A 113,682-nucleotide genomic window follows, 5' to 3' on the forward strand; every position below is an offset into this window, starting at 1 on the left:
GAGTTGCGGACGGCGAAGCGTTCGCCCGCCGCGCCCGCCACGAACAGACGGCCCGAGGTGGCGCCATAGAGAGTGGTGTTGCCACAGACCTGCTGGTCGGCGCGCCACTCATGGGGACGGACGTGGATGTCGGCGCCGGACAGACCCTTGCCGACGTAGTCGTTGACCTCGCCGGTGACGTCGAGGATCAGGCCCCTGGCCCCGAAGGCGCCGAAGCTCTGACCGGCGATGCCTTCCAGCTTCAACTTCAGGCGGCCTTGCGGACCCTGTGGGCCGAACTTGCGAACGATGGCCGAGGAGACTCCAGCGCCCGCCGTGCGCTGGGTGTTGTTCAGCGGATAGGACAGTTCCAGCGTCTGGCCGCGCTCAAGGAAGGCGGCGGCGTCCTTCAGCACCAGGGCGTCGATGCTGTCGGGCACCGGGCGGCGGACCTTATCGGCCCAGCGGCCCGGACGGTCGACGTCGACCTTCATCAGCAGCGGATTGAGGTCCAGGTCGTCCAGGTGCGAACCGCCGCGCCGCGTCTGACGCAGCAGGTCGGTGCGGCCGACGATCTCATCAATGGTGCGGGCGCCGATGGAGGCCAGGATTTCGCGGACCTCCTCGGCGATGAAGGTGAAGAGGTTGACCACCTTCTCCGGCGTGCCGGTGAACTTGGCGCGCAGGCGCTCGTCCTGCGAGCAGACGCCGACCGGGCAGGTGTTGGAATGGCACTGACGCACCATCAGACAGCCCATGGCGATCAGGCCTGAGGTGCCGATGCCGTATTCCTCGGCCCCCAGCAGCGCGGCCAGAACCACGTCGCGGCCGGTGCGGATGCCGCCGTCGGCGCGCAGGGACACCGAGGAGCGCAGGTGGTTCAGGCTGAGCACCTGATGGGCTTCGGCCAGACCGATCTCCCACGGCATGCCGGCGTGCTTGACCGAGGTCTGCGGCGAGGCGCCTGTGCCGCCGTTGTGGCCGGCGATCAGGATGGCGTCGGCCTTGGCCTTGGCCACCCCGGACGCAATGGCGCCGATGCCGGTTGCCGACACCAGTTTGACCGTGACCTTGGCGTCGGGATTGATCGCCTTCAGGTCGTAGATCAGCTGAGCCAGATCCTCGATCGAATAGATGTCGTGGTGCGGCGGCGGGCTGATCAGGGTCGTGCCGGGCACGGCGTGGCGCATCCGGCCGATGAACTCGGTGACCTTGAAACCCGGCAGTTGGCCGCCCTCGCCGGGCTTGGCGCCCTGGGCCACCTTGATCTCGATCTCGCGGCACTGGTTCAGGTATTCGGCGGTGACGCCGAAGCGGCCCGAGGCCACCTGTTTGACCGCCGAGTTGGCGTTGTCGCCATTTGGACGCGGGACGTAGCGCGCCGGATCCTCGCCGCCCTCGCCGGAGACGGCGCGCGCCCCCATCCGGTTCATGGCGATGTTCAGGGTCTCATGCGCTTCAGGCGACAGGGCGCCCAGGGACATGGCCTGCGACAGGAAGCGGCGGCGGATGTCCGAGACGCTCTCGACCTCGTGCAGCTGGACCGGGGTCAGGCCGTCCTTGAAGTCCAGCAGGTCGCGTAAGGAAAGGTCCGGCTGTTCGCGAACAGCCTCGGAATACTGCTTGAAGCGCTTGTAGTCGCCGCGGTTCACCGCGTCCTGCAAGAGGTGGATGGTCTTCGCGTCATGGGCGTGGGCCTCGCCGCCCGCACGGATACGGAAGAAGCCGCCCATGGACGGCGACGGGACCGCCGCGCCGAAGGCTGCGGCGTGACGCTTCAACGCCGCCTGCTCCAGACCGGCCAGACCGATGCCGGAGATACGCGACGGGGCGCCGGGGAAGAACTCGGCGGCCAGGGCGCGGGACAGGCCCAGAACCTCGAACTCGCAGCCGCCGCGATAGGCCGAGATGATGCTGATGCCCTTGCGCGCCAGCACCTTGAGCAGACCGGCCTCTATGCCGTGCTTGTAGTTCAGGCAGGCGTCGTGGAGCGTTAGGCCCGGATAGGCGCCGCGATCCAGACGCTCCTGGAACAGCTCCTGCGCCAGCCACGGGTTGACGGCGGTGGCGCCCACCCCGACCAGAACGGCGAAGGCGTGGGGGTCCAAGGTCTCGGCCGAACGCACCACCAGCGAGCAATAGGTGCGCAGGCCAGCTTCGATCAGGCGGCCGTGTGTCCCGGCGACAGCCAGGATCATGGGCGCGGCCAGACGCTCGGCCGAGGCGTGCTCGTCGGTCAGGACGATCAGGGTGGCGCCTTCGCGGGCGGCGGCCTCGGCCTCGTCGCGGATGCGGTCCAAGGCCTGACGCAGGCCCGCGCCAGGGCGGTCATCTTCGGCGGGCAGCGGATAGGTGCAGTCGATCACCGTGGTAGAGCCGTCGGCGACGACGCCCAGCAGGCGCTGGTACATGCCGGTGGTCAGGACCGGGCTGTCCAGCACGAAGACCTCGGTCTGGGCCTCGTCCTGGGCCAGGATGTTGCCCAGGTTCTTGAAGCGGGTCTTCAGGCTCATGGCCCCTGCTTCGCGCAGGGGGTCGATGGGCGGGTTGGTGACCTGGCTGAAGTTCTGGCGGAAGTAATGCGCCAGCGGGCGGGGCAGGCTGGACAGGACGGCGGGCGGGGCGTCGTCGCCCATGGAACCGACCGCCTCCTTGCCGTCGCGGACCAGGGCGTCCAGCAGCAGGTCCAGATCCTCGCGGCTGAAACCGGCGGCGATCTGGCGGCGGATCAGGGCCTCGCCGACGGCGGCGCGCGGCTCGGGTCCGGGGCCGATAATGGGCTCCAGATCGACCATGTTCTCCAGCCACTGCTCATAGGGCTGGGCGGCGGCCAGGGCGTCGACGGCCTCATGCTCGTCATAGAGGCGGCCGTGCTTCAGATCGACGGCGATCAGCTTGCCGGGGCCGATGTGCAGGCGGCGCTTGATACGGCCCTCGGGCAGGGGGACCAGACCGGCTTCGGAGCCCGCCAGCAGCAGGCCGTCCACGGTCTCGACGGCGCGGAGGGGGCGCAGGCCGTTGCGGTCTTTGCCCGCCACGACCCAGCGACCGTCGACGGCGCACAAGGCGGCGGGGCCGTCCCACGGCTCCATCACGGCGTTGCAGTAGGCGTAGAGGGCGCGGTGCTCGGGCTTCATCACCACGTCGTCCGAGGACCAGGCCTCGGGGACCAGCAGGGCCTTGGCCAGGGGGGCGGGCCGCCCGGCGCGGACCAGAACCTCGAAGACATTGTCCAGGGCCGCCGAGTCCGAACCGCCCGGCTGGACCACCGGCTTGACCTCATGGTCGCGGTCGCCGAAGGCCGAGGCCGCCATGCGGATCTCGTGGGCGCGCATCCAGTTCAGATTGCCCTGAAGCGTGTTGATCTCGCCGTTGTGGGCCAGCATGCGGAAGGGCTGGGCCAGCTTCCACTCGGGGAAGGTGTTGGTCGAGTAGCGCTGGTGGAAGACGGCGTAGCCGGCCTCGACCGTGGGGTCGTTCAGGTCGTGATACAACTGACCCAGCAGTTCGGCGCGGATCATGCCCTTATAGACGATGGAGCGGGCTGACAGGGAGCACAGGTAGAAGCCGTTCAGGCCGCTCGCCTGCACCGCCTTTTCAATGCGGCGGCGACACAGGAAGAGCTCGCGCTCCAGTTCCTCGATCTCCATGCCTTCCGGCGCGGCCAGCATGATCTGCTCGATTTCCGGCCGGGTGGCGTCGGCGCGGACGCCCACCACCGACAGGTCCAGAGGCGTTTGGCGCCAGCCGTAGATGTAGAAACCCGAGCGGATGGCCTCGGCCTCGACGATGGCGCGGGCGTGGTCCTGGGCGCCCAGATCGGTGCGTGGCAGGAAGACCTGACCCACGGCGATGGGGCCCGGGCGCAGGGTCTGGCCGACGGCGCGCACCTGGGCCGCGAAGAAGGCCTGGGGCAGTTCGATCATGACGCCGGCGCCGTCGCCGGACAGGCCGTCGGCGTCGACCGCGCCGCGGTGGGCCACGGCCTTCAGCGACCTGATGGCCATGTCGACGATCTCGCGCCGGGGCTTGCCGTCGATGGCGCAGACCAGACCCACGCCGCAGGCGTCGCGTTCCGACGCCGGGTCATAGGCGCCGCCCTCGATCAGGCGGGCGCGGTTCTCTTCGTACTGGGCCAGCCAGTTCTGTTGCGATGCGTCGGTCATGCCGCGGCTTCCTCGGTACGCGCGCGCAGGTAGCGGTCGATTTCAGCCGCGGCGTCCTGGCCGTCGCGCACGGCCCAGACGACCAGGGAGGCGCCGCGCACGGCGTCTCCGGCGGCGAACACGCCGGGCAGGGTGGTGGCGAAACCGCCGCGCGCCACCTGCAGGGTGTTCCATTTGGTCAGGCCGAGCCCCGCGTCGAGCTGCTCGGCGAAGGCCTCGGGCTCAAAGCCCAGGGCCTCGATCACCAGATCGGCGGGCAGGTCGAAGTCCGAGCCGGGCACCGGGGCGATGTCGCGGCGCCCGCCTGCGGAGGCTTCGGTCAAGGCCATGCGGTGGGCGCGGACGGCGACGACGGCCTCGCCCTTGGACATCAGGGCCTTGGGCGCGCCCAGCCATTCGAAGCGGACGCCTTCCTCCTCGGCGTTCTGCACCTCGCGGGCCGAGCCCGGCATGTTTTCGCGGTCGCGGCGATAGAGGCAGACGACGCTGGCGGCCCCCTGGCGGATGGCGGTGCGGACGCAGTCCATCGCCGTGTCGCCGCCGCCGACGACGACGACGTCGCGACCGGCGGCGTGGGGCGCGGACGTATCGGCGGCGTCGCCGCAGTCGACGCGGTTCTGGGCGATTAGGAAGTCGAGCGCCGCGACGGTGTCGTTCGGACCACGACCGGGCACGCTCAGGGTGCGGGCCTGATAGACGCCCATGGCCAGCAGGACGGCGTCGTGGCGCGACCGCAGCTCGTCCATCGTCACGTCGACGCCGACATTGGTGTTCAGCACGAACTGAACCCCGCCCTCGATCAGGCGGTCGATGCGGCGCTGGACGATGCGCTTCTCCAGCTTGAAGCCGGGGATGCCGTAGGTCAGCAGGCCGCCGGCGCGGTCGTGGCGGTCATAGACCGTGACCTGATAGCCTTCGCTGCGCAGGCGGTCGGCGGCGGCCAGACCGGCCGGGCCGGAGCCGACGACGGCGACGCTCTGGTCGCGTTCGGCCAGGGGACGGATGGGCTCGACCCAGCCGTTGTCGAAGGCCGTATCCGCGATCCAGGCCTCGACCGAGCCGATGGTGACGCCGTCCCAACCGGATTGTTGCAGGGTGCAGGCGCCCTCGCACAGGCGGTCTTGCGGACAGATGCGGCCGCAGATTTCCGGCATGGTCGAGGTGGAGGCGGCGACGCGCCAGGCCTCGCGCAGGTCGCCGTCGGCGGACAGGGCCAGCCAGTCGGGGATGTTGTTCTGCAGCGGGCAGGCGTTCTGGCAGAAGGGCACGCCGCAGTCGGTGCAGCGTGACGCCTGGGCCGTCCCGCTGGCGGAGGTCGGTTTGAGCGTGATCTCGGTGAAGGCGCGTATGCGCAGCTCAGCGGGCTGTTTCTCCAGCCGACGCTGCTCGATCAGAAAACCGCCAGGGTTGGATCGTCCGCCTTTTTGCATGTGCGTATTAAGCGGGCTACTGGCTCGCGGTGCAAAATAATTCTTCTTATTAGCTCTCGAAAAATATGAATTTGAAATATTATTGTCAGATAATTTGCGTTACAGCGCACAAATGACCTGTTTTTTGGTGTGCACTGCAACCTTCGTCAGGCGCGTGTCGCGTCGGGCGGCGTGGGCGGCGAGCGAAGGGGCGTGATTGTGAGCGCCGCCTGATCAGTGCGCGTTGTCATCAGTGCCAATGCGCCAGAAGCTGGAGGGGGATTCGGCTCAGCATGATTGACCTGGGGGTATTGATTTTCGGGCTGAGCGGACCGCGAGGGCGGCTTACTACTGCGGCCACAACTCTCGCATCCGCCGCACCAGTTCGGGCGAGGGCGGGCGGCCGCCCTGGGCGTCGGCGGGAGGCCAGCGGCCGGCCAGGACTTCGGCGCGCACGACCTGGGCCGAGGGCGGGGGGAAGCGCCAGCCGGCGGCGGTCATGCGGGCTTTGACGCGCGTTTCCGCCTGAGCCTCGGCGGGCTCGGCAGGGCGGACTGGAGCGTTCAGAGCGGCGGCGATGGTGTCGCCGTTAACGCCGACCGTCCAGGGATCGGCGCCGCGTTCCAGCAGAAGTTCGGCGATGCGGTAGTTGCGCATGGCGACGGCGGTTTCCAGCGGCGTGCCGCCGGTGCGGTCGGCCCGGTTCACGTCGGCCCCGTGATCCAGCAACAGACGCACCGCGCCGAGCGAGTTCAAGGCGATGGCCTCGTCCAGCGGCCAGAAGGCGTCAGGCGCGACCGGGTCAGGAGAAGCGCCTGCCTGAAGCAGGGCCTGGGCGTGCCAGGGCTCGCGGGCGCGCAGGGCCAGGCTGAGCGGGGTTTCGCCGTTCGGGCCGTCGGGCGGGGCGCCCTTTTCCAGCAGCAGGCTGACCATGGCCCGGTTGTCGCGCGCGACGGCCAGGGTCAAAAGATCCAGATTCCGGCCGTCGCCGATGCGGGCTAGGGCGGGATCGGCGTCCAGCAGGCGGCGGGCCTTGGCCAGGTCGCCGTCGCGGACCGCCTCGACCATGTCGCGGGTGGAATGGCCGTCCCGGCCCAACGCGGCCACGCTGGCCGGGGAGGGCAGGACGGTGCCGACGACGAAACCGTCGGCGCGGGCGTCGCAACCGCTCATCAGAACTCCAGCGAGAAGGATTGGCGTGAAGAGGCGCATCTTGGCGTTGAACGGCCTGCGGGTCGAGGCCGTTCCGCCTCCCTATCGCATGGCGTCCAGGCTGGACTGGAACCATTCGACGCCGTGCAGGGCGCCGGGCGTCCAGTTCCACCAGGACTTGTCCTCGGGCGGGGTGGGGGATACGGCGATGCGGTCGCCTACGGCCCCAGGCGCGTCGCCCGCCCATCCGCCGACCACGCCGCCGAGCGGGCCGAGCAGAGCCGTCCCCAGACCGCCGAGGATAATGCGGTCGCCGCCGTCCTGCAGCAGGCTGAGCGGGTCGCCCTTGAGGTAGAAGGCGTCGATGTCGGGCGTCGGGCGCCCGCCCGCCTGGGCGGCCTCGATCGTCGAGGCGTGCAGGCCGGAGGCGTTGAAGGTGTCCGCGTCGTGGCCCGACGCCAGGGACGCGGCCGAGGCCATGCCGCCGCCCAGCGAATGGCCGGTCAGGGTGACGTCCGCCTCGACGGCGGCCAGTCGCTGGCCGATGCGCAGGGCCTTGTCATAGTGCTCTGAGAACAGGCCGAGCGCCTGCTGGCCGTTGTTGACCCAGTCCTCGCCCGCCTGGGAGCCGCGGAAGGCGACGACGTAGCGGGTCTGGCCGCCCTCGTCGCTGACATAGACGCGAGCGCGGAACTCGGAATCGGCGCGCTCCAGCAGGTCGGGCGTCAGGCGCAGCCGGTCCAGGTCGTCCGGTCCCGCCACGCGCCAGCCGTCGGGCGGCGAGGGGGTGTCGTTGTAGACATCGGCCGACAGCGCCAGATGCGTGCGCGCGGCGTCCAGATCGACGACATTGTCCGAACGGGCGGGGGCGGCGACGGCCTGGGTCTGCACCGGCATGGCGGGCGGCGGCGCCCAGTCCAGGGCCACGCGCGGATCATCGTCGAAGCGCGCCGCCGCGGGCGCCGTCTGAGGTTGGAACGATGTCGCGCCGATCCGGTCGATCTGCATGGTCGCCTCCCGATCCTATGCAGTCACCCTATCGCTGCTCGCCGAACCGCGCTGCTAGGGTCTTCCCTAGACTGTGGGGCCTTAGCGCACCGCGCCTGCGTGCAGAGCCTGGTCGAAGGCGGTGCGGGCGGGGCGAGGCAAGGCGTCGATCCGTGCTGACAGCCATTCGGAGACGTCCTGGCCGGGAGCGGGCGGGGCGACGCCTGCGCCTTGAGCGAAGTCGGGCAGGGCCTTGGGGTTTTGCGACAGCGCGGCGGCGATTCCGCCTGTGAAGAAGCCTGCGTCCTCGGCGCGAGGGCGCCAGACGCCGCCGTCCTTTTGTTCGGAGGCGGACAGGGCGGGGACATCGGCTGTCAGCGCCGCCCATTGCCGCCCCAGACGCTCGCCTTCGCCGTTCTCCAGCATGGCGGCGGCGTAGGCCTGCAAGGCGCGGCGACCGCCCAGACCGCTTTGAAGCTGGTTCGCTACGCCTGCAGGGTCGGCGTCCACGGCGGCGGCGAGTGCGGACAGGGATGTCGCATCAATCCGGGCGGCGGCCGCGATGAAGCTCTCGGCTGTGACGACGGCCGCGGGCGTGGTTTTGGGCGTCTCGGGGGAGGAGTCGCAGGCGGTCAGCATGGTCAGGGTCGCCAGGATCGGGAGCCAATGGGGGGCAGGCAAGGCCGCGTCCTTTCCGTCCGGGCGCGGCCAGACTCTGAGGATCAGTTCAGCGGAATCCGCGTCACGGACTCCCAACCCTCGTTGTAGCTGACTTCGGCCGGGCCGTCATAGGGGCGGCGGCCGTCCGCGCCGGTCGGGGTGGTCAGAGCCACGATGCTCTCGAACAGGTCCGCCTGGCCGCTCTGATACTGGCTCAGGGCCGTGTCGAAGACCTGGTCGCTCAGCCAGCCGGTCGCATCGCTGACGCCCGGTCCGGGCAGTTTGCCGGTGGCGAAGCCGAAGATGGTCTTCAGAGTCTCGACGTTCTCGGCCGCGCCCTTGTTCACGCCCTCGAAGGCTTCATGCAGGGCGCCGGAGAAGTAGCCCATGCGCTCGGCGGCCGGATAGAAGACGCCGCCGTCCTGCTGCGTCGGGGCGGTGAAGCGTTGCAGCATGTCGCCCTTCAGATCATTGCCGCGCGCCAGCTGGTCGACCAGGCCGCGGATGGTGTCGGCGCCGCCGTCCTGACCCAGGGTCTCCTGCAGGAAGGCGGTCATGCCCTTGCCGGCCTGATAGTCCTGCTCCAGCGCCTCGACCACGCCGTTGACGTCGGATTTCAGCAGGCCCTCCATGCCGGCGCGGATTTCGTCGGCGGCGTCGCCGGTCCCGACCGAAGGCGTCAGCACGTCGTTGGCGCTCGAGACGCTGGCCATCTGGCGTCCCGCCAGTTCGAACACACGCGCCTTCAGCTCGGCGTCGGGGCTGGTGGCGGCGGCGTCGACGGCGGCGGCCAGCGGTCCGGCGTCATAGCTGTAGGTCGGCGCGCCGCCCTGCATGTTCGTGTACATGGTCTGCTGGGTTCCGGCCTCGAAGACGGCCGACAGCTGGGTGTCGCTCAACGAGGCATAAGCGGTGCTGAGCGCAGAGGCGTTGCCGCCCAGGCTGCCCAGCACATGTGCGACGGCCAGGCCCTCGGCGTCGCCCATGTCGGAGATCATCACGCCGCCCATGCCGTCGGCCTGGGTCGTCTGGGGCGCCAGGGCGGCGATGAAGCCGGTCTTTACGTCGGACGTCGCGTGGGCGGCGACACCCTGCGCCAGCTCGATCTTCTGCTCGCGGTTGTCATAGGCGTTGTAGACGCGCTCCAGCTGGGTCGCGTCCAGCGAGCCGCCTAGCGTCGTGTGCAGGTCACGGCGCTCGTCCACGTTCAGCCCGCCGCCCATGCCGAGGAAGCCGGAGTTGTCGAGTTCGTCCGTCCACTTGTTCAACTCGTCATTGGACAGTTCGGAGACGACGGCGTTGCGCTCCTGCGCCGTCAGGCCGTTCAGCGTGGCGTTGATGTCCCGAAGGTCGCCCTGGGAGACGTCGTTGAAGAAGCCTTCGTCCAGGCGGTCGCGGATCGTGTCCAGCGCCTGATCGACCCGGCTGGTCGAAGGCGACCCCGCGGCGGGGCCGCTGACGGGCGAGGCCAGGACGCGGGTTTCGACGGACGACGAAAGGGGCATGACGGTCATGACCGGCTCCTGCACGATACGGGCGAATACTGGAGCGAGCCTATGGCCGGGGCGAAGGCGGCATAAGCTGGGGGCGTCCTTAGCTAGGGACATCCCCTACGTCCGGCGGGCCGCGAACGGCGCCGCTAGGGAAAGCCCCAGATTTCAGACGCGCGAGGAGAAAGCAGAATGGTCTGACGGATCACCGCGTCTTTTGGAGCCGACCCATGTCTCTCGCTGCTTCCTCCGCCACCAGCCTGTCCTCCGCCGCCGGGGCGCGCGACGCCGCGCCCGCCCACACGGTCCGGGCGGGCGAGACCCTGTCCGGGATCGCCGAACGCTATGGCGTCAGCGTGGGCGATCTGCTGGCGGCGAACCGCCAGATCACCAATCCGAACATGATCCATCCTGGCCAGACCGTGACGCTGCCGGTCGGCGCGGGGGAGGGGCGAGACGCGACGTCGGCCGAGGCGACGGTCTTTCATACGGTGCGCGGCGGCGACACCTTGTCGGGCATCGCCCAGCAATACGGGATGAGCTGGCGCGAGCTGGCGGCGGACAACGGCATCGCCAATCCGTCGCTGATTCAGGTCGGCCAGCAGATCCGTCTGAACGGTGCGGCGCCCGAGACGGCGACGCCGGTCCATTCGACGCCCGTTTCCGAACCCGCCGCCGAAGCGACGCCCGCGACGGCGCAGGAAGGCGTCAATCCGAACCTGGGCGCCCTGTCGGCGCGCTATGAGACCGGCGGGCGCGGGCCCGGCACCGTGTCGTCCGGTTCGGGCGATCCGGGCGGCGTGTCCTACGGCTCCTACCAGCTGGCGGTGAACCGCAACCGGCCGCAGGAGTTCCTAGCCGCCGACGGGGCGCGCTGGGCCGATGAGTTCGGCGGGGCGGCGGCGGGCACGCGCGCCTTCTCCGACACCTGGCGCGCCATCGCCGCGCGCGAGCCGGAAGCCTTCCAGGCGGCGCAGCACGCCTTCATCGAACGCACCCACTATGACGTGCAGTCCGCCCGGATCGAGAATGCGGGCCTGGACATCTCCAACCGCTCGCACGCGCTTCAGGACGTGGTGTGGTCGACCTCGGTCCATCACGGTCCGAACACGGCGGTCGTCACCCGCGCCATGGCGGCGGTCGAGCGCCAAGGGATCGACGCTTCCAGTCCCGACTATGATCGCGCGCTGATCAACGCCGTCTATGACGAGCGCGGCCGTCGCGACGGCAACGGCGAACTGGCCTACTTCTCCAGCTCGCGCGCCGATGTGCAGGCGGGGGTCGCTCAGCGGTTCGAGGACGAGCGCCGCGACGCCCTGAACATGCTGGACGGCCGCTGACCGCATGACGGAATCCAGCGCCGTCTCCGGCGCGAACGGCGCCTCGGCGGTTTCCGCCGGGGCGTCGTTTGCTGAGGGCCGCGCATTGGCCGTCGGCGCCGCCGTTCAGGTCATGGCCGAACTGGCCGGCGCGGTCCTGCCCGATCCGGCGGACAGTCTGGATCGCGGCGTGGCCCTGTCTCAGGTCTGGGCCGAGCAGGGCCAGCAGGGGGGGGCGGCGGTCGGCGGCGACATGCGCGTGCTGGCCGCTCAGACCGGCCAGGCGGTCGCGGCGCGGCTGAGCGCCGTCTCTCCGATCGAGACGGGCCGCATCGACCGCGCCCTGACCGATTTCGTGCGCGCAGTTCAGGATCACGCCCGCGCGACGCCGCACCTGACCGCGCCCGCCGTGGTCGAGCCCATGCTGCGGGCCCTGGCGGCGGGCCTGGCGCGCGAGGAAGGCCCCGCCGCCGCCCGCGACAGCGCCGTCGAGCAGTTCGCCCACATGGTGGACGCTGCGACCGACGCCCTGAACCGACGCTGAGCTCAAAGCTGTTCTGGCGAAGAAAAACCCCGCGGACCGAAGGCCGCGGGGTTCCGCGCTGAACCGCAGGTAAGTTCAGCGCGTCGGCGTTGGGCCGAGGGCGACGCGCGGGCTGCCGGGCTCGCTGGTTTCAGAGGCGCCGCCCAGGGCTTCGGCCAATCCGCTCAACACGCCGGTCAGCAGCCAGGCGCCCAGGACGCCGCGCAGGGCGTCGCTGAAGGCCTGAAGCGCCTCGGGCAGGCCGGCGTTGCCGATCTTGGTCAGGTTGAAGTCTTCCTGGCTGACGGCGTCGCCGGTGATGCCGCTGGTCCAGCCCGATCCGGCGGCGTCGTCCTCGCGGATGGTCAGGCCGTCGCGATAGGCGGCGTCGATGGCGTAGCCGTTGTTGCTCATGCTGATGTTCAGGTCGCCCAGCTGGTTCTGGCTGACGCCGTCGATGATCATGGCCTGGTCGCCGCGCGTGATGACCAGCTGGCTGGTGACGGTGGCGTTGGGATTGTTGCCGAAGGGCTCTGTGTTGACGGTGATCTTGGTCCCGTTCTCGAGCTCCAGGCTCATGGTGTCCCAGAAGTCGCCGATGTGCTGGCCGTTGTAGTTGAAGTGCGGATCGCCCCAGATCTGGGTGACGTTGCCGTCGGCGTCGCGCACCACGAACTCGGAGTTGGCCTCGTTGATCTCCAGCGTATAGCCGTCGCCCAGGTCCACCGTGGCCTTGCCGTCCTGCGGCATGGAGGCCGAGAAGGCGGGGGCGGCGGGCTGGAAGGCGCCGTTGAGCATCACGCCCAACTGGAAGCCCATCTGGGCGAAGTTGGCCGCCGTGGCCATACGGTCGGCCACCGCGCCGAGCGCGAGCGTCCCGACGGCGGTGGAGAAGGCGGTGTTGATGTTGGTCATCGCGTGCGGCCCCAAGTTGATCGTGCTGATCGACATCGGACCACGCGGGGGCGGGGCTTCACAGTCGGGACGGTCCCCATCAGGGACGACCCTAGCTTCCTAGCTTGAGCGTCGTCCCATCGCCTTCAACACCTCCAGAACCGTGTCGTGGCGGCCCATGATCTCGTTCAGCAGGGTCTGCACCAGGCCGGTCATCATGATCAGGATGATCAGGGTCGCGAGCCACGCCTTGATCGACAGCGACAGGGAGAAGACGTTCAGCTGCGGCGCATAGCGGTTGACCAGGCCCAGGGCGCCGTCGGTGACGAACAGCACCACCAGAACCGGCGAGGCGAACAGCACGGCCAGGGTCATCAGCCGTGTGAACTCGCCCTCGAACAGGCTGAGGCTGCTCATGGTCAGCACCGGCGTCAGGCTGCCGATGGGCCAGATGACGAAACTGTCCAGTATGGTGCCGACCAGCAGCAGCAGGCCGCCCGAGAACATGAAGACGAAGTTGGCCAGCCGCCCCAGGAACTCGCCGTTCAGCGACGTCTGATGCCCGCTGAGCGGGTCCACCACCTGGGCCATGGTGGCGCCGACCTTGGTGTCGATGATCTGGCCGGCGGCCTCGAACGCCCACAGCATGGTGGCGAAGAAGAAGCCGATGACCACTCCGACCAGAGCCTCCTTGCCGAACAGCAGGATCCACTGAACCGTCGGCAGGGTCATCTGGGCCACCTGCGGCTGCATGGTCAGCACCGCCAGGCCGAACACCAGGAAGATGGAGTTGCGAACCATCGCCGGAACCGTCTGCGGCGACAGCAACGGCATCAGCAGGAAGGTCGTCGCCACCCGCGTGGTCGACACCGCCACCAGGATGGCGTTGTCGAACAGACTGTCCAGACCTTCGAACACCTAGCGGCGCACCAGGGCCGGAAACTCGGTGAAGATGCGGTCGCTGAACTGATACAGCGATCCGCCGATCAGCGCCGCCGTAGCGAACAGGGTCAGCACGATGGCGAAGAACTTGGCCGTATACTGCAGGGTCTGTTCCTGAAGCTGCGTCGCCGACTGGATCACCGCCACGATCAGGCCGACGATGGAGGCGGCGATGATCGGCGGGGCCGACAGGAACAGGACGAGCCAGAGCGCCTGATTGACGAGCTCGATGGCCTGGGCGTTCATCATGGGCGTTCTCCTAGACGTAACTGAGCACAAGGCCGTGGGACAACTTCACCCACCCGTCGATCAGCACGAACAGCAACAGTTTGAACGGCAGGGAGACGGTGGTCGGCGACAGCATCATCATCCCCATCGCCAGCAATATGTTGGACACCACCAGGTCTATGATCAGGAAGGGCAGGAAGATCAGGAAGCCGATCTGGAAGGCCGTCGCCAGCTCCGACACGGTGAAAGCGGGCACGACGACCAGGAAGTCGCGCGCAGTGATCTCGGCGCGTTTTTCAGGGGTGGAGATGCGCTGGGCGGTGCGCAGGAAGAAGGCGCGCTCGCGCTCGGACGAGTGCTTGATCAGGAAGTCGCGCAGCGGCTCCTTGGCGCTGTCGGCATAGGCGAACAATTGCTGGGTGTCGCTGAGGGCGGCGGTGGGCGGCATGTGGTTGGTGGCCTCGGCCATGCGCTGGCCGACCGGGAACATGACGTAGAGCGTCAGGATCAGCGCCATGCCGTTCAGCACGATGTTCGGCGGCACCTGCTGCAGGCCCAGGGCGTTGCGCAGCAGGGACAGCACCACCACGATCTTGGTGAAGGACGTCACCATCACCGCCACGAAGGGCGCGAGCGCCAGCAGGATGACGGTGACGAGCGCCGATCCCGGCGAGAACTGGGACAGGTCCATGTCAGACGGCCTCCTTCGGGTCGGCGACGGCGTCGATCAGCACGGCGTAGGCCTCGCCCAGGGACACCAGGCGGCCGCGCGCGAAGGCCTGGCCGGCGCTGCGCAGGGTGACGCGCATCTCGGCGTCCAGCCCGTTCAGGGGCAGGACGGCGCCGGGGCGCAGTTCGGTCAGCGTCTTCAGCGGTACGACGGTCTCGCCCAGATCGACGATCAAGGCGATCGGCGTGTCGGCCCCCGGCGTCAGTCCATGCTCGTCTTTGGCAGGCGGGGCGGCGGCCTCGGTCATGCGGCTTTCCTTGCGTTGATGGGTGAAGTTTCGGGACGCTGGGGCGAACAGGCCGACGACCGTCCCGCCGGGAATCGACAGGCGTGCGGACCAGGCTCTCTCCAGAGCGGGGATTAGCAACAGGTCGCCCGCGCGCAGGCTCGACAGATCAGCCGGAGACAGTCGCGGCCCTTCGACCAGCAGTCGGGCGGGCAGGGGCAGGTTCAGTCCCGACGTTGCGTCTCCGGTGCGGCGCAGGCGCAGGGCTAACGCGGGCGGCACGGACAGGCGCGCCTCATGCAACGTGCGCTCGCCGTCGCCGAGGCGGACCTCGACGTGCGCCGCATCGAACGTGTCGGAACGCACGCCGACAGGCGTCAGCGCCTCGGCGCCTGCGTCTTCCAGCGCCGCCAGCAGCGGCTCCAGCGTCGAGACGGCGGCCAGCAAGGCGGCGTGGTCGCCATTCTCGAAGGCCGCGCCGTCGATCGTCAGGGGCGCGACACGGACGGGGCCGTGCGGCGTGGTGAAGACGACCTGTTCGCCAACGAAGGCCTCGTCCTGATCAGGGATCAGGACGCTGACGCGCAGTCCGTCCAGAACCAGACCGTCCAGGGCGGCGACGACGGCCGCGCGTGCGCGTGCGGTCGGCTCGTCCAGCCGGGGCGGGCGCGCGGGCGCGAGCGAGGAGGGCAGGGCGTCCAGGGCCACGCTCACGCCTCCTCGACTTGGCCGGACACCGCCATGCGGACCAGATGGGTCAGGGTCGGCGCCTCCATCTTGGTCATGATGCGGGCGCGGTGCAGTTCGACCGTCTTGGGGCTGATGCCCAGGTCATAGGCGATGACCTTGTTGTAGGAACCGGCCACGACCAGATCCATGACTTCGCGCTCGCGCGCGGTCAGGCGAGACAACCTTTCCTGATAGGCGAGGGATAGCGGAGAAGCGGTTGTTTCGTCTTCTGTTTCTGATGGCGTCGTGCGGAAGGCCAGGGCGATGGCCTCTTCCAGCGCCTTCTCCTGAAAGGGCTTCTCCAGGAAGGTGACGGCGCCGCGCCGCATGGCCTCGACCGCCAGGGGCACGTCGCCGTGGCCGGTCATGAAGATCACCGGCTGATCCAGCCCGCGCTCGCGCGCCGCCTCCATCAGCTCCAGCCCCGACATCCCCGGCATTCGCACGTCCAGCAGGAAGCAGGCGGGTTCGGCCGGGCGCTCGGTCATGGCCTCCAGAAAGGCGGCGGGCTCTTCCCAGCACTCGACCTCATAGCCCAGGCTTTCCAGCCACCAGGCGGCGGACTGGCGGAACTCGGCGTGGTCGTCGACCAGGCAGATGCGGCCGGACGGCCCGTCGGCCGGTGTTGCGACGGCGCTCATGAGCGGGCCTCCTCGGTCGAGATTTCGGCCGCGGCCAGCGGCAGGGCGATGTGAAAGACGCTGCCGCCCGCCTCGCCGGGCGTGAACCACAGGCGGCCGCGGTGCAGTTCGATGATCGAGCGGCAGATGCCCAGGCCGACGCCCATGCCGCCGCTGCGGGTGCTGAAGAAGGGCGAGAAGACGCGGGCGGACGCCTCTTCCGGCACGCCCGGCCCGGTGTCGGTCAGGGTCAGCTCGATTTGGCGCGCGTCCAGGCTGTGACGCGCCTCTATGGTCAGTTCGCGCCGGGGCAGGTCGACGCCGCGCATGGCGTCCAGGGCGTTGCGCGCCAGATTGACCAGCACCTGCTGGATCATGACCGGGTCGCCCAGGACGGCGGGCAGGTCCGGCGGCGTGGCGGCGCGCGCCGTCACCCGGTCGCGGGTGATCTCCCAGTCCAGCAGGTCCAGGGTGTTGCGGGCCAGGCGGGCCAGGTCCAGCCGCTGCACCTGGGGCTGGCGCTGATCGACGAAGGTGCGGACGCGCTGGATCACGCCCGAGGCGTAGAGGGCCTGTTCGGTCGCGCGGTCCAGGGCCTCGGCGCCGGTCTCAAGCGTCAGGGCGCCGCGCTGCAGCCGCGCCTTCAGCCCGCGCAGGATGTTGGCGATGGAGCCGATCGGCTGGTTCAGCTCATGGGCGATCATCGTGGCCATCTCGCCGACCGACAGCACGCGCGAGGTGGTCAGCAGCTCCTCGCGGTCGGCCAGGTGGCGTTGTTGGGCCTCCTGACGCTCGGCGGCGTCGGACAGCTCCAGGAAGACCAGGCCGTCGGACAGGGCCAGGCGCGCGTCATGCACCCGGCGGCCGCCCGGCTGGACGATCAGGGCGTCCGAGGCGCCCTCGCGCCGCGCGGCCGCGATCGCCTCGGTCAGGCCGGGCAGGCGACATTCGACGGCCGTCAGGGCCTCGCCCTCGCGCCATTCGGGGAAGGCGGCGGCGAAGGCGGGGGAGCGCCACGTCAGGCCGCGCGCATCAAAGGCGGCGGCGCAGATGTTCAGCGCCGACAGGGCGGCGTCGGTCCATTGCGGCGCGTCGAGCGGGCGAAGGGCGGCGGTCATCGGCGCGCCTCCGGGGCGCGGGCGGCTAGGGAAGTCCCGCATGGCGAGGGCGCGCCGATGCGCCTAGATTGGCGGCCTAGCGTGGACCCTTCCACGTCGAGGAGACCGCCATGACCACGATCCGCACCGACAATGCGCCCCTGTCCGGCGTCTGGTCGCGCGATCTGTCGGCCTCGACGCCGCTGGGCGCCGAGGCGCGGGCTCACGGTCGAGGCGGCCAGGCCTTCGGCGATTTCACCGCCTTCGCGGGCGACGATGTGCGCGTGCGGGTGTCGGATCGGCTGGATATGGACGCGGCCGCCCGCGCCATCGCCGATCATCTGACCGAAACCCGCGACAACGGCTTCGGCTGACGTTATGCCTCGGTCATCGTGACCGATCTCGTTCTTAAGGCTGAACCCGACTGGGCCGCCGCGGCTCAGGCTCTGATCGACGGGCTGCATGGCCAGTCGACGCCCGATGCGCGCGTCACCGTGCTGCAGCGCGTCTGCGACGGTCTGGGCGAGGCGCTCTATCCCGGCTTCGTCAAGCTGCTGGCCGCCGTAGCGCGCTTCGGCGACGAGGAGGCGCGGAGGCTGGCCGCCGACGCCCTGGCCCGCGCCCTGACAACCGATCGCCTGCCCGCCACGCGCCTGCCGGCTTGGGGCGCAGCGGCCTTTTCGAGTCTGTCCGGCCCCGGCGGGGGGCTGATGACCAACGCCCGCAGCGTGGGACCGCTGGAGTTCCTGTGCGTCTGGCTGACCCGCGACGTGGTGGGTCAGCCGCTGGAGGACGAGGGGTTTGAGCGCGCGGCCGCCCTGGTGCTGACCCTGATCCAGACCTCGCCCGAGGCGGCGCGCCTCTATGCCGGAAAGCTGGCGGCGGACGCTGACAGCCCGACCGAGGGGCTGCACAATCGCCAGAGCCGCCGCCTGGTGCGGCTGACCGCCGAGGGGCTGGCGGCGGGCCGCGCTCCGGCCGAGACGGCGCGCGCCGTGCTGGACGCCGCCCGTGCCGATCGCGACCAGGGCCGCTGGGATTTCACGCCGCGCTGAGATCATGGCTCACCGCACCCCGTCCGGCGGGCGATGCTCGCTGTCGGGATCTGCGGGGGCGACGCGCACCTCGGACACGGCCACGCCGCGCGCCTCCAGCCGACGACGCATCAGTTCCAACGCGCGTTCCAGCTCGGGCGTGGGCCGCTGGTGGGCGGCCAATTGCAGCGTCAGGCCGCCGTCGGCCAGCCGCATCACCCCGAACCCGGCCAGGGCGAGGGTCCGGTCGGTGAACTGCACCTGCATGCCCTTGGCGGCGTCGGCCTGGGCCGCCAGCCAGGCCTTCTCCATCATCGACACCATGGCTTCGACGTCGCCGGTGAACCCCGCCGCCGCGGCGGGGCCGCCCTGGACGGCGTTCAGGCCGGTCGCGCCTGCGACGTTCAACTGTCCCTCGGCCTTGTCCGCCTTGTCGTCGGCCTTGGTCTCTTCGCGCCGCGCGTCGTCGGGGCGGTCGCGGACGGGTTCGGCGTCGTCGTCACGGCGGGCGAAGCGCGGCTGGCGCTCGCCGGATTCGAGCGCATGGCGGCGCGCGGCGGCCTGATCCAGGGCGGCCTCGAAGGCGCCGCCGCTCCAGGCCGAGGGGGCGGGGCCGGCGGATCGCGCGGAAGGCGCGGGCCGGGCGAGGGCGGAGTTGTTCACGGCGTCGGCCATCAGGCGCGGCCTCCCATAAGCAGTTGCAGGCGCGGGCGGCCCCGTTCCTCGAAATCGAGCTGTTCCTGATCCTCGCGACGCCCGGCGCGCTGGGCCACGGCGCGGCGTAGTTGGCCGTCGACGGCGTCGTGCCGAGCCGTGGCGCGCATCAGGGCCCGCAGAGCCTGATCCCGTTCGGTCTGGGCGGCGTCGACCGCCCGCTGATCCTCAAGGCGCGCCTCTGTCTCAGCCTCGCGACGATCGACGATCAGGCCGCGTCGCGACAGGGCGCCTTCGATCAGGCGCGCGTCGCCGCCCGCGCCCGAGGCGAACCATTCGTCCAGGGTCTCGATGTGGCGGCCCAGGGCGGCGATGGATTCCTCGCGCGCCTGCAACGCCGCTTGCGCCCGCGCCAGGGCGTCCTGGGCGACGGCGACCAGTCGGCGCGCGGCCTCGACCCTTTGCGCCCGCAGCCGAGCCAGGCGCCGCAGCAGGGTGATGCGGTCGCGCCCGCTCATGACGCCGCCTCGGCCAGCTGGGCCAGGGCCGCTTCGGCCGCGACGCCTTCATGCGCGCCCTGCTGCAACAGGGCGCGAAGGGCGGGCATCCGCTGCACGGCTTCGTCGGCCAGGGGATCGCCGCCGGGCTTGTACTCGCCGATCTGCAGCAGGAACTCGATCTCGGCGTATTTGGCCAGCCAGGCGCGCACCTTGCCCGCCGCCGCCTGATGCTCGGGCGAGGTCACGCGCGGGAAGACGCGGCTCAGGCTCGTTAGCGGGTCGATGGCCGGATAGTGGTTCGCCTGCGCCAGCTTGCGCGACAGATAGACGTGGCCGTCGAGGATGGAGCGGACCTCCTCGCCGATGGGGTCGCCGCCTTCCTCGTCCTCGATCAGTACGGTGTAGAAGGCGGTGATGGAGCCGCCCTCGATCGCGCCCGCCCGTTCGAACAGCCGGGGCAGTTCGGCGAAGACCGACGGCGGGAAGCCGCGCCGCACGGCCGGTTCGCCGACCGACAGGCCGATCTCGCGCAGCGCGCGGGCGAAGCGGGTGACGGAGTCCATCTGCAGCATGACGCGCAGGCCCTGGGCGCGGAAGCCCTCGGCGATGGCGGTGGCGGCGTGGGCGGCGCGGACGCGCTCCATCGCCGGGCGGTCGGAGGTGGCGACCACCACGACCGAGCGGGCCAGACCTTCCGGCCCCAGGCTGTCGTCGAGAAACTCGCGCACCTCGCGCCCGCGCTCGCCGATCAGGGCGATGACGTTGACGTCGGCGGCGCAGTGGCGGGCGAACATCCCCATCAGGGTCGACTTGCCGCCTCCGGCCATGGCGAAGACGCCGACCCTCTGGCCCACGCCGACGCTCAACAGCGTATCGACCGCGCGCACGCCGGTCGGGAACAGGGCGCTGATCGGCGGCCGGGCCAGAGGATTGGGCGCGTCGGCATAGACGTCGCGCAGGGCGACCGGCCCCGCGATGGGGCCCAGGCCGTCCAGCGGGCGGCCGAAGGCGTCGATGACCCGGCCCAGCAGGCCGGGGCCGCTGGGGACTTCGGTCCGGTCGTCGGCGGCGATGACCTCGGCTTCGGGACCGAGGCCGTTCAGGCTGGTCAGGGGCGTCAGTATGGCTGCGCCGTCGCTCAGGCCCACGACCTCAGCCTTGACCACGGGGCCGCCGGCGGGGTCGCGGATCTCGACCTGCTGGCCGATGCGGGCGTTCAGCCCGGTGGCGCGGACCGTGGTGCCGAAGGCCTGAACGACCCGCCCGCGTCGGTCTAGGGTGCGGGCGCGGCGCAGGGCGTCGTGCAGGCGCAGTTCGACGGCGTCGTGGCTCATGCGGCGCGCCCCCGCTCAAAGGCGCGCTCCAGGGCGGCGAGCTGGACTTCAAGTCCGGCGTGGCTGCGTCCGGCGGCGGTTTCGATGACGCAGTCGCCGGGGGCCAGGGCGTCGTCAGGGCGCACCTCGATCGCCGCGCCGATGGGCCACAGGCGGGTCGAGACGGCGCCGGCGCCGTCGGGCGCGACGTGAACCACGACCGGCGCCTCGGGCAGGACGTCCTTCACCGCCCGCTCGGCCAGGGCCGCCAGCACGGCCTCGGGCGCCAGTTCGGCGGTGATGCGGCGCACCACATCCAGCGCCAGACGGCCGGCGGTTTCGCGCAGGCGCTCGCGTTCGGCCTCCATCTCGCGGTGCAGGCGGGCGGCGCGTTCGGCCACGTCGCGCGCGGCGGCGGTCAGCCCGGCCTCATAGCCGGCGGCGTAGCCGTCGGCGCGACCCGCCTCGCCCTCGGCGGCGCGATGGGCTTCGACTTCGGCCAGCCGCGCCCGGGCCTGGGCCAGAAGGTCGACGGCCGTTTCGACGACGGCGCGTTCCTCGCGGCGAATGACGGGGCGGTCGGTCAGCAGGGCCGCGTCGGGCGCGGCGGCGATCAGGTGAAAGCTCATGCGGCGGCGATCCCGCAGATTGGCAGGGCCAGGCGGCGCGCGGCCTGGGCCTGGTCGGCGTCGAGGCGGAGCAGGGGCGGGGCCATGCCGTGGGCCAGCCGCCGGGCCGTCTCGCCTGACAGACCGGCCAGAAGGGCGGCGGCGCCCAGACCTTCCAGCGCCTCGGCGTCCAGCGCGCCGACCGGCGGCGTCTCCGGTCGCTGGGCGGAGGGCAGGGCCAGGACAGCGTCGAGCGCGCCCTCGCCGATGCTGCGCCCGACGACGCCGAGCATCCGTCCGTCGATGCTGGCCGCCAGCCGCTCGGCCAGCAGCACGGCGCCGCAGGTCGCGGCCAGGCGGCGGCGCTCGTTCAGGGGCAGGGCCGACCATGCGGGCGCCTTCAGGATGGCGGCGTAGTCCATCGGCGCGCGCGGCGGCGTCAGTCGGCGGGCCAGGATGCGGGCGCGCGGGGAGCGCGCGGCGTCATCCGCGCCGTCCAGGGCGCGGGCCCGGCGCCACAGGGCGGCGCGTTCGGTCCTGGCGGCGCCCGGCGTCAAGCCTCGCCTCGCTTGGCGTCGGCCTTGGCGCGCGGCTTGGGTCGCCGATAGAGGCCGTAGATGCCCAGCCCCGCCGCGCCCAGGATCAGCACGCCCAGCGGCAGACTGAGCTGGGTGACGGCCGGCGCCTGCGGTTGGGTCAGGACTTCGGACGCCGGGAAGGCGACGACCGTGACCTTGTCGTAGGGCAGGCCCTCGATCGAGTTGACCACCAGGGCCTTGATCGAGCCGGTCTGGGCCGAGATGTCGTAGTCGGGCCGATGCTTGATGAAGACCGAGGCGGAGGAGGGCGGCTTCTCCTGAGCCAAAGGATCGCTTTCCGGCACGGCGATGTGGACGCGGGCCTGCACCACTCCGTCGATGGAGGAGATGGTCTGGCCCAGCTCCTGTTGCAGCGCGTACATCATGCGCATCCGCTGCTCCATCGGCGAGGAGACGAAGCCCTCCTTCTGGAAGACCTCGCCCATGCTGGCGAAGTTCTGGCGCGGATAGCCCCGGTCGTGCAGCAGGGCCACCGCGCGGGAGAAATCGCCGCGATCCGCCTTCAGCACCCAGTTGTCGCCGTCGCGGGTCTTGGAGGCGTCCAGCCCTTGAGCCTTGAGCACGGCGACCATCTCATTGGCGTCGCGTTCCGTCAGGCCGCCGTAAAGCTCCTGCTGGCCGCAGGCGGCGAGCAGGAGGGCTGCGCCCGTGAGGGCGGCGAGCGATCGGATTCGCATGACCGCCTCCCTCAGGACTGTTGCCGGAATAGCTGCTGCAGGCCGTCCGAGGTGCGGTTGGCCATGTTGGAGGTGAGCTGGCAGTTGAACATGAACTCGTGCGCGCGGACGGTCATCATGACCATTTCGCCCGGCGTCATGCCGCCGGCCTTGCCCTCGGCCGCCTGGGCCAGGGCGGCGAGGTCCGAGGCCTGGCCGTTCACCTGCTCCAGGGCGCCCATCATGGTCTTCATGACGCCGTTGGGCTCAGTCGGGGCGGCCGGAGCCGACAGGGGCGTGACGTGCAGCAGGTTCTGGAACTGCACTGCCTGACTGAGGGTGGCGTTGTAGGCGACGTCGATCTGCTGTGTCTGGGGTTGCAGCATTTCGGGCGGCATGGCCGCTGCGGCGGCCGAGGCTTCGAAGGACATGGGCCCCTCCTGTTGAAATGAAGGGCTCAGTTCTTGCGAGCCATAGTCTCCAGCGCCTTGCCGACGGAGTCGGTCGAGGTGGAGGAGGAGTTGGCCATGAAGTTCATGCGCATCGACTCGGCGGTCAGCATCGCCATGGTCGAGGGCTTGTCCTCGCCGCCCGGTCCGATCTGCTCGGACAGTTCGACGATGCGGCCGGCCTGGGCGTCCAGGGTCTGGCCCCAGGAATGGGCCATGGCCTCGAACCAGGAGCCGGGGCGGGCCTTGTCGCGCTCGCTGTTCAGACCGGGCGAGACGGCCAGCATGCCGAGGCCGTTCAGACTTTGGGATGACATGGGTATTCTCCTTTTGGGCTGGGGTCAGAAGTTGAGTTCGGAACGGGAGCCGTTGCGCTCGACCAGGACGCGGGTGTCCTCGATGGAGACGATGCGGTGGCCGGTCGGCAGGACGGCGCCGGGGAAGTAGCGGGCGCCGTCGGCGGTGGTGACGTGGCCGCGCTCGCCGCCGATCACCGACACCACCCGCTTGCCGCCGCCCTGCTGAATGTCTTCGAAGCGGCCGCCCTCGTCGGCGCCGGGCAGCATGCTGACGTCGATGCGGCGCAGGCCCTTGATCTCGCCCATGGCCAGCCGCTCCAGGCGGGCGGCCTCGTCCGGGTCGCTGCCGGTGACGTCCAGCCGCACCATGCCTGCGCCGACCGAGCGCGCGGCCGCCTTCACGCCGTTGGCGAGGTAGAGCTCCTCGACCTGGCGGGCGATGCCGTCGTGGGTCTGAAGCTCCAGGCGAGGGCGCCATTCGCGGGCGGCCAGGATACGTTGCAGGCGCACGCGCTCGGCGTCCGAGGCCAGCATCCCCTCGATGCGCAGATCGCCGGCCTCGGTCTTGGTGACGATCAGCTTGTCGAAGCCTTCCTCCGACAGGACGGCCTGGACCTTGGCGGGCTTGGGCTGCGACTTGGGCCAGGCGGGGACGCCCGTGCTGATGGCGAACAGGGCCGAGACGGTGATGACGGCGATCAGCAGAACCGGAACGAACTTGGCCGAGCGCGACACCAGGGCGTTGGTGTTGTTCAGCAGATATTGCCAGTTGCGGCCGTCGTCGGCCGGAGCCGCGTCCTCATCGCCATCATCGTCCGGCAAAGGGCGGGCGGCGGCCAGGATGCGCTCGGCCTCGCTCCAGCGTGGGCTTTCGGCCTCGCCGATGGCGACGGCGTTGTCGCCGATCAGCAGCGGCAGATAGAGGGGCAGGATGGCTTGGGCCGGAGCGGTCAGCTCATGACCCAGCAAGGTCACGGAGCCGGACGTCAGGTCCAGGTCGGCGGCGTCCGCTCGCGCCTTCAACGTCAGCCGCACCCCCTCGGCGCTGGCGTCGCGCAGGACGATGTCGGCGTCGAGGTCATGGCCCACGGCGATGACGCGGCCGCGCTCCAACGGCGCCGAGGCGCCGCGCACGCGCCCGGCCAGGACGCGAAGGACCAGGCTTTCGATCTCGGGTGCGGCGACGGCGTCGGCGGGCATGGCGGATCAGTCCTCGGCCGGTTCATAGGGGGTGAAGCCGGGCGGCGGCGCTTCGCGCACGGCGACGGCGGGCGTGGCGGCCGGGGCGGGCAGGGGGTCGTTCGGCGCCGAACCCTGGTTGAAGCCCATGCGCGATCCGCCCTTGGGCAGGGCCGGGGCGGCGGGCAGGGGCTGGGTCTCGGGCGAGCCGGGAATGGCGCCGAAGTCCAGACGCGGCGCAGGCGCTTCCTCGCCGATGGAGGCCAGGCGCGGCGTGATCAGGAACAGGCGCTCGATCCGGCCCGTCGAACGCTCCGAACGGCGGAACAGCAGGCCCACCGCCGGGATGTCGCCCAGCACCGGCACCTTGGTCACGGCGTTGACGTCCTGCTGCACTACCATGCCGCCCAGCAGCAGGCTCTGGCCTTCCAGGATCATGGCCTGGGTGTTCAGGGCCGCGCGCTGCACGACCGGGATGTCGTCGACGTCGGCGTCGGTCAGCGAGCCGTCCTCGATCTGGATCTGCATCCGGATACGGGTCTGGTTCTGGTCGCGCAGGACGTGGGGCGTGACCTTCAGCGTGGTCCCGGCGGTGACGTTGTAGAGGTCGACGTCCCGTTCGCCCTCCAGGCCGACGTAGAAGCTGCGGGTGTTCTCGAACAGGGCCTGGACGTTAGACAGGGTGACGATCTGCGGCCGCGAGACGATGCGGGCGACGCCCTCGTCCTCCATCGCCGTGATGCGCGAGACGAAGTAGTCGCCGTTGCCGATGATGGTTGAGATGGCCAGGCCGTCGTTGCGCGGGGTGATGTCCTGGCCCCGGCGCAGGCGTTCGTCGTTGCGCGTGCCGTCGCCGAACAGAATCCCGCCGCGCCCGTCGTCGAAACGCCAGCTGATGCCCAGCTTGCGTGCGCGGGTCGTGTCGATGTCGATGATGGTGGCCTGGATCTCGAGAAGCTGCGGCTCCTTGTCCAGGGCGGCGATCAGCGCCTCATAGGCCCCCATGCGGTCGGCCGTGTCGCGCACGATGACGGCGTTCAGGCGCGTGTCGGCCTGGATGCGCGCGTGCTGGACCGGCGCGCCGCCCGCCATCTGTTCATCGGCCAGCGCCAGGCCCAGCGTGTCCGGCGTGGGGGTGAAGCCGCCGTCGACATAGCTGGCGTCCATCAGGCCGTTCTGCGCCGCGCCTTGCGAGGCCAGGCCCTGACCGCGCAGGCCCCCGACGCGCGGCGAGCGGCGGGTCTCGATGCGCCGGGCGACGGCGCCGTTCGGGTCGTTGCTGACCATGGCGCGCAGGATGGAGGCGACGCCCGGAATGGTGACCTCGCTCTGGGCCGTCTCGAAGGTCACGTCGTCAGCCCAGGCGTAGCGCAGGGTGAAGACGCGGTATTCGTAGGTCGGCTGGGCGGCTTCGGCGCGGGCGCCGGGACCGGCGCGGGCGATCTCGTCGATCTGCTGGATGAAGCGGCGCGTGCCGTTGGCGACCAGCATCTGCCCGGCGGGCTGCAGGGTGTTGCGGCTGTCCAGCAGGCCCATTTCCTGCGCTGTGGCGCGCACGCGGCGCAGCATCTGCGGCGAGGCGGGGATCGACTGGCTGGTCAGTTCGGAGGTCTGATAGATGTAGACCGCCCCGCCGTCGTAATAGGCCACCAGGTCGAAGGCGTCGGCCACCTGGCTGAAGATGGTCGAAGCCGGGCCGCTGAAGGCGCCGTTCACCGTGCCGCGCAGGTTGGGGCTGATGATGACCGGCACGCCTAGTTGGCCGAAGAAGCTCTGCAGGAACTGACCCACCGGCTGCTCGCGCGGGGCGATCTGCAGCGTCTGGTTGCCGATCGGCGGGTCGCCCGCCGCAGCGGGCGCGGACAGGCCGAGCAGCGTGGCCAAGGAAGCCATGGCCAGGAGGGCGGTCTTGAAGCTCTGGCGAGCGGTGGGCGTCTTGATCGTCATGCAGGGTCCGTCGTTTCAGGCCGCAGCGGCCGTGGAGGCGGGGGGAGCGGAGGGGGCGGGAACAGCCGCCGGCGTCGCCGCGTCGAGGTCGGGCAGGGCGACCCGGCCGACGATCTCGAGCTTCAGGCTGGGCAGCAACTCGTGGAACGACAGGGCGGGGGTGTCGAACAGTTCAGGCTCGACCAGCTTGCGGATGTGACGGCGCAGGTCGATGGCGGCCAGCACGGCGTCGGCCTCCGTATCGCGCACGGTCTTCTGCACGGCCTCGATGATCTGGCGGGCCATGTCCGGCTCCAGCGCCAGCTGTTGTCCGGCGCCGCCGACGCGGATGGATTCGCGCAGGTGCTTCTCCAGCGCGGGCTCCAGCACGGCGGCCTTCAGCACGCCGTCGGGGGCGTAGCGGTGGCTGATCTGGCGACGCAGGGCCACGCGGGCGAACTCGGTCAGGGCCAGCGGATCCTTCTCGCGCTGACCGGCGTCGGCCAGGGATTCCAGGATGTCGCGCAGGTTGCGCAGCGGCACCTCTTCCTCGGCCAGACGGCGCATGATTTCGGCGATGCGGGCCAAGGGCAGGGCGCGCGCGACCTCCTTGACCACCTCGGGATAGCTCTCGCCCGCGCGGTTCAGCAGGATCGAGGCCTCCTGAATGCCGATGAACATCCCCGCGTTGCGGCGCAGCAGGCCGCGCACCCCGGCCAGAGTCGCATCCAGCGCATCTTCGGCCGGGCCGGGATCGCCCGCGCCCAGAGGCGCCTCGAACGCCATTAGCCGCCAGCGGTCGGCCGCCTCGGCCGGGCCGTAGCGCACGGTCACGCGCGGCAGGGCCACGCCCAGCGACGCCTCGAACTCGTCCAGCAGGGTCTCCAGGGCGGCGGTCAGGCGCTCCGGATCGGTCGCGCGCAGGGCGCGGCCGTCGATCTCCAGCAGCAGAGGCGTCATGGCGGCGCTCTCGGTCGGGCGCGTCTGGGTCGAGGCGATCGGGCCGTCGGCTTCGGCGGCGGCGCGGCCGCTCAGGGCCTTGACCTTGCGCCCGGCCGACTTGCGCCAGCGCGGCTCGATCATGATGGAGGCGGTCATGGCCGCCGCGCCCAGCAGCAGGAAGACCACGGTCGGAAAGCCCGGCACCAGGGCCAGCAGCCAGCACATCCCGCCCGCGACCAGGAAGACCTTGGGCTGGGCCGACAACTGACGATGCATCGAGGCGCCCAGGTGGGCGTCGGTCTCGGAATCGCCGCCGCGCGTCACCAGCAGGCCCGCCGACATGGCCGCCAGCAGGGCCGGGATCTGCATCACCATGCCGTCGCCGATGGTCAGGATGGAGTATTTCTGGACCGCCGCGCCGAAATCCATGCCGTTCTGCAACATGCCCACGGCCAGGCCGCCCAGCAGGTTGATCACCACGATGATGATCCCGGCGATGGCGTCGCCCTTCACGAACTTCATCGCGCCGTCGAGATTGCCGTTCAGCTTGCTCTCCATCTCGAGCAGGCGGCGACGGCGCTTGGCCTCGTCCTTGTCGATCAGGCCCGAGCGCAGGTCGGAATCGATCGACAGCTGTTTGCCCGGCATGGCGTCCAGGCTGAAGCGGGCGGCGACCTCGGCCACCCGTTCGGCGCCCTTGGCGATGACGATGAACTGCACGACGGTGATGATCAGGAAGACCACCAGGCCGACGACCAGATTGCCGCCCGCCACCATGTTGCCGAAGGTGTTGATGATCGCCCCGGCATGGCCTTCCAGCAGGATCATCCGCGTCGTCGCGATCGATAGCGCCAGCCGGAACAGGGTCGTGATCAGCAGCAGGCTGGGGAAGACCGAGATGTCGACGATCGAGGCGATGTAGATCGACACCAGCAGCATCACCACGCCCGCGCTGATGTTGATGGCCACCAGGGCGTCGATCGCCAGCGACGGCAGGGGCATGATCATCATGGCGATGATCGCCGCCACCCCCGCCACCAGGAACAGGTCCGAATAGCGGCCGACGCCTCCGCCGTTTTGGCGCAGGCCCAGCAGTTTCAGCGGGCTGGCGAGGGACATGGACGCGCCTTGTGGCTGCCGGCGGATCAGGCCGAACGGAGATCGTTGAGAGCTATCGGAAGGAGGAACGGCGGGCGGTGAGGAGCTGGTCGTAGCGAGCCATGACCTTGCGGACGTAGTCCTGGGTCTCGCGGTAGGGCGGGATGTTGCGGCCGTAACGCTGCACGGCGCCTTCGCCCGCGTTGTAGGCGGCCAGCACCAGGCGCAGGTCGTTGCCGAACAGGCCCTGAAGCGTCTTCAGGTAGCGCGAGGCGGCGCGAATGTTGGTCTCCGGCTCGTGCAGCCGCATCTCGTCGGCGACGCCGAAGCGGCGGCCGGTGGCGGGCATCACCTGCATCAGGCCGCGCGCGCCGACGGGTGAGCGGGCGTTGGGATTGTCGGCGGATTCGACGCTGATGATCGCCTGCAGCAGGGCCGGGTCAATGTCGTGCTCGCGCGCCGCCGCGACGATCAGATCGCCGTGCGGCGTCCGGCTGCGATGCGCGCCCGCGTTGATCGTCGGGGAGCGGCGCGTGTAAAAAACAGCGGTTTCCGAGGAACCGATCACCTCGGTCGGCGACTGATTGTCATAGATCAGCAGTTGCTGGGCCGCCTGCGCCTCCCGCGGCGCGGGTGTCGAGCAAGGCTCTGATCCGAACGCTCCGCTTCCCAGCGCCAGGGAAAACTGGGTGACGGAAGCGGCTGAAGCGACCAGCTGCGACGAGGTAGCGCTGCAGTCTTCCGCAATTGCGGAATGATTCCATACAGTAATTATAAGTATTACTGTGCCTGTTACCGAGCAAAATTGTCTCACTTCGTATTTCGCCCGAAGCTATGTGAATTTCGATCTTGTGTGACAGCGATATTATTGCTCATGAATGTTGTCAACGAGATCGGTAATGAAAATTTTTGCCAGTAGGGTTAACCCTAGCTTGCTTTTTATCTGAAGCGATCAGAGTGCGGATAAAGGATAAGCTTGACCATAAGCTGTGCTGTTTCTGTATTCGGCAAGGCTTGTTTCTGGTGTTTTTTCTAGTTGTTCGATGAGGCGGAGCGCAGGTGGCGGAGAAGAACGACGGCGGCGACAAGACAGAGCGGCCGACGCCGAAACGGCTTCAGGACGCGCGCAAGAAGGGCGACGTCGCCAAGAGCAAGGACGTCGGCTCTACCGCCGTGCTGCTGGCCTGGCTGCTGGTCGGCCTGATGCTGGCGGGGGCGGTGTTCGAGAATTTCGCCGCCCTGTTCGACGACGTGTTCCGCGTGATGGATCAGCCGTTCGGCGACGCCTTCGAGCAGGTCGCCTGGTCGGCGGCGCGGCGGTTTGTCTATCTGACGGCGCTGCTGCTGTTGCCGGTGGCCCTGTTCGCGTCGCTGATGGAGTTCCTGCAGACCGGGCCGGTCTTCACGCTGGAGAAGATGACGCCCAAGCTGGACCACCTGAACCCCGGCGAGGGGTTGAAGCGGATGTTCAACACCGACAACCTGTTCGAGGTGGCGAAATCGCTGGTGAAGACAGCTCTGCTGCTGGGGCTGGCGGGGCTGATCCTGTTCGGCCAGTTCGATCGCATCCTGCGCCTGCCGGCGGCCCAGCCGGGCGAGGTGCTGGGCGCGTTCGGCGCGGCGGGGTTTCACCTGCTGGGCTGGACCCTGGTGGTCTTCGTCTTCGTCGCCATCCTGGATTCGGCCTATCAGCGCTTCAGCTTCATGAAGCGGCTGAGGATGAGCCGACGCGACATCCGCCAGGAAGCCAAGGACATGGAGGGCGATCCCACGGTCAAGGCGCGACGCCGTGAACTGGCTCAGGAGTGGGCGCAGTCCAGCGCCGTCGGATCGGTGCGCGGTGCCGCCGCCCTGGTGGTCAATCCGACCCACATCGCCGTGTCCCTGGCCTATGATCCCGGCGAGCACGTGGTGCCGGTGGTGGCGGGCAAGGGCGACGGCCTGATCGCGCGCGCCATGCGCGGCATGGCAGAGCGCGAAGGGGTGCCGATCATCCGCAACGTCCCCCTGGCCCGCGCCCTGCACGAACAGGTGCCGGTCGAGGCCGTGGTGCCCGAAGACATGTTCGCCGCCGTCGCCGAAGTGATCCTGACGGCGCGCCGCCTGCGCGACGAAGCGGCGCGCGGCGAGACGCTCGCCCCGGTCGACCTGTCGGACGAAGGCGAAGGACTGGGCGACGCCGCCGGGTCCGAGGACGCTTTTCGCCGCGCGCCCCTCTTTCCCGCCATGCCGGACGACGGCGTGGCTTCCGCCTCGGAGACCCGATGACGCCGCTCGCCTTGCTGATGGACTTCCTGACCGTTCTGGTCGCCCTGGCCCTTGTGCTGGGCCTGGCCTTCTTCTCGATCCGCATGTTGAAGAAGGTTCAGAGCGGCGCCCCCAGCGGGGATGAAATCCGCTTCATCCGCTCGCTGCCGCTTGGAACGCGCGAGCGGGCGACGGTGGTGGTCTGGCGCGACGAGGTGCTGTTGCTGGGCGTCACGGCGGGCGGGATCGCCGTTCTGGACCGCCGCGCCCGCACGCCCGAAGAAATCGCCGAGGACGCCGCTCGCGCCGAGGCCGCGCGGGTCCAGACGGCGGCCGTCGCCGCCCGCGTCCCGCCGCGCCTGCGCCGCTGGCTAGGGAAGTCCCTAGCTGGGGAACGGCCTGACTACCGAGGATAGGGGGCGGGTGGTTTCGTGAGGTCGTCGGGTTTCCGGGCGAGGCGCCTGGCCGGCGAACCGGAAACGCACAACTTGGAGATTTGGTTATGTCACTTCTTGGCAGCGTCGGCGGCGGCAACCTGTTCAGCACGCTGGTCAGCACAGTAGCGCAAGCTGCTCTGGCGACCGTCACCGGCGGCGCATCGGCCTTGATTCAGGCGGCTCTGACCCAGGTCATTTCGTCGATCGGCCAGCAGGTCTTGCAGCAGGTCGGTCAGGCTTTGAACCTGCCGCAATCGGTCATCGATCTGTCGATCGGCGCCTTTGCGGCGGCGACGGGCAACTCAGCAGGCGCCTTCCAGAGCATCGGCGAATCCGCGGCGGGCCTGGCGCAGGCTACCGGAGGCGGCGCCTTTGAAGCCGGCGGCATCGAGCGTCAGATGAACGACATCGTTCAGGATCTGGTCGACAAGACCCTGGAGAAGGCCCGCACCGGCGGCCGCGATGAAGAAGGCAACGCCGTTCCCGGCGGTCTGAACGGCAAGAGCTTCATGCTGCGTCTGGCCCTGGCTCTGGGCAGCGTCTTGGACGCCAAGATGGAGCGCATGGCCGAGATCGGCGAGAAGATCGACGCCGAAAGCCAGAAGAAGAAGCCCAAGATGGGCAGCCTGTCCGCCGAAATGACGGCTGTCGGCAAGGAGTTGGACTTCGTGTCCCAAGCCCTGAACAACGCCCTGAAGTCGATCGGCGAATCCGCTTCGACCCTGGCTCGCAAGCAGGGCTAAGGCCGAAAGGGCTGATTTGTGGGACGGCGGGCGAAACCTTCGCCCGCCGTCGTGCTTTTGAGGAATGAGCGTTTTTCAGAGTGATGGAGAGGCGGAGATGAGCAGCAAGCAGGTGTTTCTGGCGGGAGCGGTCGCAGCGGTTCTGCTCTGTGCGTCTCAGACTCAGGCTCAGGATTACGCCTTCCAGGGCTTCGCGACGGCGGACGCGATGAACCAGATGCACGCCGCCATGCGCGACAACATGATGGAGTCGTCCTCACAGGCGCGCGCGCCGTCGCGAGGCGGGGCGGCCGCAAGCGCGGCGGCGCAGGGGCGTCGGACGAGGGTGCAGACCACTTATCGTTCCTCGCCGGCCGTCTCGACGCGCGTGCGTGCGCAGTTCGCGGAATTCATAGAGCGGACTTCCGGGCGCGAAGCCGCTGAACGGACGCGTTCAGCTTTTCAGAGCGGCGACCCGATCGCCAGTTGGGCGGGCATCGTGCGCGAGGATGGCCTGCGTACTGGTGATCTGGCCGACGCCATGGCGGCCTATTGGATTCTCAATTGGATCATGGCCAATCAGGGCGACAACAATCGCACGCAGGCGCTGGCCGTACGCGATCAGGTGCGCGGGGTCATCGGCGGGTCGCCCGCCGTGGCGCGACTGGGCGATGCGGGGCGTCAGGAGATGGCCGAGGTGCTGATGCTGAACTTCCTGGTGCAGCAAGCGACTTATGTGGATGCGATGCAGCGGGGTGATCAGGCGATGATGCGGCGTCTGGGCGATGCGGCTGTTGCGCGGTTCCGTAACGAAATGGGTGTTGATCTGCGTCGATTGCAGTTGACCGACGCGGGCCTGGTGTCTGCCTCTTGAAAGGGGCAGGGCGACAGCCCGGAGGCCAAACCTTCAACTGAACCGTCAGCGACGCAGGGGCCGGGCGTGCTGTTTTTTGGCGTGGCGGGTCTGGCGGGGGCAGGCCTGAGCGCCTTGGCGCTTTGGGTCATGGGGCGGCGGCGCGGCCGAAAATAAAGCGAGCTCTTGTGGAACGTTGGCGGGCGACGGTTGTCGCCGCCATGCCGTTTTGCGTTTGCGCGGGAGCGTTCGAAGCGGCCTGCGTCAGGCGCGCTGGACAACATCAGTATATCGTATACCTTATTCTCTCTCTTGAGAAGCTCTCAGGGGAGGGAATAATCATGAATGCGAGTAAGACGCCACGCGCCATCACGGGGCGCTGGAGGAGACGAGTTTTGGCGGCGGGCGTGAGCCTGGGCGCCATCGGCGCGCCGATGGCCGCCTTGGCGCAGAGCGCCGCGCCTGTCGGCGACGAGCCGGCGCAGGTCGATGAGATCGTGGTCACGGGGTCGCGCCTGCAACGCAGCGGGCTGGATGCGCCGACGCCGACCATGGCCATGACAGCTGAGACGATTGAGGCGAAGGGCATCACCAACATCGCCGAGATTCTCAACGAGATGCCTCAGGTGGCGACGGGCCTATCGAACGCCAACACCAGCTACAGCTTCGGCAACATCGGTCTGAACCAGGTCAATCTGCGCAACCTGGGCGTCCGCCGCACCCTGACGATGGTGAACGGCCGCCGCAGGGCCGGCACGCCGGACGACTCCAACTTCCTGGCCTTTGACCTGGGCAATATTCCCGCCGCCCTGGTGAAGCGGGTCGAGGTTCAGACGGGCGGCACCTCGGCCGTTTACGGCGCTGACGCCGTGGCGGGCGTGGTCAACCTGATCCTCAAGGATGATTTCGACGGCTTCGAAGCCAACGTTCAGTACGGTTCGGACGAGGGCGGCGACTACGACACCCTGACCTATGGCCTGACAGCCGGAGTCAACTATGACCGCGGCAACGCCGTTCTGCACGTCAGCCGCACCGAGAGCGGCGGTCTGACGCGCGGCGACCGGGGTTTGGGTACAGCCTATCGCTTCGTGTCGAACCCCGCCAATACGGGGCCTGCCGACGGCATCCCAGCGCGGATTCCCATGCGCGACCTGCGCTATGCCTATTTCGCGCTGGGCACGCCGACGAGCTATCTGCCGTTCGGTGAGAACGGCGCCTGGACGGATGTCATCTTCGATTCGGCCACCCAAACCTTCCGTCCGTTGAAGGCCGGTGAGCGTGGGGTGATCGACCGCTCCTATTCCACGGAAGAGGGCGGAAACCAGAACGCCGACACCCTGGTCGCGCCGCTGGAACGGACCAATGTCTACGCCAAGGCAGACTATCGTCTGACGGACAAGCTGAAGGTCTTCACCGAGGCGGTCTTCGCCGACATCACCGCCCGCGACCGCATCAGCGCAGTGTTTGATTCCAACGCTTCCATATCTATCGACAATCCGCTCATGCCCTCGGCGGTACGAGACGGCTTGGTCGCGGCGGGAAGAAATTCCATGGGGTTCGCCCGCTCGCACGATGAGTTCGGCATGCGCGGCACAGACATGAACCGCAAATACTACAGCATCGCCGCCGGGCTGGAAGGCGAGTTGGGGGAGACGTGGAAGTGGTCTACGGTCTTTGAATACGGCAAGTCGCAGACTTCCAATCGCAATTTGAACGACCGGATCGACGAACGCTGGTTCGAAGCGCTGGACGCCGTGCGTGACCCGTCTAGCGGCGAGATCGTCTGTCGTAGCGTCGAAGCTAGGGCGCGGGGGTGCGTGCCGGTGAACATCTTCGGCCAGGGCACGATTTCGGCCGCAGCCGTCGATTACATCCGCGCCGATCACACCTCGACCACGGACACCAGCCAGACCCTTATCCAAGGCTTGATCGCGGGCGATCTGTTCCAGTTGCCAGCAGGAGCGGTGAAGATGTCGGCGGGCGCTGAATACCGCAAGGACGAGATCGACTTCCGCCCGTCCTACGTCTGGGAAAACGCGCTCGGTTTTTTCGCCAGCCAGTTTTCGCCGATTCAGAAGAGCAACGAGGTTCGCGAAGCCTTCGCTGAGATTCTGGTCCCCCTGGTCCGCGACAAGCCCTTCGTCCACTCGCTGGAGATCGAAGGGGCCTATCGTTTGTCGGACTATGAGCGTGCGGGCAGCGTCGATTCCTGGAAGCTGGCCGGCTCCTGGGCGCCGATTCCGGACATCCGTTTCCGCCTGACCAAGGCGACCGCCGTGCGCGCGCCGTCGCTGGGCGAGATGTTCAATCCGGGCAGCCGCGGCGCGGCGGGCCTGAGCGACCCCTGCGATCCCAGTCTGCTGGACAGCGGCACGGAAAACCGGCGCAAGAACTGTCTGGCCCTGGGCTTCGACCCCGTCACCTGGGATCCGATCACGCGCCGCATGACCACCCTGGTGTTCAGCACGGGCAATCCTGATCTGGATGTCGAGGAAGCCGACACCATGACGGTTGGAGCGGTGGTGCGTCCGCGCTTCTTGCCGGGGTTCGCCTTCTCGACCGATTACTACAAGATCAAGCTGGACGGCGGCATCTCCCGCATCGGCGCCCAGCAGACCGTCGACAACTGCGTCGACCTGCCGTCGCTGGACAACCAGTTCTGCGGCATGCTGACCCGCAAGCCGGACGGCAATCTGTATGAGGTGCTCGACAGCTATATCAACGTCGCCTCGTTCGAGGTAGAGGGCGTCGATTTCGAGGCTACCTATCACGCTGAGCTGGCCGATCTTCTGCGGCGCGACGGCGACCTGGGCCGCATCAGCCTGCAGGGCGTCGCCTCTTACCTGAAGCACAACATCTTCATTGATCGGGATGTGGCGACGGGCGACGAGACCGCCTTCGACTATGCCGGCGAGGCGGCTAATCCCAAGTGGCGCGGCATGTTGAACGCCACCTATTATCGCGGGCCGATCCAGGTGAACTGGTCCAGCCGTTTCGTTGATGAGACGGTGACGAACAACCGGCTGCCGAACCCGGCCGAAGACATCGGCAGCTACTACAACATTCCATCGGTCTGGTATCACGACCTGTCGGTCGCGGTGGATACGCCGATGGACGTCCGGTTTACGGCCGGTATCCGCAATCTGTTCAACGAAGGGCCGCGTGATCACCCCTCGACCGCGCGCGGCAACCTGGGGATGGACGACCTGATCGGTCGCTTCTTCTTCCTGGGCGCCAAGTGGCGCTTCGGCGGACAGTAGGCGCAAGTTCCCCAGTCTTGACGCCGGGAAAGGGGCGGGCGCCGACCGCCCCTTTTCTTTGCGCTGAATCTGGAGCCGCGCATTTCAGGCATGAAAAAGGCGGGTCGCTGGACCCGCCTTTTCCGTTTGCGCCGTCACCAGGGCCTTAGTCGAAGGCGCGCATCTGGTAGGCGGGCGGCGGGGTCTCGTGCAGCAGTTCCCGCACGAAGAAATCCCAGCGCCGCCGCTGATAATAGGGCACGGCGTCTAGATAGTGATCGGCGTTGGGCACCATCAGGAAATCGAAGTCCTTGTTGGCCTTGATAAGCGCGTCGACCAGCCGCAGTGAGGCGGCAGGCGGCACATTCTCGTCCAGCTCTCCGTGGGCGACGAACAGGCGGCCTTCCAGCTTGGGCGCCCAGGTGATGTTGGAGTTTTCGTCGTAGATCGGGCCCAGTTGCTCGCCCATCCACTGTTCGTTCCAGACCGCCTTGTCCAGGCGATTGTCGTGGTTGCCGGAGGCGGTGACGCCGACCTTGTAGAATTCGGGATGACGGGTCATGGCGCGCATCACGTCATAGCCCCCAGCCGAAAAGCCGTAGATGCCGACCCGCTCGACGTCCATCCAGGGGTTGCGGGAAGCGATATCGCGGATTCCGGCGATGTGGTCCTCCAGTCCGACGCCATGCAGATTTTTGTAGGCGACCTGCTGGAACGCGCGCGAACGGCCCCAGGTGCCGCGGCCGTCGATGGTCACGGCGATGACGCCCAACTGGGCGATGGAGTTGGCGTTGCGCGAGGTCATCGCCGCCTCGAAGGACTTGGGCGTCATCACATGGTGGGGCCCGGTGTAGATGTCCTCGATGACCGGATAGCGTTTGGCCGGGTCGAAATCTGCGGGTTTGAACAGGGCGCCGTAGATCGGCGTCACGCCGTCGGCCGCCAAGGTCTGGAACGGCTCGGGCAGCCGATAGCCGGCGGCCAGATACGCGCTGATGTCGGCGCGACCCAATTCCATGACTATGCGCCCGTCGCTGGACCGGCGCAGCACCGAACGGGTCGGCTGGTCGATCGTCGACATATTGTCCACGAAGAAGCGGCCGTCAGGCGAGACCGAGACATCGTGATCCATCGCCTCGGGCGTCAGCAGCCGCGGCTGTCCGCCCGTCGTGGGAACGGAATAGAGATGTCGCAGATAGGGATCGCGGCCGGTCTCGCGGCCCGAGCCGATGACCAACAGGCGTTTGGCCTTGTGATCGGCGCCCGCCACGGATCGGGCGCGCCAGTCGCCGGACGTGATCTGTCGCCGTTCGCCCGTCCTAGCATCGACGGCGTAGATATGGGCGAAGCCGTCTGGATCCGCCGTCCAGTAGTGGGTGTCCGACTTGTCATCATAGGACCAGTGGTGGCCGTAGAAGTCGACATAGGTGTCAGAACGATCCTCAGTCAGCAGGCGCGTCTCGCCGGTCTCGGCTTCGATGCGATGAAGTTGCAGAGCTCCGTAGCCCCGCACGGCGAAGCGCTCGAAGACAGCGCGGCTGTCGGCGCTCCATTCATAATAGGGGCCGCCATAGTAGAGGATGGGCCGGGCCGGGGTCTGCATGGGAATGCTGCGGCCGGTGGCGACTTCGAAGATGAAGCCCTGCGCCGACGCCGTCTCAGTGTCGCCGGTCAAGGGGTAGAGGTAGTCCAGAACGCGCGGCGGTCCGCCGTCCTTGGGCGTGGACTGCACTAACGACAGGCGTCGCGCTTCTTCGCGGTTGATGCGGTAGGTGGCGAGATAGCGTGAGTCGGGCGACCATCGGATCGCTGGGCGCACCACGGGGTCTGACGTGCCCTGGGCCACCATGTCGTTGAGGTTGATCAGCGGGGTGGCGTAGGGCGAGGCGGCGCCGTCCTGGGTCAGGCGTCGCTCGGCGTTGTCCGCTGTTGAAATCAGGATCAGATCGCCGTCGCGCACCACGGCGCGCCACCGGCCGTCGGGAGATTCGACGCCCTTGTCCTTGTCCAGCGCTTCGTCGATCGCCTCGACGACCCCGGTGGCGGGATCGAAGCGCCAGCTACGGCCGCTATGGGCGAACTCCAGACGGCGGGTCTCAGTATCGACCTTGAGGCGTTTGAGCTCCAGGTTTTGACGCAACAACGGCTTGCCTGCGGCGGCCGCCAGTCGGGCAGTCAGAACATCATGATCGAACAGGGGGCGGATCTGACCCGAAAGAGGATCGACTTGCACATAGTCGCGTCCGGCGGGCGTTCGCCGCTCGAACCAGAACTCCGAGCCTTCGCCGATCCATTGCGGCCGGACGCTGAGCCCGAAGATAAGTTCATCGACATGCTGCGGCAGGACCGCCTCGGCTCTGCGGTAGACCTCGGCGGACATGGCTGTCGCTGAAGTTCGGGCGGCGGCGGCAGGCCCCGCTGGTGCGGTTTCAGCGAAGGCGGGCGTCAGGGCCAGCGGCGCAGCGCTGGTCATCAGCAGCACGGCCAGGGCGGATAGGCGCTTCATAGGTTTCTCCCCCTCAAAATCGGATACAGTATCTGATAATGAAGTGGTGAAGCTGAACGGCGCCGACGTCAAGCGCCGGTTTATTGCGATTGGGCTTGATGTTTTCCATGCGCACCGGCAACTTCGTATACGATTCAAGGTCGGGAGAGTGATGTGAGCGTGTTTGAGGCCCAGGAGACGGTCGCCCTGTCGATTGACGAGGTGTTCGCCCTGTCGCGGCGGGTGCTGATGGGGGCAGGGCTGTCGGAACCGCACGCCGAGGCGGTGGCCCGCGCCATCACGGCGGGCGAGCGGGACGAGTGCGCCTCGCACGGGCTTTACCGGCTGCCGGGATGCGTCATGACGATCCGCTCGGGCAAGCTGTCGCGGGACGCGGAGCCTGTGGTCGAGGATGCGTCGCCCGCTCTGGTGCGGGTCGATGCGCGTCATGCCTATTCCCTGTTGGCGTTCGAGCGGGCGGCGCCATTGTTGGCGCAGAAGGCCAAGGCGGTCGGGGTGGCGGCGCTGGTCATCAACAACTGCTTCCATTTTTCTGCCCTGTGGCCCGAGATCGAGCAGTTGACGGAAATGGGCGTGGCGGCGCTGGCCATGACGCCCAGCCATTCGTGGGTGGCGCCGGCGGGCGGCAGGAAAGGGCTGCTGGGCACCAATCCGATCGCCTTCGGCTGGCCGCGGCCGGGGCCGTATCCCTACGTCTTCGACTTCGCCACAAGCGCCATCGCGCGCGGAGACATGGCGCTGCACGACATCGCCGGAAAGCCGATCCCCGAGGGCTGGGGCGTGGACGCCGAAGGGCGGCCGACGACGAATGCGCGCGCGGCGCTGGACGGGGCCATGCTGACCTTCGGCGGACATAAGGGCTCGGCCCTGTCGACGATGATCGAGCTGATGGCGGGGCCGTTGATCGGCGATCTGACCAGCCGCGAGTCGATGGCCTTTGACGACGGCGCCAAGGCGGCGCCCATGCATGGCGAGCTGATCCTGGCCTTTGATCCAGCCGTTATGGGCGGAGGCGACGCCGAGGCGAACGCCGCGCGGGCCGAGGCGCTGTTCGCCGCCTTCGCCGATCAGGGCGCGCGGCTGCCGTCGCAGCGCCGCTATAAAGCGCGGGCGCGTAGCCTCGAGCATGGGGTGCGCACGCCCAAGGTGCTCTATGATCAGATTCAGGCCCTGGGCTTCTGACTTCTTTCCTATCTTCTGACGATACCGACGCACGGACGAAAGATACGCCATGACTGCGACCATCGAACTGAGCCACTGGATCAACGGCGAGCGCCGGGGGGCGGGAACGGTCGAGAGCCTGAACCCGTCCGACACGCGCGAGGTCGTGGCCCTGGCGCCCGAAGGCGGCGTGGCCGAGGTCGATGAGGCGGTGGCGGCGGCCTCGGCGGCGTTCGACGGTTGGGCGGGCGCTTCGCCTGAGGTGCGCTCGGACGTGCTGGACCGCGCCGGGACGCTGCTGATGGAGCGGCGCGAGGCGGTCGGCCGTCTGCTGTCTCGCGAAGAGGGCAAGACCCTGGCCGAGGGCGTCGGCGAGACGGCGCGCGCCGCCCGCATCCTGAAATACTTCGCCGGCGAGGCCCTGCGCCTGCACGGTCAGAACCTGGCCTCGACCCGGCCGGGGGTGGAGGTGCAGACCTATCGCCAGCCGGTCGGGGTCTTCGGCCTGATCACGCCGTGGAACTTCCCCATCGCCATTCCGGCGTGGAAGGCGGCGCCGGCGCTGGCCTTCGGCAATACGGTGGTGATCAAGCCCGCCAGCCATACGCCCGCGACGGCCGAAGCTCTGGTCGCCATCCTGCATGAGGCGGGGCTGCCCAAGGGCGTGCTGAACCTGGTCATCGGGGGCGGCCGGGTGGGGCAGGCCCTCGTCGACCACAAGGATGTGGCGGGCGTCAGCTTCACCGGCTCGCAAGGGGTCGGCGCGGGCGTCGCTGCCGGGGCCGCCGCGAGACAGGCGAGGGTGCAGCTGGAGATGGGCGGTAAGAACCCGCTGATCGTGCTGGACGACGCCGACCTGGACCGGGCGGTGAACATCGCGCTGGACGGCAGCTTCTTTGCGACGGGGCAGCGCTGTACAGCGTCCAGCCGCCTGATCGTGCAGGATGGAATCCACGACCGCTTTGTGGCGGCGCTGGCCGAGAAGGTCGCCGCATTGCGCGTCGGTAACGCCCTCGAACCCGACACCCAGGTCGGTCCGGCGGTCAGCGAGGCGCAGCGCGAGACCTCCTATCGCTATATCGATATCGCCGCGTCGGAGGGCGGGCGCGTCGTCACCGGCGGCGGTCGCCTGAACCGCGAAGCGCCCGGCTGGTATGTCGAGCCGACCCTGATCGCGGACACAGATCCGGCCATGCGCATCAATAATGAAGAGGTGTTCGGTCCCGTAGCCTCGACCATCCGCGTCAAGGATTACGAAGAGGCGCTGGCCGTCGCCAACGGCGTCGAGTTCGGCCTGTCGGCGGGTATCGTCACCCAGTCGCTGAAGCACGCGCGGGATTTCCAGCGCCGCGCAAAGGCGGGGATGACCATGGTCAATCTGGCCACGGCGGGCGTCGACTATCACGTGCCGTTCGGCGGCACGAAGGCCTCGTCCTACGGCCCCCGCGAGCAAGGCTTTGCGGCGGCCGATTTCTTCACCCTGACCAAGACCAGTTACAGCGCCGGATAGGCGAACTTCGCTTGACTTCGTCCTCGATCAGATATCGTATACGAAAATAAATCTGCTTTAGGAGGAGTAGCTTATGGCTGGGGCGAAGTTGGACTGGACCGGGGTGATCCCGGCGGCGACCACGCAATTCGATGAGGCGCTGGCGGTCGACCTGGACGCCACCCAGACGGTGCTGGACGGCCTGATCAAGGACGGCGTCGACGCCATCATCGTCATGGGCACGGTCGGCGAGAACAACTCGCTTGAGCCGGAAGAAAAGCGCGCCGTGCTGAAGGCGGCGGTCGAGGTCGCTGACGGCCGCGTGCCGATCATCACCGGGGTCAGCGAACTGACGACGGCGCGGGCCGAACGCTACGCCAAGGACGCCGAGGATATCGGCGTGGACGCCCTGATGGTGCTGCCGGCCATGGTCTATGTGCCGACGCAGGCGGAGCTGGAGGCCCACTTCCGCGCCGTGGCGGGGGCCAGCGGCCTGCCCAACATGCTCTACAACAACCCGCTGATGTATCGGCAGACGCTGAACAACGACGACCTGCGTCGCTTGTCGGACGTGCCGAACATCGTGGCCCTGAAGGAAAGCGCTCCGGACTCGCGGCGCATCACCGACATCTTCAACGAACTGGGCGACCGTTACGCGGTCATGGTCGGTCTGGATGATGTGGCGCTGGAAGGCATGATCCTGGGCGCCAAGGGGTGGGTGTCGGGCCTGACCAACGCCTTCCCCGAAGAGTCGGTGGCCCTGGTCAAGGCGGTCAAGGACGGCGACATCGCTCGCGCGCTGGAGATTTATCGCTGGTTCATGCCGCTGCTGCACCTGGATTCGGTTTCGGATCTGGTCCAGTCGATCAAGCTGTCCGAAATGATCATGGGCCGGGGCAGCGAGCGGGTCCGTATGCCGCGCATGCCGCTGGCGGGCGCGCGCCGGGCCGAGGTCATCGCCATGGTGGAGAAGGCGGCGGAAACGCGCCCGATCGGCTCGGGCAAGGCTGTGAAGATCGTCTGATCGGGACACTGAATGCGCGACATCTTCTTCTGCATTGACGGTCATACCGCAGGCAACCCGGTTCGCCTGGTCGCCGGCGGCGCGCCCCTGTTGTCAGGGGCGAGCATGGCCGAGCGGCGGCTGGATTTCCTCAGCCGCTATGACTGGATCCGCACCTCACTGTGCTTCGAGCCTCGCGGCCACGACATGATGAGCGGCGGCTTCCTGTATCCGCCGACCCTGCCGGACGCGGACGCGGGCATATTGTTTATCGAGACCAGCGGCTGCCTGCCTATGTGCGGCCACGGGACCATCGGCATGATCACCTTCGGCATTGAGCATGGCCTGATCCGGCCGCGCACGCCGGGGCGGCTGAAGGTCGAGGTTCCGGCGGGCGTTCTGGACATCGCCTATGAGACCGAGGGCGATCGCGTGACCTCGGTGCGTATCCGCAACGTCCCGGCTTATCTGGCGGCGGAAGGGATCGAGATCGACGTACCGGGCCTCGGTCCGCTGAGCGTCGATGTCTCATACGGCGGCAACTACTACGCCATCGTCGAGCCGCAGGGCGCCTATACCGGGCTGGATGATCTGGGCGCCAGCCGCATCATCGAACTGAGCGGTCTGGTGCGCGAGCGGGTGCGGGCGGCTTTCCATCCGGTCCACCCGGACGAGCCGTCGATCAACGGCGTCAGCCATGTTCTTTGGGCCGACAGGCCGAAAGGGCAGGGCGCCGACGGCCGCAACGCCGTCTTCTATGGCGACAAGGCCATCGACCGCAGTCCGTGCGGCACCGGCACCTCGGCGCGGCTGGCCCATCTGCACGCCAAGAGGCGACTGAAGGTCGGCGACGCCTTCGTCCATGAAAGCTATATCGGCAGCCGCTTCATCGGCCGGGTCGAGGCCGAGACGACGGTGGGCGACTACAAGGCGATCGTGCCTTCCATCGAAGGATCGGCCGTCGCGACCGGCTTCAACACCATCTGGGTGGATCGTCGCGATCCCTTCTGGGCCGGCTTCCAGGTGGTCTGACGTATTCCACATCGCAATTGCGGCCTTTGCGGGTTATGGCTGGGCTGGGCGACCGGCCCAGCCTTTCCGACCTGATGAAACCGCATGGCCGCATCTCCGCTTGAAGTCCGCACCCTGTCCGACCGCCTGATGGAGGTGGTGCGCGACATGATCCTGTCGGGGGCGATCGCGCCGGAGGTGCCGATCCGGCAGGACGCTCTGGCGGCCGAACTGAACGTATCCAAGATTCCCCTGCGCGAGGCTCTTGTGCGGCTGGAGCAGGACGGTCTGGTGGTTTCGCACGCCAACCGGGGCTTCTTCGTGCGCGGCATGAGCGCCGCCGAGGCCGAGGAAATCTACGAACTGCGCCTGAAGTTGGAGCCGGACGCGGCGGCCCAGGCCTGTCTCGTCGCTGACGACGCCCAGCGCGCGACGGCCCAGCGCGTGCTGGCCGAACTGAACGCCGCCGCAGCCGCCCAACTGCCTAGCGTCGGGCCGTTGAATCGCGCCTTCCACATGGCCCTGGTGCAGCCGGGCCAACGGGTGCTGACGGCCGAGATCACGGCGCGCCTGCACGTCATGGCGGACCGCTATGCCCGCAAGCACCTGGAGCACAAGGGCCGTCATCTGACGGCCGAGGCGGAGCACCTGGAGATTCTGCACGCATGGCTGGCTCGCGACGCTGACGCCGTGCGCCGCCTGGCTAACGCGCATCTGGAGCACACCCTGCGCGACCTGCGCGAGGAGTTCGAACTCGAAGCGGCCGAGGCGGGACGCAAGCGCGCCTCCTGACCGAGGGGGCCGGTCGGAGGCTCAGGTCTCCTTGATGTGTGCGGCGGTGGGACGCGCCGATTTCAGGGCGGTCGTCAGCAGGCTGGCGGCGGCGTAGAGGACCACCGCCACCACGCCCCAGCGCAGCACTGTCAGCGGCAGGGAGGTGATGACGAAGGCGGCCAGCAGCACGGCCGGTATCCCGCCGATCGCCATGCCCAGCACCAGCCGCAGGTCGATGCGCTCGCTCCTGATGAAGCGTAGGCTCGACACCGGCATCAGGAAGGCGCAGGCGCCCATCATGATGGGAAAGGCCGCCGTCGGGTTCATCCCCATTAGGCTGAGCATGATCAGGGACGGTGCATAGAGGCCGATGCCGAAGCTCATCAACGCGCCCATGACCAGGTGAGCGAGGACGGCGACGATGAACAGGTTTCCCCCTAGTGACACCGCCTCGCCGCCCGCGGGCATCAGGTTCAGATTGGTCATGGCGTAGAGGGCGGCGGCGATCAGCAGGGCCGCGCCGACCACCATCTGCACCGCCCGCACCGGCAGGCGCAGCACGATGGGCGCGCCGATCACGGCGCCCAGGATCGAGGCGCCGATACAGGCGATCAGCAATACCGGATCGACCTGGACCAGCTTCATGAACACCAGCCCCTGCATCACCGTGGGCAGGCAGTGGCCCGCGTTCAGCACCGCGGGCAGGAAGCTGTCGGGAACCAGCTTGCGGAATCGCAGCCAGGCGGTCGTCGGCGCGAAGGAGCCGATGCCCAGGGCGTCGAAGAAGTTGGCGACCGCGCCGATGGCCACGCCCTCGGCCTTGGGCCTGAGCTCGCCGCGCGCCCTGGCGGTGCGGACCAGTTGTAGGGCGTAGTAGGCGGCCAGCAGCGCCAGCGCCGTCAGCAGAACGGCTACGATCATGTTTTCCCTCCCCCGAGGTCCCGCCGTCCTTGCCGAACGGTCTGAACCGAAGAAAAACACGGCTAAAAATCAGATACAATATACGTTAGAATTTTCGACGCTGCTTGGCCGGCCTCGGCCCTAGCGCGCCGGGCATTCTGATGGTCGGGCTGGGGCCGAGGCTGGGCGCTGGGCGCCCCAGCTTCTTTCAAGCTGTGGTCAGGGGCGGGCGGTGAAGACGCGGTAGCCCTTCTCCTCGGCCGCCGCGATCATCTGAGCGTCGCCCGAGGTGTCGCCATAGGCGGCGGCCAGCTGCATGTCCGAGCCGTAGACGGCGCGCAGGCGGTGCATCTTCTCTTCGCCCCGGCAATTGCCGCCGACGAAGGTTCCCAGCACGCGATTCTGCTCGTCAAAGGCCAGGCGGGTGCCGATCAGGTTCTCGGCCCCCAGCCTGCGGGCGAAGGGAGCGACGGTGGTTTCGGGCGAGGCGGTGACGATGACGCGGTGGGCGCCGCGACGGCCCCAGTCTTCCCATGTCGCCAGGGCGTCGGGGCGCATGAAGCGCGGCCAGATCTCAGCGGCGAAGCGTTCGGCCTCGGCCTCCAAGGCCTTGCGGTCTGCGTCCATCAGGAACTCGCGCACCGAGGCGACCTTGATCCGGCCCCGGTCGCGGTCGCCCAGATAGCCGAAGACGGCGGGGATCAGGCGCGTCAGGCCCTGGACCCAGCGCAGGGGCCCGGCCCGCCATTTTAGGAAGCTGGTGAAGCTGTCGCGAATCGTCAGGGTGCCGTCGAAGTCGAAGGCGACGATGGCCTGGCCGGGGGCAGGGGACTGGTGAAAGGCTTTTTCGCTTCCCATGTCAGACATTAGCCGTGATCCCCATATTATCTGTCCTGTCCCTCCCCGAAGCGCGTTGCAGCGCCGCAACGGGGTTGTGGCGGAACGTGTGATGGGTGATTGTCATTTTTTGAAGACCTTCGATGATAGATTCCCTGGATCGATCGTGAAGGAAGCGCCTTTCGTCCCAATGTCGGGGCGGATTGCGGATAGTGAGAAGGGTCTATGACCAAAGCCGCCGGCACAGACGCCAAAAGCACGCTCTACTGCTCGTTCTGCGGCAAGAGCCAGCACGAAGTCCGCAAACTGATCGCCGGACCGACCGTCTTCATCTGTGATGAATGCGTCGAACTGTGCATGGACATCATACGTGAAGAGCACAAGATCGCCTTCAAGACCTCCAAGGACGGCGTGCCCACGCCCAAGGAGATCCGCGACGTCCTCGACGATTATGTGATCGGCCAGAGCCACGCCAAGAAGGTGCTGAGCGTCGCCGTCCACAACCACTACAAGCGCCTGAACCACGCGACGAAGAACAACGACGTCGAACTGGCCAAGTCGAACATCATGCTGATCGGGCCGACCGGCTCGGGCAAGACGCTGCTGGCCCAGACGCTGGCGCGCATCATCGACGTGCCGTTCACCATGGCCGACGCCACGACCCTGACCGAAGCCGGCTATGTGGGCGAGGATGTCGAGAATATCATCCTGAAGCTGCTTCAGGCGTCGGACTACAACGTCGAGCGGGCCCAGCGCGGCATCGTCTACATCGACGAAATCGACAAGATCTCGCGCAAGTCGGACAACCCGTCGATCACCCGCGACGTGTCGGGCGAAGGCGTGCAGCAGGCCCTGCTGAAGATTATGGAAGGCACCGTCGCCTCCGTGCCGCCGCAGGGCGGGCGTAAGCATCCGCAGCAGGAGTTCCTGCAGGTCGACACCGCCAACATCCTGTTCATCGTCGGCGGCGCCTTCGCCGGCCTGGAGAAGGTGATCTCGGCGCGCGGCGAGGGGGCCTCGATCGGCTTCGGCGCCAAGGTCAAGGAGATTGACGAGCGTCGCACCGGCGAAATCCTCAAGCAGGTCGAGCCTGACGATCTGATGCGCTTCGGTCTGATCCCCGAGTTCATCGGTCGTCTGCCGGTCCTGGCGACGCTGGAAGACCTGGACGAGGTCGCGCTCATCAAGATACTGACCGAGCCGAAGAACGCCTTGGTCAAGCAGTACAAGCGCCTGTTCGAGATGGAGAACGTGACGCTGACCTTCACCGACGACGCCCTGTCGGCGGTGGCCAAGAAGGCGATCACCCGCAAGACCGGCGCCCGCGGCCTGCGCTCCATTCTGGAAGGCGTGCTGCTGGAGACCATGTTCGAACTGCCCACCTATGAGGGCGTCGAGGAAGTCGTGGTCAACGCTGAGGTGATCGACGGCAAGGCCCAGCCGTTGCTGATCTATTCGGAAACCAAGAAGAAGACGGCCGACGGCGCCGCCTGACGTTGAGGTCCGATCCAAACGAAAAGGGGCGGCTCGCCACGGGCCGCCCCTTCATCGTTTCAGGGACGCCCTAGGCGTCGGCTGAAATCACACGCTTTTTCACGCTTCTGTGGGCCGCCGCCCCGTTACGCTTGAACCGCGTCCAGACAGAACCACATACTCACACGAAAGCCGCTCAAAAATAGCGGGTCGAGTCGAGACGAGGCGGCAGTCACGCCAAGTCGGATCGGTTCGGCGGGTCTGAGATTCACGAAGGCCCCGGAAAGTACGCATCATGACCGAGAGCAAAATCCTCCCTGTCCTGCCGCTGAGAGACATCGTCGTCTTTCCGCACATGGTCGTGCCCCTGTTCGTCGGGCGCGAGAAGTCCGTGCGCGCCCTCGACGAGATCATGAAGGGCGAGAAGCAGATCCTGCTCGCCACCCAGAAGAACTCTGTCGACGACGATCCGGCGACGGACGCCATCTATTCGACCGGCGTGCTGGCGACGGTGCTGCAGTTGCTGAAGCTGCCGGACGGCACCGTGAAGGTGCTGGTCGAAGGCAAGTCGCGCGCGCGCCTGACCCGCTTCACCGACCGTGAGGACTACTACGAAGCCGAAGCCGTCGAGATCGACGACGAAGCCGGCGATCCGTCGCAGAGCGAAGCCCTGCTGCGCGCCGTGATCGAGCAGTTCGAAAACTATGTGAAGCTGAACAAGAAGGTTCCGCCCGAGGCCCTCAGCGCCATCCCCCAGATCACCGATCCGTCCAAGCTGGCGGACTCGGTCGCCGCCCATCTGTCGGTCAAGATCGCCGACAAGCAGGCCCTGCTCGAAACCGTGGTCATCCCGACCCGGCTGGAGAAGGTCTATGGCCTGATGGAAGGCGAGATCAGCGTCCTGCAGGTCGAGAAGAAGATCCGCAGCCGCGTGAAGCGGCAGATGGAGAAGACCCAGCGCGAATACTATCTGAACGAGCAGATGAAGGCGATCCAGCGCGAGCTGGGCGAGACCGACGACGCTCGCGACGAACTGCTGGAGCTGGAAAAGCGCATCAAGAAGACGCGCTTGTCCAAGGAGGCCCGCATCAAGGCCGAGGCGGAGCTGAAGAAGCTGCGCAACATGTCGCCGATGTCGGCGGAATCGACCGTGGTGCGCAACTATCTCGACTGGCTGCTGTCGATCCCGTGGTCCAAGACCAAGCCCAAGCCCATCGACCTGCAAAAGGCCGAGGACATCCTCGAAGAGGATCACTACGGCCTGGAGAAGGTCAAGGAACGGATCATCGAGTATCTGGCCGTTCAGGCGCGCACCGGCAGCCTGAAGGGGCCGATCCTGTGCCTTGTCGGCCCTCCCGGCGTCGGCAAGACCTCGCTGGCCCAGTCCATCGCCAAGGCGACGGGGCGTGAATACGTCCGCATGTCGCTGGGCGGCGTGCGCGACGAGGCCGAGATCCGGGGCCACCGCCGGACCTACATCGGCTCCATGCCCGGCAAGATCATCCAGTCGATGAAGAAGGCGAAGACCACCAACGCCTTCGTCCTGCTGGACGAGATCGACAAGCTGGGCGCCGACTGGCGCGGCGACCCGTCCTCGGCCCTGCTGGAGGTGCTGGACCCGGCCCAGAACTCGACCTTCGGCGACCACTATCTGGAGGTCGACTACGACCTGTCGCCGGTGATGTTCGTCACCACGGCCAACAGCCTGAACATGCCCCAGCCCCTGCTGGACCGCATGGAGATCATCCGCGTCTCGGGCTACACCGAGGACGAGAAGGTCGAGATCGCCAAGCGCCACGTCCTGCCCAAGCAGCTCAAGGACCACGGCCTGAAGGACGGCGAACTGATCGTCCCTGACGAGACGATCCGCGACCTGATCCGCTACTACACGCGCGAAGCGGGCGTGCGGTCGCTGGAACGCGCCCTGGGCGGTCTGGCCCGTAAGGCGGTGCGCGAGATGGCCAAGACCAAGGCCGCCTCGATCACCGTGGATGCGGCCAAGCTGGCCGAATACGCGGGCGTGAAGAAGTTCCGCTATGGCGAGACGGACGCGGAAGATCAGGTCGGCATCGTCACCGGCCTGGCCTGGACCGAGTTCGGCGGCGACATCCTGACCATCGAGGCCCTGAAGATGCCGGGCCGCGGCCGCATGACCGTGACCGGCAACCTGAAGGAGGTCATGAAGGAGTCGATCTCGGCGGCGGCGTCCTACGTCCGCAGCCGCGCCCTCAGCATTGGCGTCAAGCCGCCGGTGTTCGAGAAGACCGACATCCACGTCCACGTTCCCGACGGCGCCACGCCCAAGGACGGCCCCTCGGCCGGCGTGGCCATGACCGTGGCCATGGTGTCGGTCCTGACCGGCATCCCGATCCGCAAGGACATCGCCATGACCGGCGAGATCACCCTGCGCGGCCGGGTCACCGCCATCGGCGGTCTGAAGGAGAAGCTGCTGGCGGCCCTGCGCTCGGGCGTGAAGACCGTCTTGATCCCGCAGGAGAACGAGAAGGATCTGGAGGACGTGCCCGAAAACGTGAAGGCGGCCCTCGAGATCGTGCCCATCTCCACTGCCGACGAGGCGCTGAAGTGGGCCCTGACGGGCACGCCGACCCCGGTCGAGTGGGACGAGGCGGCCGAGCCGATGACGCCGACGCCGCCCGCCCCGACGGCGGGCGAGGGGGCCAGCGTCAGCCACTGACGCCGGGTCTCTGATCTGATGAAGGAAGGCGGTTCGGGGCGACCCGGACCGCCTTCTTTTTGACCCGCCCGCCGACAGAGGCTTAAGTGCGCGCTTCGTTTCGCGAGGGGAGCCGCAGATGACCAAGACGGAACTGATCGGCCGCATGGCCGAGGCGGCGGGCATCAGCCGCGACCAGGCCAAGCTGGCCCTGGAAGCCTTCACCGATCAGGTGACCGGTTCGCTGGTCCAGGGGCGCGATGTGCGGCTTGTCGGCTTCGGCAGCTTCGTCGCCGTCGATCGCAAGGCGGGCGTGGCCCGCAATCCTCAGACCGGCGAAGAGATCGCTCGTCCGGCCTCGCGCACCGCGCGCTTTCGCCCCGGCGAAGGGTTGAAAAGCGCCTTGAACGGCTGACCGTCACAGGGCATGAAGCCTGTCCCGATGATGAGTCGGATGATGTGGGCGGCTAGCTCAGCTGGTCAGAGCATCTCGTTTACACCGAGAGGGTCGGCGGTTCGAACCCGTCGCCGCCTACCACTCCCTTTATCTTGAGATCCTATTCCGACGTCGTGCCGTCGAAATGCTCTTCGGCTTCGTCGGCCTTGGTCGGGTGGATCACGTCGTGGCGGTGCTCGGGCGGGCCGTACAGGGTGTAGAGCTTCAGCGGCTCGGTCCCGGTGTTGATCAGGTTGTGACGGGCGCCGGCGGGCACGATGATGCCGGATTCGGCTTCTGCCGGGCGTGACAGGCCGTTGATCACGATCTGGCCCTGGCCCTGTTCGATGCGGAAGAACTGGTCGTGGCCCTCGTGGACCTCTTCGCCGATCTCCTCGCCGGGCTGGAGCGTCATCAACACCAGTTGCAGGTGACGGCCGGTGTAGAGCACCCGGCGATAGTCCTCATTGTCGAGCGTCGCGCGCTCGATGTCGTCCAGATAACCTTGCATGTCGTCTTCCTTGTTGATGATGGGCAGGGGGCTACCTTAGCCGGGGTTCATGGCTGCTGCGCGTTGATCTTGCGCAAGACCAAGAAAAAACGCCGGAGCTTGCGCCCCGGCGTTTCTGCATCTTGCGTCGTGCGACGGCTTAGCCGCGCTGAGCCAGCGGCACGTAGTCGCGCTCGGTCGGGCCCGTGTACAGCTGACGCGGACGGCCGATCTTCTGCGACGGATCGGCCATCATTTCCTGCCACTGGGCGATCCAGCCCACGGTGCGCGCCAGGGCGAACAGCACGGTGAACATGGTGGTCGGGAAGCCCATGGCCGACAGGGTGATGCCCGAATAGAAGTCGACGTTCGGGAACAGCTTGCGCGAGGTGAAGTACTCGTCCTGCAGGGCGACGGCTTCCAGTTCCTTGGCGACCTGGAACAGCGGGTCGTTCTCGCGGCCCGTGGCGGCCAGCACTTCATAGGCCGACTGCTGCATGACCTTCGCGCGCGGATCGTAGTTCTTGTACACGCGGTGGCCGAAGCCCATCAGCTTGTACTTGCGCGCCTTCACGCCCTCGATGAACTCGGGGATGCGGTCCGGGGTGCCGATTTCCTTCAGCATGTTCAGCGCCTCTTCGTTGGCGCCGCCGTGCGACGGGCCCCACAGGCAGGCGATGCCGGCGGCGATACAGGCGAAGGGGTTGGCGCCCGACGAACCGGCCAGACGGACGGTCGAGGTCGAGGCGTTCTGCTCGTGGTCGGCGTGCAGGATGAAGATGCGGTCCATGGCGCGCACCAGGGCCGGGTCGACGTGATAGTCCTCGGCCGGCACGGCGAAGCACATGCGCAGGAAGTTCTCGGCGTACGACAGGTCGTTGCGCGGCGAGATGAAGGGCTGGCCGATGTGGTACTTGTACGCACGGGCCGCGATCGTCGGCATCTTGGCGATCAGGCGGATGGCCGAGATGTTGCGCTGGACCGGGTCATGAATGTCCAGGCTGTCGTGATAGAAGGCCGACAGGGCGCCGACGGTGCCGACCATGATCGCCATCGGGTGGGCGTCGCGGCGGAAGCCCTCGAAGAAGCGGTCGAACTGGGCGTGCAGCATGGTGTGGCGCGTGACGCTCTGCTCGAACTCTTCGAACTCGGCGGCGTTCGGCAGTTCGCCGTGCAGCAGCAGGTGGCAGACTTCCAGGAAGTTGGACTTGGAGGCCAGTTGGTCGATGGGGTAGCCGCGGTGCAGCAGCACGCCTTCATCGCCGTCGATATAGGTCAGGCCCGATTCGCAGGCCGCCGTGGAGGTGAAGCCGGGATCGAAGGTGAAGGCGCCGGTGCCGCCGTACAGCTTGCGGATGTCGATGACGTCCGGGCCGGTCGAGCCGGAGAGGACGGGAAGCTCAATGGACTTGTCCTGATAGGACAGGGTCGCCGAGCCGGCGGGTTTCGCTTGTTCAGTCATCTAGGCCCCTTGTTCTTCTTTCGACCGGCGCGCGGGGAGGCGGGCGGCCTGAGTTGGTTATGGGTGATCACTTAGTCTGTTGCAGCGCATCATCCAAGCGTCCGAGACTTTCGTCGCGCCCGAGAGCGCAAAGAGTGCGTGCGATATCCGGCGACGCCGAGCCGCCCGTCAAGGCAGCGCGCATGGAAGGCCCTATTTTTCCGAATCCTACGCCCTCTTCTTCGGCAAAAACCTTAAGTTCGGCTTCCAGGGCGAAGACGTCCCAGCTCTGGAAAAGACCTAGCCGTTCACGCAGTCGTGAAATTCGCTGACCGCTTTCGCCTTGCAGCAAACCGGCCGATTTCTCGTTCAACGCGAGCGGACGCGCCTGCAACACGAATGCCGTTTGATCGGCCAGTTCGGGGATGGTCTTGGCGCGATCCTTGACGAAAGGCATGGCCCGCAGAAGCCGCTCCTCGTCGTCCGGCTGCAACGCGCGGCCGCGCGCCAGATGGGCGTCCAGGGTCAGTTTGGCCAGGCGATCGTCGTCGGCCAGGCGCAGCCAGTGGGCGTTGACGTGGGCCAGCTTGTCGAAGTCCAGGCGGGCAGGGGCCTTGTTGACGCCGGTCAGGTCGAACCAGGCCAGCGCCTGCTCGTCGCTGAACAGTTCGTCATCGCCGTGCGCCCAACCCAGGCGGGCCAGATAGTTGCGCATGGCCTCGGGCAGATAGCCCATGTCTGCGTATTCGTGCACCGCCTGGGCGCCGTGGCGCTTGGACAGCTTGGCGCCGTCCGGGCCGTGGATCAGCGGGATGTGGGCGAAGGTCGGTCGCGTCCAGCCAAGCGCGTCGTAGATCAGGCTCTGGCGGGCGGCGTTGTTCAGGTGATCGTCGCCGCGGATGACGTGGGTCACGCCCATGTCGTGGTCGTCCACCACCACGGCCAGATTGTAGGTCGGCGCCCCGTCCGAGCGCAGGATGACCAGGTCGTCCAGCGATGCCGATTCCCAGCGCACGGTTCCCTGCACGGCGTCATCGACCGCGACGGCCTGATCCAGCGGACGGCGGAAGCGCACCGTGTGCGGCTTGGTCAGATCGTCGACGCTCGGCTCCCGGTCGCGCCAGGGCGAGACGAAGTCGCGGCCTTCAGCCTTGGCCTGGTCGCGCAGGGCCGTGGTCTCGTCGGCGGTCAGGAAGTCGCGATAGGCGTGGCCGGTCGCCAGCAGTTCATTGACCACGTCGCGGTGGCGGTCGGCGCGGGCGAACTGGAAGACCGGCTCTTCGTCGCCGAACAGTTCGAGCCAGGACAGGCCGTCGAAGATGGCCTTCACCGCCTCGTCGGTCGAACGTTCGCGGTCGGTGTCCTCGATGCGGATCAGGAATTTGCCGCCGCGTCCCTTGGCGTACAGCCAATTGAATAACGCAGTTCTCGCCCCGCCGATATGCAGGTAGCCTGTGGGCGAGGGGGCGAAGCGGGTGACGACGGTCGAGGAAGGGGAGGTCATAGAGGCAGGGTCCATAGGGCAGGGTCTTATACGCCCGCCCGTGGGGAAGCGAACCCTTGTGGCCCGGTTAATTGACAGTCTTCGCGATGACGTGCGGGCGCAGGCGGATCGCTGGCCCTTGTGGTCGTCCGTCTGTTTCGGCGCAGGGTGCGCCGCCTATTTCGTGCTGAAGGATGAGCCGGAGACGTGGCCGCTGGCGGCGGCGGCCTTCGTGCTGCTCTGCATATGGATCGTCGGGCGGGCGCGGGGCTTGCCGCGTTGGGGGACTCTGCTTCTGTTGATGCTGGCCTGCTTCGGCGGCGGGCTGGCGGTCGCCAAACTGAGGGCCGAGGCCGTGGCGGCGCCGATCGCGCCTGCGGACATGAAGCCTACGCAGCTTGAAGGCTGGGTCATGGATGTAGAGTCGCCGGGCCAGAACGGCGCCCGCGTCGTCGTGGCGCCGGTGAAGGTGCGCGGACTGGCGCCTGAGGCGACGCCCGAGCGATTGCGGGTCACGGTGAAGGGGACGCCGCCGCCGCCCGGCGCGGCGATCCGCGTCTTCGGCATCCTGAATCCGCCGCCGCCGCCCGCTAGCCCCGGCGCCTATGACTTCGGCCGCAACGCCTATTTTCAGGGCATGGGCGGGACGCTGTTCGCCCTGGGACCGACGCGCGCCGCCGATCTGGCGCCGCCGCCTTGGCGGGTGCGGATGGCGATGAAGGTCAACGCCGTGCGCTACGCCCTGGCCGAGCGGATCGTGGCGCGGCTGGGCGAGCGGACCGGCGGGGTGGCGGCGGCCATGACTACGGGGCACGAGACCTGGATCCAGAGCCCGGACCTGGACGCCATGCGGGATTCGGGACTGGCGCACATCCTGTCGATCTCGGGCCTGCACATGGCGGTCGTGGGGGGCTTCGTCTTCTTCGCGGCGCGCCTGCTGGTCGCGGCCTGGCCGTGGCTGGCGTTGCGCGTGTCAGGCAAGAAGGTCGCGGCGATCGCGGGCCTGATCGCCGTCGGGACGTATCTGGTGATCTCAGGCGCGCCGCCGCCGGCCGAGCGAGCGGCGGTCACGGCCTCCATCGCCTTTCTGGCGGTATTGGCGGACCGGCAGGCCGTGACGATGCGGGCGCTGGCGGCAGCGGCCTTCGTCGTTTTGTTGCTGCGGCCCGAGGCCGTGGTGACGCCGGGGTTCCAGATGTCCTTCGCAGCGACAGCGGCCTTGGTGGCGCTGGTCGAGGTCTGGCCGCGCCGCATCCGAGAGTTCGCCGCGCCCTGGCCCATCGTCGCCGTGCAACGGTTCGGCAGTTGGCTGCTGGCCGCCTGCGCCGCTAGCCTGGTGGCGGGCATGGCGACGGGACCGTTCGCCATGCAGCATTTCAATCGCACGGCCGTCTATGGACTGATCGCCAATCTGGCGACGGCGCCGCTGGCGGACTTCATCATGATGCCCGCGCTGGCGCTGGGCGCGGCGCTGGAGCCGTTGGGCCTGGGCGCGCCCTTCCTGTGGCTGGCGGGCAAGTCGGTGGATGTCATGCTGGCGATCGGTCACTGGGCGGCGGGTCTGCCCGGCGCGGTTCAGGCGATCCCCAGCGCCCCGGCGGAGGCGCTGCCGGTCGCCTTCCTGGGCATACTGTTCATGTGCCTGTGGCGCGGACGGTGGCGCTGGCTGGGCCTGCCGTTTGCGGCGGCGGTGCTGATCTGGCCACGCCCGGTGCCGCCGGATGTCTGGATCGGCGACGGCGGAGCGAATGCGGCGTATCGGCAGGGGAAGCAGGCGGTCGTGATGCGGCCCGCGGTGCGCCAGTTCGCCAGCGATCTGTGGTCCCGGCGGCGGGGGCTGGAAGCGGTGGGGCGACCGGGCGAAGGCTGGACCTGCAAGCGGTCCTTCTGCGCGCCGGAGGGCGAGGAAGGCGCGCTGGCCCTGTGGTGGGGCAAGGCGTCGCCTAGCGAGCCGCAGATGGATCAGATGTGCCGCAGCGCCGAGGTGGTCAGCGTACGAGCCGTGGTCGCGGTCCTGCCGCCTTCATGCGAGGGGCGGCTGGTGCTGGACGGCGCGGATCATGCGCACGGCGATTCGGTGGAGCTGTGGCGGGATGAAGCCGGCGGCTGGCGCGCCCTGTGGGCGGCGGAGGTGCGGGGGCGGCGGCCGTGGAGCGGGGGCGGTTCGGAGTAGGCGCCTGCCCTAAATACCCGCTCATCCCGGCGGAGGCCGGGATCCAGTGCTTTGGCTTCAAGCGGGGCCGTTTGAAATCTGCGCGTGCTCTTGGCTTCCTCTGACCAGCGATAGCGCGTGTGGCTCTTATCTGGATCCCGGCGGAGGCCGGGATGAGCGGGGATGGGGGAGAGCCCCCTCAGTGATACCGGCGCAGCAGGCCGACCAGCTTGCCTTGAACCTCGACCTGATCTGGGCCGAAGATGCGGGTCTCATAGGCGCTGTTGGCGGGCTCGAGCGCGATGGACTGGCCCTTCTTGCGCAGGCGCTTCAGCGTGGCTTCCTCGCCTTCGACCAGGGCGACGACGATCTCGCCGGAGGAGGCGTTCTCCACCCGCTTGATGATGACGGTGTCGCCGTCGAGGATGCCGGCCTCGATCATGGAGTCGCCTTCGATCTCGAGCAGGTAGTGCTCGCCCGCGCCCAGCATGGCTTCGGGGACGGGCAGGCGCTCGCGTTCGTGCTGGATGGCGGCGATGGGGGTGCCGGCGGCGATCTTGCCCAGCAGGGGCAGGTCGCGCACGTCGTTGGCGGCCTCGGCGACGGCGGGGCGAGGGTTCAGGCCGCCGCCCTGGATCACGTCGGGCTTGAAGGGTGCGCGTCCCTTGGCCGGCGCGGCGGTCGTCGCCTGCTCCGGCAGCTTCACCACCTCCAGTGCGCGGGCGCGGTGGGCGAGGCGGCGGATGAAGCCGCGTTCCTCCAGCGCCGTGATCAGGCGGTGGATGCCCGACTTGGACGCCAGATCCAGCGCCTCCTTCATCTCGTCGAAGGACGGCGAAACGCCCGTCTCCCGGATGCGCTCATGAATGAACATCAGGAGTTCGTGCTGTTTCTTCGTGAGCATGGCGCAGAATCCAGAACAAGGCGTGAACCGTTGGTGATGTTCTGTAAGTGTTCTGGTTAAAAGTCAACTAACGCCACGCTGAACCCCGCGCCCGCCGCATGACGGGCGCGGGGACGGGTTTTTATTGCGCCGAGGCGGCCGGGGCGCCGTCCTTGTAGCGCTCGAACCACTCGATGATGGCGTTCATACGGGCCGCGTTCTGGGACGGGCGGACGGCCAGGCTGTGGCCGACGCCGGGGATCTTCACCAGGGCCGTGGGCACGCCGCGCAGTTGCAGGGCGGTGTAGTACTGCTCCGACTCGCTGACGGGGGTGCGATAGTCCTCGTCGCCGACGACGACCATGGTCGGGGTCTTGACGTTGCCTACCAGCGACAGCGGCGACCGGCGCCAGTAGGCTTCCGGGTTCTCCCAAGGATATTCGCCGAACCAGTAGCGGGCGAAGAAGGCCGGATTGTCGGCCGTCAGGACGAAGCTGGCCCAGTCGATGACCGGCTTCTGGACGACGGCCGCCTTGAAGCGGTCGGTCTTGCCGACGATCCAGCTGGTCAGCACGCCGCCGCCCGAACCGCCGGTGACGAACAGCCTGTTCGGGTCGGCGATTCCCTGAGCGATGACGGCGTCGACGCTGCTGATCAGGTCGTCATAGTCGTTCGACGGATAGTTGTGGTGGATCAGGTTGGCGAACTCGTCCCCATAGGAGGTCGAGCCGCGCGGGTTGACCGACAGCACCGCATAGCCCGCAGCAGCGAACAGCTGGTTGTCGGTGGCGAAGTGCGGGCCGTAGGCGGCGAACGGGCCGCCGTGGATCTCCAGCACCAGCGGATAGCGCTGGCCCTCGACATAGTCGGCCGGCAGCGTCAGCCAGCTTTCGATCGCGCGTTGATCGTGGGAGGAGGCGACCTGGATGCGGCGCACCTCGCCCAGGCGGCGGGCGCTGAGGAAGTCGGCGTTCAGGCGGGTCAGCTGGGTGCTGCGGCCGCCCTTCAGGACGTGGACGTCGGCCGGACGCGCAGGCGTGCCGCGCGTATAGGCGATGGCGCCGTCGTCGGCCACGGTGAAGCCGCCGCCGGTGTAAGGGCGGCCGAAGTCGTCGCCGGTCAGATCCTCGATCAGGGTGGTGACGGCGCCGTCCATCGACACGCGGGCGACCTTGGTGCGGCCCTGGTCGTCATAGGCGACATAGACCGAGCGGCCGTCGTGGCTCCACACCGGGGACTGGACCGACCTGTCGAGGCTCTCGGTCAGGACGCGGCTGTTCGAGCCGTCAGCGTCCATCACATAGAGGCGGGTGTTGTGATAGCCCATCCGCTTGTCGTCATAGCCGAGGTAGGCGATGCGGCGGCCGTCGGGCGAGGCGACGGGGGCGTTGTCCGGCCCGGCGCGGCTGGTCAGCGCCGTCAGGCCGCCGGTCTGGACATCCAGGGCGAAGACTTCGCTGTCGGCGGCTTCGCGCTGCCAGTCGGGGCGACGGTTGGCGCTGAGGTAGAGGGTGCGAGAATCGGCCGACCATGACAGGCCGCCGCCGTGGTGGAAGTCGCCGTGCGTCAACTGGCGCGCGCCGCCGCCCTGAGACCCGACGACGAAGACGTGGCGGAAGCCGGGTTTCAGATAGCCCTGACCGTCGGAGCGGTAGGAGACGCTGTCGATGATCTCCAGCGGCGGCGCCCACTGGGCGCCCTCCGGCTTGACCAGCGGCGAACCGATCTTGGGCTTTTCGCCGGGAACCAGGACGGAATAGGCCAATTGCTCGCCGTTGGGCGACCAGCTGACGCTGGACGGGGTGTTGGGCAGGTTGGTGACGCGGACCGATTCGCCCGACGCCATCCAGCGCACGAACAATTGCGGCGCGCCGCCCTCGGCGCTGGAGATGTAGGACAGGCGCGTACCATCCGGCGACCAGCGCGGCTGGCGATGCGAACCGGTCGAGGCGATCAGGGGCGAATGACGGCCGGTCTTGACGTCGATCAGCCAGATGGTGGGACGCATCCGGTCGATCATGATGTCGGCCGTCTGGCGGACATAAGCGATCTGCCCGCCGTCCGGGCTGATCTGGGCGTCGGAGGCGACCTCCATGCCGAACAGGTCTTGCGCGGTGAACAGGCCGCGGTCAGCGGTCGGCAGGCTGGGCGCGGCGGCTGTCTGGACGGCGGTTTGCGCCATCGCGGGCGCGTGGGCGCTGAGGATCAGGGCGCAGGCCGCCCAGGCGAACTTGTTCATATGAAACCCCCTCTGGTTTGGAGGGATCATAGAAAGGCGCGAGGGGGCGGCAAGATAGGGAAAGGGCCGCCGGAACGAATCCGGCGGCCCTTTTTCATTCGCGTTCCGAAGAAAAGTCAGAACTTGAAGCTGGCCCGCAGCAGCAGGGTGTAGCGGACGTAGTCTTCCAGCAGTTCGGCGTCGCCGGTGATGGCCAGCATGCCCAGATCGTTGCCGACGTTCAGACGGAAGCCCAGGATCGGACCGCCGCCCTCGATGCTGGCGGGCGTCAGGGTGAAGGCGTCGCCGCCCGAAGCCAGGCGGGCGATGGTGGTCCCGGCGTCGACCGAGAAGTTCTGACGCCAGCCCAGACGGACCTCGGGGCGGATCCAGCCGTCCTTGCCGAAGCCGTAGCCGATGTTCACCGCGGCCACGCCCGAGAAGATGTGACCGTCGCGTTCGTCGATCTTCAGATCGAAGCCGTCGCCGCCGCCCTTTTCGGTGCGGGCGTCTTCGCTCAGCGAGAAGTACTCGACATAGGCTTCGGGACGGATGTTCAGGCGGCCGAAGTGACGCTCGTACGACGCGCCCCCGGCGGCGGCCAGGGTCAGGCCGTGCCAGTCGGACTCGTTCTTCAGATTGATGCCGTCGGCGACCAGTTTGCGCGTGGCGCTGAAGGAGGCGTAGCCGCCGGCCGCGCGCGCCCAGGTCGTCCAGTACTGGCCTTGGGCGCGCCAGTAGAGGCCCAGCTCCAGCAGGTTGGCCGACAGGACTTCTTCAGCCGCCGCTTCGGGGTCTTCCAGATCCGACGAGGTGAAGGCCGCCGTCAGGCCGAAGGCGCCCATGTCGGTCCCGCGCTCGACGCCGCCCGCCAGGCCGAAGCCTTCCGAACGGAAGCCGTAGGTGTCGGTCTTGTCCTTGTCGGCGTAGAAGTTGATCTCCTGCACCCAAGCGCTGGTTTCGCCCGGCGCCGCGGCGGCGTTGCGGCCGGTCAGGGCGCGGGTCACGGCGTCGACGCCGCTGGCCAGCGACAGCAGCGGGCCGCCCGAGTGGTCAGGCAACAGCTGCTGATAGATGTTGAAGAAGCCGTCGCGGTCCGTCTGGTTCAGCATGGCCGCGCGGATCAGCTCATTATCGGCCAGGCCGGCGTAGAGCACGTCATAGGCGGCGGCCTCGGCCTTGATCATGCCGGCCTCTTCCGCCGTGCGGCGACGGGCGTCGACCGTCAGCTTGCCGGCGGCGTCGTCGACGTTGGCCTTGACCACGAAGGCGTAGGGCGAGTTGGACTGAAGCGCGTCCTGGTCGATGGCGCCGACGTTCAGGTCGCCCGCCTCGATGATGGTGAAGGACGTCGGATCCTGGATCAGGGAGTTGAAGCGAACGCCCAGACCCGCGCCGTCGGCCAGGTCGGCGCTGCCGCTGACCTTGAAGCCGCCGTTGGCATTGTTGGCGGGGTCCAGGGTGACGATCAGATTGCCCTCGGCGCCGACGTTCAGGTCGCTGACCTGAAGCTGCCCCGTGTGGCGCGCATCCAGAGTGCCCTTGGAGACGTCGATGTCCAGTTGGCCGTCGCCGTTGGACAGCTTGCCGGTCACCACGGCGCCGCCGCTGATGGACAGGCGGTCGGCGCCGGTTCCGAAGGAGATGTCGCCGGTCACCGTGCCGTTGCGGATGTCCAGCACATCGGCGCCCGAACCCAGGCGGATGTCGCCGCGGATGGCGGGTTCATTGGCGTCGGGCACGCCGTCCTTGTCGGCGTCCGGCAGCTTATGGTCGGGAATGACCACGCCGTCCTGCACCAGGGTGACGCCGGTGCTGTTGGCGCTGACGTCCACGGCGATGGCCGACCCGGTCTGAGCCACGTCCTTTTCAGGGTTGGCGACCGCCAGAATCCTGCCGGTGTTGTTGATCGAAGTCAGCGTGCCTGATTCATCGCGCACGGCGACGGCGTCGCTCTTGGAGCCGTTCACGCCCGCCGACAGGGTGCCGGAGTTGCTGAGCGAAGAGACGTTGGCGCCTTGAGTGATCAGCACGCCCGCGGCCACATTGGCCTCGGAACCCGCCGAGACGCTCTGAATCGTGCCGGAGTTGACGATGCTGGGAACCCTCGCGCCCGCGCCGACCAGCACGCCGGTGCTGTCGCCGGTGTTCGCCGTGGCGGTGATCGTGCCCTGGTTCTTCAGGCCGCCGGCCAGGCTGACCGTCTGGCCCGTGCCGCCGATCTGAACGGCGGCGGCGTCGACGTTCTTGTAAACGCCGGCGGCCTCGATGGCGCCGCGGTTGATCAGCGCATAGGCGTTGTCGCCGGTTCCGGCCGCGCCCAGTGCGATGGCCTTATCCGTCGAGCCGACCAGCAACGCCGGCGCGCCGCCGAAGGAGCGGATGGAGGCCGTTGTTTCCTGAGCGTCGGGAATGCCGTCGCCGTCGCGGTCGTCGTCCTCGCGGTTCTTCTTGCCGTCGCCGTCGTCGTCCTCGTCGCCGTTTTTGACGCCGTCGCCGTCGTCATCGCCGTCGATGCCGCCGGCCCCATAGGACGGCGCAGTGTCGAACAGAACGCCCTTGGCGACGTCGCCCGCGATGCGGACAGCCGGGCCGCCTTGCAGCAGGTCGTCGGCGTCCAGGTTCTCGAGATAGGTCGCGCCTTCACGGGGTTGGCCGGTCGTCGGCTTGGCCGGCGGCGCCGTGGTGTAGCGATAGCCGGTGCTGGTGACGGCCCCTTGAATCTTGACCGCGCCGTCGACGGCGCCGTCGATGGCGACGCCGACCGCGTTTTCGCCGACGGCGGCGACGCTGCCCAGGAGGGTGACGTCGCCCGTGACGTCGCCGGTCGTATGGATGCCGTAGGTGTCATTGCCGACGACGCTGATCTGGCCCTGGCTGAAGAGGTTGCCGGTCAGCGGGGCCTCGACGGTCAGGGCCGACGAATTGTTGCCCTCGACCTTGATCGAACCGGACGATTCGATGCGGATGTTTCCGACCAGCGGGGCCGAGCCCGTGACGCGGACGCCGTGACGATTCGTGCCGTCGGCGAACGGGCCGTCCAGGTCGCCGTCCTTGTCGTCGTCCTTATACTCCTCGATGGAGTCCGTGATGTTGATGGTGCCGCCGATGGTGACGTCGCCGGTGTTGCCGCCGTTGACCAGGACGCCGGTAGCGCCGTCGGCGGCCTTGAGCATGTCTATCTTGGACCCGGCGTCCAGCTTCACGTCATTGCTGGAATTCAGCGTCACGGCGGCGCCCGAGGTCACGGTGATCGAACCGCCGTTGGCGAGCCGAACGTCGTCGGGAGCGCCGTTGTTGGCGGTCGCGGTGCTGATGGGCGTCGTCCGCCCGTTGGAGATGACCTGTTCAGCCTGAACGCCGGAAGCGACCAGCAGGGGAGCGATCGCAACGGCGCTCGCGAGCAAGATACGCATTCGTAAGAAACCCCTCGTGGTCGCACGCGCAAGGATTGAAGGCGACCCTCCTATCAGGGTCCACGCCCGCATGCCCCAAGTTTCTCGAATTTGAGGCGAATGCAAGACCGGCCGTAGGGAGATCAACCTGAACGGCAGATGAAAAGCGGCGGCGGGCGACTGGAAAGCAGCGGCCTCTTGAGCGTGACGGTTGCAAGCGGTAGGGGCCGAAAAGCACGGGAAGATTAACCGGGCCCGTCGCATCCAAAGCCGGAGCTTTAGCGTTAGCGTGAAGAACGACAGGCAGAAGGTCCACCGCATGAGCACGAGCCATATCGACGTCCAGGAAAGCGAACTGAGGCTGTTTCCCGGCCTGGACGAAGAGGTGGCCGACACCTTGCGGGCGATGAAGGCGGCCGCCGCTGATTCCCGCCCTCGCCTGGTCGACACCACTATGCTGTTTGCGCCGCGCTCCGGCGGGGTGAAGCGCTATCTGCTGTCGAAGAAGACTTGGCTGGAGGCCAATCGGCCGGGCGTGGCGCACAATCTTGTCGTGCCGGGCGCGGGGTATAAGGCGGAGCCGGACGGCGTCGTTCGTCTTCAGGCGCCCAAGCTGCCGTTCGGCGACGGCTATCGCTGGCCCAGTTCCGTGCGCCGCTGGGGCGCCTGGGTGTCGTCGCTCAACCCCTCGCTGATCGAGGCGGGCGACCCCTATACGCCGGGTCAGGGCGCGCTGGAGGCGGGCCAGAGGGTCGGCTGCCCGGTTGTCGGCTTCTGCCACTCGGACCCGGCGGCGCTGGCGGCGCTGCATTTCGGCGAATGGGCCAAGAAGCCGGTCGAGAAGCGCTGGGCCAAGCTGTTCTCGCAATTCGATCGGGTCGTCTCTCCCAGCCGATTCATCGCTCAGCGCCTGGAAGAGGCGGGCGTGGGCGACATTGTGATTCGTCCCCTGGGCGTCGAGGTCGACACCTTCCACCCGGATCGCCGGGATCGCGACTGGCTGTTGAAGCGGCTGGGACTGGGCGCCGACGCCCGACTGCTGTGCTTCGCCGGGCGTCCGGCCAAGGAAAAGAATGTCGGCGTCCTGATCGACGCGGTGCAGCGGCTGGGCGCGCCCTATCATCTGGTGCTGGTCGGCGCGGGGGCGGGGATGCCGCCCGAGGATCGGGTCATCTCCCTGCCGTATGAGAAGGATCCGCGCGCCGTGGCCCGCATCATCGCCAGCTGCGACGCCTTCGTGCACGCCAACGACAAAGAGCCGTTCGGCCTGATCGTGCTGGAGGCCATGGCCTGCGGCCGGGCCGTGGTCGGCGTCAATGCGGGCGGCGTCGCCGAGACGGTGGACGAGAGCGTGGGCCAGTTGGCCGCCTCGGCTGATCCGGTCGATTACGCCGAGGCCATTGAGGCCCTGTTCGCGCGCGACGTGGAGGCTCTGGGCCAGGCGGCGCGGGTCAAGGCGGTCGAGCAGTTCGCCTGGAACCGCGTGTTCGAGGATCTGACCATGCTTTACGGCGAACTGACCGGGAAGGCCGCGTTCGTCACGCCGCAAGAGGCGCTTCCGATCAACTAACCGTCTGCTGTCGCCGCCCTCGGGCTCGTCCCGAGGGCTTGAGGCCGGACATGGCGGAACAGACGCGCGAAAGCTGCGTCTGCGATCAATCTCGATTTTCTGAGAGAGGAGAGGGAAGGGCTGTGCGCCACTCCCTCAGATCCCTGAGAGGAGTGGCGCGAGTGACGGGGCTCGAACCCGCGACCTCCGGCGTGACAGGCCGGCACTCTAACCAACTGAGCTACACCCGCGTTCCCGTCCGAAGCGCTGTGCGCCGCGGCGAGGGGCGTCGTTTAGGCGGGGCCGCGCCGCACGTCAAGCGACGCGGCTGTGGATAAATCAAATCATCTCGCCGAGGGGGCTGCGGCGGCCTGCGGCGGGGCTACGGGACCGGCGATTCCGCCGTCTGCGGGCAGTTGCGACGCCGTGGCGGGCGGCGGCGGTTCGTAGTGGACGCCCACGCCCGGCCCCAGCGGCAGATCCAGCGCCACCCAGGACGCCACCATGATCAGGCCTGCGATCAGGAAGGCGCCGGCGTAGGGCAGCATGGTCGCCATCAGCGAGCCCAGGCCGAACTTCGGATCCCAGCGCTGGGCGAAGGTCAGGATCAGCGGGAAGTAGCTCATCAGCGGCGTGGCGATGTTGGTGACGGAATCACCCATGCGATAGGCGGCGGTCGTCATCTCGGGGCTGATGCCCAACAGCATGAACATGGGCACCACGATGGGCGCCAGGGCCGACCACTTGGCCGAGGCCGAGCCGATGAACAGGTCGAAGATGCAGGACACCAGCACCACCACGATCAGCAGTAGCGGCGTCGGCAGGGCCAGTTCGCGCAGGGAGGCCGCCGCATTGACCGCCAGGATCGGCCCCAGACCCGACCAGTTGAACATGGCGACGAAGTGGGCGGCGAAGAAGGCCAGGACGATATAGGGGGCCAGTTGGCTGATCCCCTCGCGCATCATGCGAACCAGATCGTGGTGGGTCTTGATCGAGCCTGAGCCTGCGCCGAAGGCCGCGCCCGCCATGAAGAAGGTCAGGGCGAAGAAGGCGACCAGAGAGCGGTACAGGGGATTGAAGCGCTGCTCCGGCTCGGCGTCGGCGTCGACGAAAGGCGAGCCGGGCAGGAAGGTCACGGTCGCCCAGACGGCGATCATGGCCAGGATGGTCAGGCCCGCCCAGGCCAGGCCGCGCTTTTCAGCGGCGGTGAGGGGCGTCTTCTCCTCGGCGGCGACCGGGGCGGCGTTGTGCGGAATCCAGGCGCCCAGGCGCGGCTCGATCACCCGATCGGTCAGGAACCAGACGATGGGGGTGAAGACGAACACCACCCCGACGATGAAGAACCAGTTGCCGGCGATGCTGACGGCGTAGGACGGATCGATCAGGTGGGCGGCGGGCTCGGTGATGCCCAGGATCAGGGCGTCGCTGGCGCCGGGGAACAGATTGCCCGCATAGCCGCCCGAGACGGCGGCGAAGCCGGCGGCCAGACCGGCCAGCGGGTGACGGCCCGCTGCGGCGAAGATGACGGCGGCCAGCGGAATCACCACGACATAGGAGGCGTCCGAGGCGTGGTGCGACACCATGCCGGTGATCACCACGATCGGCGTCAGGATGAAGCGCGGCGCGTTCAGCAGCGCGCCTCGGATCGCCGTGGAGAACAGGCCTGTCCGTTCGGCCACCGAGGCGCCGTAGATGATGGTGATGACGATCCCCAGCGGCGGAAAGTCGGCCAGGGTGCGCGGCATGCCGATGAAAAGCCGCTCCAGATTGGCGGGCGACAGCAGGCTTTGCGCCTGCAGCACCTCGCCCGTCACCGGATTGACCGCGGACCAGCCCAGGCCCGCGCCGACCAGGCTCAAGGCCACCAGGCCCAGGATCAGCCATAGGAATAGGAAAACAGGATCTGGCAGCCGATTGCCGATGCGTTCGATTGAGTTCAGCAGGCGGGCGGCCAGGTTCATGCGCAAGCTCTCGGCTGTGTTGAAGGCGATGACGCATTTCGCGGATCAACGGCATAGGAGGCAATCATGCGGCCTGCGGCAAATCGCCCAAAAAACTGCGAACCGTTCGCAATAAAAAACCTTTGCCGACATGGGTTTGAACCCTGGCGAGGTTGGGTCTAAGAAGCCCCGAATCCGCCCCCTACCTCCCGGCGGGCGAGGCAGCTCGAATGAACGAATTTCTTCTAGAATATCTTCCGATCGTCGTTTTCCTGGGCATCGCCATCGTGCTCGGCGCCGGCTTCATGCTGGCGGCCTGGGTGCTGGCCCCCAAGAACCCCGACACCGAGAAGCTCTCGGCTTATGAGTGCGGCTTCAACGCCTTTGACGACGCGCGCATGAAGTTCGACGTGCGGTTCTATCTGGTGTCGATCCTCTTCATCATCTTCGACCTTGAAATCGCCTTCCTGTTCCCGTGGGCTGTGTCGATGTTCCACCTGTCGCACGGCGGCATGGTCTTCGCCTTCTGGTCGATGATGGTCTTCCTGGGCGTCCTGACGGTCGGCTTCATCTACGAATGGAAGAAGGGAGCCCTGGAATGGCAGTGATCGCCCCCTCCAGTCCTCTGGTCCCCGCCGGCTCGGCTGCGCGTTCGACCGTCGAGGGCTATGATCCCAAGATCCACGACAAGTTCTTCGAGTCCGTCAATACGGAGCTGGGCGAGCGCGGCTTCCTGACGACCTCGCTGGACGACGTCATCACCTGGGCCCGCACGGGTTCGCTGATGTGGATGTCGTTCGGTCTGGCCTGCTGCGCCGTCGAGATGATCCACCTGTCGATGCCGCGCTTCGACCTGGAGCGTTTCGGCACCGCCCCGCGCGGTTCGCCGCGCCAGTCGGACCTGATGATCGTCGCCGGCACCCTGACCAACAAGATGGCTCCGGCCCTGCGCAAGGTCTATGACCAGATGCCGGACCCCCGCTACGTCATCTCGATGGGCAGCTGCGCCAACGGCGGCGGCTATTACCACTACAGCTACAGCGTCGTGCGCGGCTGTGATCGCGTGGTGCCGGTGGACGTTTACGTTCCGGGCTGCCCGCCGACCGCCGAGGCCCTGCTGTACGGCATCCTGCAACTGCAGAAGAAGATCCGCCGCACGGGGACCATCGAGCGATGAGCGAACTGGTGCGCGTTGCGGAGCGCGAATCCGCCCTGACGCCTCTGGGCACGGAGATGGTCGCGGCGCTCGGCGTCGAGGCTGTGGTGGCCTATGGCGAACTGACCCTGATCGCCCAGCGAGAGAAGATCGTCGAGGTCATGACGGCCCTGCGCGATCAGTTCGGCTTCCAGCAGTGCATGGATGTATGCGGCGCCGACTACCCCGACCGCGCCGATCGGTTCGAGGTCGTCTATCACCTGCTGTCGCTGACGCGCGCCGCGCGCGTTCGCGTCAAGGTGTCGACCGATGAGATCAAGCCGGTCCCCAGCGTATCGTCGGTCTATCCGTCGGCCGGCTGGTTCGAGCGTGAAGCCTTCGACATGTACGGCATGATCTTCTCGGATCACCCGGACATGCGCCGCATCCTGACCGACTACGGCTTCCAGGGGCACCCGCTGCGCAAGGACTTCCCGATGACGGGCTATGTCGAGGTCCGCTATGACGAAGAGCAGAAGCGCATCGTCTATGAGCCGGTGAAGCTGACGCAGGAATTCCGCAACTTCGACTTCCTGTCTCCGTGGGAAGGCGCCGACTATCCGACCGTCCTGCCGGGCGATGAAAAGGCGGGAGCGCAGTAATGGCCGACGTCAAGAACATGCCCGCGCCGCTCGGCGCCGCCATCGACCCGTTCGAGGACTATGAAGACGGCCTGACCCCGCACGCGCGGGCGATGGACGACCGCAAGTTCACCATCAACTTCGGCCCGCAGCACCCGGCCGCGCACGGCGTGCTGCGCCTGGTGCTGGAGCTGGACGGCGAGCTGGTCACGCGCGTCGATCCGCACATCGGCCTGCTGCACCGCGGCACCGAGAAGCTGATGGAGGCGCGCACCTACCTCCAGAACATCCCCTACCTGGACCGGCTGGACTACGTCTCGCCGATGAACCAGGAGCACGCCTTCTGTCTGGCCATCGAGCGGTTGCTGGGTCTGGACGTGCCGTATCGCGGCCAGCTGATCCGGGTTCTGTACTCGGAGATGGGCCGCATCCTGAACCACCTTCTGAACGCGACCATGCAGGCCATGGACGTGGGCGCCCTGACCCCGCCGCTGTGGGGCCACGAAGAGCGCGAGAAGCTGATGGTCTTCTATGAGCGGGCCTGCGGCGCGCGTCTGCACGCCAACTACTTCCGTCCGGGCGGCGTCCACCAGGATCTGACGCCCGAGCTGATCGACGACATCGGCCGCTGGTGCGCCGAGTTCCCGGCCAAGCTGGCGGATATCGAAAGCCTGGTCACTGAGAACCGCATCTTCAAGCAGCGCAACGTCGACATCGGCGTGGTGTCCAAGGAGAACGCCCTGGCGTGGGGCTTCTCGGGCGTCATGCTGCGCGGCTCGGACATCGCCTGGGATCTGCGCAAGGCCCAGCCGTACGACTGCTACGCCGACATGGAATTCGACATCGCCGTCGGCAAGAACGGCGACTGCTGGGACCGCTATCTGTGCCGCGTCGAAGAGATGCGCCAGTCGGTGCGCATCATGGAGCAGTGCATCCACAAGCTGCGCAACTGCCCCGGCGAGCCGGTCCTGTCGGAAGACCACAAGGTCACGCCGCCGCGTCGCGGTGAGATGAAGCGTTCGATGGAAGCGCTGATCCACCACTTCAAGCTCTACACCGAGGGCTTCAAGACGCCGGAAGGCGAGGTCTATGCGGCCGTCGAAGCGCCCAAGGGCGAGTTCGGCGTCTATCTGGTGTCGGACGGCACCAACAAACCCTACCGCGTCAAGCTGTCGGCCCCCGGCTTCCGTCACCTGCAGGCGATGGACTGGATGAACCGCGGCCACATGCTGGCGGACGTGTCCGCCATCCTCGGCTCGCTCGACATGGTGTTCGGAGAAGTGGACCGATGAGCGTTCGTCGTCTGGCCAAGGAGCAACCAGCCTCTTTCGAGTTTTCGAAGGAGACGATGGACAAGGCTCAGTGGTGGATCAAGAAATACCCGGAATCGCGTCGCCAGTCGGCCGTGATCCCGATCCTGTGGCTGGTCCAGAAGCAGGAAGGCTGGGTGTCCGAGCCGTCGCTGCGCGCTGTCGGCGAGCTGCTGGGCATGGCCTATATCCGGGTGCTGGAGGTCGCGACCTTCTACACCATGTTCCAGCTGACGCCGGTCGGTACGGCCGCGCTGATCCAGGTGTGCGGCACCACGCAGTGCATGCTGCGCGGCTCCAACGACCTGATGCGCGTTTGCCGCGAGAAGATCGGCCCCAAGGACGAGTTGTCCGCCGACGGCCGCTTCACCTGGCAGGAGATTGAGTGCATCGGCGCCTGCTCGAACGCGCCGGTGGCTCAGATCAACGACCTCTATTACGAAGACCTGACGCCTGAAAACATGGCTCAGATCATCGACGACTTCGCCGCGGGCAAGACGCCCAAGCCGGGCAGTTATGTCGGCCGCCACACGTCCGAGCCGCAGGGCGGCGCGCGGACGCTGACCGACCCGGCGCTGTATGACGGTTCGGCCGCCAAGAAGATCAAGAAGCTGCCGAACTCTGAGCCCGTCGCTGAAAAGGCGCCGGTCTGATGGGGCGGCCGAATCTCGAGACAGAAGCGGGCAGGGCGGCCTATCGGGCCGAGCTGCGTCGCGTCGGCTGGCGCCCGCGTTGGGCGGGGCTGGCCTGTATCGTGGTTGCGGCCGCATTGGTTTTGTTCGCACGTGAAGGCCGTTTCGGCCTGACAGACAACGCGGTGATGGCGGCCTATGGCCTGTTGGCCGTCGGATGGGTGCTGGTGATCTACGCCGTCTTCCAGCGCACCCGCCATCATAAACGCCGCATGGCGGAAGGACTTTAAGGGATCATGGTCGGCATCCTCCAAGACAAGGATCGGATCTTCACCAACCTCTATGGCTTCCATGACTGGGGCCTTGAGGGTGCGAAGAAGCGCGGCGCGTGGAACGCCACCAAGGACATGCTGGACCTTGGCCGCGATTGGATCATCACCAACGTCAAGAACTCGGGGCTGCGCGGACGCGGCGGCGCCGGTTTCTCGACCGGCCTGAAGTGGTCCTTCATGCCCAAGGAAGTGAAGGATCGCCCTCACTACCTGGTCATCAACGCCGACGAGTCCGAGCCCGCGACGTGTAAAGACCGCGAGATCATGCGCCATGATCCGCAACTGCTGATCGAAGGCGCGCTGATCGCTTCCTTCGCCATGCAGGCCCACGCCTGCTACATCTATCTGCGCGGCGAATACATCCTCGAGCGCGAGCGCATGGAAGCCGCCGTCAAGCAGGCCTATGAGGCCAGGCTGATCGGTGACGACAACGTCCACGGCTGGGACTTCCACGTCTATATCCACCACGGCGCCGGGGCCTATATCTGCGGCGAAGAGACGGCCCTGTTGGAAAGCCTGGAAGGCAAGAAGGGCCAGCCGCGCCTGAAGCCGCCGTTCCCGGCGGGCGCCGGCCTCTATGGCTGCCCGACGACCGTGAACAATGTGGAATCGATCGCCGTGGTCGGCACCATCCTGCGTCGCGGCGCGGACTGGTTCGCCGGCTTCGGTCGCCCGAACAACACCGGCACCAAGCTGATGTCGCTGTCGGGCCACGTGAACACGCCCTGCGTGGTCGAAGAGGCCATGTCGATCCCGCTGCGCCAGTTGATCGAGGATCACGGCGGCGGCGTCCGCGGCGGCTGGGAAAACCTGAAGGCCATCATTCCGGGCGGCGCGTCCTGTCCGGTCATCACGCGCGAACAGGCTGAAGTCGCGCTGATGGACTTCGACTCCATGCGCGAAATGCGCTCGTCGCTGGGCACCGCCGGCGTCACGGTCATGGATCAGTCCACCGACATCGTGAAGGCGATCGCCCGCATCAGCTACTTCTTCAAGCACGAGAGCTGCGGCCAGTGCACGCCGTGCCGTGAAGGCACCGGCTGGATGTGGCGCGTGCTGGAGCGTATGGCGATCGGCGACGCCGACCCGTCGGAGATCGACCTGCTGCTCGACGTGGCCGGTCAGGTCGAAGGTCACACCATCTGCGCCCTCGGCGACGCCGCCGCCTGGCCCGTTCAGGGCCTGATCCGGCACTTCCGTCACGAGATTGAAGAGCGCATCCACACCTACCGCAGCCGCCGCGCGAACTTCGCCGGCCACGCGATCGCGGCGGAGTAATCGTAATGCCTATCGCCAAGGTCAACGGCGTTGAAGTCGAGTTCGAACCGGGCATGACCGTGCTGCAGGTCGCCGAGCGCGCCGGGCAGGAAATCCCGCGGTTCTGCTACCACGAGCGCCTATCCATCGCCGGCAACTGCCGCATGTGCCTGGTCGAGGTGAAGCCCGGACCGCCGAAGCCGCAGGCTTCGTGCGCGCTGCCGGCCGCCGACGGCCAGGAAATCTTCACCGACACGCCGATGGTGAAGAAGGCCCGCGAAGGGGTGATGGAGTTTCTGCTCATCAACCACCCGCTGGACTGCCCGATCTGCGACCAGGGCGGCGAATGCGACCTTCAGGATCAGGCCGTCGGCTACGGCCGTGACGGTTCGCGCTACGGCGAGAACAAGCGCGCGGTCGAAGAAAAGAACATGGGCCCGACGGTCAAGACGTTCATGACGCGCTGCATCCAGTGCACGCGTTGCGTTCGCTTCATCACCGAAGTGGCGGGCGTTCCGGACATCGGCATGATCTCGCGCGGCGAAAGCGCCGAGATCACGACCTATCTGGAAAAGAACATCGACAGCGAGCTGTCGGGCAACGTCAACGACCTGTGCCCGGTGGGCGCCCTGACGCACCGCCCGTGGCAGTACCACTACCGCCCGTGGGAGTTGAAGAAGACCGAGACCATCGACGTGATGGACGCGCTCGGCTCCAACATCCGCGCCGACTCGCGCGGCGCCGAGGTCATGCGCGTGCTGCCGCGCGTGAACGAGGGCATCAACGAAGAGTGGCTGTCGGACAAGAGCCGCTACGCCGTCGACGGCCTGCAGGCGCGTCGTCTGGACCGTCCGTGGGTGCGTGAGAACGGCAAGCTGCGTCCGGCGTCTTGGGACGAGGCCCTGTCGGTCGTGGCGGACAAGCTGAAGGCGGCCCCGGCCGACCGTATCGGCGCCATCGCCGGCGACCTGCAGGACGCCGAGTCGATGAAGGCGACGCTGGATCTGTTCCGCGCGCTGGGCTCCGCCAACACCGACTGCCGTCAGGACGGCGCGGCGCTGGGCGGCGAGGATCGCGAGGGTTGGCTGTTCAACTCTGGCCTGCAAGGCATTGAAAACGCTGACGCCATCCTGATCGTCGGCGCCAATCCGCGCACGGAAGCGCCGCTGCTGAACGCGCGCATCCGCAAGACCTGGCTGAAGGGCGGCGTCGAAGTCGGCGTCATCGGCCCGCAGGCTGACCTGACCTACGACTACGCCTGGCTGGGCGCTGGTTCGAAGACCCTGGGCAAGCTGCCCAAGGCCGCGACCGACTTCCTGACCAAGGCCGAGCGTCCCGCCATCATCGTCGGCGCGGGCGCCCTGATCGGCGAGACAGGCCCGGTCGTGCTGAACGCCCTGGGCGCGCTGGCCAAGAAGGTCGGCGTGGTCAAGGACGGCTGGAACGGCTTCAACGTCCTGCACAGCGCCGCCGCGCGCGTCGGCGGCCTGGACATGGGCTTTCTGCCGGGCGAGGGCGGTCTGGATGTCGCCGCCATGCTGAAGCCGGGCGCGCTGGACGTTCTGTTCCTGCTGGGCGCCGATGAGGTGAACGCAGATGCATCGGGCGCCTTCCGCGTCTATCTAGGTTCGCACGGCGATCGCGGCGCGCACGGCGCGGACGTGATCCTGCCGGGCGCGGCCTACACCGAGAAGTCGGGCCTGTACGTCAACACCGAGGGCCGGGTGCAGATGGCCGAACGCGTGGTCTTCCCGAAGGGCGAGGCCAAGGACGACTGGGCCATCATCCGCGCCCTGTCGGAGCGCGTCGGCCACAAGCTGCCGTTCGACACGCTTGAACAACTGCGCGCCAAACTGATGGGCGACCATCCGACCTTCGGCCGCATCGACTATCTGGCCCCCGCCGCGACGTTCGATGTCGCCAAGCTGGGCGCCAAGGGAGACCTGGGCGACGTCGCCTTCGTCTCCGTCATCGCCGATCCCTACCTGACCAACCCGATCGCGCGCGCCAGTGAAACCATGGCCCAACTGTCCGCTGAGCGGACGGCGCCGGTCGCCCTGGCGGCGGAGTAAGACATGGACGCTGCGACTTCCTTCTGGGCCACCCCCGTCGGCTGGACCCTCGCCACTCTGGGCGGGATCCTGCTGGTCGTGGTCGGCATTCTGATCTCCCTGGCCTTCCTGCTGCTGGCCGACCGCAAGATCTGGGCGGGCGTTCAGCTGCGCAAGGGTCCGAACGTGGTCGGCCCCTTCGGCCTGCTGCAGTCCTTCGCCGACTTCTTCAAGTTCGTGCTGAAGGAGATCGTCATCCCGGCCGGGTCGGACAAAGTGGTCTTCATCCTGGCCCCGCTGATCAGCTTCGTGCTGGCCTTCATCGCCTGGGCGGTGATCCCGTTCGCGCCGGGCTGGGTGGTGTCGGACCTGAACGTCGGCATCCTGTACATCCTCGCGATCAGCTCGCTGGGCGTGTACGGCATCATCATGGGCGGGTGGGCTTCGAACTCGAAGTACCCGTTCCTGGGCTCGCTGCGTTCGGCGGCGCAGATGGTGTCCTATGAGGTCTCGATGGGCCTCATCATCATCAACGTCATCCTGCTGGCCGGGACGATGAACCTGACCGAGATCGTGACCCAGCAACAGGGTTGGATTTGGAACTGGAACGCCTTCGGCGGCGGCCTCGAGACCCTGCCGACGATCATCGTCATGCTGCCGATGACCATCGTCTTCTTCATCTCGGCCCTGGCCGAGACCAACCGCCCGCCGTTCGACCTGCCCGAAGCGGAATCGGAACTGGTGGCCGGTTATCAGGTCGAATATTCCTCGACCCCCTACCTGCTGTTCATGATCGGCGAATACGCCAACATCGTCTTCATGTGCGCCATGATCACCCTGCTGTTCTGCGGGGGGTGGAATCCGGGCTTCCCGACCGACTTCCTGAACAGCGTCCCGGCCTTCGTCGCCAACCTGTTCTACCTGGCGGTCTTCGCCGTGAAGGTGGTCTTCTGGTTCTTCATGATCGCCCTGGTGAAGGCCTTCGTGCCGCGTTACCGCTATGACCAGCTGATGCGTCTGGGCTGGAAGATCTTCCTGCCGGCCTCGTTGGTCGCCGTGGTCTTCGTGGCGGCGTGGCGCGTGTTCGCGGTGGGCGGCTGATGGGCGGTTACGCCACATTCGTGATCGCGCTGGCGCTCGCCGCCGGCCTGTCGGCCTGCACCTTCAAGCCGATGGATCCGGCTGCGCCCGAGACCGCGTCCGCGCGTCTCGAGCGGCTGGACCGCGAGCGGGGAGAGGAGGCGGACAAGCGCGCCTATTGCCAACGTCTGTCGCGGGACGATCCACGCTTCAGCAGGGACGGCTGCGAACGCCGGATCGGCGGATGAAGACGAAAGCCGCAGCCCTGATCATCGCCCTGGCCGCGCCCATGCTGGCGTCGGCCTGCGCGCCCTATGAGGCCGACCCGGTGTCGGTCTATCAGTGGGAGCGCAAGGTGCAGGAAATCGAACGGCGCGAGGCGGAACGCCAGCGCCTCTGCCAGACCCTCGACAAGGAAAGCGCCCGCTATGAACGCGAGTGCGCCGGAGTGAAATCGTAATGCTGACCCGTATCGTTCAGGCGGCCAAGGGCGCGATGCTGACCGACGTGTTCGGCGCCGTCGGCCTGTCGATGAAGTACATGATGAAGCCGAAGGCGACGGTGAACTATCCGTTCGAGCGGAACCCGCAGTCGCCGCGCTTCCGCGGCGAACATGCGCTGCGCCGCTATCCGAACGGCGAAGAGCGCTGCATCGCCTGCAAGCTGTGCGAAGCCATCTGCCCGGCCCAGGCCATCACCATCGAGGCCGAACCGCGCGCCGACGGCAGCCGCCGCACGACGCGCTACGACATCGACATGGTCAAATGCATCTACTGCGGCCTGTGCCAGGAGGCCTGCCCGGTGGACGCCATCGTCGAGGGACCGAACAGCGAGTTCGCCACCGAGACCCGCGAAGAACTGCTCTATGACAAGGCGCGCCTGCTGGACAACGGCGACCGCTGGGAGCGTCTGATCGCGAAGAATCTGGAACTCGACGCTCCGTATCGCTAAACGGAGCGGCGATTCCGCCACGCTGACCCTGACCTTCGGGCCGGGGCCGATTTCTGGAAGGGTCCGGGCTTTTCGTCCGGGCCATTGGTTTTGAAGAGGGGCGTCGTCCCGCACATGTTGCAAGGCCTGGCCTTCTATCTTCTGGCGACGGTCGCCGTGGTTTCCGCCCTTCTGGTCGTGACCGCGCGCAATCCCGTGCACTCCGTTCTCTGGCTGATCCTGACCTTCTTCTCGGCAGCCGGCCTGTTCGTTCTGCTGAGCGCCGAGTTCCTGGCGATGCTGCTGGTCGTCGTCTACGTCGGCGCCGTGGCGGTGCTGTTCCTGTTCGTCGTCATGATGCTGGACGTCGACTTCGTGAAGCTGCGCGAAGGATACGCGCGCTACCTGCCGCTGGCGGGCATCGTGGCGGGCGTGCTGCTGGCCGAGATGATCATGGTGTCGATCACCGTCGTTCAGGGCGGGGCCGCCCGCGACGCCAACGCGCCGGTTCCGGCCGGGCCTGACGTCACCAACATCGAGACGATCGGCCGCGTGCTCTACACGGACTACGTTTACTTCTTCCAGGCGGCGGGCGTGGTCCTGCTGATCGCCATGATCGGCGCCATCGTCCTGACCCTGCGTCACCGTCCGGGCGTGCATCGCCAGGATCTGGCGGCCCAGGCCAACCGCGAGCGCGCCAAGGCCGTCGAGGTCAAGTCCGTGACCACGGGCCAGGGCGTCACCCCCGAGGAGCTTCTGTAATGGATATCTCGCTCCAGCATTATCTGGCGGTCGCCGCCATGCTGTTCACCATCGGCGTCTTCGGCATCTTCGTGAACCGCAAGAACGTCATCATCATCCTGATGTCGGTCGAGATGATCCTGCTCGCGGTGAACATCAACTTCGTGGCCTTCTCGACTCACCTGAACGACGTGTCGGGTCAGTTGATGGCCATGTTCGTCCTGACCGTCGCCGCGGCCGAGGCCGCCGTCGGCCTGGCCATTCTCGTGACCTTCTTCCGTAACCGCGGCGACATCGCGGTCGACGACGCCTCCGTGATGAAGGGCTGATCGGAACCGTGACTATCCAGACTCTCGTCACTCTCGGCGTTTTCGCCCCCCTGCTGGGGGCCATGATCGCCGGCTTCTTCGGTCGCCGGATCGGCGACGTCGCCTCGCAGGCCGTCACCACGGGCCTGCTGTTCTTCTCGTGCGCGGTCTCCTGGATCGTGTTCAGCCAGTGGACCTGGGGCGGGCTGGAAGCCTTCACCGTGCACCTGGCGCCGTTCATTCATGTCGGCGAGTTCCAGTCGAACTGGTCGATCCGCGTCGACGCCATGTCGGCGGTCATGCTGATCGTGGTGACGTCGGTGTCCTCGCTGGTTCACCTCTATTCCTGGGGCTATATGAAGGAGGACGACAGCCGTCCTCGCTTCTTCGCCTATCTGTCGCTGTTCACCTTCATGATGCTGGCGCTGGTGACGGCGGCTGACTTCCTGCAGATGTTCTTCGGCTGGGAAGGCGTGGGCCTGGCGTCCTATCTGCTGATCGGTTTCTGGTACAAGAAGCCCTCGGCCACCGCCGCCTCGATCAAGGCCTTCGTGGTCAACCGCGTCGGCGACTTCGGCTTCCTGCTCGGCATGATGACCGTGTTCTGGATGTTCGGCACGATCGAGTTCGCCAAGCTGTTCCCGCTGATCGCCGGCAAGACCGGGACGGGCTGGGAATTCCTGGGCCACACCTGGTCCGCGCTGGATCTGGCCGGTCTGCTGCTGTTCATCGGCGCCATGGGCAAGTCGGCGCAGTTCTTCCTGCACACCTGGCTGCCGGACGCGATGGAAGGCCCGACGCCGGTGTCGGCCCTGATCCACGCGGCCACCATGGTCACCGCCGGCGTCTATATGGTCTGCCTGCTGTCGCCCCTGTATGAGCACGCGCCGGTCGCGTCGCAGTTCATCGCCATCATCGGCGGCGTCACGGCCATCTTCGCCGCGACCGTCGGCATGATGCAGAACGACATCAAGCGGGTGATCGCCTATTCGACCTGTTCGCAGCTGGGTTACATGTTCTTCGCGGCGGGCGTCGGCGCTTATCAGCCCGCCATGTTCCACCTGTTCACGCACGCCTTCTTCAAGGCCCTGCTGTTCCTGGGCGCCGGTTCGGTGATCCACGGCATGCACCACGAGCAGGACATGCGGAAGATGGGCGGCCTGTGGAAGCTGCTGCCCGTCACCTATGCGACCATGATGATCGGCACCATCGCCATCACCGGCCTGGGCATGCCCGGCGTCGGCGGCTTCGCCGGCTTCTACTCCAAGGACTCCATCCTCGAGAGCGCCTATGCGGCGGCGACGACCGGCCACTCGGCTGCGGGCATGTTCGCCTTTGTCATCGGCATCTCGGCGGCTCTGCTGACGGCCTACTATTCGTGGCGTCTGGTGTTCATGACCTTCCACAACAAGCCGATGTGGAAGGAAGAGGAGGGCGCCCATCATGCGGACGCTCACGCTCATGACGATCATGCGCACGACGACCACCATGGTCCGCTGAAGCCGCACGAGAGCCCGCTGGTCATGGTCGTGCCGCTGCTGGTGCTGTCGATCGGCGCGGTGTTCGCGGGCATGATCTTCGCCCCGCACTTCATTGGCCATCATGAGGCCGAGTTCTGGCGCGGCGCCATCTTCGTAGGGGCTGAGAACCACGTCCTGCACGAAAGCCACAACGTCCCGACCTGGGTGAAGTGGGCGCCGCTGATCGTGACGCTGCTGGGCACGGCCATCGCCTACTGGCTGTATGTCGTGAGGGAAGGCGCGGCCAAGGAGATGGCCGACCGCAAGGGCCCGCTGTGGACCTTCCTCTACAACAAGTGGTTCTTCGATGAGCTGTACGACGCCGTCTTCGTGAAGGGGACCAAGGCGATCGGCGACTTCTTCTGGAAGATCGGCGACGTGAAGATCATCGACGGCCTCGGTCCGAACGGCGCGGCCTGGGCTTCGCTGAAGTCGGGCGGCTGGTTGTCCCGGTTCCAGTCCGGTTTCGTCTACTTCTATGCATTCGTGATGCTGATCGGCGTGGCTGCGTTCCTTGCCTTCGCCATCTTCACGTGGGGAGCCTGAGCCTCGTGCCTCACATTCTGAGCATCGTCACCTTCCTGCCGCTTCTCGGCGCGGCCGCGATCCTGGTCGCGCGCCTGCTGAACAAGGGCGGTCAGGACGCCGCGGCCCCGGCCGCTCGCTGGATCGCCCTGATCACCACCATGGTGGTGCTGGCCGTGTCCGTCCTGCTGGTCGCGCAGTTCGATCCGTCGAACCCGGCCTATCAGTTCGTCGAGAACTACGCCTGGTTCGCGGGCGCCGGCTATCACCTGGGCGTGGACGGGATCTCCATCCTGTTCGTCCTGCTGACGGCCTTCCTGCTGCCGATCTGCATCGTGGCCAGCTGGAAGTCGATCGAGACGCGCGTCGTCGAATACATGATCGCCTTCCTGATCCTGGAGACCATGGTCATCGGGGTGTTCACCTCGCTGGACCTGTTCCTCTTCTACATCTTCTTCGAAGGCACCCTGGTGCCGATGTATCTGATCATCGGCATCTGGGGCGGCGCCAACCGCATCTACGCGGCGTACAAGTTCTTCCTGTACACCCTGCTGGGTTCGGTCCTGATGCTGCTGGCCATGCTGTGGATGGCCCACACGACCGGCACCACCAGCATTCCGGAATTGAAGCAGTACGCCTTCGATCCGGCGGTGCAGCCGCTGCTGTGGCTGGCCTTCTTCGCCTCGTTCGCGGTGAAGATGCCGATGTGGCCGGTGCACACCTGGCTGCCCGACGCCCACGTGCAGGCGCCGACGGCGGGTTCGGTCATCCTGGCCGGCATCCTGCTGAAGCTGGGCGGCTACGGCTTCATCCTGTTCAACATTCCGATGTTCCCGCAGGCGTCGCAGATGTTCACGCCTCTGGTGCTGACGCTGTCGGCGATCGCCATCGTCTACACCTCGCTGGTCGCCTTCCGTCAGACGGACATCAAGAAGCTGATCGCCTATTCGTCGGTCGCCCACATGGGCTTCGTGACCATGGGCATCTTCGCGGGCAACGATACCGGCATCCAGGGCGCCGTCTTCCAGATGCTGAGCCACGGCCTGATCTCGGGCGCGCTCTTCCTGTGCGTCGGCGTGGTCTATGACCGGATGCATACGCGTGAGATCGCCTTCTATGGCGGCCTGACGGCGCGGATGCCCTGGTATGCGGCCATCTTCCTGATGTTTACCATGGCCAACGTCGGCCTGCCGGGCACCTCGGGCTTCATCGGCGAAGTGCTGACGATGACCGGCGCCTATCAGGTCTCGACCTGGGCGGCCCTGATCGCGGCCTCGGGCGTGATCTTCTCGGCGGTCTATGCGCTGACGCTGTTCCGCAACGTCATGTATGGCCCGATCACCAATCCGGCGCTGGAAAACATCACCGACATCGACAAGCGCGAACTGCTGATCTTCGTGCCCCTGATCGTCGGCACCATCTGGCTGGGCCTCTATCCCAACGCCGTTCTCGACTACACCGGGCCGACTGTTGAAGCCCTGACCAGCGCCTATCGCGCCGCGATCGGCGGGTGAGACCATAATGCCTGATCTGTCCTCCGCTCTCCAACTCGCCGCCCCGGAGCTGACCCTTGCGGTCGGCGGGCTGGTGCTGCTCATGCTCGGCGCCTTTACCGGCGAGAAGTCGACGCGCCTGGTCTCGGGCCTGTCGGTGCTGCTGCTGCTGGCGGCGACGGCTCTGGCCGTCGTCGGTCCGCTGGGGTCCGCCTTCAACGGGGCCTATGTGGCCGATCCGCTGGCCGTCTTCGGCAAGGCGGTGATCTTCCTGTCCGCCGCCGTGGCCGTGGTGCTGGGCGACGGCTGGATGCATCGCAACAACATCGCCAAGTTCGAATATCCGATCCTGATCGTGCTGGCCTCGGTCGGCATGGGCATGATGGCGTCGTCGGGCGATCTGATCTCGCTCTACATCGGCATCGAGATGCACTCGCTGGCCCTGTACGTCCTGGCCGCCTATCGCCGGGACGACCTGAAGGCCTCGGAAGCGGGTCTGAAGTACTTCGTCTTGGGCGCCCTGTCGTCGGGTCTGCTGCTGTACGGCGCCAGCCTGATCTACGGTTTTGCCGGTTCGATGCGGTTCGAGGACATCGCCGCCTTCGCCACCGCCAACCCCGGTCCGGGCCTGATCTTCGGCCTGGTCTTCCTGATCTGCGGTCTGGCGTTCAAGGTTTCGGCCGCGCCGTTCCACATGTGGACGCCCGACGTCTACGAAGGCGCCCCGACCCCGGTCGTGGCCCTGTTCTCCACCGCGCCCAAGGTGGCGGCCATGGTGCTGATCATCCGCGTGCTGGTCGAAGGCTTCGGCCTGGCCCATGCGCAGTGGGCCCAGGTTCTGATCCTGATCTCGCTGATCAGCTTTGCCGTCGGCGCCTTCGGCGGCCTGATGCAGAAGGACATCCAGCGCCTGCTGGCCTATTCGTCCATCATCAACATCGGCTACGCCCTGCTGGGCGTGGCGGCGGGCACCCAGGTCGGCGTTCAGGCGACCCTGATGTTCATGACCCTGTATGTCGTGGATCAGATCGGCTTCTTCGCCATCCTGCTGTCGCTGAGCCGCAACGGCCGTCCGATCCGCAAGATCGCCGATCTGGCCGGTCTGAAGAAGGACCGTCCGGTGACGGCCGTCGCCCTGACGATCCTGTCGCTGTCGGCTGTCGGCATTCCGCCGATGTCGGGCTTCTGGGGCAAGTTTTACGTCTTCGGCGCCGCCGCCGACGCCGGTTACTGGATGGCGGGCGTGGCGGGTCTGGTGGCCTCGGTCGTCGCGGCCTTCTACTACCTGCGCATCATCAAGGTGATGTGGTTCGACACGCCGGAGTTCGACGTGACGACGGACAAGGCGCCGGCGGGCGCGCAATGGATCGGCTGGGCGGCTGCGGCCTTCAGCTTCCCTGTGCTGCTGATCGCCCTGACCTGGCTGGAGCCGCTGACGCGCGCGGCGGCCGCGGGCGTCGGGATCGGATAAGGGGCCTTGGCGGCTCCGGTCCTGATCCTCGAAGAGACCGACTCCACCAACGCCGAGGCGCGTCGTCGCGCCGAGGCGGGCGAGGCCGGGCCGCTGTGGATCGCGGCCCGGCGTCAAACCGCCGGGCGGGGCCGTCGCGGCCGCGCCTGGGACAGCCGGGACGGCAATCTGGCTACGACCCTGCTGCTGACGCTGAACCGCTCTCCGGCCGAGGCGGCGCAACTGACCTTCGCCGCCGCACTGGCGGTGGCCGACCTGCTGGACCGCTATGTTCCGCCCGCGCTGGTCAGCATCAAATGGCCCAATGACGTGCTGCTGGACGGGCGCAAGTCGTCCGGCATCCTGATCGAATCCGGTCCTGCGCCCTCTGGCGGTCTGTGGCTGGCCGTGGGCGTCGGCGTGAACCTGTCCCACGCGCCCGAAGGGACGGAGCGGCCGACCACCTGCATCGCCGAGCACCTGCGTCACGACGTGGCCGCCGCGCCGTCGATGGAAGAGGGGGCTAGGGCGTTGGCCGAAACCTTTGACGCCTGGCTGGAACGCTGGACGCGTCTGGGCTTTCAGCCGGTGCTGGACGCCTGGGTCGCGCGCACGCCCGGCCTGTTCGGGCCATGCACGGCGCGGCTGAGCCATGAAATCCTGAGCGGGATCGCTGACGGCGTCGAGGCCGACGGGGCCCTGCGCCTGAAACTGCCGGACGGAAGCCTGCGGGTCATCTCCGCCGGCGACGTCTTCTTCGGAGAGGCTGCCTGATGCTGCTGGCGATCGAGCAAGGCAACACCAACACCCTGTTCGCTGTTCACGATGGCGAAGAGTGGATCTTCCAGTGGCGCACCGCCACCGATCCCATGCGCACGGCCGACGAGTACGCCGTCTGGCTGCATCAGCTGTTCGAGATGCGCGGCCAGGGCCAGACCATGGCCGACATGGACGGCTGCATCATCTCCAGCGTGGTGCCGCAGTCGATCTTCAACCTGCGCAACCTGGCGCGGCGCTATCTGAACGTCGAACCCCTGGTGATCGGCGAGAACGTCGAACTGGGCATCGATGTGCGCATCCATAAGCCCAGCGAGGCCGGGGCCGACCGTCTGGTCAACGCCATCGGCGCGCTTCAGGTCTATGAGGGCGACCTGTTGCTGATCGACAGCGGCACGGCGACCACCTTCGACGTCGTGTCCGGCGCGAACGGGCAGGGGGCGGGGGCCTTCGAAGGCGGGCTGATCGCGCCCGGCATCAACCTGTCGCTTCAGGCCCTGCACGAGGCGGCGGCCAAGCTGCCGCGCATCGCCATTCAGCGCCCCGACACCGTGATCGGGCGCGACACCGTCACCTCCATGCAATCCGGCGTCTTCTGGGGCTATATCGCCCTGATCGAGGGGCTGGTGGACCGCATCAAGGCCGAGTGGGGCAAGCCCATGACGGTGATCGGCACCGGCGGCGTCGCCTCCCTGTTCGAGGGCGCAACCGACTCTATCGACCGGTTCGATCCGGACCTGACCATCCGCGGCCTACTCGAAATCTGGCGGCGGAACTCCCATCTGTAAGGCCGCATGACTAAGAAAAATCAAAACGACGAACTCGTCTTCCTGCCGCTGGGCGGCTCGAACGAGGTCGGCATGAACCTGAACGCCTATGGTTTCGGCCCGGCGCATGACCGCAAATGGATCATCGTCGACGTCGGCGTGACCTTCGGCGACCAGTCCACGCCGGGAGTGGACGTGATCGTGCCCGATCCGACCTTCCTGGAAGGCGAGAACATCCTGGGCATCGTGCTGACGCACGCGCACGAGGACCACATCGGCGCCCTGGGCTGGCTGTGGCCGCGCATTCAGGCGCCGCTGTACGCCACGCCCTTCACCGCCTTCCTGATCCGCGAAAAGCTGTGCGACGCCGGCATCTATGAAGATGTCGAGCTGCACGAGGCGCCGCTGGGTTCGACGGTGAACCTGGGTCCGTTCGAGGTGACCTACGTCACCATCACCCACTCGATCGCCGAACCGAACGGTCTGGCCATCAAGACGCCGCTGGGCACGGTGCTGCATACCGGCGACTGGAAGATCGACAACGATCCGGTCGTGGGCGAACGCACTGACGTCGACTTCATCCAGAAGCTGGGCGACGAGGGCGTCCTGGCCATGGTGTGCGACTCCACCAACGTCTTCGTGGACGGCGTCGCCGGGTCCGAGGGCGAGGTGAAGGTCAAGCTGGCCGAGCTTATCCAGGGCCTGAAGGGCCGGGTCGCCGTGGGTTGCTTCGCCTCCAACGTCGCGCGGATGCATAGCGTCATCAGCGCCGCCGAGGCGGCCGGGCGCCGCGTGGCCCTGGCCGGACGCTCGATGCACCGCATCACCGCCGCCGCCAAGTCGGTCGGCATGTTGAACGACATCAAGCCCTTCCTGTCCGAACAGGAGGCCAAGATCTGGCCGGCGGACGAGATCCTGTATCTGTGCACGGGCAGCCAGGGCGAGGCGCGGGCGGCTCTATCGCGCGTGGCCGAAGGGACGCATCCCTTCATCAAGCTGGGCGAGGGGGATCACTGCATCTTCTCGTCGCGCGTCATCCCCGGCAACGAGCTGTCCATCGGCCGTCTGCAGGACAAGATGGCCGAGCGCGGAATCCGCATCTATACTGAGAAGGACCACCCCGGCATCCACGTCTCGGGCCACCCGTGCCGTGACGAATTGCGCCAGATGTATCAGTGGGCGCGACCGCAGATCGCCGTGCCGACCCACGGCATGCGCCGCCACCTGATCGAGCACGGCAACTTGGCCAAGGACATGCAGGTGCCGGAGACTGTGACGCCGCGCAACGGCGACATGGTGCGTCTGGCCCCCGGACCCGCCGCCATCATCGACGAAGTGCCCTCGGGCCGCCTGTTCGTCGACGGCGGCATGCTGGTGGAAGAGGCGGGCGAGGCCCTGCGCGAGCGCAAGCACGCCGCCAGCAACGGCATCCTGATCGTCAGCTTCGCCCTGGATCGTCGCGGCCGGATCGCCAGCGACATCGATGTGCGCGGCATCGGCCTGCCCGGCGACGCCGACCGTCCGCTGGGCGACGTGCTGGACGATATGGCTGAGCGCGTCGAGAACACGGTGCGCGGTCTGAAGGGCGAGGCGCTGGAGGACGAAGCCGTCATCGAACAGGCCGTCAGCCGGACCCTGAAGAAGGCCAGCCAGCAGATCTGGGATCGTCGTCCGATCGTGGAAACCGTGGTGCTGAGGCTCTGATGGCGGATCGTCTTTATCTTCTGAACGCGGACTGGTTTGACGATCAGGGCGGGCCGTGGTTCTGCCCGCCCGGTGCACGGATCGAAGGGGTGCTGGGCCTCTATCCGCGCCTGCGCGAGCACCTGATAGTGACCTATCTGGATCACCCGCGCCCGCGCCCGGCCGTGATCGCCGAGGTAGGAGAGGCGAACCAGAGTTGCCCCCTGCTGGTGCTGGACGGCGAGTTCGACTGGCCCGACGCCCAGGTCAGCGAGGAGACCGGCGCGCGCTTCCTGCAGGACGACGCTATCCTGCCGTACTGGGCCGCGCGCTACGGGATCGGGCGACCGCACCCGTAAGCCATGATCCTACTCTTAATGGGAGAAGGTGGCCCGAAGGCCCGGATGAGGGTTCCCGGCTGGTGTCGGCGTAAGCCGTTGCCTGAACGGCTGATTGCGGAACCCTCACCCTTTGGCTGCTTCGCGCCGCCCTTCGGGTCGCTTGGCGGATCGCCTTCGGCTCTCCGAAGCTCAAGCCCTCTCCCATCGGGAGAGGCTTTAAAGCGTTACCTTCCGATAGTTGTCGCGATCCAGGTTGCCGATCTCGACCGAGATCTGGCGCGGGCCGTCATACGGCGCGACGCCGGCCAGCAGGGCGGCCTGCACGGCTTCGCCCAGGGCGGTCTTCTGTTCCTGAGTGCGGCCGCTGAGGATGCGCAGGTCGCAGTGGACCATGGCCTGATCCGGGTCGCCGTCGGCGATGATCAGGCGGTCGCAGCGCACGATGCGCGTCTTGCAGGCCGGAAGGGTTGCGCCGACCGTCTCGACACAGAGGCGATGAATCTCCAGCGCCAGGGCGCGCCAGTCGGTCGCGTCGAAATGGGTGGAGTGTTCCAGCGTAATCTGTGGCATTCAGGGCGTCCTTGTTGCGGAGCCTCTCCTTATCGCGCCGCGACGATGATTGCGATGAACGGACTTTAGAGACGATGCCCCTTGGCCCCTTCACCCTGGTCGCCACCTTTCTGACGGTGTGGTGGATCGTGCTGTTTGCGATTCTGCCGCTGGGGATGTCGGACCAGATCAAGGATCCGCCGACGGACGGCGCCCAGTGGGGCGCGCCGAAGAACCCGAACCTCAAGAAGAAGTTCATCACCACGACCTGGGTGTCGATCATCGTTTGGCTCATCATCGTCGCCATCGTCTGGATCGGCTGGAGCCCCGTGCCCGATATCACCCACGCGAACGCGCTCTAGCTTTCGTCCCCTTCGCCCGGTTAAACCTCGGGCCTGACTGAATTTGCCGAGAATCCTCCCATGCGCCTGTCGCGCTACTTCCTGCCGATCCTGAAAGAAGCCCCCTCCGACGCCCAGATCGTGTCGCATCAGCTGATGCTGCGCGCGGGCATGATCAAGCAGGAGGCCGCCGGCATCTACGCCTGGCTGCCGCTGGGTCTGCGGGTGTTGCGCAAGATCGAAGGCATCGTTCGCGACGAGCAGGTAAAGGCAGGCGCCGTTGAGCTGCTGATGCCGACGCTGCAACTGGCCGATCTGTGGCGCGAGAGCGGCCGCTACGACGCCTATGGCCCCGAGATGCTGCGCATCACCGACCGTCATGAGCGCGAACTGCTGTACGGGCCGACCAATGAGGAAATGGTCACGGATATCTTCCGGGCCTATGTGAAGTCGTACAAGGCCCTGCCGCTGAACCTCTTCCACATCCAGTGGAAGTTCCGCGACGAGCGCCGTCCGCGCTTCGGCGTCATGCGCGGCCGCGAGTTCCTGATGAAGGACGCCTATTCCTTCGATCTGGACGAGGCTTCGGCCCGCATCGCCTACAAGCGGATGTTCGCCGCCTATCTGAACACCTTCGCCCGCCTGGGCCTGAAGGCGGTGCCGATGCGCGCTGACACCGGCCCCATCGGCGGCGATCTGAGCCACGAGTTCATCGTCCTGGCCGAGACCGGCGAGAGCGAGGTTTTCTGCGACCGCAAGCTGGTAGAGATGGCCGCGCCCGGCCACAACCTCAGCGTCGAGCAACTGGAGAGCGTGTTCAACGAGCGCACGGCCCTCTACGCTGCGACCGAGGAAATGCACGACGCCGCCCAGTTCGAGACCCAGACGGCCAAGGGCGACCGCCTGTCGGCGCGCGGCATCGAGGTCGGCCACATCTTCTACTTCGGCACCAAATACTCGGCCGCCATGAAGGCCAAGGTCGCCGGGCCGAACGGTCAAGACACCGAGGTCCACATGGGCAGCTACGGCGTCGGCGTGTCGCGCCTGCTGGGAGCCATCATCGAGGCCAGCCACGACGAGGGCGGCATCATCTGGCCGGACTCGGTCGCGCCGTTCGACGTGGTGGTGATCAACCTGCGCGCCAGCGACGAGGCTGTCTCGGCGGCGTGTGAAGACGCCGTGGCCAAGCTGGAAGCCCTGGGCAAGGACGTCCTCTACGACGACACCGACGAGCGGCCGGGCGGCAAGTTCGCCACCGCCGACCTGATCGGCGTGCCGTGGCAGCTGACCATCGGGCCCAAGGGCTTGGCTGACGGCGTGGTCGAACTGAAGCGCCGCGCCACCGGCGAGAAGCAGAGCCTGTCGCTGGACGCCGCCCTGGAGCTGCTCACGAAATGACCGACGCCGCGACGGCTTCCGCTCCGCCGCCCGAATCCAAAGGGTCAGGCCCGTTCTCCAGCTGGGAGATCGGGCTGGCGCTCCGCTATCTGCGCGCCAAGCGCAAGCAGGGCGGGGTGGCGCTGATCGCCATGATCAGCTTCATCGGCATCATGCTGGCCGTCGCAGTGCTAATCAGCGTGATGAGCATTATGGCGGGCTTCCGCGGCACGCTGATGGACCGGATCCTGTCGTTCAACGGTCATATGTATGTGCAGGGGCCGGTGCTCTATGCGCCCGATCGCGACGCCGCGCTGAAGCGGATCGCCGACGTGCCGGGCGTGGTGGCGGTGACGCCCCTGATCGAAAGCCCGGCCATGTTCCGCGCGGGCGGGGGGGCCACGGGCGGTGTCGTGCGCGGCGTGCGGCCGCAGGATCTGGCCTCGACGAAGTTCGTCTATGACAGCCTGACCCCAGAGGCGCGCGAGCGTTTCGGCAATGGTCAGTACGGCGGCGATCACGTCCTGATCGGCAAGAGCCTCGCCGAGCAGATGGGCCTGCGCGAAGGCGATCCTATTTCCCTCTATTCTCCGACTGGAGCGGACAGCGCCTTCGGCAATCTGGGCGGGCTGGAGAAGACCTATATCGTTGGCGGAATCTATACGTCGGGCGCGGCGGACTATGATCGCGCCTTCATCTTCATGCCGCTGGAGCAGGCGCAACTGTTCTTCGGCAAGGACGGCGTCTGGGACGTCATCGAAATGAAGGTGGCGGAGCCTGACCTGGTCGAAAACCTGCTGACGCCGGTTCAGCGCGCGGCCGGACCGGGCAGCGTCGTCACCGACTGGCGCAACCGCCAGGCCGCCATCTGGGGCGCGCTGAAGGTCGAACGCGTGGCCATGAGCATCATTCTGGGCATGGTGGTGGCCATCGCCGCCATGAACATCATCAGCGGCATCGTCATGCTGGTGAAGAACAAGACGCGCGACATCGCCATCCTGCGCACCGTCGGCGCCAGCCAGTCGTCCATCCTGCGCATCTTCTTCATGTCGGGCGCGGCCATCGGCATCGGCGGCACGATCGCGGGCCTAGTGCTGGGGCTGCTGTTCTGCTGGAACATCGGCGCGATCCAGCATTTCCTCGAGGGCCTGCTGGGCGTCCAGCTGTTCAACGCCGAGGTCTATATGCTGGATTCTGTTCCGGCCAAGGTGGACCCGTGGGACGTGACCTGGGTCGCCGTCTTCTCCTTCTTTATGAGCTGCCTGGCCAGCCTGCCGCCGTCGTGGAACGCGTCGCGCATCGATCCGGTGGAGGCCCTGCGCTTTGAATAAGCTGCTGAAGAAGAAGCCCGCCGCCGCGACGGCAGCGAACGGCGCCATCCTTTCCCTGCGCGGGGTGACGCGCACCTATCCGACGGCCCAGGGCGGGCTGACGGTGCTGAAGGGCGTCGACCTGGAGGTCATGCCGGGCGAGGTCGTCGGCTTGATCGGTCCGTCCGGCTCGGGCAAGTCCAGCCTGCTGCACGCGGCGGGGCTGCTGGAGCGGCCGACCAGCGGCCAGGTGCTGATCGACGGCGAGGACGTCGGCGGCCTGGACGAGCGGGCGCGCACGCGGCTGCGTCTGCACCGCATCGGCTTCGTCTATCAGTTCCACCATCTTCTCCCGGAGTTCGACGCCCTGGATAATGTGGCCCTGCCGATGCGTATCGCGGGCGTAGGGGAAGGGGAGGCGCGGCGTCGCGCGACCGAGAAGCTGACGGCGCTCGGTCTGGGCCAGCGCGTCACGCACCAGCCCGCGCAACTGTCGGGCGGCGAGCAGCAGCGCGTCGCCATCGCCCGCGCCCTGGCCAACAGCCCGCGCCTGCTGCTGGCGGACGAGCCGACCGGCAACCTGGATCCCGCCACCAGCCAGGCGGTGTTCGAGTCCTTGCGCGAACTGGCCAAGACCACGGGCGTCGCCGCTCTGATCGCCACGCACAACATGGAGCTGGCCGGGCACATGGACCGCGTCTTCGCCCTGAAGGACGGGCATCTGGAGCAGCGGGCGGCCGAAAGCCACGCCTACTAGGAGGCGATGAGCCGCGTCGTCGCCTGCAACGGCGTTCGATAGGCCAGCATCGACCAGCGCAGAGCGACGGCCGCCAGCAAGGCCGGTATCTCGCCATAGGCCGGATTGTCGGCGTCAAGCGCCCGACGCAGGGCTGCGGCTTCCTCGCGCGTCAGGGGCGGGTGCGAGAGCGCCAGGACACGGTGGATGCGAAAGCGGACCTCCTGGCGCCACGCCTGGATCGGCTCGGTCTCGCACGGGCTGACGCCCAGCAGTTGCAGGAAGCCGTCCACGGAGTCTGCTGAGCCCTCCACGGCGTAGATGATCACGTCATCGACAGCGGCCGCAGCACCCGCCAGGCTCAGCGAGCGCGCTTGGTCGCGTCTCATGTCGATCAACGCCGGCCATCGCGTGCTGCCAATGAATCCTGATGGGGGACGAGTCAGGAAAACGGCGCTTTGCAGCATGGCGGGCCTTCCTGGTTGATATCGGCGTATCGGGGGTATGGTTCGCCCATGAGTCTTGGGCGATCAATTGCGTGGGACTACGAGGTTTTGCTGCGGCTGAGCCTTGCGTACTTTCGACGGCATGATGCGTGATGGCGTGGACGGCGGTCGAAATGAACAGGCTTCAGAAAGGGTTGGGGGCGCTATTTCTGACATCGCCATCATCGACGATGACCGCGCCTTATTGGAGGTGACCCTGCTCGCCGTGCGCGAGGCGGGCTTCTCCGCGGTCGGCTTCCATGAACCGCTTGAAGCCCTCATGTGGGCTTCAGACGCCGATCCGACCTGCATCGTCGCCGATCTGAAGATGCCGGGCGTCGAAGGGCTGGATCTGGTCGCCGCCTTCTGTGCGCTGAACCGTCACGCGGTGATCATCGTCAGCGCCTTTGTGGACGTGCGGACGACGGTCGACGCCATGCGTCTGGGCGTGGACGATGTCCTGCCCAAGCCGGCGACGGTTGATGATCTGGTCCGCGCCCTGCGTCGCGGGGCGGAGGCCTTGGCAGCCACGCCGGCGCGCGAGGAACTGACCTTCACACGCCGCGAGCGACAGGTGGCCGAAATGCTGGTTGAGGGCCTGACCACCAAACAGATCGCCTAGAACCTGGAACTGAGCCCGCGCACGGTGGAGTTCTTCCGCGCCAGCCTGCTGCGCAAGACCCAGTCCCCCAACTCGGCCGCCCTGGCCTCGGCCCTGACCCGGCTCGGCTTCCTCGCGAATTGAGGTTGACGAGAACAAAGAGGCAACTTAGAACAAATGGGCAACATTTGATCTGGGGATAAAACCAATGACGCGTTGGGTGAGGGAACTGCTGTCGCTTGCGTCCTGCGGCGGCTTCGTCTGGATGGTCTGGCAGGCGGCCTTTCTGGTGACATGACCGCGCCCACTGAGGCGCGACTCCCTGCATGATGACGATGCGCCCGTATGATCGGGCGCTGCGATGCGGAGTTTTCGATTGGCGGATGCGGTGAACAGTCAGGGCTTTGTCCACCTGCGGGTCCGCAGCGCCTATTCGCTGCTGGAAGGCGCCATCAAGGCCGGCAAGATCGGCAAGATGGCCGCCGATGCCGGAATGCCGGCCGTGGCCGTGGCTGACCGCGCCAACCTGTTCGGGGCCCTTGAGTTCAGCCAGACGACCAAGGATGCGGGCGTCCAGCCTATCGTCGCCTGCGCCTTGCCGGTGCTCGGTATCGGCGGGCAGGTCGCCCAACGCTGGGCCAAGACGCCGACGGTCGTGCTGATCGCCCAGAATGAGCAGGGGTGGCTCAACCTGTGCGCCCTGTCGTCCGCCGCCTATCTGGATGCGGGCGAGATGGCCGAGCCGGGCGTGCCCTGGGGACAGGTTGTGGATAAGTCCGAAGGGCTGATCCTGCTGTCGGGCGGGCCGGACGGCCCCATTGATCCTCTGTTCGTGCAGAAGAAGCCGATGGAGGCCGCCGCCGCCCTGGCCGAGATGAAGCGGGTCTTCGGCGACCGCTTCTATGTCGAACTGCAACGCCACGGACTGTCCAGCGAGACGTTGGCCGAGGGCGGGCTGGTCGAATGGGCCTACGCCAATGACACGCCGCTGGTCGCGACCAACGACGTCTATTACGCCAAGGCGGCCCAGGCGAAGTCGCATGACGCCTTGCTGTGCATCTCCGACGGCGCCTTCACGGGCCAGGAGGATCGCCGTCGCGTCACCGGCGAGCACTGGTTCAAGTCGGCCGAGGCGATGCGCGAACTGTTCGCCGATCTGCCGGAGGCCTGCGACAACACCATTCAGATCGCGCGCCGCTGCGCCTTCCTGGTCAAGACGCACAAGCCGATCTTGCCGCGCTTCGACACCGGCGCAGGTCGTTCGGAAGACGACGAACTGGCCCACCAGGCGCGTGAGGGGCTGAAGGCGCGGCTTGAGAAGAACCAGCCCTATGCGCCTGAGGAAGACTACTGGTCCCGCCTGGAATGGGAGGTCGGGATCATCCAGCAGATGGGGTTCCCCGGCTACTTCCTGATCGTGGCGGACTTCATCAAATGGGCCAAGCTGCATGACATCCCGGTGGGGCCGGGACGGGGCTCGGGGGCGGGCTCCCTGGTCGCCTGGTCGCTGACCATCACTGACCTGGACCCTCTGCGGTTCGGCCTGCTGTTCGAGCGCTTCCTCAACCCCGAACGGGTCTCCATGCCCGACTTCGACATCGACTTCTGTCAGGAGCGGCGCGAAGAGGTCATCGACTATGTTCAGGACCACTACGGCAAGGACCGGGTGGCCCAGATCATCACCTTCGGCACCCTGCAGGCGCGGGCCGTGCTGCGCGACGTGGGCCGGGTGCTGCAGATGCCGCTGGGCCAGGTGGACCGCCTGGCCAAGATGGTTCCGGCCAACCCCGCGAACCCCGTGACCCTGGCCCAGGCCATCGACCTGGAGCCGCGCCTGCGCGAGGCGCGCGACGCCGAGCCTGCCGTCAAGGCTCTGCTGGAGACGGCGCTTGAGCTGGAAGGCCTCTACCGCAACGCCTCGACCCACGCGGCGGGCATCGTCATCGGCGACCGACCGCTGACGGAACTGGTGCCGCTGTATCAGGATCCGCGCTCCACTATCCCCGCCAGCCAGTTCAACATGAAGTGGGTCGAGCCGGCGGGCCTGGTGAAGTTCGACTTCCTGGGCCTGAAGACGCTGACGGTGCTGGACCGCGCCAAGAGCTACCTGGAACGGCGCGGCGCGGCTCAGGATTGGGGTCTGCTGCCGCTGGATGATCCCAAGACCTATGAGCTCATGGCCTCGGGTCAGACGGTCGGGGTGTTCCAGCTGGAATCCCAGGGCATGCGCGACACCCTGCGCAAGATGCGCTGCGGCTCAATCGAGGAAATCACCGCCCTGATTTCGCTCTACCGGCCGGGGCCGATGGAGATGATCGACACCTACATCGACCGGAAGTTCGGCCGGGCGGAGGTCGATTACCTGCACCCCAGCCTAAAGGAGGTGCTGACCGAGACCTACGGCGTCATCATCTACCAGGAACAGGTGATGAAGATCGCCCAGATCCTGGCGGGCTACAGCCTGGGCGAGGCCGACCTGTTGCGTCGCGCCATGGGCAAGAAGAAGAAGGAGGAGATGGATTTCCAGCGCCTTCGCTTCGTCAAGGGCGCGTCCGAGAAGGGGGTTCCGGAGGCCCAGTCAGGCTCCATCTTCGACCTGGTGGCCAAGTTCGCGGGCTATGGCTTCAACAAGTCGCACGCGGCGGCCTATGCGCTGATCTCGTTCCAGACGGGCTGGCTGAAGGCCAATCACCCGGTCGAGTTCTTTGCGGCGTCGATGAGCCTCGATCTGTCGAACACGGACAAGCTGGCGGTCTTCTATCAGGACTGCCGCCGGTTCGAGGTTCCAGTCCTGGCGCCCGACATCAACCGTTCGTCCGCCGACTTCGACGTGTCGTGGAAGGACGGGCAGGGCAGCGTGCTCTATGCGCTGGGCGCCATCCGCAACGTGGGCCTTGAGGCTATGAAGCACGTCATTGAGATGCGCGAGACAGGCGGGCCGTTCGCCGACATCTTCGATTTCCTAGAACGGGTCGACCCCAAGGCGGTGAACAAGCGGGCGCTGGAAGGTTTGGCGAGAGCTGGTGCCTTCGACAGCATCCATCCGAACCGCCGTCAGTTGTTCGAGCAGGCCGATGTGCTGATGGCCTATTGCCAGAGCGTGGCGGCCGAGCGCGCTTCGTCCCAGGTCAGCCTATTCGGCGCGGATCAGGCCGCCGCGGCTCGGCCGCGCCTGAAGAGCATGGAGCCGTGGGCCGGCCCCGACAAACTGGATCAGGAGCTTTACGCCGTCGGCTTCTATCTGTCGGGTCACCCGCTCGAGGAACTGACGCCGGCCCTGAAACGCAAGCGCGTGACCTTCGTGGCCGAGGCGCAAGGGCTGGCTGAGGCGGGGCATGAAGCCTTCCAGATGGCCGGTGTGGTGCGCCGCCGTCAGGAACGGGCCAGCGCCCGCACCGGCGAGAAATTCGCTTTCGTCACCTTCTCGGACCCGACTGGCGAGTTCGAATGCCTGTTCCCGCCCGAACAGCTTCGGCGGTGCCGCGAGGTTCTGGAGGTCGGGACGTCGGTTCTGGTCAAGGTTCGGGCCAAGGCGGCGGATGGCGAGGTGCGCTTCTTCGGCGATGACGCCAGCCGCATGGACGTGCTGCTGGACGACGCCCAGATCGGGCTGCGCGTCATTCTGTCGGCGCAATCGGCGGACGCCGAGGCGCTGAAGGCGCGGCTGGATCGGGCGCGGGCGCAGGGCAAGGGCGGCGAGGTTTGGCTGCAGGCGACGCTGGGCGGCCGCACCGAGGTCGAGATCAAGCTGCCGGGACGATACCGACTGGACGCGGCGCTGCGCGGCGCGTTGAAGTCGGCGCCGGGGGTGGTGATGCTGGAGGACGCCTGATGAGCGAGACGAGTGCGAAGACCCATGCCGGGTCATGCCACTGCGGCGCGGTGGCCTATGAGGTCGACATCGGGCTGGACGGCCTGATGGAGTGCAACTGCTCACATTGCTATCGCAAGGGGTTCGTTCTGGCCTTTGCGCCCCGCTCAGCCTTTCGCCTGACGAAGGGGGAGGGCGAGACGACGTCCTACTTCTTCAATCAGCACAAGATCGAGCATCGTTTCTGCAAGACCTGTGGCGTGCAGCCGTTCGGTTACGGCGAGGCCCCGGACGGCAGCGAGGTGGCGGCGATCAACATCCGCACCCTGACCGACGTGGAGCCGTGGGACTGGACCGCACAGCGCGTGGACGGACGCAGCTTCTGATCAATCCGGCTGAGGCTTGAACTGTTCGCGCGGAGTTCCGTCGACGGCGTAGAGCCGTTCGACAGGAATTTTAATGACCAGTCCGCTGTTCGGCAGGCGCAGGTCGTAGACGGCGCCGAGCAGGCCCGCCATCGGCCGGCCGACGACGCGCGCGCCCTGGGCGTGGAGGCCGATGGCCAGGCCTTCGCCCATGCTGCCGGTCCAGCGCCCGACGCGGACGACGACAGGGCCGTTGTGGCGTTTGCCTGGGCGCGGCAGAACTTGTTCGATCCAGCGCCGCTCGATCCCGGTTTCGCGCGCTTCGGCGGGCAGGCTGTGGATCTGATAGGCGGACGGCGCATCGACGAACCATCCCATGATGGCGCGGGCGACGACGGTGTTGCCGCCGCTGGGCGTCTCCGTCAGGTCGAGGACGAGGGTTTGACCGGGCAGCGCCGTCGTCATCGCCTGGTCGAAGGCGGCGATGGTCGCGCGGTCGCCGAGCGCGTCATTGATGCGGATGACCACGGCGCTGTCGACCTGTCGGCTCTCCACCGGGGGGCGGTCGCGCCGCGTCGTGTAGAGGTTGGGCAGGGTCAGGCGACGCCGAGACCCGTCGGGGGTCTCGATCATCAGGTCGCGAGGGCGGTCGCGGCGCCCGGCGACCAGGACGCGGGCGGCATAGGCGGTGCGCTCGCCTTCGGATGTCAGGCCGATCTCGCTCCAGAAGGCGGCGACGGCGTCGTCGATGGGCTGATCGCCGACGGCCAGCAGGCGGCTGCCGGGGCGAATGCCGGCTTCGGCTGCAGGCGATCCGTCGCGGACGTCGGTGATGATCCAGTGCGGTGCGACTCGCTCGATCCAGAGATCCGCATAGCTGGGAACCACGGCCCAGCTGTCGGCGAAGGACGAGCCGGTGATGGCGTGATGGTCGGCCAGCGCCGTGAGGGCGTTCTCGGCGTACTTCAGCAGAGAGGCGGCGTCATGCACCGCCTCGCTCTGGGCCGTCAGCTGCGGTGAGGAAGGAAACCGGCCGCCTGGCAGGCGCTCCGGATAGGCGTACTGGGCTTCGATCAGCCCAGGCAGGGCCAGGGCATCCTTTCTATAGGCCTCTGCGGAAACCGGCGCAGGCGTCTGGGCCCAGGCGAATGGAACCGGAGCGGCGGCGAGCGGCGCGAAAGCCAGGGCGGACAGCAGGCGAAGGGAAGGGGGCATGGCGTCATCTGGCCGTGGCCGCCTGGGGGCGACAAGTTAAAAGCCCATGATCTTCACAGTCTTGCGTTTTGCGGCCGTTTCGCCTACATGCGCGGCGCACTTCGCACGTGGGCGTGGCGCGGTCCGGGGAGACATCCCGGCCTGCACCGTTCCGAGGGATCAGCCGATCCTTTTAACCGCCCGCGCTAGGTTTGATCGGAAAAAGGAAAAGACGATCATGGCTCTGCCTGAATTCTCGATGCGTACGCTGCTGGAAGCCGGCGCTCACTTCGGCCACCAGACGCACCGCTGGAACCCGAAGATGGACCGCTACATCTTCGGCTCGCGCTCGAACATCCACATCATCGACCTGTCGCAGACGATGCCGCTGCTGCACCAGGCCCTGGTCGCCGTGCGCGACGTGGCCGCCAAGGGCGGTCGCGTGCTGTTCGTCGGCACCAAGCGTCAAGCCGCCGACCCGGTCGCACAGGCCGCCACGCGCTGCGCCCAGTACTACATGAACAACCGTTGGCTTGGCGGCACCCTGACCAACTGGCGCACCGTCTCCAACTCGATCCAGCGCCTGCGCGAACTGGAAGGCATCGTTGAAGGCGGCGGCGAAGGCCGCAACAAGAAAGAGCTGCTGACCCTGCAGCGCGAAAAGGACCGTCTGGAGCTGTCGCTGGGCGGCATCAAGGACATGGGTTCGGTGCCGGACATCATGTTCGTGATCGACACCAACAAGGAAGCGATCGCGATCCAGGAAGCCCGCAAGCTGAACATCCCGATCATCGCCATCCTGGACACCAACTCGGACCCGGACGGCATCACCTATCCGGTGCCGGGCAACGATGACGCCGCGCGCGCCATCCAGACCTACTGCGACCTGATCGCTGACGCCGTTCTGGACGGCCTGGCCGCCGGCGCCGCCGCTCAGGGCATCGACCTGGGCGCTTCGGAAGCTCCGGTCGAGCCGGCCCTGCGCGAAGCCGTCGTGGTTGAGGCCGAGGCCGCTCCGGCGGGCGCTGAAGGCGCGGCTGAAGAGCTGGTCGCCGCCGAGGCCGAGAAGGTCGAAGGCTAAGGACGGACGTTCCGGCGCCGCCGCGCGCCGGACCGACGTCAACTTGACATGCGGCCGGGCTAAACAGTCCGGCCGCCCATTTTGAATTTCAGGAGAAAGACATGGCCGAGATCACTGCCGCCCTCGTGAAGGAGCTTCGCGAGCGTTCGGGCGTCGGCATGATGGACTGCAAGAAGGCGCTGGTTGAGACCAACGGCGACATCGAAGCGGCCATCGACTGGCTGCGCGCCAAGGGCCTGTCCAAGGCCGCCAAGAAGGCCGACCGCGTCGCCGCCGAGGGCCTGGTGGCCGTCGCCGTGCGCGAAGACGGCAAGGGCGAAGTCGCCTCGGCCATCGAGTTCAACGCCGAAACCGACTTCGTGGCCCGCAACGACCTGTTCCAGTCGGCCGCGAAGGAATTCGCTCAGCTGGGTCTGCACCACGAAGGCGTGGAAGCCATCCACGGCGCGACCCTGGAGAACGGCAAGACGGTTCAGGACGAAGTCACCAACCTGATCGCCACCATCGGCGAGAACATGCAGCTGCGTCGCGCGGCTCGCCTGTCGGTCGGTGAAGGCGTGGTTTCGAGCTACGTCCACAACGCCGTGTCGCCGGGCGTCGGCCGCATCGGCGTGCTGGTCGCCCTGGAAGGCGCCGGCGACAAGGAAGCCCTGCGTGAAGTGGGCCGCAAGATCGCCATGCACGTGGCGGCCACGGCTCCGCTGGCGCTGGACACCTCGGACCTGGATCCGGCCGCGATCGAGAAGGAACGCGCCGTCCTGATCGAGAAGGCCAAGGAAGAAGGCCGCCCGGAAAACATGATCGAAAAGATCGTGGAAGGTCAGATCAACAAGTTCCAGAAGGACGTGGTGCTGACCAAGCAGCCGTTCGTCATGGACCCGGACGTGACCATCGAGCAGCTGGTCGTCAACACCGGCAAGGAGCTGGGCTCCGAGCTGAAGCTGGCCGGCTTCGTCCGCATGGCGCTGGGTGAAGGCGTCGAGAAGGTCGAAACTCCCGACTTCGCGTCGGAAGTCGCCTCGATGACGGGCGGCAACTAACTCGAAACGTCTTCCCGAAAGGGAAGAAATTTCAAAAGGGCGCGTTCGGCTTTGAAGGCTGACGCGCCCTTCGTCTATGATGAGCCGCCGATTCACTTCGCGCGGATGCTAACCCCCTGTATCCACGGACCCCTGATCATGCCCGACGCCCCCTCTGAGTTTCGTTACAAGCGCGTCCTGCTGAAGGTCTCGGGCGAGGTGCTGATGGGCGACCAGCCCTATGGCATCGACATGCCGACCGTGGACGTGGTCGCCGCCGCCGTCGCTGCGGTGGCGCGCCAGGGCGTCGAGATCTGCCTGGTCATCGGCGGGGGCAACATCTTCCGCGGCCTGTCCAAGGCGGCGGCGGGCATGGACCGCGCCAACGCCGACTACATGGGCATGCTGGCGACCATCATGAACGCCCTGGCCATGCAGGGCGCGCTGGAGAAGATCGGCGTCGATACGCGGGTCCAGAGCGCCATCCCCATGGCCGCCATCGCCGAGCCCTATATTCGCCGCCGCGCCCTGCGCCATCTCGAGAAGGGCCGCGTGGTGATCTTCGCCGCGGGCGTCGGCGCACCCTTCTTCACCACGGACTCCGGCGCGGCCCTGCGTGCCGCCGAAATGGGCTGTGACGCCCTGCTGAAGGGCACCAGCGTCGACGGCGTCTACACCGCCGACCCGAAGAAGGACGCCACGGCCACCCGCTATGAGACGCTGACCTATCAGGAAGTGCTGGCCAAGGACTTGCGCGTCATGGACGCCTCGGCCATCGCCTTGATGCGCGACAGCGGCATTCCGATCGTGGTCTTCTCGATCCGCGAGGAAGGATCAATTCAGAAGGCGCTGACGGGAGAAGGCACCTTCACCGTCATCACCAACAAGGCCGCCTGAGCGGCTTCGTCATCAAACGACAGGACCAAGGACACACGTCATGGCCAAACCCGATCTCAAGACGTTCCGCGACCGGATGGACAAGTCCGTCGCCGCCCTGAAGGACGATTACGCCGGCCTGCGTACCGGCCGCGCCAACGCCGGTCTGCTGGATCCGGTCGTGGTTGAAGTCTATGGCGCAACCTCGCCGCTGACCGCCGTGGCCGCGATCAGCGTGCCCGAGCCGCGAATGATCTCGGTCAACGTCTGGGACAAGGGGATGGTGGTTTCGGTCGAGAAGGCCATCCGCTCCGCCGGCCTGGGCCTGAACCCGGTCGTCGACGGCCAGACGCTGCGCATCCCGATCCCGCCGCTGACCGAAGAGCGCCGCAAGGATCTGGCCAAGCTGGCCGGCAAATACGCCGAGGACAAGAAGATCGCCGTGCGCAACGTGCGCCGTGACGCCAACGACGAGCTGAAGAAGGCTGAAAAGGCCGGCGAGATCAGCCAGGATGAACAGAAGAAGATGGAGGCCGAGGTCCAGAAGGACACCGATGCGGCCATCAAGCGTATCGACGAGACCTTGAAGGCCAAGGAAGTCGAGATCATGCAGGTCTGACGCGGTCAGGCCTGTTCAGGAAGGACGCCCCCATCATGTCGGCCGAGCCCGTCGCCACGGCGCCTGCAAAGGGGCCACGTCACGTCGCCCTGATCATGGACGGCAACGGCCGCTGGGCGCAGCGCCGGGGTCTTCCGCGCGCCGTGGGCCACCGCGAGGGGGTCCAGGCCCTGCGCCGCACGATCAAGGCGGCGCCGGAGCTGGGCGTTCGGTGTCTGACGGTGTTCGGCTTCTCGACCGAGAACTGGAGCCGTCCTGCCGACGAGGTGTCCGACCTGATGGGCCTGGTGCGCGCCTTTGTCGGCAGCGACCTGAAACGGCTGGCTGCGGCGGGCGTGCGGGTGAAGGTGCTGGGCCGTCGCAAGGGGCTGCCGGACGACATCGCCGCCATTGTCGCACGCGCCGAGGCAGAGACGGCGGACAATGACAAATTCCTGCTGCAGGTGGCCTTCAACTATGGCGGCCGGGCGGATCTGGTCGACGCCGCCCAGCGGCTGGTCGATCGCGCCCGCGCGGGCGAAGACGTGGTTGTCGATGAAGAGGCGCTGGACGCCGGTCTGTCGACGGCGGGCGCGCCGCCGGTCGATCTGATCGTGCGGACCTCGGGCGAGCAGCGCCTGTCCAACTTCCTGCTGTGGGAGGCGGCCTACGCCGAGATGGTGTTCCAGGAGATCCTCTGGCCCGACTACGGCGCCGAAGCCCTGGCCGAGGCCATCGCCCAGTTCGGTTGCCGTGAGCGCCGCTACGGCGGACGCGAGGTCATGGTTGAAGCCTATGGCGAGGTCGCGGGCTGACATGGCGCTGAAGCCTCGAGATATCGCCTTGCGCGCCGCTTCGGCGGTCGTGCTGGCGCCGGCGGCGGTCCTGGCGACGTGGGCGGGCGGCGATTGGTTCTGCGCCTTGGTGGTCGCGGGGGCGGTGCTGCTGGCTTTCGAGTGGGCGCGGATGTGCGCCCCGAACCTGTGGCGTCCGGTCGGGATCAGCGTGGCCCTGGCCCTGGTCGTGGCGGTGATCGCGGCCCATGTCGGGCAAATTTCCCTGGCCCTGGTGCTGATGGTGTTCGGCGCCCTGGCGGCGGGTCTGTTCGCCCGCACGCGCGGCGAGTCCCTGCTGGATACGGCCTATGGGGTGCTCTATCTCGGCTGGCCCTGCATCCTGCTGATCTGGCTGCGCGACCTGCATGAGGTGCAGGGGCTGTACTGGACCGTGCTGGTCTTCGCCGTGGCCTGGTCGGCAGACATCCTGGCCTATCTGGTCGGCAGCTTCGTCGGCGGGCCCAAGCTGTGGCCGCGCTTTTCGCCCAATAAGACCTGGTCGGGCTTCATCGGCGGTCTGACCGCCGGGATGATCGCCGGCGCCGCCATGGCGGGCTGGCTGGACATGGGCCTGCTGAACGCCTTCTGGGGCGGGGTTCTGGGCCTGACGGCCGCCCTGGCCACCATGGGCGGCGACCTGTGGGAATCGGCGCTGAAGCGGCGTTTCGGGGTCAAGGACGCGGGCAATCTGATCCCTGGCCACGGCGGTCTGCTGGACCGCGTCGACGGGCTGATGTTCGCTGTCGTGGTGGTGTCGGCCGGGCGTCTGATCGTCCTGATGCTGGAGCGGGCGGCATGATCGCGCGGCGCGTCTCTGTCCTGGGCTCGACCGGATCGGTGGGTTCCTCGACGCTGGACCTGATGGAGCAGGCGCAAGCGGCTGGCTCGGCCGTGTTCGAGGTCGAGGCCCTGACCGGCGGCGCCAACATCGTCCGCCTGGCTGAACAGGCGCGCCGCTGGCGGCCGCGCATCGCCGTGACGGCCGATCCCGCCCGATTGAACGAACTGCGCGACGCCCTGGCGGGAACCGGGGTCGAGGCCGCGGCGGGGCCGGACGCCATCGTCGAGGCGGCCGTGCGGCCCGCCGACTGGATCATGGCCTCCATCGTCGGGGCGGCGGGCCTGCGCTCGGCCTGGGCGGCGGCGGGGACGGGCGCCACCCTGGCCCTGGCCAACAAGGAAAGCCTGGTCTGCTGCGGTCCGGCGCTGATCGAGCGGGTCAAGCGCAGCGGCGGGCGTCTGATTCCTGTCGATTCCGAACATTCGGCCATCTTCCAGGTCTTTCCGGCCGGGGCGCCCGAGCGGGTGTCCAAACTGGTGCTGACCGCTTCGGGCGGACCGTTCCGCACCCTGCCGCGCGCGGCCATGACGCGGATCTCGCCGGAACAGGCTGTGGCCCATCCGAACTGGAGCATGGGCGCCAAGATTTCGGTCGACAGCGCCACCATGGCCAACAAGGGGCTGGAGCTGATCGAAGCCGCCTATCTGTTCGGCATGCCGGAAGACCGGGTCGATGTGGTGGTGCACCCGGAATCGATCATCCACAGCCTTGTGGAATATGTGGATGGTTCGACCCTGGCCCAAATGGGCGCGCCGGACATGCGGACGCCCATCGCCTGCGCCCTATCCTGGCCGGACCGTCTGGCCTGGCCGGCGCCCAAGCTGGACCTGGCGGCCCTGGGGCGGTTGACGTTCGAGGCGCCGGACGAGGATCGGTTCCCGGCCTTGCGTCTGGCGCGCGAAGCTCTGGCGGCGGGCGGAATCGCCCCCATCGTCTTCAATGCGGCCAATGAGGTGGCGGCTCTGGCTTTCCTTGACCGACGGCTGGGCTTTCTCAATATTGCCGCAGTCGTCGCCGACACCCTTGAGAAGGCGACGGGCGCGGGCGCGTCTTGCGGTTCCGACGATGCCTGCGAAGCGGCCCTGGCCGTTGATGCGCAGGCGCGGCGGATCGCGGGGGACGTCATCGCCTCGCTGAACATCGCGGCCTGAGGGGAACGGGAGATACGAACGGCATGATAGGCGTGATCAGCCAGGCTCTGACCTATGTCGTGCCGTTCCTGCTCGTGCTGACGCTTGTCGTGACGGTGCATGAGCTGGGCCACTTCCTGACGGCGCGCGCCTTCGGCGTGAAGATGGACCGCTTTTCCATCGGTTTCGGGCGCGCGATCTTCCGCCGGACCGACAAGCACGGCGTCGAGTGGCGGATCGGCTGGCTGCCGCTGGGCGGCTATGTGAAGTTCTCCGGCGACCTGGATGCGACCGGCGTGCCGGATCGTGCGGGTCTTGAGGCCCTGCGCCAGGCCGTGACGGCCGAGCATGGACCGGGCGCCGAGCGCGACTACCTCTATTTCAAGCCTCTGTGGCAGCGCGCCCTGGTCGTGGCGGGCGGACCGATCGCCAACTTCATCCTGGCCATCTTCATCTTCACCCTGCTGTTCAGCCTGGTGGGCGTCGAACTGCGTCCCGCGCGGGTGATGGAGGTTCAGCCCCAGTCGCCGGCGGCGCAGGCGGGCTTCCTGCCGGGCGATCTGATCACCCATGTGAACGGCAAGCTGATCTCCGACGGGGGCGAGGTGACGCGCGTCGTGGCCCTGAGCAGCGGCGATCCGGTGCGCTTCACAGTCGAGCGCGGCGATCAGGCGGTGCAGCTTACGGCCACGCCCGAACGTCGGACCGAGACGGATCGCATCGCCGGCCGCGTCAGCGTCGGCCGCATCGGCCTGGCCCTGGGCTCCAACCGCGATGAAATTCGCCACGTCCGCTATGGCCCCATCGCAGCCGTGGGGCAGGGGGTGCGCGAAACCGGCGCCATCCTGAACACCACCCTGACCTATATCGGCCGCATCTTCACCGGCCGCGAGACGGGCGATCAGTTCAGCGGGCCGCTGGGAATCGCCAAGGCGTCCGGCGCCCTGACCAACGCCGCGGTCGCGGCCAATCCCGAGCCCTGGGCCATCGTTCGCAATCTGTTGCTGACGCTGACCAGCTTCGCGGCCATACTTTCGGTCGGAATCGGCTTTTTAAATCTGATGCCTATTCCCGTTCTGGATGGGGGGCACCTGCTGTTCTACGCTTATGAAGCCGTGGCGCGCCGTCCGATGGCCGCCCGTGTTCAGGAGGCGGGATATCGGGTCGGTCTTGCTTTGCTGGCGGGTTTGATGTTGTTCGCGACCTGGAACGATCTGCAGAAGCTCAATCTCTTCAAATTCCTCGGCGGGCTCGTCTCGTGAGCCGACGCCAGCCCCCGATGGTATTCCGCATGAACCAAAACGACAGTCGCCTCATGATCCAGACCCCTGGCCGCATTCTCGGGGTCAGCGCCCTGGCCCTGACCTTCGCCGCCGGACTGGCGCAACCGGCCTTGGCCCGGCAGGCGGCGCCTGCGCCCACGCCAGCCCCAGCGCCCGCTGCAGCGGTCCAGACGCCTCAGGTGCAGATGGCGCAGCCGCAGGCCGAGCGCGCCGTGGTCAACCGCATCGTGGTGCGCGGCAATCAGCGTATCGATCAGACGACGGTGCTGTCCTACCTGCCGATCCAGCCCGGCGACACCATCGACGCCGTGACCATCGACGTGGCGGTGCGCACTCTGTCGCGCACGGGTCTGTTCGCGGACGTGCAGATCGGCCTGCAGGCCAACGGCGACCTGATCGTCGAGATCGCCGAGAACCCGATCATCAACCAGGTGACCTTCGAGGGGAACAAGGCCCTGGCCGAGAAGAAGCTGCGCGATGAAGTGACCATTCGTCCGCGCGGCATCTACACCCGCGCGCGGGTTCAGGAAGACGTCGGCAAGATCGTTGAACTGTACCGCCTGTCGGGCCGCATCTCGGCGACCGTCACGCCCAAGCTGGTCCAGCTGGAGCAGAACCGCGTCGACGTCGTGTTCGAGATCGACGAAGGCCCTGAAACCGGCATCGCCGCCGTCACTTTCCTGGGCAACACCGCGTTTTCGGACAGCGACCTGCGTCAGGTCATGGTCACCAAACAGTCGGCCTGGTGGCGTCTGTTCAGCTCGAACGACAACTATGACCCGAACCGGATCGACTACGACCGCGAGCAGCTGCGGAAATTCTACACGAACCGCGGCTATTACGACTTCCGCATTCTGTCGTCCGTGGCCGAGCTGAAGCCGGACAACAGCGCCTTCGGCGTGACGGTCACGGTGGACGAGGGCGACCGCTACAACTTCGGCGAGATCAAGGTCGTCACCGAGAACGACCGCCTGAACGCCGACTTCCTGCAGATGCTGCTGCCGATCCGTTCGGGCGACCTGTATGAGAGCGATCGCATCCAGGCGGCGGTCGACACCCTGACCTTCGCCGCCGGTTCGGCCGGTTACGCCTTCGTCGAGATCAACCCGACCTATCGCGCCGACCCTGAGACGGACACGGTCAACGTGACCTTCAACGTCCGCGAGGGCCAGCGCGTCTACATCGACCGCATCAATGTGGTCGGCAACACCCGCACCCTGGACAGCGTCATCCGCCGTGAACTGATGGTGGGCGAGGGCGACGCCTTCAACCGTTCGCTGGTCGAGCGTTCGCGCAACAATCTGCGCGCCCTGGGCTTCTTCAAGGACGTCAAGATCGAGGAGACGCGCGGCAGCGCGCCGGACCGTTCGGTCGTCAACGTCACCGTGGAAGAACAGCCCACCGGCGAACTGTCGGTCGGCGCGGGCTTCAGCTCGGTCGACTCCTTCGTGCTGAACCTGGGCATCACCGAACGCAACTTCCGCGGTCGGGGGCAGAACGTGGTGGCGCGCGCCGAATGGGGCTCGCTGCGCCAGCAGATCGACTTCCGCTTCACCGAGCCCAAGTTCCTGGGACGCGACGTGCGGGCGGGCTTCGACCTGTTCCACATGCGCTATGACCTGAGCAAATACTCGTCCTACGACTATCGCTCGACCGGGGGCGGGGTGCGCGTCACCTATCCGCTGAACGGCTACGCCTCGTTCAGCGCGCGCTACTTCCTGAAGGACGACGAGGTCGTCATTCCGTTCGGCTATTGCGGCGGCGTGGGCGCTGGTTCGTCGGCCCTGTGCGACCAGGCGGGCTCCTACATCAACTCATCGGCGGGCTACACCCTGCTGGTGAACCGCCTGAACGACCCGGTCCGACCGACGCGCGGCTGGTCCGCCTCGCTGCGCCAGGACTTCGCCGGCATCGGCGGCGACGTGAACTACATCAAGACCGAGGCCGACGCGTCCTGGTACTACGGCATCCGTCCGAACTGGGTGGTCAGCGTCCAGGGCCAGACGGGCTATGTCAGCGGCTGGAACGGCGATCCGATCCGCATCAACGACCGCTTCTTCAAGGGCGGCAACACCTTCCGCGGCTTCGAGACGGCGGGTATGGGCGCACGCGACCTGACCACGACCGACGCCTTGGGCGGCAACTTCTACGCCATCGGCACGGTTGAACTGACGGTGCCGAACTACCTGCCCGACGAATACGGCATCAAGACCTCGCTGTTCGCCGACTTCGGCACCATCGGCAAGTTGGACGACCGCTACCTGGTTGATCCGGCGACGGGACTGCGCAACCCGAACATCGTCGATGAGCTGTCGCTGCGTGCGGCCGCCGGCGTCAGCATTCACTGGCGTTCGCCGATGGGGCCGATCCGTTTCGACCTGTCGAAGGTTCTGTCCAAGGAAGACTACGACAAGACCGAGACCTTCCGCTTCTCGACCTCCACTCAGTTCTAACCGCGGTCTGACCGCCGCCACCAAGGCTTAGATTATGAAACTCATCGCTATCGGCGCCTTCGCCCTCGCTTCGCTGACCGCTTCGGCCGCACTGGCCCAGACGCAAGGCCCGGCCAACCCCGGTCCGGCCATCCCCGGCGTCTGCGTCTATTTCAACCAGCGTGTTCTGGCCCAGTCGACGGTCGGTCAGGCCGTGCAGACCCGCATGGAGCAGCTGGCGCAGGAAGTTCAGGGCGAGCTTCAGCCCTACGCCACCGCCATCCAGACCGAAGCTCAGGCTCTGCAACAGGGCGCGGCGACGATTCCGGCTGACCAGATGAACCAGCGTCGCCAGCAACTGCAGACCCGCATCCAGGAAGCCCAGCAACTGGAAGGCACCCGCGACAACGAGCTGCGCTACACCCTGGCTCAGCAGCGCCAGAAGATCTCGGAAGCCATCGAGCCGCTGCTGGTCGCCGTCTATCAGGAGAAGGGCTGCGGCATCATGATCGACCGCGAGAGCGTCTTCATCATGAACCCGGCCATGGACGTGACGGACACCGTCATCCAGCGCCTGAACGCCCAACTGCCGACGCTGAGCTTCAACCGCATGCCGGTTCCGGCCCAGCCGCAATCCTAAGGCGGGCCATGCCCGATCCGAGGTTTTTTGAGACCCTGTCGCCCCTGACGGTCGCCGCCCTCGCCGAGCACATCGGCGGGGACGTAGTCCGGGGCGGCGAGGTCATCGTCTCGGCCGTCGCGCCCCTGTCCAGTGCGGACCGGGGCGCGATTGCGTTTCTGGGCGACCGCAAGTTCGCCGCTGCTTTGGCGGAGACCAAGGCGGGATGCGTGATCGTGCCGGCCTCGGCCGTGGATGCGGCGCCGGCTGACGCCGCCGTCATCGTCTCCAGCGAGGCGCAGGCCGCCTGGGCGCGGGCTTCAGCCCTGCTGCACCGGCCGATCCGTCTGGATCGCGCCATCACTGCCGCTGAGGCCGCCGAGGACGACACCGTGGTGGTCGAGCAGGGCGCCATCCTGGGCGAGGGCGTCCGCATCGGGCGCGGCAGCCGCATCGGCGCCAACACCGTCATCGGGCCGGGCGTCCAGATCGGCCGCGACTGCCTGCTCAGCCCCGGCGTCACCGTCGGCTTCGCCCTGCTGGGCGACCGGGTGAAGCTGCTGGCGGGCGCGCGGATCGGCGAGGCGGGCTTCGGCGCCGCCGGATCGAAGGCCGGGCCGGTGGACATTCCGCAACTGGGTCGCGTCATCCTGCAGGACGGGGTGACGGTCGGCGCCAACTCCTGCATCGACCGGGGCGCCTATGACGACACCGTCATCGGCGAGAACACCAAGATCGATAATCTGGTCATGATCGGCCACAACTGCGTCATCGGCCGCAACAATCTGATGGCGGCCCACACCGGCATCTCGGGCTCGGTCACCAGCGGCGACAACTGCATCTTCGGCGGTCGGGCGGGCGTGGGCGACCACATCACCATCGGCGAGGGCGCGCGCGTCGCGGCCGGCGGCGGCGTCTTGGCCGACATTCCGCCGGGCGAGATCTGGTCCGGCTATCCCGCCAAACCCCTGCGCCAATTCTTGCGCGAGACGGTCTGGCTGTCCAAACAGGCGTCCCAGAAGAAGGGCGCAAAGGAATCGAAAGAATGAGCGAAGACAACAAGATCGACTATGCCGAGGTGATGCGTCGCCTGCCGCACCGCTATCCCTTCCTGCTGGTCGACAAGGCGCAGGACTTCGTGGCTGCGACCTCGATCGTCGGCATCAAGAACGTCACCCACAACGAGCCCTTCTTCCCCGGCCACTTCCCGATCGACCCGGTGATGCCCGGCGTCCTGATCGTCGAGGCCATGGCTCAGACGGGCGCCCTGCTGATGTCCAAGTCGCTGGACGTGGCGGTGGCCGACAAGGTCATCATGTTCATGTCGATCGACGGCGTGCGCTTCCGCAAGCCCGCCCGTCCGGGCGACCAGCTGCGCATGGAGGTCAAGGTGATCAAGGCGCGCGGCGACGCCTATAAGTTCCGCGGCGAGACCTTCATCGACGGCAAGCTGGCAGCTGAGGCTGAGTTCATGGCCATGGTCGTGACCGTGGCGGAGCCTGCCCAGTGAGCATCCACCCGACCGCCGTCGTCGACGCCTCGGCGACCCTGGCGGACGGGGTCGAGATCGGTCCGTTCTGCACCGTCGGGCCGGGCGTGGCGTTGGCCTCCGGCGTGCGTCTGGTCAGCCATGTGGTGATCCAGCAGGACGCCAGCGTCGGCGCGAACACGACGATCCATCCCTTCGCCGTCATCGGCGGCGATCCTCAGCACGGCGGATACAAGGGCGAGCCAGTGCGGCTGGAGATCGGCGAGAACAACCTGATCCGCGAGCACTGTACCTTCAACCGGGGCTCGCCGCAGGGATCGGGCGTCACTCGCGTCGGCTCGAACAACCTGTTCATGACCGGCGCCCACGTCGGCCACGACTGCGTGGTCGGCGACAGCGTGACCATGGCCAACAACGCCACCCTGGGCGGCCACGTCCATGTCGGCGACAAGGTGTTCCTGGGCGGCCTGTGCGCTGTGCACCAGAACGGCCGGGTCGGGCAGGGCGCCATCGTCGGCGGTCTGGCCGCCGTGACGCGCGACGTCATCCCCTACGGCTCGGTCTGGGGCAATCACGCCAGCCTGCACGGCCTCAACCTGATCGGGCTGAAGCGCAAGGGCTACGGCAAGGACGCGGTGCGTCGCCTGCTGGCCGCCTATCGCGATCTGTTCGAGGGCGAAGGCGTCTTCGCCGAGCGTCTGGACCGGGTCGAACAGGCCTATGCCGACCTGCCCGAGATCATGGAGATCACCGCCTTCATCCGTGACGGCGGCAAGCGCCCGCTGTGCCTGCCGGGCGCGGAATGACGATCGCGCCCAAGCTGGCCCTGATCGCGGGTTCGGGCGACCTGCCCATCCGCGTCGCCCAGCGCTGCGAGGCCGAAGGGCGCGAGGTCTTCATCATCCGCCTGAAGGGCTTCGCCGACGCTCACCTGCACCGCTGGCCGGGGCAGGATTTCGGCATGGCCGAGATTGGCAAGATCGTGAAGGCCATGCGGGCCGAAGGCTGTCGCGCGGTCTGTCTGGCGGGCTATGTCAACCGACCGGATTTCAAGACTTTGAAGCCCGATCTGAAGGGCGCGTCCCTGCTGCCCGGCATCATCGCCGCGGCGTCCAAGGGCGACGACGCCCTGCTGCGCAAGATCCTGTCGGTGTTCGAGGATGAAGGCTTCGCCGTCGAAGGCGCGGACGACATTCTGGGCGGCGAGATGCTGGCGGCGGGCGCCCTTGGTCGCGTGACGCCGACGACAGAGCAGATGGCGGACCTGAAGAAGGCGCTGCACGTCGCTGAAAAATCAGGCGAACTGGATATCGGTCAGGGCGCGGTCGTCTGCGACGGACTGGTGCTGGCGGTCGAGGCGCAGGAAGGCACGGACGAGATGCTGCGCCGGGTGGCGGGCCTGCCTGCCGATCTGCGCGGCTCGCCCGGCTTTGCGCGCGGCGCGCTAGGCAAGGCCCCCAAGCCGATCCAGGATTTGCGCGTCGACATGCCCGTTATCGGACCGACGACGGTCGAACTGGCCGCCGCTGCGGGTCTGGCCGGGATCGGCGGGTTCGAGGGGCGGCTGATCGTCATCGACCATGAAGGTCTGGTCGAGGCGGCGGATCGTCTGGGCCTGTTCGTCTGGGGAGAGCCGCGATGAGCCGTCCGTTGAAGGTCATGCTGGTGGCGGCCGAGGCATCGGGCGACGCCCTGGGCGCTGGGCTGGCGCGGGCGCTGAAGGCGCGGCTGGGCAAGGACGTGGTCTTCGTCGGCGTGGGCGGCCCCAAGATGGCGGCCGAGGGCGTCGCCAGCCCCTTCGACATCGCTGAACTGTCGATCCTGGGCTGGATCGAGGGGCTGAAGGCCTATGGCCGGGTCAAGAAGCGCGTGGCCGAGACGGCGGCCCTGGCGGCGGCGGAAAAGCCGGACGCCGTGGTGTTGATCGACAGCTGGGGCTTCACCATCCGCGTGGCTCAGGCGATCCGCGCCGCCTCGCCGAAGACGCCGCTGATCAAATACGTCGGGCCTCAGGTCTGGGCCTCGCGGCCGGGGCGGGCCAAGACGCTGGCGGGGGCGGTGGATCATCTGCTGGCCCTCTATGCGCTGGATGCGCCCTGGTTCGAGAAGGCGGGCCTGCCGACGACGGTCGTGGGTTCGCAGGCGCTGCACGTCGATATGGCGGGAGCAGACGGCGCCCGCTTCCGCGCGGCGCGGGGGATTGCGACGGACGCGCCGCTGCTGCTGGTCCTGCCGGGCAGCCGGCCCAGTGAGATCACGCGCATGACGCCTGTTTATGAGCAGGCGGTGAAACAGCTGAAGGCTCAGATTCCGGGGCTTGAGGTGGCCGTCGTCGCGGCTGGCACAGTCTCCGCCGACGTGGCGGGCCGGGTCGCCGCCTGGCCGTTCCGCGCCCATGTGGTGCAGGAAACCGACAAATACGACGCCATGAAGGCTGCGAACGCCGCCCTGGCCACCAGCGGCACGGTCTCGACGGAACTGGCTCTGGCGGGCGCGCCCATGGTCATCGCCTATAAGATCGACGGGCTGAGCTATGTGCTGATGAAGCGACTGGTGACGGCCAAGCACATCACCCTGTTCAACATCGCCGCCGACGAGGCCATCGCGCCAGAGTTCATCCAGCATGAGGCGACGCCGCAGGCCCTGGCCAAGGCGGTCGGGCGGTTGCTGACCGACCCTAAGGCGGCGGCCGATCAGGCGCGTCGCCAGACCGAGACGCTGGACCTGATGGGACGCGGCGGGCCGGACCCGTCGGAACTGGCGGCCGATGCGGTGCTGCGGGTGATCGCGGCGAAGGCGGGGTAGGTGCCCCTATATCCCGTTCAACCCGGCGGACGCCGGGATGAGCGGGGTTTGAGGGTTTAAGCCAGCAAGGCTCGCGTCGCGGCTTCCACGTCAGCCTGACGCATCAGGCTTTCGCCGACCAGCAGGGCGCGGGCGCCGGCCTTGGTGACGCGCGCCACATCCTGCGGCGTGAACAGGCCGCTTTCGGCGACCAGCAGCGCGTCGTCCGGGCTGAGCGCCGCCAGTTGTTCCGTCGTCGCCAGTTCGACCTCGAAGGTGCGCAGCGAGCGGTTGTTGACGCCGATCAGGGCGTCGTCGCGGCCCTGAACCAGTTTGGCGGCGCGGGCCATCTCGTCCGCGTCGTGCGTCTCGATCAGGGCGTCCATGCCCCAGCGGGTCGCCTCGGCCAGCAGGTCTGCGGCCAGAGCGTCGTCCACCATGTCCATGATGATCAGAATGCAGTCAGCGCCCAGCGCCCGGCTCTCGGCGACCTGCCACGCATCGACCAGAAAGTCCTTGCGCAGACAGGGCAGGGCGACCGGCGCGCGGGCGGCGCTCAGATAGGCGTCGTCGCCCTGAAAGCTGGGGCTGTCGGTCAAGACGGACAGGCAGGAGGCGCCGCCGCGCTCATAGGCCTGCGCGAGGGCGGGCGGGTTGAAGTCGGCGCGGATCAGGCCCTTGGACGGGCTGGCCTTCTTGATCTCGGCGATCAGGGCCGGGCGGCCGGTTTCAGCGAAACGGCTGGCCAGCGCGGCGCGGAAGCCGCGCGGGGCCGAGGCTTCTTTCGCGCGCGCCTCGATGGCGTCCTGCGAAATGGCGGCCTTGCGGGCGGCGACATCCTCGCGCTTGTAGGCGGCGATGCGGTCCAGAACGTCGCTCATCAGGCGTCCTCGTCTTCGATCGGCGCGTGCGAGACGCGCACCAGTTCAGCCAGGGCGGCGGCGGCGCGGCCGTCGTCGATGACGGCGGCGGCCCGTTCGGCGCCCGATTTCAGGTCTTCGGCCTGCCCGGCCACCACCAGGGCGGCGGCGGCGTTCAGCAGGACGATGTCGCGATACGGCCCGCGTTCGCCTGCCAGCAAGGCGGTCAGGGCCGCCGCATTATGCTCGGCGTCGCCGCCGCGCAGGTCGTCCAGCGTGGCCAGCGACAGTCCGGCGTCGGCGGGCGTGACGGTGAAACGACGCACGGCGCCGTCCTTCCATTCGGCCACATCGGTCGGACCTGTCGTGGTCAGTTCGTCCAGACCCTGGCCGTTGACGGTCCAGGCGCGCTGGGCGCCCAGTCGGCCCAGAACCTCGGCCAACGGTTCCAGCAGGGCGGGATCATAGACGCCCATGACCTGATGCGTCGCGCCTGCCGGATTGCACAGCGGCCCCAAGAGGTTGAACACGGTGCGGAAGCCGATCTCGCCGCGCACCGGCCCGACATGACGCATGGCGCCGTGATAGGTCGGCGCGAACAGGAAGGCGATGCCCGCCCGGTCCAGCGCCCGCGCCTGCTGGGCGGGCGTGGCGTCCAGATTGACGCCCAACGCAGCCAGGACGTCGGACGAGCCGGACCTGGAGCTGATGGCGCGGTTGCCGTGCTTGGCCACCTTCAGTCCTGCGCCCGCCAGAACGAAGGAGGCCGCCGTCGAGACGTTGTAGGTGTGCTGGCCGTCGCCGCCGGTGCCGCAGGTGTCGATCACCTGATCGAACGGGTGGTTCAGCGACAGGGCGGCCTCGCGCATGGCGCTGGCGAAGGCGACGATCTCGTCTACCGTCTCGCCCCGGATGCGCAGGGCGGTGACGGCGGCGGCGACCTGTGACGGGGTCGGCTCGCCGCGCAGGCAGGCGGCGAAGAAGCTCTTGGCCTCGTCCAGGGTCAGCACCTGTCCGTCGACCAGTCTGGCCAGCAGGGGCTTGATGCTGTCCATCAGATGTTCGCCGGTCTCTTGACGCCCGCCAGATCGAGGAAGTTGGCGATCATCTCATGGCCGTGCTGGGTGGCGATGGATTCCGGGTGGAACTGGACGCCGTGGATCGGCCGCGTGCGGTGCGACAGGCCCATGATCTCGCCGTCCTCGGTCCAGGCGGTGACCTCCAGCACGTCGGGCAGGCTCTCACGGCGCACGGCCAGCGAATGATAGCGCGTCGCCGTGAAGGGCGAGGGCAGGCCGCCGAAAACGCCGCGCCCTTCATGCAGGATGGGCGAGGTCTTGCCGTGCATCAGGGTCTTGGCGCGCACCACCTCGCCGCCGAAGGCCTGACCGATCGACTGGTGGCCCAGGCAGACGCCCAGGATGGGCATGGTCTCGGCCGCCGTCTCGATCAGCGACAGGCAGATGCCCGCCTGATCCGGCGCACAGGGGCCGGGGGACAGCAGGACGGCCTCGGGCTGCAGCGCCCACGCTTCCTCGACGGTCAGGTCGTCATTGCGGATGACGTGTGTCTGCGCGCCCAGCTCCGCGAGGTAGTGGACGAGGTTGTAGGTGAAGCTGTCGTAGTTATCGACGACGAGGATCATGGCGAAGGCTTCTTGAGAAGGAGAAGGCAGGGCGGCCCGAACATGGAAGGCAAGCGGGCCGATTGAAAGCGGACGTTAAGCTGTCCGGGCGATAGAGGGGCATCGCCATCGGAAGAAATCCGTCTTGACCCCTGTAGAATGCATCCGTGACGCCCGCGCCCTGTTGAACGAGGCGCCCAGCGAACAACCCAAGCCGCTGCGCCTGTTGGCGGCGGCCGCCTTCGCCGCGACGACGGCGATGCTTTTGGCCGGGACCATGGTCGTGGGCCCCGGCGTGTCGTTTGACCAGGGTTCCACGGTTTCCAATCCTTAGACTGATCCGCCGGCGCCCTGGCCGCGAGTGGTCGCGGTGAATCGCCACGCTTCGGCGGCGGCCTTCATCGGCGCGCGGGCCTTGGCCAGGGTCTCGGCGTATTCGGCGGCCGGGTCGCTGTCGGCGACGACGCCTGCGCCCGCCTGAACGAAGATCTGGCCCTTCGCGAACATGGCGGTGCGCAGGACGATGCAGATGTCCGCTTCGCCATTGGCCGAGATGTAGCCGACGCCGCCGCCGTAGCCGACGCCGCGCTTCTCGGTCTCCAGTTCGTCGATGACCTCCATCGCCCGCACCTTGGGCGCGCCCGAGAGCGTGCCTGCGGGCAGGGCGGCCAGAAGCGTGTCCACCGCGTCCAGCTTGGGATCAGCCGCGCCGTTCACGTTGGAGACGATGTGCATGACCTGGCTGTA

General features: G+C 67.4%; 104 protein-coding genes, 2 tRNA genes and 1 pseudogene (1 of these 107 cut by a window edge). 64 read left to right on the forward strand and 43 right to left on the reverse strand.

Annotation, left to right across the window (positions count from 1 at the left end):
* The 6 genes from gltB to B3D50_RS02400 form a co-directional block, all read right to left on the reverse strand.
* A partial coding sequence (gene gltB, locus B3D50_RS02375) for a glutamate synthase large subunit (RefSeq protein ID WP_286949247.1) occupies positions 1-4,145 on the reverse strand: 4,145 nt, incomplete at its 3' end.
* Positions 4,142-5,575 (reverse strand): NAD(P)-dependent oxidoreductase, encoded by a 1,434-nt coding sequence (locus tag B3D50_RS02380; RefSeq protein ID WP_286949248.1) that lies wholly within the window; start codon positions 5,573-5,575, stop codon positions 4,142-4,144. The genes B3D50_RS02380 and gltB, both read right to left, overlap by 4 nt.
* Positions 5,576-5,902: 327 nt before the next feature.
* Positions 5,903-6,727, reverse strand: coding sequence for an ankyrin repeat domain-containing protein (locus tag B3D50_RS02385; RefSeq protein ID WP_286949249.1), 825 nt, complete (start codon positions 6,725-6,727; stop codon positions 5,903-5,905).
* A gap of 81 nt (positions 6,728-6,808) precedes the next feature.
* A complete protein-coding gene (locus B3D50_RS02390; RefSeq protein WP_286949250.1) occupies positions 6,809-7,714 on the reverse strand; it encodes a hypothetical protein in 906 nt (301 codons plus the stop codon).
* Between the two features lie 81 nt (positions 7,715-7,795).
* Positions 7,796-8,374, reverse strand: coding sequence for a hypothetical protein (locus tag B3D50_RS02395; protein WP_286949251.1), 579 nt, complete (start codon positions 8,372-8,374; stop codon positions 7,796-7,798).
* A 41-nt stretch (positions 8,375-8,415) separates the two neighbouring features.
* Complete coding sequence (locus B3D50_RS02400; RefSeq protein ID WP_286949252.1) at positions 8,416-9,867, reverse strand: hypothetical protein; 1,452 nt, start codon at positions 9,865-9,867, stop codon at positions 8,416-8,418.
* A gap of 206 nt (positions 9,868-10,073) precedes the next feature.
* Here B3D50_RS02400 and B3D50_RS02405 point away from each other — a divergent pair, with 206 nt between their 5' ends.
* Together B3D50_RS02405 and B3D50_RS02410 are read left to right on the forward strand one after the other, a co-directional pair.
* The gene (locus B3D50_RS02405) at positions 10,074-11,183 is read left to right on the forward strand and encodes a LysM peptidoglycan-binding domain-containing protein (RefSeq protein WP_286949253.1); all 1,110 of its coding nucleotides are present in this window, start codon (positions 10,074-10,076) and stop codon (positions 11,181-11,183) included.
* Between the two features lie 4 nt (positions 11,184-11,187).
* The gene (locus B3D50_RS02410) at positions 11,188-11,706 is read left to right on the forward strand and encodes a hypothetical protein (protein ID WP_286949254.1); all 519 of its coding nucleotides are present in this window, start codon (positions 11,188-11,190) and stop codon (positions 11,704-11,706) included.
* Between the two features lie 75 nt (positions 11,707-11,781).
* On the opposite strand, the gene B3D50_RS02415 is transcribed toward B3D50_RS02410, so the two are convergent.
* From B3D50_RS02415 to B3D50_RS02445, 7 genes are all read right to left on the reverse strand, one after another.
* Positions 11,782-12,600 (reverse strand): DUF1521 domain-containing protein, encoded by an 819-nt coding sequence (locus B3D50_RS02415; protein WP_286949255.1) that lies wholly within the window; start codon positions 12,598-12,600, stop codon positions 11,782-11,784.
* Between the two features lie 99 nt (positions 12,601-12,699).
* Positions 12,700-13,497, reverse strand: coding sequence for a type III secretion system export apparatus subunit SctT (gene sctT, locus B3D50_RS02420; protein WP_046653644.1), 798 nt, complete (start codon positions 13,495-13,497; stop codon positions 12,700-12,702).
* Positions 13,498-13,770: a type III secretion system export apparatus subunit SctS gene (gene sctS, locus B3D50_RS02425; protein ID WP_003164547.1), complete on the reverse strand. Its 273-nt coding sequence runs from the start codon at positions 13,768-13,770 to the stop codon at positions 13,498-13,500.
* Between the two features lie 10 nt (positions 13,771-13,780).
* The gene (gene sctR / locus B3D50_RS02430; protein WP_003164548.1) at positions 13,781-14,440 is read right to left on the reverse strand and encodes a type III secretion system export apparatus subunit SctR; all 660 of its coding nucleotides are present in this window, start codon (positions 14,438-14,440) and stop codon (positions 13,781-13,783) included.
* Position 14,441: 1 nt separating this feature from the next.
* Positions 14,442-15,413 (reverse strand): FliM/FliN family flagellar motor switch protein, encoded by a 972-nt coding sequence (locus tag B3D50_RS02435; RefSeq protein ID WP_286949256.1) that lies wholly within the window; start codon positions 15,411-15,413, stop codon positions 14,442-14,444.
* 2 nt (positions 15,414-15,415) lie between these two features.
* Entirely contained in the window at positions 15,416-16,075 is a 660-nt protein-coding gene (locus tag B3D50_RS02440; protein WP_286949257.1) for a response regulator transcription factor, read from the reverse strand.
* The gene (locus tag B3D50_RS02445; RefSeq protein ID WP_286949258.1) at positions 16,072-17,172 is read right to left on the reverse strand and encodes a sensor histidine kinase; all 1,101 of its coding nucleotides are present in this window, start codon (positions 17,170-17,172) and stop codon (positions 16,072-16,074) included. The genes B3D50_RS02440 and B3D50_RS02445 overlap by 4 nt, the downstream gene beginning before the upstream one ends.
* A 110-nt stretch (positions 17,173-17,282) precedes the next feature.
* Here B3D50_RS02445 and B3D50_RS02450 point away from each other — a divergent pair, with 110 nt between their 5' ends.
* Both B3D50_RS02450 and B3D50_RS02455 read left to right on the forward strand, forming a co-directional pair.
* Positions 17,283-17,525 carry a hypothetical protein gene (locus B3D50_RS02450; RefSeq protein WP_125901643.1) on the forward strand — a complete coding sequence of 81 codons (243 nt, stop codon included), beginning with the start codon at positions 17,283-17,285 and terminating at the stop codon, positions 17,523-17,525.
* An 18-nt stretch (positions 17,526-17,543) separates the two neighbouring features.
* Entirely contained in the window at positions 17,544-18,206 is a 663-nt protein-coding gene (locus tag B3D50_RS02455) for a hypothetical protein (protein ID WP_286949259.1), read from the forward strand.
* Between the two features lie 9 nt (positions 18,207-18,215).
* On the opposite strand, the gene B3D50_RS02460 is transcribed toward B3D50_RS02455, so the two are convergent.
* From B3D50_RS02460 to B3D50_RS02515, 12 genes are read right to left on the reverse strand one after another with little or no spacing between them, the layout of a single operon-like run.
* On the reverse strand, positions 18,216-18,860 hold the full coding sequence (locus B3D50_RS02460) for a hypothetical protein (RefSeq protein WP_269300283.1): 645 nt from the start codon (positions 18,858-18,860) through the stop codon (positions 18,216-18,218).
* Positions 18,860-19,357, reverse strand: a complete 498-nt coding sequence (locus B3D50_RS02465; protein WP_269300284.1) for a hypothetical protein — start codon at positions 19,355-19,357, stop codon at positions 18,860-18,862. The genes B3D50_RS02460 and B3D50_RS02465 overlap by 1 nt, the downstream gene beginning before the upstream one ends.
* Positions 19,354-20,673: a FliI/YscN family ATPase gene (locus B3D50_RS02470; protein ID WP_112999254.1), complete on the reverse strand. Its 1,320-nt coding sequence runs from the start codon at positions 20,671-20,673 to the stop codon at positions 19,354-19,356. Before B3D50_RS02470 ends, B3D50_RS02465 begins: the two co-directional genes overlap by 4 nt.
* On the reverse strand, positions 20,670-21,281 hold the full coding sequence (locus B3D50_RS02475) for a FliH/SctL family protein (protein WP_286949260.1): 612 nt from the start codon (positions 21,279-21,281) through the stop codon (positions 20,670-20,672). The genes B3D50_RS02470 and B3D50_RS02475 overlap by 4 nt, the downstream gene beginning before the upstream one ends.
* On the reverse strand, positions 21,278-21,817 hold the full coding sequence (locus B3D50_RS02480) for a hypothetical protein (RefSeq protein ID WP_286949261.1): 540 nt from the start codon (positions 21,815-21,817) through the stop codon (positions 21,278-21,280). The genes B3D50_RS02475 and B3D50_RS02480 overlap by 4 nt, the downstream gene beginning before the upstream one ends.
* Positions 21,814-22,536 (reverse strand): type III secretion system inner membrane ring lipoprotein SctJ, encoded by a 723-nt coding sequence (gene sctJ / locus B3D50_RS02485; RefSeq protein ID WP_286949262.1) that lies wholly within the window; start codon positions 22,534-22,536, stop codon positions 21,814-21,816. The genes B3D50_RS02480 and sctJ overlap by 4 nt, the downstream gene beginning before the upstream one ends.
* Before the next feature lie 11 nt (positions 22,537-22,547).
* Positions 22,548-22,946 (reverse strand): hypothetical protein, encoded by a 399-nt coding sequence (locus B3D50_RS02490; protein WP_088411497.1) that lies wholly within the window; start codon positions 22,944-22,946, stop codon positions 22,548-22,550.
* Positions 22,947-22,972: 26 nt separating this feature from the next.
* Positions 22,973-23,281, reverse strand: coding sequence for a hypothetical protein (locus B3D50_RS02495; protein WP_112999251.1), 309 nt, complete (start codon positions 23,279-23,281; stop codon positions 22,973-22,975).
* Between the two features lie 24 nt (positions 23,282-23,305).
* Positions 23,306-24,463, reverse strand: a complete 1,158-nt coding sequence (locus B3D50_RS02500; RefSeq protein ID WP_286949263.1) for a SctD/MshK family protein — start codon at positions 24,461-24,463, stop codon at positions 23,306-23,308.
* A gap of 6 nt (positions 24,464-24,469) precedes the next feature.
* Entirely contained in the window at positions 24,470-26,389 is a 1,920-nt protein-coding gene (sctC, locus tag B3D50_RS02505) for a type III secretion system outer membrane ring subunit SctC (protein WP_286949264.1), read from the reverse strand.
* Positions 26,390-26,404: 15 nt separating this feature from the next.
* A complete protein-coding gene (locus B3D50_RS02510; protein WP_286949266.1) occupies positions 26,405-28,429 on the reverse strand; it encodes a flagellar biosynthesis protein FlhA in 2,025 nt (674 codons plus the stop codon).
* Between the two features lie 52 nt (positions 28,430-28,481).
* Positions 28,482-28,976 (reverse strand): lytic transglycosylase domain-containing protein, encoded by a 495-nt coding sequence (locus B3D50_RS02515; protein WP_286949268.1) that lies wholly within the window; start codon positions 28,974-28,976, stop codon positions 28,482-28,484.
* Between the two features lie 491 nt (positions 28,977-29,467).
* Between B3D50_RS02515 and B3D50_RS02520 the strand changes: the two genes are divergently transcribed.
* From B3D50_RS02520 to B3D50_RS02540, 5 genes are all read left to right on the forward strand, one after another.
* A complete protein-coding gene (locus B3D50_RS02520; protein ID WP_286949270.1) occupies positions 29,468-30,676 on the forward strand; it encodes an EscU/YscU/HrcU family type III secretion system export apparatus switch protein in 1,209 nt (402 codons plus the stop codon).
* Complete coding sequence (locus B3D50_RS02525) at positions 30,673-31,071, forward strand: flagellar biosynthetic protein FliO (protein ID WP_286949271.1); 399 nt, start codon at positions 30,673-30,675, stop codon at positions 31,069-31,071. The genes B3D50_RS02520 and B3D50_RS02525 overlap by 4 nt, the downstream gene beginning before the upstream one ends.
* An 86-nt stretch (positions 31,072-31,157) precedes the next feature.
* Entirely contained in the window at positions 31,158-31,835 is a 678-nt protein-coding gene (locus tag B3D50_RS02530; RefSeq protein WP_269300296.1) for a hypothetical protein, read from the forward strand.
* A gap of 97 nt (positions 31,836-31,932) precedes the next feature.
* Entirely contained in the window at positions 31,933-32,688 is a 756-nt protein-coding gene (locus B3D50_RS02535; protein ID WP_269300297.1) for a DUF6683 family protein, read from the forward strand.
* A gap of 386 nt (positions 32,689-33,074) precedes the next feature.
* Positions 33,075-35,927, forward strand: a complete 2,853-nt coding sequence (locus B3D50_RS02540; RefSeq protein ID WP_286949272.1) for a TonB-dependent receptor plug domain-containing protein — start codon at positions 33,075-33,077, stop codon at positions 35,925-35,927.
* 145 nt (positions 35,928-36,072) lie between these two features.
* On the opposite strand, the gene B3D50_RS02545 is transcribed toward B3D50_RS02540, so the two are convergent.
* Positions 36,073-38,412 (reverse strand): S9 family peptidase, encoded by a 2,340-nt coding sequence (locus tag B3D50_RS02545; protein WP_286949273.1) that lies wholly within the window; start codon positions 38,410-38,412, stop codon positions 36,073-36,075.
* A 153-nt stretch (positions 38,413-38,565) separates the two neighbouring features.
* Between B3D50_RS02545 and B3D50_RS02550 the strand changes: the two genes are divergently transcribed.
* From B3D50_RS02550 to B3D50_RS02570, 5 genes are all read left to right on the forward strand, one after another.
* Complete coding sequence (locus B3D50_RS02550) at positions 38,566-39,594, forward strand: Ldh family oxidoreductase (RefSeq protein ID WP_286949275.1); 1,029 nt, start codon at positions 38,566-38,568, stop codon at positions 39,592-39,594.
* A gap of 49 nt (positions 39,595-39,643) precedes the next feature.
* On the forward strand, positions 39,644-41,083 hold the full coding sequence (locus B3D50_RS02555; RefSeq protein WP_286949276.1) for an aldehyde dehydrogenase family protein: 1,440 nt from the start codon (positions 39,644-39,646) through the stop codon (positions 41,081-41,083).
* A gap of 73 nt (positions 41,084-41,156) precedes the next feature.
* Positions 41,157-42,086 carry a dihydrodipicolinate synthase family protein gene (locus B3D50_RS02560; protein WP_286949278.1) on the forward strand — a complete coding sequence of 310 codons (930 nt, stop codon included), beginning with the start codon at positions 41,157-41,159 and terminating at the stop codon, positions 42,084-42,086.
* A gap of 12 nt (positions 42,087-42,098) precedes the next feature.
* Positions 42,099-43,097, forward strand: a complete 999-nt coding sequence (locus tag B3D50_RS02565; RefSeq protein WP_286949279.1) for a 4-hydroxyproline epimerase — start codon at positions 42,099-42,101, stop codon at positions 43,095-43,097.
* An 84-nt stretch (positions 43,098-43,181) separates the two neighbouring features.
* Positions 43,182-43,868: a GntR family transcriptional regulator gene (locus B3D50_RS02570; protein WP_286949281.1), complete on the forward strand. Its 687-nt coding sequence runs from the start codon at positions 43,182-43,184 to the stop codon at positions 43,866-43,868.
* A 21-nt stretch (positions 43,869-43,889) separates the two neighbouring features.
* Here the strand turns inward: B3D50_RS02570 and B3D50_RS02575 are convergent, their stop codons facing one another.
* A complete protein-coding gene (locus B3D50_RS02575) occupies positions 43,890-44,771 on the reverse strand; it encodes a sulfite exporter TauE/SafE family protein (protein ID WP_286949282.1) in 882 nt (293 codons plus the stop codon).
* 198 nt (positions 44,772-44,969) lie between these two features.
* The gene (locus tag B3D50_RS02580; protein ID WP_286949283.1) at positions 44,970-45,617 is read right to left on the reverse strand and encodes an HAD-IB family hydrolase; all 648 of its coding nucleotides are present in this window, start codon (positions 45,615-45,617) and stop codon (positions 44,970-44,972) included.
* Between the two features lie 195 nt (positions 45,618-45,812).
* On the opposite strand from B3D50_RS02580, the gene clpX reads away from it, so the two are divergent.
* The 4 genes and pseudogenes from clpX to B3D50_RS02600 all read left to right on the forward strand — a co-directional run bounded on the left by clpX (position 45,813) and on the right by B3D50_RS02600 (position 50,272).
* Positions 45,813-47,081 carry an ATP-dependent Clp protease ATP-binding subunit ClpX gene (gene clpX / locus B3D50_RS02585; protein ID WP_003164573.1) on the forward strand — a complete coding sequence of 423 codons (1,269 nt, stop codon included), beginning with the start codon at positions 45,813-45,815 and terminating at the stop codon, positions 47,079-47,081.
* 274 nt (positions 47,082-47,355) lie between these two features.
* Complete coding sequence (gene lon / locus B3D50_RS02590) at positions 47,356-49,755, forward strand: endopeptidase La (protein WP_286949284.1); 2,400 nt, start codon at positions 47,356-47,358, stop codon at positions 49,753-49,755.
* A gap of 100 nt (positions 49,756-49,855) precedes the next feature.
* Positions 49,856-50,149, forward strand: a pseudogene (locus B3D50_RS02595) (HU family DNA-binding protein); the annotation flags it as partial.
* A gap of 46 nt (positions 50,150-50,195) precedes the next feature.
* Positions 50,196-50,272, forward strand: a tRNA-Val gene (locus tag B3D50_RS02600).
* Between the two features lie 19 nt (positions 50,273-50,291).
* Here the strand turns inward: B3D50_RS02600 and B3D50_RS02605 are convergent.
* The 3 genes from B3D50_RS02605 to gltX all read right to left on the reverse strand — a co-directional run bounded on the left by B3D50_RS02605 (position 50,292) and on the right by gltX (position 53,605).
* Positions 50,292-50,681 carry a cupin domain-containing protein gene (locus tag B3D50_RS02605; protein WP_286949285.1) on the reverse strand — a complete coding sequence of 130 codons (390 nt, stop codon included), beginning with the start codon at positions 50,679-50,681 and terminating at the stop codon, positions 50,292-50,294.
* Between the two features lie 139 nt (positions 50,682-50,820).
* Entirely contained in the window at positions 50,821-52,122 is a 1,302-nt protein-coding gene (gene gltA, locus B3D50_RS02610) for a citrate synthase (protein ID WP_269298076.1), read from the reverse strand.
* Positions 52,123-52,189: 67 nt separating this feature from the next.
* Positions 52,190-53,605: a glutamate--tRNA ligase gene (gltX, locus tag B3D50_RS02615; protein WP_286949286.1), complete on the reverse strand. Its 1,416-nt coding sequence runs from the start codon at positions 53,603-53,605 to the stop codon at positions 52,190-52,192.
* A gap of 58 nt (positions 53,606-53,663) precedes the next feature.
* Here gltX and B3D50_RS02620 point away from each other — a divergent pair, with 58 nt between their 5' ends.
* Complete coding sequence (locus B3D50_RS02620) at positions 53,664-55,757, forward strand: ComEC/Rec2 family competence protein (protein WP_286949287.1); 2,094 nt, start codon at positions 53,664-53,666, stop codon at positions 55,755-55,757.
* 178 nt (positions 55,758-55,935) lie between these two features.
* On the opposite strand, the gene lexA is transcribed toward B3D50_RS02620, so the two are convergent.
* The 3 genes from lexA to B3D50_RS02635 all read right to left on the reverse strand — a co-directional run bounded on the left by lexA (position 55,936) and on the right by B3D50_RS02635 (position 62,253).
* Positions 55,936-56,640 (reverse strand): transcriptional repressor LexA, encoded by a 705-nt coding sequence (lexA, locus tag B3D50_RS02625; protein WP_003164579.1) that lies wholly within the window; start codon positions 56,638-56,640, stop codon positions 55,936-55,938.
* Between the two features lie 121 nt (positions 56,641-56,761).
* Positions 56,762-58,858, reverse strand: coding sequence for a S9 family peptidase (locus B3D50_RS02630; protein WP_286949289.1), 2,097 nt, complete (start codon positions 58,856-58,858; stop codon positions 56,762-56,764).
* A gap of 116 nt (positions 58,859-58,974) precedes the next feature.
* Entirely contained in the window at positions 58,975-62,253 is a 3,279-nt protein-coding gene (locus tag B3D50_RS02635) for an autotransporter outer membrane beta-barrel domain-containing protein (protein ID WP_286949290.1), read from the reverse strand.
* 298 nt (positions 62,254-62,551) lie between these two features.
* Between B3D50_RS02635 and B3D50_RS02640 the strand changes: the two genes are divergently transcribed.
* The gene (locus B3D50_RS02640) at positions 62,552-63,802 is read left to right on the forward strand and encodes a glycosyltransferase (protein WP_286949291.1); all 1,251 of its coding nucleotides are present in this window, start codon (positions 62,552-62,554) and stop codon (positions 63,800-63,802) included.
* A gap of 153 nt (positions 63,803-63,955) precedes the next feature.
* On the opposite strand, the gene B3D50_RS02645 is transcribed toward B3D50_RS02640, so the two are convergent.
* Positions 63,956-64,032, reverse strand: a tRNA-Asp gene (locus tag B3D50_RS02645).
* 93 nt (positions 64,033-64,125) lie between these two features.
* Positions 64,126-65,742: an AbgT family transporter gene (locus B3D50_RS02650; protein WP_269298088.1), complete on the reverse strand. Its 1,617-nt coding sequence runs from the start codon at positions 65,740-65,742 to the stop codon at positions 64,126-64,128.
* A 209-nt stretch (positions 65,743-65,951) separates the two neighbouring features.
* Here B3D50_RS02650 and B3D50_RS02655 point away from each other — a divergent pair, with 209 nt between their 5' ends.
* The 21 genes from B3D50_RS02655 (at position 65,952) to B3D50_RS02755 (ending at position 84,712) form a co-directional block, all read left to right on the forward strand.
* Positions 65,952-66,329 (forward strand): NADH-quinone oxidoreductase subunit A, encoded by a 378-nt coding sequence (locus tag B3D50_RS02655; RefSeq protein ID WP_286949292.1) that lies wholly within the window; start codon positions 65,952-65,954, stop codon positions 66,327-66,329.
* Positions 66,299-66,898 (forward strand): NuoB/complex I 20 kDa subunit family protein, encoded by a 600-nt coding sequence (locus B3D50_RS02660; protein ID WP_087141646.1) that lies wholly within the window; start codon positions 66,299-66,301, stop codon positions 66,896-66,898. Before B3D50_RS02655 ends, B3D50_RS02660 begins: the two co-directional genes overlap by 31 nt.
* Positions 66,895-67,518 (forward strand): NADH-quinone oxidoreductase subunit C, encoded by a 624-nt coding sequence (locus B3D50_RS02665; protein ID WP_286949293.1) that lies wholly within the window; start codon positions 66,895-66,897, stop codon positions 67,516-67,518. The genes B3D50_RS02660 and B3D50_RS02665 overlap by 4 nt, the downstream gene beginning before the upstream one ends.
* 17 nt (positions 67,519-67,535) lie before the next feature.
* The gene (locus tag B3D50_RS02670; RefSeq protein WP_374561425.1) at positions 67,536-68,789 is read left to right on the forward strand and encodes an NADH-quinone oxidoreductase subunit D; all 1,254 of its coding nucleotides are present in this window, start codon (positions 67,536-67,538) and stop codon (positions 68,787-68,789) included.
* On the forward strand, positions 68,786-69,460 hold the full coding sequence (gene nuoE, locus B3D50_RS02675) for an NADH-quinone oxidoreductase subunit NuoE (RefSeq protein ID WP_040345150.1): 675 nt from the start codon (positions 68,786-68,788) through the stop codon (positions 69,458-69,460). Before B3D50_RS02670 ends, nuoE begins: the two co-directional genes overlap by 4 nt.
* Positions 69,460-69,729, forward strand: coding sequence for a hypothetical protein (locus B3D50_RS02680; protein WP_040345153.1), 270 nt, complete (start codon positions 69,460-69,462; stop codon positions 69,727-69,729). The genes nuoE and B3D50_RS02680 overlap by 1 nt, the downstream gene beginning before the upstream one ends.
* 6 nt (positions 69,730-69,735) lie before the next feature.
* Positions 69,736-71,049, forward strand: a complete 1,314-nt coding sequence (gene nuoF / locus B3D50_RS02685) for an NADH-quinone oxidoreductase subunit NuoF (RefSeq protein ID WP_088411528.1) — start codon at positions 69,736-69,738, stop codon at positions 71,047-71,049.
* 5 nt (positions 71,050-71,054) lie between these two features.
* Positions 71,055-73,100, forward strand: coding sequence for an NADH-quinone oxidoreductase subunit NuoG (nuoG, locus tag B3D50_RS02690; RefSeq protein WP_286949294.1), 2,046 nt, complete (start codon positions 71,055-71,057; stop codon positions 73,098-73,100).
* A gap of 3 nt (positions 73,101-73,103) precedes the next feature.
* Positions 73,104-74,180 (forward strand): NADH-quinone oxidoreductase subunit NuoH, encoded by a 1,077-nt coding sequence (gene nuoH, locus B3D50_RS02695; RefSeq protein WP_003170182.1) that lies wholly within the window; start codon positions 73,104-73,106, stop codon positions 74,178-74,180.
* On the forward strand, positions 74,180-74,407 hold the full coding sequence (locus B3D50_RS02700) for a hypothetical protein (RefSeq protein WP_269298104.1): 228 nt from the start codon (positions 74,180-74,182) through the stop codon (positions 74,405-74,407). Before nuoH ends, B3D50_RS02700 begins: the two co-directional genes overlap by 1 nt.
* Positions 74,404-74,619 carry a hypothetical protein gene (locus B3D50_RS02705; protein WP_286949296.1) on the forward strand — a complete coding sequence of 72 codons (216 nt, stop codon included), beginning with the start codon at positions 74,404-74,406 and terminating at the stop codon, positions 74,617-74,619. Before B3D50_RS02700 ends, B3D50_RS02705 begins: the two co-directional genes overlap by 4 nt.
* The gene (gene nuoI, locus B3D50_RS02710) at positions 74,619-75,110 is read left to right on the forward strand and encodes an NADH-quinone oxidoreductase subunit NuoI (protein WP_040345161.1); all 492 of its coding nucleotides are present in this window, start codon (positions 74,619-74,621) and stop codon (positions 75,108-75,110) included. Before B3D50_RS02705 ends, nuoI begins: the two co-directional genes overlap by 1 nt.
* A 114-nt stretch (positions 75,111-75,224) precedes the next feature.
* Complete coding sequence (locus B3D50_RS02715) at positions 75,225-75,851, forward strand: NADH-quinone oxidoreductase subunit J (RefSeq protein WP_286949297.1); 627 nt, start codon at positions 75,225-75,227, stop codon at positions 75,849-75,851.
* Positions 75,851-76,159, forward strand: a complete 309-nt coding sequence (gene nuoK / locus B3D50_RS02720) for an NADH-quinone oxidoreductase subunit NuoK (protein ID WP_003164596.1) — start codon at positions 75,851-75,853, stop codon at positions 76,157-76,159. The genes B3D50_RS02715 and nuoK overlap by 1 nt, the downstream gene beginning before the upstream one ends.
* A 14-nt stretch (positions 76,160-76,173) precedes the next feature.
* Positions 76,174-78,204, forward strand: a complete 2,031-nt coding sequence (gene nuoL, locus B3D50_RS02725; protein WP_286949378.1) for an NADH-quinone oxidoreductase subunit L — start codon at positions 76,174-76,176, stop codon at positions 78,202-78,204.
* Between the two features lie 5 nt (positions 78,205-78,209).
* Positions 78,210-79,697 (forward strand): NADH-quinone oxidoreductase subunit M, encoded by a 1,488-nt coding sequence (locus tag B3D50_RS02730; RefSeq protein ID WP_286949298.1) that lies wholly within the window; start codon positions 78,210-78,212, stop codon positions 79,695-79,697.
* Positions 79,698-79,704: 7 nt separating this feature from the next.
* The gene (gene nuoN / locus B3D50_RS02735; RefSeq protein WP_286949300.1) at positions 79,705-81,147 is read left to right on the forward strand and encodes an NADH-quinone oxidoreductase subunit NuoN; all 1,443 of its coding nucleotides are present in this window, start codon (positions 79,705-79,707) and stop codon (positions 81,145-81,147) included.
* A 6-nt stretch (positions 81,148-81,153) separates the two neighbouring features.
* Positions 81,154-81,900 carry a biotin--[acetyl-CoA-carboxylase] ligase gene (locus tag B3D50_RS02740; protein ID WP_286949302.1) on the forward strand — a complete coding sequence of 249 codons (747 nt, stop codon included), beginning with the start codon at positions 81,154-81,156 and terminating at the stop codon, positions 81,898-81,900.
* A complete protein-coding gene (locus tag B3D50_RS02745; protein ID WP_286949379.1) occupies positions 81,897-82,691 on the forward strand; it encodes a type III pantothenate kinase in 795 nt (264 codons plus the stop codon). The genes B3D50_RS02740 and B3D50_RS02745 overlap by 4 nt, the downstream gene beginning before the upstream one ends.
* Before the next feature lie 6 nt (positions 82,692-82,697).
* The gene (locus B3D50_RS02750) at positions 82,698-84,374 is read left to right on the forward strand and encodes a ribonuclease J (RefSeq protein WP_286949303.1); all 1,677 of its coding nucleotides are present in this window, start codon (positions 82,698-82,700) and stop codon (positions 84,372-84,374) included.
* Positions 84,374-84,712: a DUF3088 family protein gene (locus B3D50_RS02755; RefSeq protein ID WP_286949304.1), complete on the forward strand. Its 339-nt coding sequence runs from the start codon at positions 84,374-84,376 to the stop codon at positions 84,710-84,712. Before B3D50_RS02750 ends, B3D50_RS02755 begins: the two co-directional genes overlap by 1 nt.
* 198 nt (positions 84,713-84,910) lie before the next feature.
* Here B3D50_RS02755 and B3D50_RS02760 read toward each other — a convergent pair whose 3' ends face one another.
* Positions 84,911-85,264, reverse strand: coding sequence for a 5-carboxymethyl-2-hydroxymuconate Delta-isomerase (locus B3D50_RS02760; RefSeq protein ID WP_286949305.1), 354 nt, complete (start codon positions 85,262-85,264; stop codon positions 84,911-84,913).
* A 74-nt stretch (positions 85,265-85,338) separates the two neighbouring features.
* On the opposite strand from B3D50_RS02760, the gene B3D50_RS02765 reads away from it, so the two are divergent.
* From B3D50_RS02765 to B3D50_RS02780, 4 genes are read left to right on the forward strand one after another with little or no spacing between them, the layout of a single operon-like run.
* Positions 85,339-85,605, forward strand: a complete 267-nt coding sequence (locus B3D50_RS02765) for a DUF1467 family protein (protein ID WP_269298120.1) — start codon at positions 85,339-85,341, stop codon at positions 85,603-85,605.
* Between the two features lie 60 nt (positions 85,606-85,665).
* Positions 85,666-86,982 (forward strand): proline--tRNA ligase, encoded by a 1,317-nt coding sequence (gene proS / locus B3D50_RS02770; protein ID WP_286949306.1) that lies wholly within the window; start codon positions 85,666-85,668, stop codon positions 86,980-86,982.
* Entirely contained in the window at positions 86,979-88,292 is a 1,314-nt protein-coding gene (locus B3D50_RS02775) for a lipoprotein-releasing ABC transporter permease subunit (protein WP_286949308.1), read from the forward strand. Before proS ends, B3D50_RS02775 begins: the two co-directional genes overlap by 4 nt.
* Positions 88,285-89,028, forward strand: coding sequence for an ABC transporter ATP-binding protein (locus B3D50_RS02780; RefSeq protein WP_286949309.1), 744 nt, complete (start codon positions 88,285-88,287; stop codon positions 89,026-89,028). Before B3D50_RS02775 ends, B3D50_RS02780 begins: the two co-directional genes overlap by 8 nt.
* On the opposite strand, the gene B3D50_RS02785 is transcribed toward B3D50_RS02780, so the two are convergent.
* Positions 89,025-89,396, reverse strand: a complete 372-nt coding sequence (locus B3D50_RS02785; protein ID WP_269298128.1) for a hypothetical protein — start codon at positions 89,394-89,396, stop codon at positions 89,025-89,027. The two genes, B3D50_RS02780 and B3D50_RS02785, sit on opposite strands and share 4 nt — an antisense overlap.
* Positions 89,397-89,598: 202 nt before the next feature.
* Between B3D50_RS02785 and B3D50_RS02790 the strand changes: the two genes are divergently transcribed.
* The 3 genes from B3D50_RS02790 (at position 89,599) to B3D50_RS02800 (ending at position 94,290) form a co-directional block, all read left to right on the forward strand.
* Positions 89,599-90,114: a response regulator transcription factor gene (locus B3D50_RS02790; RefSeq protein ID WP_286949380.1), complete on the forward strand. Its 516-nt coding sequence runs from the start codon at positions 89,599-89,601 to the stop codon at positions 90,112-90,114.
* A gap of 355 nt (positions 90,115-90,469) precedes the next feature.
* Positions 90,470-93,925 carry a DNA polymerase III subunit alpha gene (gene dnaE, locus B3D50_RS02795; RefSeq protein ID WP_286949311.1) on the forward strand — a complete coding sequence of 1,152 codons (3,456 nt, stop codon included), beginning with the start codon at positions 90,470-90,472 and terminating at the stop codon, positions 93,923-93,925.
* The gene (locus B3D50_RS02800; protein WP_286949312.1) at positions 93,925-94,290 is read left to right on the forward strand and encodes a GFA family protein; all 366 of its coding nucleotides are present in this window, start codon (positions 93,925-93,927) and stop codon (positions 94,288-94,290) included. Before dnaE ends, B3D50_RS02800 begins: the two co-directional genes overlap by 1 nt.
* Here B3D50_RS02800 and B3D50_RS02805 read toward each other — a convergent pair whose 3' ends face one another.
* Positions 94,291-95,484, reverse strand: coding sequence for a S41 family peptidase (locus B3D50_RS02805; protein WP_286949313.1), 1,194 nt, complete (start codon positions 95,482-95,484; stop codon positions 94,291-94,293).
* 217 nt (positions 95,485-95,701) lie between these two features.
* On the opposite strand from B3D50_RS02805, the gene rpsB reads away from it, so the two are divergent.
* From rpsB to lpxB, 15 genes are all read left to right on the forward strand, one after another.
* Complete coding sequence (rpsB, locus tag B3D50_RS02810) at positions 95,702-96,544, forward strand: 30S ribosomal protein S2 (protein WP_003164611.1); 843 nt, start codon at positions 95,702-95,704, stop codon at positions 96,542-96,544.
* 101 nt (positions 96,545-96,645) lie between these two features.
* The gene (tsf, locus tag B3D50_RS02815; protein WP_286949315.1) at positions 96,646-97,584 is read left to right on the forward strand and encodes a translation elongation factor Ts; all 939 of its coding nucleotides are present in this window, start codon (positions 96,646-96,648) and stop codon (positions 97,582-97,584) included.
* A gap of 138 nt (positions 97,585-97,722) precedes the next feature.
* Positions 97,723-98,460 carry a UMP kinase gene (gene pyrH / locus B3D50_RS02820; RefSeq protein WP_003164613.1) on the forward strand — a complete coding sequence of 246 codons (738 nt, stop codon included), beginning with the start codon at positions 97,723-97,725 and terminating at the stop codon, positions 98,458-98,460.
* A 40-nt stretch (positions 98,461-98,500) separates the two neighbouring features.
* Positions 98,501-99,058, forward strand: coding sequence for a ribosome recycling factor (gene frr, locus B3D50_RS02825; RefSeq protein WP_286949317.1), 558 nt, complete (start codon positions 98,501-98,503; stop codon positions 99,056-99,058).
* A gap of 35 nt (positions 99,059-99,093) precedes the next feature.
* Positions 99,094-99,852, forward strand: a complete 759-nt coding sequence (gene uppS / locus B3D50_RS02830; protein ID WP_286949318.1) for a polyprenyl diphosphate synthase — start codon at positions 99,094-99,096, stop codon at positions 99,850-99,852.
* A 1-nt stretch (position 99,853) separates the two neighbouring features.
* Complete coding sequence (locus B3D50_RS02835) at positions 99,854-100,672, forward strand: phosphatidate cytidylyltransferase (RefSeq protein WP_269298140.1); 819 nt, start codon at positions 99,854-99,856, stop codon at positions 100,670-100,672.
* Positions 100,669-101,865, forward strand: a complete 1,197-nt coding sequence (dxr, locus tag B3D50_RS02840) for a 1-deoxy-D-xylulose-5-phosphate reductoisomerase (protein WP_286949320.1) — start codon at positions 100,669-100,671, stop codon at positions 101,863-101,865. Before B3D50_RS02835 ends, dxr begins: the two co-directional genes overlap by 4 nt.
* Positions 101,866-101,888: 23 nt before the next feature.
* A complete protein-coding gene (locus B3D50_RS02845) occupies positions 101,889-103,106 on the forward strand; it encodes a M50 family metallopeptidase (RefSeq protein ID WP_286949321.1) in 1,218 nt (405 codons plus the stop codon).
* Positions 103,107-103,135: 29 nt separating this feature from the next.
* Positions 103,136-105,580 (forward strand): outer membrane protein assembly factor BamA, encoded by a 2,445-nt coding sequence (bamA, locus tag B3D50_RS02850; protein ID WP_375855802.1) that lies wholly within the window; start codon positions 103,136-103,138, stop codon positions 105,578-105,580.
* Positions 105,581-105,614: 34 nt separating this feature from the next.
* Complete coding sequence (locus B3D50_RS02855; protein ID WP_003164619.1) at positions 105,615-106,199, forward strand: OmpH family outer membrane protein; 585 nt, start codon at positions 105,615-105,617, stop codon at positions 106,197-106,199.
* 8 nt (positions 106,200-106,207) lie between these two features.
* On the forward strand, positions 106,208-107,227 hold the full coding sequence (gene lpxD, locus B3D50_RS02860; RefSeq protein ID WP_286949323.1) for a UDP-3-O-(3-hydroxymyristoyl)glucosamine N-acyltransferase: 1,020 nt from the start codon (positions 106,208-106,210) through the stop codon (positions 107,225-107,227).
* The gene (gene fabZ / locus B3D50_RS02865) at positions 107,224-107,688 is read left to right on the forward strand and encodes a 3-hydroxyacyl-ACP dehydratase FabZ (RefSeq protein ID WP_024352581.1); all 465 of its coding nucleotides are present in this window, start codon (positions 107,224-107,226) and stop codon (positions 107,686-107,688) included. The genes lpxD and fabZ overlap by 4 nt, the downstream gene beginning before the upstream one ends.
* Positions 107,685-108,473, forward strand: a complete 789-nt coding sequence (gene lpxA / locus B3D50_RS02870) for an acyl-ACP--UDP-N-acetylglucosamine O-acyltransferase (protein WP_286949324.1) — start codon at positions 107,685-107,687, stop codon at positions 108,471-108,473. The genes fabZ and lpxA overlap by 4 nt, the downstream gene beginning before the upstream one ends.
* Positions 108,470-109,309: a UDP-2,3-diacylglucosamine diphosphatase gene (gene lpxI / locus B3D50_RS02875; RefSeq protein WP_286949325.1), complete on the forward strand. Its 840-nt coding sequence runs from the start codon at positions 108,470-108,472 to the stop codon at positions 109,307-109,309. Before lpxA ends, lpxI begins: the two co-directional genes overlap by 4 nt.
* Positions 109,306-110,472: a lipid-A-disaccharide synthase gene (gene lpxB, locus B3D50_RS02880; protein ID WP_286949326.1), complete on the forward strand. Its 1,167-nt coding sequence runs from the start codon at positions 109,306-109,308 to the stop codon at positions 110,470-110,472. Before lpxI ends, lpxB begins: the two co-directional genes overlap by 4 nt.
* Positions 110,473-110,528: 56 nt before the next feature.
* Here lpxB and trpC read toward each other — a convergent pair whose 3' ends face one another.
* From trpC to B3D50_RS02895, 3 genes are read right to left on the reverse strand one after another with little or no spacing between them, the layout of a single operon-like run.
* Entirely contained in the window at positions 110,529-111,332 is an 804-nt protein-coding gene (trpC, locus tag B3D50_RS02885) for an indole-3-glycerol phosphate synthase TrpC (protein ID WP_286949327.1), read from the reverse strand.
* Entirely contained in the window at positions 111,332-112,369 is a 1,038-nt protein-coding gene (gene trpD / locus B3D50_RS02890) for an anthranilate phosphoribosyltransferase (protein ID WP_286949381.1), read from the reverse strand. Before trpD ends, trpC begins: the two co-directional genes overlap by 1 nt.
* On the reverse strand, positions 112,366-112,956 hold the full coding sequence (locus B3D50_RS02895; protein ID WP_286949328.1) for an anthranilate synthase component II: 591 nt from the start codon (positions 112,954-112,956) through the stop codon (positions 112,366-112,368). Before B3D50_RS02895 ends, trpD begins: the two co-directional genes overlap by 4 nt.
* Before the next feature lie 124 nt (positions 112,957-113,080).
* Here B3D50_RS02895 and B3D50_RS02900 point away from each other — a divergent pair, with 124 nt between their 5' ends.
* A complete protein-coding gene (locus B3D50_RS02900) occupies positions 113,081-113,269 on the forward strand; it encodes a hypothetical protein (protein WP_286949330.1) in 189 nt (62 codons plus the stop codon).
* Here the strand turns inward: B3D50_RS02900 and trpE are convergent.
* Positions 113,266-113,682: the 3' end of an anthranilate synthase component I gene (trpE, locus tag B3D50_RS02905; protein WP_286949331.1), read on the reverse strand. The gene runs 1,107 nt beyond the window's last position; only the last 417 of its 1,524 coding nucleotides appear in the window; its start codon lies off the right edge, out of view; the stop codon is at positions 113,266-113,268. The genes B3D50_RS02900 and trpE overlap by 4 nt on opposite strands.

Source organism: Brevundimonas sp. UBA7507, assembly GCF_002478355.1.
GTDB classification, from domain to species: Bacteria; Pseudomonadota; Alphaproteobacteria; order Caulobacterales; family Caulobacteraceae; genus Brevundimonas; species Brevundimonas diminuta_D.

Coding starts and splice junctions, on each gene's coding strand:
- B3D50_RS02380 (WP_286949248.1), bottom strand. CDS start 5,575: ATGCAAAAAGGCGGACGATCCAACCCTGGCGGTTTTCTGATCGAGCAG.
- B3D50_RS02385 (WP_286949249.1), bottom strand. CDS start 6,727: ATGAGCGGTTGCGACGCCCGCGCCGACGGTTTCGTCGTCGGCACCGTC.
- B3D50_RS02390 (WP_286949250.1), bottom strand. CDS start 7,714: ATGCAGATCGACCGGATCGGCGCGACATCGTTCCAACCTCAGACGGCG.
- B3D50_RS02400 (WP_286949252.1), bottom strand. CDS start 9,867: ATGACCGTCATGCCCCTTTCGTCGTCCGTCGAAACCCGCGTCCTGGCC.
- B3D50_RS02405 (WP_286949253.1), top strand. CDS start 10,074: ATGTCTCTCGCTGCTTCCTCCGCCACCAGCCTGTCCTCCGCCGCCGGG.
- B3D50_RS02410 (WP_286949254.1), top strand. CDS start 11,188: ATGACGGAATCCAGCGCCGTCTCCGGCGCGAACGGCGCCTCGGCGGTT.
- B3D50_RS02415 (WP_286949255.1), bottom strand. CDS start 12,600: ATGACCAACATCAACACCGCCTTCTCCACCGCCGTCGGGACGCTCGCG.
- sctS (WP_003164547.1), bottom strand. CDS start 13,770: ATGATGAACGCCCAGGCCATCGAGCTCGTCAATCAGGCGCTCTGGCTC.
- sctR (WP_003164548.1), bottom strand. CDS start 14,440: ATGGACCTGTCCCAGTTCTCGCCGGGATCGGCGCTCGTCACCGTCATC.
- B3D50_RS02440 (WP_286949257.1), bottom strand. CDS start 16,075: ATGAGCGCCGTCGCAACACCGGCCGACGGGCCGTCCGGCCGCATCTGC.
- B3D50_RS02445 (WP_286949258.1), bottom strand. CDS start 17,172: ATGACCGCCGCCCTTCGCCCGCTCGACGCGCCGCAATGGACCGACGCC.
- B3D50_RS02450 (WP_125901643.1), top strand. CDS start 17,283: ATGACCACGATCCGCACCGACAATGCGCCCCTGTCCGGCGTCTGGTCG.
- B3D50_RS02460 (WP_269300283.1), bottom strand. CDS start 18,860: ATGGCCGACGCCGTGAACAACTCCGCCCTCGCCCGGCCCGCGCCTTCC.
- B3D50_RS02465 (WP_269300284.1), bottom strand. CDS start 19,357: ATGAGCGGGCGCGACCGCATCACCCTGCTGCGGCGCCTGGCTCGGCTG.
- B3D50_RS02470 (WP_112999254.1), bottom strand. CDS start 20,673: ATGAGCCACGACGCCGTCGAACTGCGCCTGCACGACGCCCTGCGCCGC.
- B3D50_RS02475 (WP_286949260.1), bottom strand. CDS start 21,281: ATGAGCTTTCACCTGATCGCCGCCGCGCCCGACGCGGCCCTGCTGACC.
- sctJ (WP_286949262.1), bottom strand. CDS start 22,536: ATGCGAATCCGATCGCTCGCCGCCCTCACGGGCGCAGCCCTCCTGCTC.
- B3D50_RS02490 (WP_088411497.1), bottom strand. CDS start 22,946: ATGTCCTTCGAAGCCTCGGCCGCCGCAGCGGCCATGCCGCCCGAAATG.
- B3D50_RS02495 (WP_112999251.1), bottom strand. CDS start 23,281: ATGTCATCCCAAAGTCTGAACGGCCTCGGCATGCTGGCCGTCTCGCCC.
- B3D50_RS02500 (WP_286949263.1), bottom strand. CDS start 24,463: ATGCCCGCCGACGCCGTCGCCGCACCCGAGATCGAAAGCCTGGTCCTT.
- sctC (WP_286949264.1), bottom strand. CDS start 26,389: ATGACGATCAAGACGCCCACCGCTCGCCAGAGCTTCAAGACCGCCCTC.
- B3D50_RS02510 (WP_286949266.1), bottom strand. CDS start 28,429: ATGTCCCTCGCCAGCCCGCTGAAACTGCTGGGCCTGCGCCAAAACGGC.
- B3D50_RS02525 (WP_286949271.1), top strand. CDS start 30,673: ATGACGCCGCTCGCCTTGCTGATGGACTTCCTGACCGTTCTGGTCGCC.
- B3D50_RS02530 (WP_269300296.1), top strand. CDS start 31,158: ATGTCACTTCTTGGCAGCGTCGGCGGCGGCAACCTGTTCAGCACGCTG.
- B3D50_RS02535 (WP_269300297.1), top strand. CDS start 31,933: ATGAGCAGCAAGCAGGTGTTTCTGGCGGGAGCGGTCGCAGCGGTTCTG.
- B3D50_RS02545 (WP_286949273.1), bottom strand. CDS start 38,412: ATGAAGCGCCTATCCGCCCTGGCCGTGCTGCTGATGACCAGCGCTGCG.
- B3D50_RS02555 (WP_286949276.1), top strand. CDS start 39,644: ATGACTGCGACCATCGAACTGAGCCACTGGATCAACGGCGAGCGCCGG.
- B3D50_RS02560 (WP_286949278.1), top strand. CDS start 41,157: ATGGCTGGGGCGAAGTTGGACTGGACCGGGGTGATCCCGGCGGCGACC.
- B3D50_RS02565 (WP_286949279.1), top strand. CDS start 42,099: ATGCGCGACATCTTCTTCTGCATTGACGGTCATACCGCAGGCAACCCG.
- B3D50_RS02570 (WP_286949281.1), top strand. CDS start 43,182: ATGGCCGCATCTCCGCTTGAAGTCCGCACCCTGTCCGACCGCCTGATG.
- B3D50_RS02575 (WP_286949282.1), bottom strand. CDS start 44,771: ATGATCGTAGCCGTTCTGCTGACGGCGCTGGCGCTGCTGGCCGCCTAC.
- B3D50_RS02580 (WP_286949283.1), bottom strand. CDS start 45,617: ATGTCTGACATGGGAAGCGAAAAAGCCTTTCACCAGTCCCCTGCCCCC.
- clpX (WP_003164573.1), top strand. CDS start 45,813: ATGACCAAAGCCGCCGGCACAGACGCCAAAAGCACGCTCTACTGCTCG.
- lon (WP_286949284.1), top strand. CDS start 47,356: ATGACCGAGAGCAAAATCCTCCCTGTCCTGCCGCTGAGAGACATCGTC.
- B3D50_RS02605 (WP_286949285.1), bottom strand. CDS start 50,681: ATGCAAGGTTATCTGGACGACATCGAGCGCGCGACGCTCGACAATGAG.
- gltA (WP_269298076.1), bottom strand. CDS start 52,122: ATGACTGAACAAGCGAAACCCGCCGGCTCGGCGACCCTGTCCTATCAG.
- gltX (WP_286949286.1), bottom strand. CDS start 53,605: ATGACCTCCCCTTCCTCGACCGTCGTCACCCGCTTCGCCCCCTCGCCC.
- lexA (WP_003164579.1), bottom strand. CDS start 56,640: ATGCTCACGAAGAAACAGCACGAACTCCTGATGTTCATTCATGAGCGC.
- B3D50_RS02630 (WP_286949289.1), bottom strand. CDS start 58,858: ATGAACAAGTTCGCCTGGGCGGCCTGCGCCCTGATCCTCAGCGCCCAC.
- B3D50_RS02635 (WP_286949290.1), bottom strand. CDS start 62,253: ATGCGTATCTTGCTCGCGAGCGCCGTTGCGATCGCTCCCCTGCTGGTC.
- B3D50_RS02640 (WP_286949291.1), top strand. CDS start 62,552: ATGAGCACGAGCCATATCGACGTCCAGGAAAGCGAACTGAGGCTGTTT.
- B3D50_RS02650 (WP_269298088.1), bottom strand. CDS start 65,742: ATGAACCTGGCCGCCCGCCTGCTGAACTCAATCGAACGCATCGGCAAT.
- B3D50_RS02655 (WP_286949292.1), top strand. CDS start 65,952: ATGAACGAATTTCTTCTAGAATATCTTCCGATCGTCGTTTTCCTGGGC.
- B3D50_RS02660 (WP_087141646.1), top strand. CDS start 66,299: ATGGAAGAAGGGAGCCCTGGAATGGCAGTGATCGCCCCCTCCAGTCCT.
- B3D50_RS02665 (WP_286949293.1), top strand. CDS start 66,895: ATGAGCGAACTGGTGCGCGTTGCGGAGCGCGAATCCGCCCTGACGCCT.
- B3D50_RS02670 (WP_374561425.1), top strand. CDS start 67,536: ATGCCCGCGCCGCTCGGCGCCGCCATCGACCCGTTCGAGGACTATGAA.
- nuoE (WP_040345150.1), top strand. CDS start 68,786: ATGAGCGTTCGTCGTCTGGCCAAGGAGCAACCAGCCTCTTTCGAGTTT.
- B3D50_RS02680 (WP_040345153.1), top strand. CDS start 69,460: ATGGGGCGGCCGAATCTCGAGACAGAAGCGGGCAGGGCGGCCTATCGG.
- nuoF (WP_088411528.1), top strand. CDS start 69,736: ATGGTCGGCATCCTCCAAGACAAGGATCGGATCTTCACCAACCTCTAT.
- nuoG (WP_286949294.1), top strand. CDS start 71,055: ATGCCTATCGCCAAGGTCAACGGCGTTGAAGTCGAGTTCGAACCGGGC.
- nuoH (WP_003170182.1), top strand. CDS start 73,104: ATGGACGCTGCGACTTCCTTCTGGGCCACCCCCGTCGGCTGGACCCTC.
- B3D50_RS02700 (WP_269298104.1), top strand. CDS start 74,180: ATGGGCGGTTACGCCACATTCGTGATCGCGCTGGCGCTCGCCGCCGGC.
- B3D50_RS02705 (WP_286949296.1), top strand. CDS start 74,404: ATGAAGACGAAAGCCGCAGCCCTGATCATCGCCCTGGCCGCGCCCATG.
- nuoI (WP_040345161.1), top strand. CDS start 74,619: ATGCTGACCCGTATCGTTCAGGCGGCCAAGGGCGCGATGCTGACCGAC.
- B3D50_RS02715 (WP_286949297.1), top strand. CDS start 75,225: ATGTTGCAAGGCCTGGCCTTCTATCTTCTGGCGACGGTCGCCGTGGTT.
- nuoK (WP_003164596.1), top strand. CDS start 75,851: ATGGATATCTCGCTCCAGCATTATCTGGCGGTCGCCGCCATGCTGTTC.
- nuoN (WP_286949300.1), top strand. CDS start 79,705: ATGCCTGATCTGTCCTCCGCTCTCCAACTCGCCGCCCCGGAGCTGACC.
- B3D50_RS02750 (WP_286949303.1), top strand. CDS start 82,698: ATGACTAAGAAAAATCAAAACGACGAACTCGTCTTCCTGCCGCTGGGC.
- B3D50_RS02755 (WP_286949304.1), top strand. CDS start 84,374: ATGGCGGATCGTCTTTATCTTCTGAACGCGGACTGGTTTGACGATCAG.
- B3D50_RS02760 (WP_286949305.1), bottom strand. CDS start 85,264: ATGCCACAGATTACGCTGGAACACTCCACCCATTTCGACGCGACCGAC.
- B3D50_RS02765 (WP_269298120.1), top strand. CDS start 85,339: ATGCCCCTTGGCCCCTTCACCCTGGTCGCCACCTTTCTGACGGTGTGG.
- proS (WP_286949306.1), top strand. CDS start 85,666: ATGCGCCTGTCGCGCTACTTCCTGCCGATCCTGAAAGAAGCCCCCTCC.
- B3D50_RS02775 (WP_286949308.1), top strand. CDS start 86,979: ATGACCGACGCCGCGACGGCTTCCGCTCCGCCGCCCGAATCCAAAGGG.
- B3D50_RS02785 (WP_269298128.1), bottom strand. CDS start 89,396: ATGAGACGCGACCAAGCGCGCTCGCTGAGCCTGGCGGGTGCTGCGGCC.
- B3D50_RS02790 (WP_286949380.1), top strand. CDS start 89,599: ATGCGTGATGGCGTGGACGGCGGTCGAAATGAACAGGCTTCAGAAAGG.
- B3D50_RS02800 (WP_286949312.1), top strand. CDS start 93,925: ATGAGCGAGACGAGTGCGAAGACCCATGCCGGGTCATGCCACTGCGGC.
- B3D50_RS02805 (WP_286949313.1), bottom strand. CDS start 95,484: ATGCCCCCTTCCCTTCGCCTGCTGTCCGCCCTGGCTTTCGCGCCGCTC.
- rpsB (WP_003164611.1), top strand. CDS start 95,702: ATGGCTCTGCCTGAATTCTCGATGCGTACGCTGCTGGAAGCCGGCGCT.
- tsf (WP_286949315.1), top strand. CDS start 96,646: ATGGCCGAGATCACTGCCGCCCTCGTGAAGGAGCTTCGCGAGCGTTCG.
- pyrH (WP_003164613.1), top strand. CDS start 97,723: ATGCCCGACGCCCCCTCTGAGTTTCGTTACAAGCGCGTCCTGCTGAAG.
- frr (WP_286949317.1), top strand. CDS start 98,501: ATGGCCAAACCCGATCTCAAGACGTTCCGCGACCGGATGGACAAGTCC.
- uppS (WP_286949318.1), top strand. CDS start 99,094: ATGTCGGCCGAGCCCGTCGCCACGGCGCCTGCAAAGGGGCCACGTCAC.
- B3D50_RS02835 (WP_269298140.1), top strand. CDS start 99,854: ATGGCGCTGAAGCCTCGAGATATCGCCTTGCGCGCCGCTTCGGCGGTC.
- dxr (WP_286949320.1), top strand. CDS start 100,669: ATGATCGCGCGGCGCGTCTCTGTCCTGGGCTCGACCGGATCGGTGGGT.
- B3D50_RS02845 (WP_286949321.1), top strand. CDS start 101,889: ATGATAGGCGTGATCAGCCAGGCTCTGACCTATGTCGTGCCGTTCCTG.
- bamA (WP_375855802.1), top strand. CDS start 103,136: ATGAACCAAAACGACAGTCGCCTCATGATCCAGACCCCTGGCCGCATT.
- B3D50_RS02855 (WP_003164619.1), top strand. CDS start 105,615: ATGAAACTCATCGCTATCGGCGCCTTCGCCCTCGCTTCGCTGACCGCT.
- lpxD (WP_286949323.1), top strand. CDS start 106,208: ATGCCCGATCCGAGGTTTTTTGAGACCCTGTCGCCCCTGACGGTCGCC.
- fabZ (WP_024352581.1), top strand. CDS start 107,224: ATGAGCGAAGACAACAAGATCGACTATGCCGAGGTGATGCGTCGCCTG.
- lpxI (WP_286949325.1), top strand. CDS start 108,470: ATGACGATCGCGCCCAAGCTGGCCCTGATCGCGGGTTCGGGCGACCTG.
- lpxB (WP_286949326.1), top strand. CDS start 109,306: ATGAGCCGTCCGTTGAAGGTCATGCTGGTGGCGGCCGAGGCATCGGGC.
- trpC (WP_286949327.1), bottom strand. CDS start 111,332: ATGAGCGACGTTCTGGACCGCATCGCCGCCTACAAGCGCGAGGATGTC.
- B3D50_RS02895 (WP_286949328.1), bottom strand. CDS start 112,956: ATGATCCTCGTCGTCGATAACTACGACAGCTTCACCTACAACCTCGTC.